The following is a 115343-nucleotide window of genomic DNA, read 5'->3' as shown; positions in this document are numbered from 1 at the left end:
AGCCCTCGGAATGGTGGAGACGAAGGGTTTCGTCGCCGCCGTTGAAGCCGCAGACGCGATGGTGAAGTCTGCCAACGTCGTTCTCATCGGAAGCCAGCGAGTGGGCTCGGGTCTGGTCACCGTGCTCGTCCGCGGCGATGTCGGCGCGGTCAAGGCCGCCACCGACGCCGGCGCCGTTGCCGCCCAGAACGTCGGCGAGCTCGTCTCGGTCCACGTGATCCCGCGCCCGCACACCGATGTGGAGAAGATCCTCCCGTCCGCGGACAAGTGAGGGAGTGAGTCCCCATGGCAAGTGAAGAACTGGTCAACCAGATCATGTCCGCCGTCATGAAGAAGATCGACGGCGGCGCTGCTCCCGCAGCAGCCCCCGCACCCGCAGGTGCCCGTCCGGCCAGCACCGAGTACGTCGGCTGCAACCCGCTGGGCGACACCATCGGCCTGGTGATCGCCAACGTCGATCCCCAGATCCACGCCCTGATGAAGATCGACCCGAAGTACAAGTCGATCGGCATCCTGGGTGCCCGCACCGGCGCCGGCCCGCACATCTTCGCCGCGGACGAGGCCGTCAAGGCGACCAACACCGAGATCGTCACCATCGAGCTCCCGCGCGACACCAAGGGTGGCGCCGGTCACGGCTCGTTGATCGTCTTCGGTGCCGTGGACGTCTCCGACGCCCGCCGGGCCGTCGAGGTCGCCCTGAGCGAGCTCGACCGCACCTTCGGCGATGTCTACGCCAACGACGCCGGACACCTGGAGTTCCAGTACACCGCGCGGGCCTCCTACGCCCTGAACAAGGCGTTCGGCGCTCCGCTCGGCAAGTCCTTCGGCATCACCGTCGGCGCCCCCGCCGCCATCGGCGTGGTCCTGGCCGACACCGCGGTGAAGGCATCGACCATCGACGTCATCGGGTACGCAAGCCCCGCCGCCGGCACCAGCTACTCCAACGAGGTCATCTCGTTCTTCAGTGGCGACTCCGGTGCGGTCCGCCAGGCGATCATCGCCGCTCGTGAGGTCGGCCGTGGCCTGCTCGGTGCGCTCGGTGCGTACCCCGGCTCCGTCACGACCCCCTACATCTGAGACGAGGCTTCTTCGTGAAGAGCAAGCGTTTCGAGGCACTCGATGCCCGGCCCGTCAACCAGGACGGGTACGTAACCGAATGGCCTGAGGTCGGCCTGATCGCGATGAGCGGCCCGAACGACCCCAAGCCCTCGATCAGGATCGAGGGTGGCAAGGTCGTGGAGATGGACGGCAAGCAGCGCGCCGACTTCGACATGATCGACACCTTCGTCGCCGACTACGGCATCAAGCTGGACAACGCCGAGGCCGTCTGCAGGATGGACTCCCTCGACCTGGCCAGGAAGCTGTGCGACATCAACGTCCCGCGCTCCGAGGTGGTCCAGCTGACCACCGCCATGACCCCCGCGAAGATCTGCGAGGTCGTGGGCAAGATGACGGTGCTCGAGATGATGATGGCCGTCAACAAGATGCGGGCCCGCAAGTCCCCGGCCAACCAGGCGCACGTCACCAACGTGAAGGACCACCCGGTCCAGATCGCCGCTGACGCCGCAGAGGCCGCCCTGCGCGGCTTCGCCGAGCTGGAGACCACCGTCGGCGTCGCGCGCATCGCGCCGTACAACGCCATCGCGCTGATGGTCGGTGCGCAGGTCGGTCGTCCGGGCATCCTCACCCAGTGTGCGGTCGAGGAGGCCACCGAGCTGAACCTGGGCATGCGCGGCTTCACCGCGTACGCCGAGACGGTCTCGGTCTACGGCACCGAGCCGGTCTTCATGGACGGCGACGACACCCCGTGGTCGAAGGCCTTCCTGGCCTCCTGCTACGCGTCCCGCGGCCTGAAGATGCGGTTCACCTCCGGTACCGGCTCCGAGGTCCAGATGGGCTACGCCGAGGGCAAGTCGATGCTGTACCTGGAGGCCCGCTGCCTGTACATCACCAAGGCAGCCGGTTCCCAGGGCATCCAGAACGGCTCCGTCTCCTGCGTGGGCGTCCCGGCCGCGGTTCCCGGTGGTATCCGGGCGATCCTGGCCGAGAACCTGATCGCGATGGCGCTCGACCTCGAGTGCGCGTCGTCGAACGACCAGACCTTCACCCACTCCGACCTGCGTCGTGTCGCCCGGTCGCTGATGCAGTTCGTGCCCGGCACGGACTTCATCTGCTCCGGCTACTCGGCCACCCCGAACTACGACAACATGTTCGCCGGCTCCAACTGGGACGCCGACGACTACGACGACTGGCTGATCATCCAGCGCGACCTCAAGGTCGACGGTGGCCTGGTCCCGGTCCTCGAGGACGACGTGGTGCGGGTGCGCAACAAGGCCGCGAAGGTGATCCAGGCGCTGTTCCGTGAGCTCGGGCTGACCGACGTCAGCGACGCCGAGGTCGAGGCCGCCACCTACGCACGTGGTTCGCAGGACATGCCGAACCGCAACATGGTGGAGGACCTGAAGGCCGCGGAGGACCTGCTCAAGCGGGGCCTGACCGGTGTGGACATCGTCAAGGCCCTGGCCAAGACCGGCTTCGAGGATGTCGCCGGTTCCGTCTTCGGAATGCTCAAGCAGCGCGTGGCGGGCGACTACCTGCACACCTCGGCGATCCTCACCAAGGACTTCGAGGTCGTCAGTGCGGTCAACCAGCCCAACGACTACCGCGGGCCGCAGACGGGCTACCAGATCTCTGACGAGAAGTGGGCGCAGCTGAAGAACATCCGCCAGGCCATGAGCCCCGAGAACGTGTGAGGCGAGAGCGAGATGGACGAAAAGACACTGCGCAGCATCATCGAAGGCGTCATCAAGGAGTTCACCGAGGGCTCGGGGAAGGCGGCCACGGCCGTCGCCACCGCGCCCAGCGTGGTGGGCACCGCCGGTGAACTGAAGATCAGCGAGGCCGGGGCGGCCGAGCGCGGCACCAACCCGCGCGAGGTCGTGATCGCCCTGGCACCGGGCTTCGGTGGCCGGATGGTCAACACGATCGTCGGCATCCCGCACGCCGACGCCATCAAGGAACTGTGTGCCGGCATCGAGGAGCAGGGACTCACCTACCGGTTCATCCGGGTGTTCCGCACCGCGGACGTCGGCTTCATCGCCCACGAGGCGGCGAAGCTGTCCGGCTCCGGCATCGGCATCGGCATCCAGTCCCGCGGCACGACGGTGATCCACCAGAAGGACCTGCCGCCGCTGTCCAACCTCGAGCTGTTCTCCCAGGCTCCCCTGGTCGACCTCGACACGTTCCGGGCCATCGGCCAGAACGCTGCCAAGTACGCCAAGGGCGAGTCGCCGGCCCCCGTGCCGGTGCGCAACGACCAGATGGCACGGCCGAAGTACCAGGCCATCGCGGCGCTGTGGCACATCAAGGAGACCCAGCTGTGCGACCCGAACAAGAAGACTCAGACCCTCCGGGTCGAGTACCGGTAGGAGACGAGGATATGGAATCCGAAGAACTGATCCGCCAGATCATGGCCGAAGTCATGGCCAACCTCGGCTCCGACCAGGTGTCGTTCGCGAAGAAGCCGGCGGCCGCCGGTGCGGTCGACGCGTCCAGCTACCCGCTGGGCGAGCGGATGCCCGAGAAGATCAAGGCAGCCACCGGCAAGGTGCTGGCCGACTTCAGCCTCGACAAGGTGAAGTCCGGCGAGCTCACGGCCGATGACTTCCGCATCGCGCCCGAGACCCTCGAGATGCAGGCCCAGGTGGCCGAGTCCGTCGGTCGCGACACGCTCGCCCGCAACATGCGGCGTGCCGCAGAGCTGATCAAGGTCCCCGACGCCGAGCTCCTGCAGGTCTACAACGCCCTGCGTCCGTACCGCTCGACCAAGGGCGAGCTCTACGGCATCGCCGAGGGGCTGGAGACCAAGTACGGGTGCAAGATCAACGCCGCGTTCATCCGGGAAGCGGCGGACGTCTACGAGAAGCGCGGCCGTCTCAAGGTCGACTGACCCTGACCTGTCCGTACGACCTGGGAACTGAACCGACATGGCACTGATCGCCGGTATCGACATCGGTAACGCCACCACCGAGGTGGCACTCGCGGAGATCTCCTCGGGTGCCACCCCGGTGTTCCTGGCGTCCTCGATCGTGCCGACGACCGGCATCAAGGGGACGGCCCAGAACACCCAGGGTGTGTTCCACGCGCTCACGATGGCGCTGGACGCAGCCTCCCGGAAACTGTCGGATCTCGACCTGATCCGGATCAACGAAGCGGCGCCGGTCATCGGCGACGTGGCCATGGAGACGATCTCGGAGACGATCATCACCGAGTCGACCATGATCGGGCACAACCCGACCACTCCTGGCGGTCTCGGGATCGGCGTGGGGACGACCATTCCCCTCGCCGAGCTCGAGCACGCTCCGGCCGGCACGCCGTACATCGTGGTGGCCGACCGCGGCTACTCGTTCGAGGAGGTCGCCTCCCGGATCAACGCCGCTGCCGGCCGGGTCGACGTCGCCGGGGCGATCCTGCAGCGCGACGACGGTGTGCTGGTGCACAACCGCCTGCTGCACAAGATCCCGATCGTCGACGAGGTCGGCCTCATCGAGAAGGTGCCGCTGCACATGCTCGCGGCCATCGAGGTGGCCGAGGTCGGCCGGATCATCGAGACCCTCGCCAACCCGTACGGCATCGCCACGCTGTTCGGGCTGGACTCCGACGAGACCGCATCGGTCGTCCCGATGGCGCGCTCGCTGGTCGGGAACCGGTCGGCCGTGGTGATCAAGACCCCCAAGGGCGACGTCACCGAGCGCCGGATCCCGGCCGGGTCCCTGACCTTCATCGGCGACCGCACCGCCGATGTGGACGTCGACCGCGGCGCGGAGGAGATCATGCGCGTGGCCGGCTCGGTCGGCCGCATCCAGAACGTCCGTGGCGAGGCCGGCACCAACATCGGCGGCATGATGGAGAAGGTCCGTGTGGTCATGGGCCGGCTCACCGAGCGGGACCCGGCCGGCATCGAGGTGACCGACCTGCTCGCCGTCGACACGCAGGTGCCCCAGAAGGTTACCGGCGGCCTGGCCGGCGAGTTCTCGCTGGAGGCGGCCGTCGGTATCGCGGCCATGGTCAAGGCCGACCGGCTGCAGATGCAGCGGATCGCCCACGACATGACCGCACAGTTCGGCATCCAGGTCGAGGTTGGCGGCGTAGAGGCTGACATGGCCGTACGTGGCGCGCTGACCACGCCCGGCTCGTCCGTCCCGATCGCCATCCTCGACATGGGTGCCGGCTCCACCGACGCGTCGGTGCTGCGCGGGGACGGGATCGCGCGGTCGATCCACCTGGCCGGCGCCGGCAACATGGTGACCCTGCTGATCCAGTCCGAGCTCGGGCTGGAGAGCTCGGAGGACGCCGAGAACGTGAAGCGCTACCCGCTGGCGCGGGTGGAGACGCTGTTCAACATCCGCCACGAGGACGGCACCGTCCAGTTCTTCGACACCCCGCTGCCCCCGCACGTCTTCGCCCGGACCGTGGTGCTGCACCCCGAGGGCATGATCCCGCTCCAGATCACGCACCCGCTGGAGGTCATCCGCCAGGTGCGGATCCGCGCCAAGGAGCGGGTGTTCGTCACCAACGCCCTGCGGGCCCTGGCCGCGGTGAGCCCCACGAGCAACGTCCGCGACATCGCGCACGTGGTGCTGGTGGGCGGCTCGGCGCTGGACTTCGAGATCCCGCAGCTGGTCACCAAGGCCCTGGCCGAGTACCGCGTGGTCGCCGGACGCGCGAACATCCGCGGCACCGAGGGCCCCCGCAACGCCGTGGCCACCGGCCTCGTGCTGGCCTGGGAGGCGCAGCGATGAGCAACGCCAACCGTCCCACGATCCGGCTGCGGCTGAACGAGCGCCTCGCCGACACCCAGATCCTCGAGGTGCTGCACGGCATCGAGGAGGAGGGCGTGCCGGTCGAGGTGACCCGCCACGCCGAGCTCAACCCCCTCGTGCTGGCGCACGAGGCCAGCCTGGAGTCCCGCCTCGGCATCGGCATCGGGGTCAGCCTCGACTTCGTGGTCGTGACCACGGAGAAGCTCCCCGCCTCCGCCCCCTACCTCGCCGCGCGCCTGAACGCGACCGAGGCCAACGACCGCGCCGCCGGCGCCAACGCCGCCCGGCTCGTCAAACGAATGCCACTCATCGAGCTGACTGCCTGAAGGAGCACTCATGCCACAACTCAGCCTCGGCACCATCGAGGTGCTCGGCCTGCCCGCGGCGGTCGAGGCCGCCGACGTCGCCCTCAAGACAGCGGACGTGAAGCTGATCGGCTACGAGACCACCGACGGCATGGGAATGGTCGCGGTGAAGATCGAGGGCCAGGTGTCCGCGGTCACCTCCGCCGTCCAGGCCGCCTGCGCCGCGGCGTCCCGGATCACGAAGGTGTTCGCCACCTCGGTGATCCCGCGCCCGTCCGACCAGCTGTCGCCCGTGGTGCTCACCGACGTCACCGTCGGCCTCGCGCCGAAGCCCGCGCCTGCTCCCGAGCCCGAGCCTGAGCCCGTCCCCGAGCCGGAACCTGAGCCGGAGCCCGCCCCGGTCGCCGAGCCCGAGCCGACCCTGGTCGAGCCCGAGCCCGAGCCGACGCTGGTCGAGCCGGAGCCGGCGGCAGCGGCCGAGCCCGCCGCCGAGCCGGCCGTGGCCGAGGCGCCCGCGCCGCCGGCTCCCAGGAAGGCCTCCACGCCGGCGTCCCCGCGCCGCCGGTCCTCCGGCACCCGTACTCCCAAGAAGTAGGAAAGGAACGCAACCATGAGTGAGGCACTCGGCATGGTCGAGACCAAGGGCTACGTCGGCGCCGTCGAGGCGGCGGACGCCATGGTCAAGTCGGCCAACGTCACCCTGATCGGCTACCAGAAGGTCGGGGCCGGCCTGGTCACCGTCCTCGTGCGTGGCGACGTCGGCGCGGTGAAGGCCGCCGTCGACGCCGGAGCCGCCGCCGCGGCGAAGGTGGGCGAAGAGGTCGTCAGCAAGCACGTGATCCCGCGGCCGCACGCGGACGTGGAGCAGTTGCTCCCCAAGAAGGCCTGACATGGCCGCTCCGGACACCCGTCAACTCGTCGAGGAGGTGACACGGACCGTGCTCAGCCGCCTGCAGGACATGCAATTGCAGATCGTGGTGGGAGTGTCGAACCGCCATGCCCACCTGAGCAGGGAGGACCTGGCCACCCTGTTCGGGCTCGACGCCATGACCGTGTACCGGAGGGTCCGCCAGCCCAGTGACTTCGCCGCCGTCGAGACCGTGTCGGTCTCGGGGCCGCGGGCCACGTTCCCCAAGCTGCGCCTGATGGGGCCCTGCCGGGCCAAGACGCAGGTGGAGCTGAGCCGCACCGACTGCGTGACCCTCGGCATCGACGCGCCGATCACGCAGTCGGGGCACCTGGACGAGGCCGGCCCGATCGACATCGAGGGCCCGCGCGGGAAGATCCACGTCCCGCACGGGGTGATGGTGGCCGCCCGGCACATCCACATGGGCCCGAGCCACGCCGAGGCCCTCGGCGTCAAGGACCAGGACCTGGTGAGCATCGAGTTCGGCGGCCAGCGCGGCGGCGTCCTCGACAACTTCATCATCCGGCTCAAGGACGACTGGGTCCCCGAGATCCACCTCGACACCGACGAGGCGAACGCCCTCGGCGTGAGCGACGGTGACTTCGGGAAGCTGATCAGGAAGTGACCGCGACCATGGCACCGGCCATCCGTTCCATCGAGGCGCCCGAGGCGGCCATCCGCCGCTTCGCGCACCTGGTGCGCACGGGTGAGGTGGACGAGCCCCTCGGGGAGATGCGCCTGGGCATCGACCTCGGTACCGCCAACATCGTGGTCTCGGTGGTCGACGCCGGGAACCGTCCGGTGGCCGGCGGGTGGGTGCACTCCACCGTGGTCCGCGACGGTGTCGTGGTCGACTGGCTCGGCGCAACCACCGCGGTGCGCCGCCTGAAGGAGGACGTCGAGCGGCGCCTCGGCCACCGCTTCACCGCGGCGTCGGTGTCGATCCCGCCGGGGATCAGCGAGGGCGACATCAAGGTGTTCCGCAACGTGGCCGGTGCCGCGGGCCTCGACACTGCCGAGGTCGTCGACGAGCCGGTGGCCGCCGCGCGCACCCTCGGCATCACCGACGGCTGCGTGATCGACATCGGCCACGGCACCACCGGTGTCTCGATCCTGGACGACGGCGAGGTCGTGCTGTCTGTGGACGAGGCGACCGGCGGCCACCACATGTCGCTGGTGCTCGCCGGGGCGTACCGGATCGACTACGACGAGGCCGAGGCCATGAAGAAGGACCCGGCCCGACGTGACGACGTGGTCGGGGTCATCCGGCCGACGCTGGAGAAGATGGCGTCCATCGCCGCGGCGGCCCTGGCCGGCCGCGACGTGCCGATGGTCTACCTCGTCGGCGGGTCGAGCTCGTTCCCCAACGCGCCGGACGTGTTCGCGTCCCGGCTCGGACGACCGGTCGTGCGCCCGATCGAGCCGCTGTTCGTGACGCCACTGGGCATTCCGATGAAGGAGGTCGGCGATGACCGAGGCTGAGCTGCGCGACATCGTCCGCGCGGCGATCCTCGAGGTGATGGGGCCCTCCCCGCGACGGGCGCTGGTGGTGTTCACCGGTGGCCTGCTCGGGTTCGAGGACGCGATCGCCTCGCTGCGGGTGCTCGCCGCCCAGGGGGTCCAGCTGGACTACCTGCAGACCCCGAGCGCGGAGCGGATCCTCGACCAGGACCTGATCCGGTCGCTCGGCATGCGGGAGGTGTCCAAGAGGATGGTCGAGGAGCACGACATGCTCATCGCGCCCACCCTGACCTCCAACATCGCGGCGAAGGTGGCCCACGGCATCGCCGACTGCCTCGCCAGCAACCTGTTCAGCGAGTTCATCATGGCCAACCGGCTGGTGGTCGCCTCGCGCACCGCGATCTGCCCCGACGGGTCGGCCAAGCAGTCCTGGTTCCCGCACATGCCACCGGCCTACGCCGACCTGCTCCGCGGCAACCTGTCCGCCCTGGCGGCGTTCGGCGTCCGGCTGACCGAGTCCCGCTTCCTGTGCCGGACGGCGCTGGCGGCCTGGGACCGCCGCGACCAGGAGCGCCGCGCGCCGTTCGTCGCCGAGCTCGGCACCTCGGTGGCCGGTGTGCTGGCCGGCCTCGACGGCTCCGCCGCACCGGCGACAGCCTCGCCAGCGGCGGCCATGCCGGCCCCCGCGCCCGGCGTGGTGCCGTGCGCCCGCAGCCTGATCAGCCAGCAGGTCGTCCAGCAGCTGCCGAACGGCGTCGAACTGCGGGTCACCGCCGGCGCCCGCGTCACCGCCCTCGCCCGCGACCTGGCCGCGGCCCGTTCCATCCGTATCACCCGGGAGGTCTGAGATGTTCCTGGCCAAGGTGCGTGGCACCGTCGTCTCCACCAGCAAGGACGAGCGGCTGGTCGGCTTCAAGCTCCTCGTGATCCAGCGGATCGGGATCGAGGACGAGTACGTGGGCATGCCGCAGGTGGCGGTCGACACCGTGGGCGCCGGCGTCGGCGCCACGGTGATCGTGACCGGGGGCAGCTCGGCGCGGGTGTCCTCGCGCCCCGACTCGCCCATCGACTCCACGATCGTCGGGATCGTCGATTCCGTGGAGATCGGCGGCGAGTAATGCCGAACGTCTACACGCGCACGGGCGACAAGGGCCTGACCGGCCTGTTCGGTGGCTCGCGCGTGCCCAAGCAGGACATGGCGGTGGAGGCCTACGGCACGGTGGACGAGGCGAACTCGGCCATCGGCGAGGCCAAGGCCGTGGCGATGGACGAGGCCGTCCGCGCCACCCTGCACGGGATCCAGCAGCGCCTGTTCGTGCTGGCCGCGGAGCTCGCCAGCGACGAGCGGGGACGGGCGATCCTGGACAACACGATCAGTGACGCCGACGTCGCAGACCTCGAGGGCCTGATCGACATGTGCCTGGAGGTCACCGGCCCGCAGCGCGCGTTCGTCGTCCCCGGACGCGACATCCCCTCCGCAGCCCTGCACAAGGCGCGGACCGTGACGCGGCGCGCGGAGCGCCGCGTGCTCACCATGGCCGAGACCCACCCCGTCCGCCCGGAGCTGGTCACCTACCTGAACCGGCTCTCCGACACCCTCTACGCCCTGGCCCGGCTCACCGAGCACCACCACGACCTCGGGCGGGTGGAGACCCTCGTCCGCGACGCGGTGGCCAGGGCACTGGGTGCCGCCCCGGCAACCCCGGGGGCGGTTCCCGGCCGGCCGGGACCGGCTTCCGTGTTCGACCTCGCGGCCTGCAAGGCCATGGCCGAGGCGGCCGAGGCCGAGGCCGCGGCGATGGGCGTCCCGATCGTCTTCGCCGCCGTGGACGAGGGCGGCAACCTGATGCTGCTGCACCGCATGGCCGACTCGCTGCTCGGCAGCATCGACATCGCGGTCAACAAGGCGTTCACCTCGGCGGCGTTCAAGCTGCCGACGTCGGCGCTCAAGGACCCGTCCGCGCCCTCGGGCGACCTGCACGGCATCCAGAACTCCAACGACGGCCGGGTGGTCGTCTTCGGCGGTGGTCTCCCGGTCTTCGTCGACGGACGGATCGCCGGCGGCATCGGGGTGTCGGGGGGAACCGTCGACGAGGACGTCCGCATCGTCACGCACGCATTGAACACAGCCCAGGAGGCGAGCCACTCATGACCGATATCACCCCTGAGATCGTCCGCAAGGTCGTGGAAGAGGTCTTCCGGGAGGTCCTCGGCAACCAGCCGCCGGCCCCGGTGAGCGACGGCATCTTCCCCGACATGGACAGCGCGATCGTCGCGGCGGACGCCGCCTGGCGCGCGTACCTCGACTGCTCGATGAAGGACCGGGCGCGCTTCGTCCGGGTGATCCGCGACGTGGCCCTCGTGCCCGAGCACCTGGAGTACATGGCCCGGTGTGCGGTCGAGGAGACCGGCATGGGCAACATCACGGACAAGATCGCGAAGAACCGCGCGGTGGCCGAGCTGACGCCCGGCACGGAGGACCTGACCACGGAGGCGTGGTCCGGTGACGACGGCCTGACGACGGTGGAGATCTCCCCGTTCGGCGTGATCGGCGCGATCGCCCCCACCACGAACCCGACCGAGACGATCATCAACAACGGCATCGGGATGCTCGCCGCCGGCAACGCCGTCGTGTTCAGCCCGCACCCGCGGGCCACGAAGATCAGCCAATGGCTGATCCGCGAGCTGAACCGCGCGCTCGCCGAGGCCGGGGCGCCGCCGAACCTCATCGTGACCGTCGCGGAGCCGTCCATCGAGAACACCAACGCGATGATGCAGCACAAGCTGGTGCGCCTGCTGGTGGCCACCGGCGGGCCGGCGATCGTGAAGGCCGTGCTGTCCAGCGGCAAGAAGGCCATCGGCGCCGGTGCGGGCAACCCGCCGGCGGTCGTCGACGCCACGGCCGACATCGAGAAGGCGGCCAGGGACATCGTCAACGGCGCCAGTTTCGACAACAACCTGCCCTGCACCGCGGAGAAGGAGGTGATCGCTGTCGAGTGCGTGGCCGACCTGCTGAAGTTCGAGATGGCCAAGAACGGCGCGTACGAACTGCGGGATCCCGCCCTGATCGCGAAGCTCGAGGCCCTGGTCGTCAACGGACGCCACGCGGTGACCGACTGGGTGGGCAAGGACGCCTGGCGGATCCTCGAGGCGATCGGTGTCGTGCCACCGCCCGGGACGCGCCTGATTATCGCCGAGGTGCCGTTCGAGCACCCGTTCGTGCGGGTCGAGCTGATGATGCCGATCCTGCCGATCGTGCGCGCGAAGAACGTGGCCGAGGCGATCGACATGGCGGTCATCGCCGAGCACGGCAACCGCCACACCGCGATCATGCACTCCACCGACGTCAACGCCCTCACCCGGATGGCCAAGCGGATCCAGACCACGATCTTCGTCAAGAACGGCCCGTCCTACGCCGGTATCGGGATCGGCGGCGAGGGGTACTGCAGCTTCACCATCGCCGGCCCCACCGGCGAGGGGCTGACGTCCGCGCGCACCTTCGCCCGTCGTCGGCGCTGCGTCCTTGTCGGCGGGCTCAACGTCCGCTGAGGTGGGTCCCGCCCGGGGGCATCAGCCAGCCAGTCGGGTGGGACCCATCCAGGACCGCACGGTCCCGGGGGACACGCCCTCCTCCAGCCACAGGTAGGCGGCCGTGTGCCGCAGGTCCGGCAGGTGGCGGCCGCGTCCGGTCACCGGCCAGTTCAGCCGGCGCAGCACGATCGCCCGGTTCAGCGGCGTCCCGAAGCTGGTCGTGAACAGCAGCTCGTCGGCGTCCCGCCCGGCGACGATCCGGCGCATGATCGGGCGCACCCGCGGCGACACCGGGACGTGCCGGACGCGCTCGGGCGGCAGGGCGTGCAGGCCGCTGCGCTCCCCGGAGGCCTTGTCGACGACGATCTCCTCCGGGTCGGCGTCCGCCACGGTGATGGCCCTGGCCTCGCTCCAGCGCAGGCCGGTGCGGGCGAGGACGAGCATCACGTCGGCGAGGACGGGGGAGTAGCAGGACCAGTCCGACCAGGCCTCCTCGAGCTCGAGCGCCGTGAACGGGCGCACGGCGACGGGGGCCGGGACGTCCTCGAGCCGGCGGGGGGTGTCGGCGTGGCTCACGCCGAGCGGTCGGGCAACGCTCATCGTCGTCATCCTTCTGCTGCTGCACGGACGACGGGTCTCGCCGCCTCCCGTGCGTGCGCGACAGCGGGTAAGGGCCGAGCGCCGAGCAGAGTGACCCGACTCGCCGGCGAGCCGGCTCACGGTTGCGCGTCAGTGCCGGAATCCCACCGGCTTCCCTCTGCTGGGCGCAATTGCTCCTTCAGGGTACGCCCGGCCCCCGGGGCCGGGGTGGGCGGTGGGCCCGCACGACCAGAAAGGATCCATCCATGCCGGTTTCTGTGCGCAGCCGGGCGCGTCCGGGGGCGTCGCCCGCCGGCGTCGCGGCTCACCAGTGCCGGCGCACCCCGGCGGCCACGCGCTCGAACACGTCCCTGCTGACCCGGTCGGACACCCGGCGGATTTTCTCCGGGTCGACGCGGACGATCCGGTTCACGCGCGCCTCGCTGACCCGTCCGGAGGAGTCCCAGGACCCCCGGCCGATCTCCACCCAGTAGCGGCCCTCCGACGCCTCCTGGCCTGCGTCCAGGTCGTGGTCCTTGCTGGTCATCGGCAGGGCGAGCAGCCAGTGGCCGTCCCGGGCGATGACCAGGACGGGGCGGTCCTTGCCCCTGGTGTGGTCCTCCTCGTACGGCACCCAGGTCCACACGACCTCCCCGGGGTCGGCGAGCCGGCCCGGGTGCGGGTCGTAGGACAGCTCGCACCGCCCGGTGAAGTCGCCGGGATAGCCGTCCGTCCGGGGGTTTCGGGCACGCGGACGCGGGGTACTCCGCCCGGGCCGGCGCCTGCCGGCCGGCCGGGGGGAGAGCGCGTCGATGATCGCCTGGCCGATGGCCTTGATGATGTCGCTGGTCGCCACGGCGGTAACGGTAGCGGTCGGCACCGTCTGCCGCGCCTGCGGGTGCCATGGCTAGTCTGGCACCGCAGACCCGAGGAGGACCGATGCAAGTCTGGCCAGGATCGCCGTACCCGCTGGGTGCCACCTATGACGGGCGGGGGACGAACTTCGCCCTCTTCAGCGAGGTGGCCGAGCGCGTCGAACTCTGCCTGTTCGACGAGGTGCACAACGAGACCCGTGTCGAGCTGACCGAGGTGGACGCGTACGTGTGGCACTGCTACCTGCCGCAGGTCGACCCCGGCCAGCGCTACGGGTACCGCGTCCACGGACCCTACGACCCGGCACGCGGACTGCGGTGCAACCCGAACAAGCTGCTGCTGGATCCGTACGCCAAGGCGACCGAGGGCGAGATCGCCTGGGGGCAGTCGCTGTTCGGCTACACCTTCGGGGACGAGAACTCGCGCAACGACGACGACTCCGCGGACAAGATGATGTTCTCTGTGGTGATCAACCCGTTCTTCGACTGGACCGGTGACCGCCGGCTGAACATCCCCTACAACGAGTCGCTGATCTACGAGGCCCACGTGAAGGGCCTCACCCAGCTGCACCCGGACGTGCCGGAGGAGATGCGCGGCACCTATGCGGGGCTCGCCCAGCCCGCGGTCATCAAGCACCTCCAGAACCTGGGCGTGACGGCCGTCGAGCTGATGCCGGTGCACCAGTTCATCCACGACGCCCACCTGCTCGAGCGCGGGCTGCGCAACTACTGGGGCTACAACACCATCGGCTTCCTCGCCCCGCACGCCGACTACTCCTCGGTCAAGGACCCGGGCAGCCAGGTGCAGGAGTTCAAGGGCATGGTGCGGACGCTGCACGCCGCCGGCATCGAGGTGATCCTCGACGTGGTGTACAACCACACCGCCGAGGGCAACCACCTGGGCCCGACGCTCAGCTTCAAGGGCATCGACAACCCGGCCTACTACCGGCTCGTGGATGACCAGAAGCAGTACTACATGGACTACACCGGCACGGGGAACTCGCTCAACGTCGGCCACCCGCACTCGTTGCAGCTGATCATGGACTCCCTGCGCTACTGGGTGACCGAGATGCACGTGGACGGGTTCCGGTTCGACCTCGCCTCCGCGCTGGCCCGCGAGTTCTACGACGTGAACCGGCTGTCGGCGTTCTTCGAGCTCGTGCAGCAGGATCCGGTGATCAGCCAGGTGAAGCTCATCGCCGAGCCCTGGGACGTCGGTCCCGGCGGCTACCAGGTGGGCAACTTCCCGCCGCAGTGGTCGGAGTGGAACGGCAAGTTCCGCGACGCCGTCCGCGACTTCTGGCGGGGCGAGCCGAACCTCGGCGAGTTCGCCGCCCGCATCGCCGGCTCGGCCGACCTGTACGAGCACTCGGCGCGGCGGCCCGTGGCCAGCGTCAACTTCGTCACCGCCCACGACGGCTTCACGCTGCGCGACCTCGTGTCCTACAACGAGAAGCACAACGAGGCCAACGGCGAGGACAACCGTGACGGCGAGAGCTTCAACCGCTCCTGGAACCACGGGGTGGAGGGGCCGACGACCGACCCCGACATCCTCGCGGCGCGGGCGCGGGAGCAGCGCAACCTCGTCGCCACCCTGCTGCTGAGCCAGGGCGTGCCGATGATCCTGCACGGCGACGAGCTGGGGCGCACCCAGGGCGGCGACAACAACACCTACGCCCAGGACTCCGAGATCTCGTGGGTGCACTGGGACGAGCTGGACACGCCGCTGATGGAGTTCACCGCGACGGTCGCCCGGCTGCGGGCCGAGCACCCGATCTTCCGCCGCAAGCGGTTCTTCACCGGCTCAGCCGTCCGCACCGACGACGAGCAGCGCCTCAACGACATCGTCTGGCTGCACCCGGACGGCCGGCCGATGGAGGACGGCGACTGGCACGCCCCCGGCGCCCGGGCGCTGGGCATGTACCTGAACGGCGACGGCATCCCCAGCACCGATGCCACCGGCAACCGGATCGTGGACGACCATGCGCTGCTGTACTTCAACGGCGGCTCCGACCCCGTCCAGCTCACGCTGCCCGCGGAGGAGTACGCCGCGTCCTGGAACGTCGAGGTGGACACCGCCGCCGACGTCCTCGACGATGCGCCGCTGCCCGCGGGGTCGACGCGGGAGCTGCCGGGCCACAGCGTGCTCGTGCTCATGCAGCACACCGGAGTGACGCCGGAGGTGGAGATGTCGGCCGCCGCGTCCGTCGCGGTGATGGCAGAGCAGGCCCGCTGAGAGGAACCCATGCCCCGCACCCCCACCAGCACCTACCGGCTCCAGATCACCGAGGACTTCGACCTGGTCGCCGCCGCTCGGATCCTCGGCTACCTGCACGAGCTCGGCGTCGACTGGGTCTACCTGTCGCCCCTGCTCGCCTCGGAGTCGGGGAGCGAGCACGGCTACGACGTCGCCGACCACCGCGCGATCGACCCGTCGCGGGGACGGGCGTCCGGGCTGGCGGCGCTGGCGACGGAGGCCCGCCGCCTGGGCATGGGCGTGCTGGTGGACATCGTGCCCAACCACGTCGGCGTCGCCCGGCCGTGGGAGAACGAGTGGTGGTGGCACGTGCTCACCCACGGGCAGGACTCGCCGTACGCCTCCGCCTTCGACATCGACTGGGAGGCCGGGGGCGGCAAGCTCCGCATCCCGGTGGTGGGGGACGACGACCTGCTCGTCGAGCCGGGGTCTGACGCCGTCCGGATCGACCACCTCCAGGTGCTCGGCGGCGAGCTGCACTACCACGACCAGCGGTTCCCGCTCGCCCCGGACACCGTCCGCGGCGGCGACGAGGACCCCAACGTGGTGCACGCCCGCCAGCACTACCAGCTGGTCGGCTGGCGGGAGGCGGACCGGACGCTGAACTACCGGCGCTTCTTCGCGGTGAACACCCTGGTCGCCATCCGGGTCGAGGACCCCGAATGGTTCGCCCGGTCGCACGCGGAGATCCGCCGCTGGTTCGACGAGGGGCTGGTCGACGGACTGCGGGTCGATCACCCCGACGGGCTCCGCGACCCCGGCCGCTACCTGGAGGACCTGGCCGGGCTGACCGGCGGCGCGTACGTGCTGGTGGAGAAGATCCTCTCGATCGAGGGTGGCGCGGACGGCGTCGAACTGGAGGAGCTGCCGTCCACGTGGGCGACCGCCGGCACCACCGGCTACGACGCGATGGCCCTGGTCGACCGGGTGCTCGTCGACCCGGCGGGCGAGGCCCCGCTGACCGCCCTGGAGGACCGGCTGCGTGGCGGTCCCGTGGACTGGCGACGCCTCGTCCACGACGGCAAGCTGGTCGTCGCCGACGGCATCCTGAACTCGGAGGTGCGCCGGATCGCCCGCGAGGTGGTCGCCGTCCTCGATCCCGCCGATCCCCCCGACCTCGAGCGGCTGGCGGCAGCGGTGGCCGAGCTGCTCGCCGACTTCGAGGTGTACCGGTCCTACCTCCCCGAGGGCAGGGAGTACCTCGACCGGGCCTTCGGGTTCGCGTGGGAGCACCGTCCCGACCTGGGTGCGCTCCTCGACGCCCTGTATCCGGTGCTGGCCGACGGTGCGTCCGGGCCGGCGCAACGCTTCCAGCAGACCTCCGGCATGGTGATGGCCAAGGGGGTCGAGGACCGCGCGTTCTACCGCTGGGCACGCCTGACCTCGCTGAACGAGGTGGGGGGAGACCCGAGCCTGTTCAGCGTCGGGGTGGACGAGTTCCACGCGCTGATGCAGCGCCGCCAGCTGGAGTGGCCGCAGGCGATGACGGCCGGTACGACCCACGACACCAAGCGTGGCGAGGACGTGCGGGCCCGGATCAGCGTGCTCGCCGAGGTGCCGGCGCTGTGGGAGGAGGCGCTCGCCGAGCTGCTCGCCCTCGTGCCGGTGCCCGACCCCGGCTTCGCCAACCTGCTGTGGCAGGCCGTGCTCGGCGCGTGGCCCGCCGACCGCGAGCGCCTGCACGGGTACGCGGAGAAGGCGATGCGCGAGGCCGAGGAGCGCACGGCCTGGACCGCTCCCGACGCCGCGTACGAGGCCGCCCTCCAGGCGTGCGTCGACGCGGCCTTCGACGACCCGCGCGTGACCGCCGTGCTCGAGCGCGTGCTCGACGTGGTCGCGGCGCCGGGACGCAGCAATGCGCTCGCGGCCAAGCTGCTCGACCTCGCGATCCCCGGCGTCCCCGACCTCTACCAGGGCAGCGAGCTGTGGGAGCTCAGCCTGGTCGACCCGGACAACCGGCGCCCGGTCGGCTTCGCCGCGCGGGCCGACCTGCTCGACCAGGTGCGCACGGGCGCCCGTCCGCCCCTGGGGGACGGGCGGGAGGACGACGGCGCGGCCAAGCTCCTGCTGTGCCACCAGGTGCTCACGCTGCGCCGCGACCATCCCGAGTTGTTCACCGGGTACACCCCGCTGGCGGCACAGGGGCCGGCCGCCGGCCACCTGGTCGCCTTCGATCGTGGCGGGGCGATCGCGCTCGCCACCCGCCTCCCGGTCGGCCTGGCGGCGTCCGGCGGGTGGCGCGGCACCTGGCTGGCGCTGCCCGAGGGCCGCTGGCGCGACCTGGTCTCGGGGCGCCGGCTGGCCACGGACGAGCAGGGGGCCGTGCTGCTGGCCGACGTGCTCGCCCAGTACCCGGTGGCCCTGCTGGTCCGCGAGGAGCGGCGCGCCGGCGAACGCGGGCGCTTCGACGTGTGGGCGCCACTGCCCGAGCGGGTGCGGCTCCAGGTGGGCGACCGGGTGGTGCCGATGACGAGGTCGGCCGACGGCTGGTGGACGCCGGCCGAGCCGGAGCCCCTGGGGCGGGTGGACTACGGGTACCTCGTCGACGACCGCACCGAGCCGCTGCCCGACCCGCGGACGCGGTGGCAGCCGTACGGCGTGCACGGGCTGTCGCGCACCTTCGACCCGGCCGGCTTCACCTGGCACGACCAGGGCTGGACCGGGCGCCAGCTCGCCGGCGGCGTCGTCTACGAGCTGCACCTGGGCACCTTCACCCCGGAAGGCACGCTCGACGCGGCGATCGCGCGCCTGCCGCACCTCGTCGAACTGGGCGTGGACTTCGTCGAGCTGATGCCGGTGAACGCCTTCAACGGCGAGCGGGGCTGGGGCTACGACGGTGTCGCCTGGTTCGCCGTCCACGAGCCGTACGGCGGGCCGGACGGGTACCGCCGCTTCGTGGACGCCTGCCACGGCCTCGGGCTGGCCGTCGTGCAGGACGTCGTCTTCAACCACCTCGGGCCGAGCGGCAACTACCTTCCCGTGTTCGGCCCCTACCTGCGGGCTCCCGGCGAGGACGGTGAGAGCGGCTGGGGCACCCGGATCAACACCGACGGGCCCGACAGCGCGGAGGTGCGCCGCACGCTGTGCGACAACGTGCGGCACTGGTTCGTCGACATGCACGTGGACGCCCTGCGGCTGGACGCGGTGCACGCGATCGTCGACCGCTCCCCGACGCACATCCTCGAGGAGCTGGCCCTGGTCGCGTCCGACCTGTCGGCCCACCTGCGACGCCCGCTCACCCTGATCGCCGAGTCCGACGAGAACGACCCGCTGCTGACGCGCCCGCGGGAGGCCGGCGGGCGGGGGATCGATGCACAGTGGAGCGACGACTTCCACCACGCGCTGCACGTGGCGCTGACCGGGGAGACCGAGGGGTACTACGCCGACTTCGCCCCCCTGGCGGCGTTGGCGAAGGTGTGCGAGAGCGGCTTCTTCCACGACGGCAGCTGGTCGAGCTTCCGCGGGCGCGAGCACGGCGGGGCGCTGGACCGCGCGACGGTGCCGGGCTGGCGACTGGTCGTCTGCGCGTCCAACCACGACCAGGTGGGCAACCGGGCAGCGGGTGACCGTCCCGCCGCCCACCTGGACGACGACCAGCTGGCGTGCGCAGCGCTGGTGACCCTGACCGCGCCCTTCACGCCGATGCTGTTCATGGGGGAGGAGTGGGCGGCCGGCACCCCGTTCCCGTTCTTCTCCGGGCACCCGGAGACGGACCTCGCCGCGTCCATCACGCAGGGCCGGCTGGCAGAGTTCGCGCGGATGAACTGGGACCCCGCGACCGTCCCGGACCCGATGGATCCGGCGACCCTCGCCTCCGCCCGCCTCGACTGGGGCGAGCGGGACCGCGGCCGGCACCGGGTGGTGCTCCAGGCCTATCGCGAGCTGATCGCGCTCCGCCGGCAGTACGCCGAGCTGTCGAACCCTTCGCTGGCGACGACGAGCTGCCGGGTCGACGAGGACGCCCGCTGGTTCCTGATGCGACGCGGCGGGCCGGCCGTCGTGGTCAACTTCGGCGACACGGAGGCGACGGTCGACCTCGGCGGGCGGCACCAGCTGCGCTGGGCGACGCCGTCCGGGGCGCGGCTGCTGGGGACGTCGGTCGTCCTGCCGCCCCACGCGGGCGCCCTGCTGCTCCCGCTCGAACCCTGAGCCCAGCTGAGGAGGCGGTCACCGGTGGCCGTCCCGCCGGGCGCTCCCCGGCACGCGCACCGGCGGCCGGCCCCAGGGAGAGGGCCGGCCGCCGGTGGAGCGGGGGTGACGGGTCAGCGCGGGGTACTCATCCGACGCACCGGCCCGGAAGGGGTCACCTGACGGTGACGAAGGCCTGGAGGAACGAGCCGTCCTGGGTGGTCATCCGCACGTCGTAGCAGGGCTTGGCGAGCTTCTTGGTGCTGCCCTTGGCCTTGACCGCCGGCACCTTCCAGTTCTGGTGGAACGCGCCGTCACGGTACTTCAGCGTGAACCCCTTGTGGGTGGAGGTCACCGGCACCGGGGCGCCCTGCGCGACGAGGGTCGTGCAGTCGACCGGCTGGGCGAGGAAGCTGGCCACCACGGCCTTGTCCTTCTCCTTGACGCCGTCGACGTAGACCTTGAACTTGAAGGGGATGGTCGAGCCGGCCTTGCGGGTGATCTTGCCGTCCTTCACGGGAGAGTAGAAGCCCTTCAGCTTCCACGCCTCGACGGTGTAGGAGGTCGCCGCGGTGGTGACGGCCTCGGGAGCGCCCCAGGTCAGATCGGGCAGCTGGGTGCTGACCATCGGGGTGAGCGTGTGCTGGCCGACCTCGACGCTGTAGCCGTCGACGTCACACTTCAGCACCACGGCCGGGTCCTCGGAGGTCGCCGTGCAGGTGGGCGCTGCCGGGACGGCACCGTAGGTGAACGTCGCGCCGTCGGCGATCGGGTTGGTCCAGGTGATCTGCGGGGGCAGGGTGTCCGCGAAGACCGGGGTGAAGGTGACCATGCTCATCGAGATGGCCACGGCGGTGCCGAGAGCGGCGCCGATGGCGCTCCGGCTCAGCTTCGAGCGGGTCATGTGAACCTCTTTCGGGGGTCGGGTGTCACGTACCTGACGAGGCGTGGGGAGCGCCTCACACACAGGTAACCGCTCCGGGCCGCACGAAGGTTACGCAGCGCCCCCGCGATTTCGCCGGCCCCCGCGGCTCCGCTCAGCGGTAGCGCGGGAGCGGCCCGTAGTAGACGTCGGTCGTCGGCGGCGCGAACACCTCGGCGGGGTGGCGGCGTGCCGTCCAGGCGGCGAAGTAGCGGGTGGCGGCCGGAAGCCACAGGAGACCCGCGGCCCCCGCGGCCAGCGGGATCGCCGCCCAGGCGGGCGGGACGAGGGTGAGCGCACCGAAGCTCACCGCGGCGCCGATGAGCCCGCTCACCCGCGTCCACCGGTAGCCCGTCCACGCGTAGTAGCCGGTGATGGCCAGCGGGGCGCAGATCACCAGGGCGATCACCGTCACCGCCACCGCGAGCAGGACGCGGCCCAGCGAGCCGGGCTCGGTGACGAACTGGCCCATCAACCATGACGCGGAGGCGAAGCCGTCGACGTCCACGGCCCTCCAGTAGACCCACAGCAGGGACCCGATCACGACGGCGACGGCCAGCTGGCTCAGCACCGACGCGATCCGGACCACCCACGGGATGCGGGGCTCGCCGGTGCGCGGGTCGTCGGGCACGATCGCCACCGGGACGGGCGGGGCGTCCAGGGTGGCGATGGGCTCGGGGACGGCGGTCTCGTCCGTGGTCATCCAACCTCCTGCCGGGTGGCCCAGCCTACGTCGTCACCACGGGTCGACGAGCTGGGTCTGGAGCGCCCGTCCCAGCACCTTCACCAGCACCGGGTTGCGCGCCTTCACCAGCGACGGGAGCTCGAGGATGTCGCGGCTCAGCGCGAGCCCCAGCAGCATGCTCACCGCGAGCTGTGCGCGCAGGCGTGCGTTCGGGTGGCCGAGCGCCTCGGCGACCTTCACCAGGATCTCTCGGGTCATGAACTCGCTGAGCGGACGGCGGGCATTCGGGACGGTGACCGCCGCCCGCAGCATCGCGGTGAACCGGTCGCCGGCCCCCGGCTGGTCCCAGGCGCTCAGGAACGCGTGGATCGTGCGCTCGCCGATCCCCTCGACCGGGCCGGCCAGGATGTCGGCGACGATCCGCTCTGCGTCGAGCGGGATGTCGAGGACGGACCGGGCGAACAGGTCGGCCTTGTTCTCGAAGTAGTGGTGGATCAGGGCCGGGTCCACGTCCGCGGCGCGGGCGATGGCTCGCAGCGAGACCTTCTCGTACCCCATCTCCGAGAACAGGGTGAGGGCCGCCGCCTGGATCGCTGCACGGGTGTCCGTGCGGCCGGGGCGCCGGCCTCGTGGGCGGTGCGCCTGGATGGTCACCTGCGTTCCTCCCTGTCGCGGGGTCGTATCCTCACGGTCGTGTCCTCACCACGCTGGCCCGTCGTCGTCTTCGACCTGGACGGCACGGTGGTGAACACCGTCCCGCTCATTATCGCGTCCTACGAGCACGCCATGCTGGATGTCTTGGGGGAACGTCCGGGTCCGGGGGAGGCCAGGGGGTGGATCGGCGAGCCCCTGTACACGACCTTCGGCTCCCGCTACCCCGAACGCGCCCGGGAGCTCATCGACAGCTACGTCACCTGGAACCTCGCCCACCTGCCGGAGTTGCTGGAGGAGTTCCCCGGGACGCCCGGGCTGTTGCGCTCCCTGCGGGACGCCGGTGCGCGGCTCGGCGTCGCCACGTCGAAGCGGCGGTCGTCCGCGGAGACCACGATCCGGCACGCCGGGCTCGAGGGGCTGCTCGAGGTGACGGTCGCGATGGAGGACACGACCGTCCACAAGCCCGAGCCGGACCCGCTGCTGCTCGCGCTCGAGCGGCTCGGCGCCCGTCCCGAGGAGGCGGCCTATGTGGGCGACGCCGCCGTCGACGTCCTCGCCGCTCGCGCTGCCGGCATGGCGGCGATCGCCGTCAGCTGGGGCGCCGCCACCCGCGAGGCGCTCGTCGCCGCCCGCCCGGACGCGCTGGTCGACACCGTCGAGGAACTGCAGGCCCTCCTCCTCCCGTAGCCTCGTCCGCCTCCCTCTCTCGCCACCTCCCCTCCCTCCCTCTCCATCTCCCCTCCGCTCGCCCCCTCCCCGCCCCGCGTTTGCCCCCGAACGCAACTCCTGCTGCCGGAATTCCGGCAGCAGGAGTTGCCTTCGGGGGCGCGGACGGAGAGCAGGACGTCCCGGGGCGGCGGATGCCGGGCCGCCGCTGGGATCGCCTTCGGTTGTCGGCCGTTCGCCCCCTGGGCTTCCCCCGCCAGCCACGCCCCGTCCCGCGTTCGCTCCCGATCGCAACCCTTGCTGCCGGAATCTCGGTAGCGAGGGTTGCCTTCGGAGGCGCGGACGGATGGTGGGGCGGGTGGGGCCAGCGAGGCTCGTGGGGCGAGTGGACGGGTGGGCGCGCGGACGTGGGGCGAAAGGCAAGGGGCCCGGCACCGCTGGACGGTGCCGGGCCCCTTTGGCCGCGATCAGGCCGGGAGCATCGTCCCGGTCTCGAGGAAGCGCACGTGCCAGCTGTGCGCGGTCCGCAGGTCGTGCGGGGTGTGCAGGCCGTTGGCGACGGTGAGCGCGAAGTCGTAGTACTCCTGCAGCATGTCCTTGTAGGCCGGGTGGGCGCAGTTGTTGATGATCTTCTTTGCCCGCTGCTTCGGGGAGAGGCCGCGCAGGTCGGCCAGGCCCTGCTCGGTGATCAGCACCTGCACGTCGTGCTCGGTGTGGTCGTGGTGGGAGACCATCGGGACGATCGCGGAGATCGCGCCACCCTTCGCCGTGGACGGGGTGACGAACGCCGAGATGTAGGCGTTGCGGGTGAAGTCCGCCGAGCCGCCGATGCCGTTCTGCATCTTCGAGCCCATGATGTGGGTGGAGTTCACGTTGCCGTAGATGTCGGCCTCGATCATGCCGTTGCAGGCGATGACGCCCAGCCGGCGGATCATCTCGGGGTGGTTCGAGATCTCCTGGGGCCGAAGGATGATCTTGCTGCGGTAGGCCTTGGCGTTGTCGTTCATCTTGGTGGCGTACTCGGGGCTCAGCGAGAACGCGGTCGCCGAGGCGATCGTCATCTTCCCGGAGTCGAGCAGGTCGACCATGCCGTCCTGGATCACCTCGGTGTAGGAGGTGAGGTAGTCGAACGGGCCCTCGAGCAGGCCGGCGAGCACCGCGTTGGCGATGTTGCCCACGCCCGACTGCAGCGGCAGCAGGTTCTTCGGCAGCCGGTGCTGCTTCACCTCGTTGGCCAGGAAGTCGAGCAGGTGGTTCGCGATCGCGCGGGAGTCGTCGTCCAGCGGCTTGAACGGGGTGTTGCGGTCTTCGGAGTCGGTCTCGACGATCGCGACGATCTTCTTCGGGTCGACGCGGAAGTTGCGCTGGCCGATCCGGTCACCGGGGTGCGTCAGCGGCACCGGCAGGCGGTTCGGGGGCAGGGCGGCCCGGTAGTAGATGTCGTGCATGCCCTCCAGGTCGCGGCTCTGCCAGCTGTTGACCTCGAGGATGATCTGGTCGGCCTCCTGCAGGTAGGTCTTGTTGTTGCCGACGGAGGAGGACGGCACGAGCTCGCCGTCCTCAGCGATGGCGGTGACCTCGACCACGGCGGTGTGCAGCTTGCCGAGGAAGCCCTCCCACACCATCGGCGCGAGGTGGGACAGGTGGATGTCGGAGTACTCCGAGATGCCGGCGTTGATCTTGTTCCGCATGATCGGGTCGGACTGGTACGGGGTGCGGAACGCGACACCGTCCACCTCGGCCAGGGCACCGTCGAGCTCGGGGGCGGTGGACGCGCCGGTCCACATGCCGATCATGAACTCCTCGCCGCGGGCGTGCGCCTCCTTGATCTGCGCAGCGAGGGCGACCGGGACCTCCTTGGGGTAGCCCGCGCCGGTGAAGCCCGAGAAGCCGACGTTCATGCCGGGCTTGATCAGCTTGGCCGCCTCCTCGGCGGTCGTGACCTTCTTACGGAACTCCGCGTTCTCGATGCGGGATGCCATGACTTCTCCTCGACGCTGGTTTGAACGAGGTCAGGCTATCGAGTTCGCGAACCTTCCGTCTCCACGGGCCCAACTCCGAACACTGTCAGGACAGGCGCACGGTCTGGGTCAGGATGTGCTCTTCGCCCGGGGCCAGTTCGATCGCGTCGTCCCCGACATTGCCGGCCTCGATGCACACGAAGCCCGGCCAGTTCGGGCCCACGTCGGCCAGTGCGGTGCCCTTCTCCCGGCCCGGGTTCCACACCACCGTGTTCGCCGAACCCTGCTTGCCGACCGCGATCCGGCGCCCCCAGTCGGGGTCGTCGACCACCACCTCGGCGGTGTGCCGGTAGATCCGGTCGGTCTCGCCCGTGAAGCGGACGGGCCCGTCCTGGACGGCCGCCGCGCCCGCCACCTTGTCGAGGTACGTGCACCCCGACAGCCCGTCGACGGACACCGCGCCCACGTCGCTCACGGCCAGGTAGGTGTGCAGGGCCTCCTCGTAGCGGAAGGCGCCCGGACCGGGATTGCGGACGACGAGGGAGACCGCCAGCTGCCCGGCGGTGAACTCCGAGACCAGCTCGGCCTCGAACGGCTCGCTGTCCAGCCCGGTCGCGTCCAGCCCCGACGCGTCCAGAGCGTGCCGCACCTCCAGCCGTCCGCTGGTGGCGAGGTCGTTGGTGACCGCGGTCCGTCGCCAGGCGGCGGTGCGTGCGAAGCCGTGGGACGGCCTCCGGTCGCCCGACGGCCCGGCCCCGAACCACGGGAAGACCACCGGGATCCCGCCGCGGACTGCCGTGCCGGGCGCGAACACGGCGAGCGGACTCACCCACAGCACGGGGTTCTGCCCTCGTGGCGTCCACGCCAGGACGTGCGCGCCGGCGTCGAGAACCGCGTAGTGGCCGCCCTTGTGGGTCTCGATGCCGGGAAAGATGCTGTCTGCCATTCCCGAAGGCTAGAGCCATGCCGTGGTGTCCGGCATCCCCGGGGACACCGCCCGCACTAGGCTCGGCGGGCTGGTGCCCTCTCCAGCCGTTCCTCGGCCCGGCCACCGGCCGGCTCGTCACCGTCGAGTACCCGGTGCTCACCCGGATGCTGATGTGGGTGTTCAGCCTGCCGGGATCGTTCGAGGTCTTCGTCGCCCCAGCACGGCGTTGATGGGCATCGCCGCCGCGTGGACGCCGTCGTCCTCGACCACGTTCGTCAAGTCGGTACGCCCCGACCTGGCCGTCACTGGAGCCGCTGTTCTCGTGCTCGCCGTCGCGGCCCGCCTCGGCTACATGCTCTGGCTCGGCGGCGCCGGCCCGAGGCGGGCGGACGCCACCGGCTGATCAGGGCAGCGGCGCCGTCGGCCGCACCACCAGGCCGGTGCGCAGCTTCGGCGTGAAGAACGTCGACTTCGGCGGCATCAGCAGCCCCTCGCGTGCGGTCCGCTGGATCTCCTCCAGCGAGGTCGGCCGGATCAGGATCCCGGCGGCCACCGTGCCGGAGCCGACGAGGGCGACCATCTCGTCCAGGCCGTGCTGGTAGGAGACCTCTGCGGCCGAGGCGGCGAGGGCGTGCTCGAGGTACGCGCCGTCCAGCGCGCGGACGCCGTCGAACGCGCCCGGCCGGGGCACCAGCCACTCGGCGGTCCCGTCGGGAGCGAGCAGAACGAGCCGTCCCAGGTCGACCATGCGCGCGAGCAGGGACGGGGACGGCTCCGGGGCCGGCTCCAGGTCGAAGCAGCCGGACAGGTCGGCGCGCAGCTGCTCGATCGTGGTGCCGGTGTAGACCCGGTGGATCGCCTCGATGCTCAGCTGGTCGGCGACGAGCTCGTTGACGAACGTGAGGGTGAACTCGGCGTCGGTGTCGTCACGCCCCGTGGCCGCGCGTACCTCGTCGCGGTAGGTGCGCGAGATCGAGTAGCGGTGGTGGCCGTCGGCGATCAGCACGTCGTCGGCGGCGAGGACCTCGGTGATCGCCGCGATCCGCGCCGGGTCGCTCACGCGCTCCACCGTGTGCACGACACCCTCGGCCACCATCTCGCCGACCTGCTCGCCGGGCTCGGCCAGGGCGGCGGTGAGGCCGGAGGCCAGCGAGAGCCCCCAGACCGGAGAGAGGTTGGTGGCCGTGGCGCGCGTGAGGTCGAGCCGGTCGGTGACCGCCTTCGGGGTGGTGCGCTCGTGTGGCAGGACGCCCCCGGCGTCGAGGTCGACGACCTCCAGGCCGCAGAGGACGCCGACGATGGTGCGGGCTGCGCCGGTGGCGTCGGTGAACGCCATCCGGTAGATGGTGAGCGAAGGTGCGTCGTCGCGCACGAGGACCCGGTCGGCCAGCCACTGCGACAGCGTCCGGGCGGCGGCGTCGTAGCGGTCGTCGCCGCCGGTGGGCACGTCGACGTGCACGATGTTGTGCGGGTCGCGGGCGGCCAGCTCGGCCACGTCCGACTCCGACAGCACGTCGTACGGCGGTGCGATCACGAGCTGGAGGTCGGTGCCCGGGGCGTAGCGGATGGCCGGGAACGGTGCGATTCGAGGCATGGACCAACGCTACCGAGCCGGACGGCGCCGCCGGCGCGGCGTCCGAAGCCGTGCGTACACCGGCGGGCCGCCCGTCGTTGGGGGGCCGTTCGTCCCCGGCGGCTATCGTTGCCGCGTGAAGCGCGCGGCCTGGTGGATCGTGGCTGCCGTCGTCGTGGTGGCCGTCATCGCGGTCGGCTGGTGGGGTTACCGGCAGGCGAAGGACTTCGAGGCGCTCGCGCGGGCCGGAAAGGCCGACGCCTCGGCCGCCCTGAAGAGCCTGGAGGGCGGGGACACCGCCGCCGCGCTCGCGGGCTTCGACAAGGCCAGGGACGAGTTCTCCCGGGCGCGTGACCTGCTCGGGCCGTCCTGGCTGCGTGGCACCTGGTGGCTGGGCGACCAGCTCGACGCCGCCGACGACCTCGCGACCATCGGCGTCGAGGGCTCGACCGCCGGCGCCGAGGGCGTTCGGCTGCTCGACGAGGCCTCCGCGGTCACCGGTCCCGACCGGCTCGGTCGCCTGCTGACGCTCGCGCGCCCGCGCCTGGACGCCAGCCTCACCTCGCTCACGGTGGTCGCCGGCCGGTACGACCGGCTGTCCGCCGACGGCCTGGTGGGGCCGCTGGCGGAAGCGGTCACCGACGCGCGCGACCGGCTCGCGCCGCTGCGTCCGCTGCTGGCCCGCAGCGACGCGCTGCTCGGCCTGGAGCGCTACCTCTACTCCGGCCAGCACCGGTTCATCCTGCTGGCCCAGAACAACGCCCAGCTGCGTCCCACCGGCGGACTGCCCGGCACCTACGGCCTCGTCGAGATCGGCCCGGACGGCCTGCGCCTGGACACGTTCGCCGACATCTACACCCTGCCCAACGACACCCTGAACCTGCCGATCCCGGACGGACGCCAGGTGAACTCGCGCCACCTGTTCTTCCGCGCCGCCGGCTGGTGGATGGACTTCCCGACCAGCGCGGACGTGATGCTGAGGCTGTGGGGCAGCATGGACCAGCCGCAGGTGGACGGCATCATCGCGATCGACCTGCCGACCATCCGTGACCTGCTGAAGGTCTTCGGGCCGATCCGCGTGCCGGAGTCGGACACGGCCTTCACCGCGGAGAACCTGATCGAGCGGCTCAACTACGTGGTGCAGGTCGAGCTCAGCGGGCAGGGACTGGACGGCAAGAAGACCGCCGTCGTCTCGCTGGCCCGGACCGTGATGGAGCGCCTGCTCCGCCTCGGCGACGACGAGTTCCTGCCGACGATGGAGTCGCTCGCGTCCTCGGCGAACGACAAGCACATCCAGCTCTACGTGACCGATCCGGACGCCCAGGCCGACCTGGTCGCCGCGGGCTGGTCCGGCGCCCTGAACCCGCCCGCGGACACCACCGACCTGCTGGCCGTGAGCAACGCGGTCATCGCACCGCCGGCGAAGGGGAACCTGGACGTCGCCAAGGCGCTCGACTACGCGGTGACCCTGAACGACGACGGCAGTGCCGATACCCGGCTCACGCTCGACTACCGCAAGAGCGCCCGCAACGTGCTCGGGCGGTTCAACACGCAGTTCTCCAACTACGTGCGCGTGCACCGCGCCGCCGGCACCACCCGGACCGGGGGAGCCGTCGACGAGTCGCTCACCGACGCCACCGGACTGCCGACCTTCGCCCGTTCGCTCGACGTCGGTCTCGGCGAGCACGTCACCACCGACCTGCGGTCCCACGTGCCGGACGCGGTGCGCGCGGGAGCCGCGGCCCCCGTGCCCGGGCTCTCCGGGCCCGTGCCGGACGCGACCGGCGCGTGGCACTACCGCCTCGTCGTCGCGCGCCAGGCCGACCTGGTCGACACCGGCCTGTCGGTGTCGGTCCAGGTGCCGAAGGGCTGGGCGGTGGTCGCGTCCACCGCGTGGCTGCGCAACAGCGCGGAGGTGCTGCCCACCACGGTTGCCGGCGACCGCGTCACGCTGGCGACGCCGCTGAGCCAGGACGTCCTGCTCGACGTCACCCTGCGCCGGCCCTGAGGCGCCGGGCCCCGACGCGGTCTGGCGGCGGCGGGGGCTTCTCGCTAGCGTGGCAGCACGGCGGTGCCCCGCCGACGTCTGGACCCGACCGCCCGGAGGAGCCCGATGGACGCAAGCGCACTGCTGAGCCGGCTGGTGTCCCGGTTGAAGGGACGCTCCTACGAGATCGACCCGCGCATCGACGCCCGCTACCTCGGCGTCGTGACGCTGGAGCGGGCGATGATGAAGCTGCGCGGGTTCTACCGGTTCCCGCTGCACGCCAACCGCCCGTTCGTCGGACGCGGGGTGGGCTTGCGGGCCCGTCACCTGCTGCGGTGCGGCCCCGGCGTCACCCTGGGCGACCACAGCCGCGTGGACGCGATGTCGGACAAGGGCGTGACGCTGGGTGCGGGCACCTCCCTGGGCCGGAACAGCCGCATCGAGTGCATCGGCAACCTCCGCTTCCTCGGCGTGGGCTTCACCGCCGGCGACAACGTCGGGCTCGGCACGGACTGCCTCTACGGCGCGGCGGGCGGCATCACCATCGGCGACGACACGATCATCGGCAACTTCGTCTCGATGCATTCGGAGGGCCACAACTACGACGACCCGGACGTGCCGATCCGCGACCAGGGCGTGAGCCACCAGGGCATCCGGATCGGCCGCGGGTGCTGGATCGGTTCGAAGGCCACCGTGCTCGACGGGGTCACCCTGGGTGACGGGTCGATCGTGGCGGCCGGGGCCGTGCTGACGGCCGGCGCCTACCCGGCGAACGGGATCTACGGCGGCGTGCCGGCGCGACTGCTCAAGTCGCGGGACCCTGGCGAGGGGACCGGCACGGCGGGCTGAGCCGTGCCGGTCGTCGCGAGACGTCCGGTGGCGCCGGGGGGGATTCGCGCCGACGCCACCGGGTGCTCAGTAGGCGCCCGCAGAGCCGACGACGGCCTTCGCGGTCTTGGCCAGGATCATCAGGTCCTGGACCATCGACCAGTTGTCGACGTAGTACAGGTCGAGGCGGACCGTGTCGTCCCAGGAGAGGTTGGAGCGTCCTGAGACCTGCCACAGCCCGGTCAGGCCGGGTCGTACGTCGAGTCGTCGTCGGGTGTCGGAGTCGTACTGAGCGACCTCCGTGGGCAGCGCCGGGCGGGGTCCTACCAGGCTCATGTCGCCGCGGAGGGCGTTCCACAGTTGGGGCAGCTCGTCGAGCGAGAAGCGTCGGATGAACCGGCCGACCCTGGTGATGCGGGGGTCGTTGGTCATCTTGAACAGCGGTCCGGCGCCCTCGTTCTTCGCCATGAGCGCGGCGAGGCGGGCCTCGGCGTCCACGCTCATGCTCCGGAACTTCAGGCACTCGAACACCTGCCCCTTGCGCCCGACCCGGGTCTGCCGGAACATCACCGGTCCCCGGTCCTCGAGCTTGATCGCCAGCGCCACCAGTCCCATGACCGGTGAGGCCAGCAGCAGCAGCAGCGCCGAGCCGACCACGTCGAACAGGCGCTTGATCCACCGGGCCGCCTCGATCGCCTGGGGACGGTCCACGTCCACCAGCGGCAGGCCGGCCACCGGCCGGACGTCTAGGCGCTGCGCGCTGACGTCGGTCAGCGCGGGCACCACGATCATGTGGACGGCCTTCTCCTCCAGCTCCCACGCCATGCGGCGGAAGTCCGCAGGCGAGGCGAAGGAACCCTCCGCGAAGATGACGGTGGCGATGTCGTGCTCCTCGATCACCTCCACGGTGTCCGCGACCGAGCCCAGGACGGGCAGGCCGGCGGTGGTGTGGTCGACGCGGTCACGGGTGACGGCGCCGACGACCCGGTAGCCGAGCCAGGTCTCCCTGCGCAGCACCTTGGCGATGGCGTCCACGTGGCCGCTCTCGCCCGCCACGATGATCGGGGTGAGCAGCACGCCCTGGCGGTGGACGGTGGCCATCACCTTGCGGCGGGTGAACCGGGTGAGCACCAGCCCGGCCGTGCCGACGGTGAACAGCAGGACGTACAGGCCGCGCGGGAACTCCGCCTTGAGCAGGTAGCTGCCGATGCCGACGAGGCCTGCCATGGTGAAGGACGCCATCACCACGCGCTTGTACTCGGTGGCCCCGGCCCGCTGGTGGCGCAGCTGGTAGCCGCCGAACGCGTAGATCATCGCCAGCCAGCCTGCTGCGACCAGCGGCGCGGTGGTCGCCATCACGTGTGCCGACTCCTCGCCACCATCGAACGGCAGCAGGACCCGCGCGTAGGTGGCGACGAGCATCGAGACGGACAGGACGACGAGGTCGCTGAGAAGCAGGAACGTGTGCTGCGCTGCCTTCGTCAGCAGCCAGTGCTTGCGGGCACGACTGTCGGTGCCCGCGTGGCTGGTGAGTGCGTCGAGATACGTGCTGAAAGTGGTCATGATCCCCCCGGCTCAGACCAGAAAACCCCCGACGGCCCAACCCCCCCGGATGGACCGGATCGACGCCTACTCCCCCAAGCGGTCTGTCGATCGGTACAGAGTCTGCCAGACCTCCTCCGGGCCTGCCAAGGCGTGGGGAATGCGTGCAGGCAGGTTGGGCAGATCTACGCAAAGCAGGTATCACGCGTCCGGGTGTCTTCGGGCGTCCGCCCTCGTCGCGGACGGGTCGCCGGCCGGCTCAGACCAGCCAGGAATTCACCACGGGGATGCGGACGAGCACCGCGCTCGTCGCCACGCTGAGGGCGAGCACGGCCAGCCACACCAGCGGGACGCCGACCACGCTCGGCAGCAGCCGCGGGGTGAGGTCGAGCTCCTGGAAGATCCGCACGAACGCGGGATGGACGAGGTAGATCGGCAGGGTCCAGCGGGCGACCGTGGCGAGCCGTGGTCCGGTGACCGCTCCGCCGGCCCGGGTGCGGACGGCGAGGAAGACCGCCGCCGCGGCGAGGGCGACGCCCAGGGTGAGGTAGCCGTAGAACTCGCCGACCTGCGTCCCCCGGGCCACCGAGGCCCACGCCGTGCCGCCCACCGTCACCGCCACCCCCAGGCCACCGCCGGCGTAGACGAGCGCACGGGTGCGTGGCGAGAGCCGGTCGCCGTGCTCGTGCAGCAGGTGCCCGAGCACGAAGTAGAACGGGAAACCCGCGGCGAGGAACGGCCCGACCCGCTGCACGAGATCGGCGGTCAGGTCACCGGCCACCGGAACCAGCGCCAGCGTGGGAACCGCGAGGCTGGCGACCCCGGTGAGCACCACGAAGTACCGCGCGAGGGCGTCGTCGGCGACCACCCGCTGGAGCAGCGGGATGAGCGCGTACACCCCGGCGAGGGCCAGCAGGTACCAGAGGTGGTAGTAGCCGTCCCACAGGTGGGTGAGCAGGAAGACCGGGTCGGCGGTGCGCTGGAAGACGGCGCTCAGCACCGTGTAGGCGGCGCTCCAGGCGAGGTACATCACCAGCAGCTTCGGGATGTGGCGCCGCCAGGTCTTCGCCGGCGTGTCCGTCCGCCCGGGGGCGAGGAACAGCGATCCGGAGATCATGAAGAACACCGGCACGCACCACCGGCTGACGGCGGCGTAGACGTTCATCGCCTGCCAGTCGGCGGACGCAGGCGGCGTGTCGCCCCAGTGCATGGCCGACACGTGGATCATCACCACGGCGAGGGCGGCCACCACCCTCAGCTGGTCGATGTAGGCCAGCCGGGGCGGGGACGCGGTCGTGGTCGCGTGGACGGGGGTGGTGGTCACGCGGTCCCGTTCAGTAGGCGCCGGAGGATCCGACGACGGCCTTGGCGGTCTTGGCGAGGATCATCAGGTCCTGCACCATCGACCAGTTGTCGACGTAGTAGAGGTCGAGCCGGACCGTCTCCTCCCAGGAGAGGTTCGACCGCCCGGAGACCTGCCAGAGCTCGGTCAGGCCGGGACGGACGTCCAGCCGGCGACGGGCGTCCGAATCGTACTCGGCGACCTCCTTGGGCAGTGCGGGACGCGGGCCGACGAGGCTCATGTCGCCACGGAACGCGTTCCACAGCTGGGGCAGCTCGTCGAGCGAGAAGCGTCGGATGAACCGCCCGACGCGGGTGATGCGCGGGTCCTGGGTCATCTTGAACAGCGGCCCTGCGCCCTCGTTCTGGGCCACGAGGGCGGCCAGCCGCTCCTCGGCGTCCACGCACATGCTGCGGAACTTCAGGCACTCGAACACCTCGCCGCGCAGGCCGACCCGCGGCTGGCGGAACATGATCGGCCCACCGTCCTCGAGCCTGATGGCCAGCGCGACCAGGCCCATCACGGGCGCGGCGAGGAGCAGCAGGACCGCCGAACCGAGCACGTCGAAGGTCCGCTTGACCCACCGGGCGGCCTCGACAGCCTGCGGGCGGTCGACGTCCACCAGCGGCAGGCCGGCGACCGGCCGGACGTCCACCCGCTGCGAGCTGACCTCGGTGAGGGCCGGCACGACGATCATGTGGATCTCGTGCTCCTCCAGCTCCCACGCCGTCCGGCGGAAGTCTGCCGGCGTGGCGAAGGAGCCCTCGGCGAAGATGACGGTGGCGATGTTGTGCTCCTCGATCACCGCGACGGTCTCCGCGGTCGACCCCAGGACGGGGAGACCGCCCGGCGTCCGGTCGCTGCGATCGCTGGTCACGGCGCCCACCACCCGGTAGCCGAGCCAGGTCTCGCGGCGCAGGACCTTGGCGACGGCGTCCACGTGCCCGCTGCCGCCGGCCACGACGACCGGTGTCAGCAGGGCTCCGCGGCGGTGGAGGGCGTTCATGGCCTTGCGGCGGGCGAAGCGGGACAGCACGAGGCCCGCGGTGCCGACCGTGAAGAGCAGCGCGAACAGCCCGCGCGGGAACTCCGCCTTGAGCAGGTAGCTGCCGATGCCGACGAGGCCGGCCGTGGTGAAGGACGCGAGGAAGACGCGGCGGTACTCGGTGTCACCGGCGCGCTGGTAGCGGAGCTTGTAGGCGCCGACGGAGTTGAGCAGCACGAGCCACAGCAGGCCCATGGCCGGCGCGGCGAGCAGGACCGCGGTGGTGAAGTCGTCGTCGCCCGGGCCGTCCAGGGGCACGAGGCCCCGGGCGAGCACGGCGAAGACGGTGGCGATGGCGATCACGACGGCGTCGCCGACGCCGAGCAGGATCCGCTGGACGCGCTGCGAGACCAGGCGATGCTGGCCCGCAGGGCGTCGTGCTGCCGACTGGTCGGCAAGTGCATCGAGATAGGCGCTGAATGTGGTCATGTAACCCCCCGGCGCTGACCAGATTGTTCTCGGACATGTGTGTCATCAGCCGATGTGTGGCTGGCTGGAGTCGGCTACGTGATCCCCCCGGCGTATCCCGACATTCACAAGGGTTGCATGCCGCTTCGCATTACGCAAAATCGTCTCAGAATGTGCACGCCCAGCAGTCGAATGCGTAACACTACGCACGTTTGTATTTCGGGGGAGGCTGCCGCGGCTGGCGTTGCGCCGCAGGGGCCCGTCGTGGGCCGGGGAACCGGCGCGCGGGGCCCCTGGAGCTCACTCCCGCGATTTGACAAGCGTCTGTGCGCGCCCGCATGGTGGAGATGCCGACGTGGGCCCGCCCGAGCGTGTGCCCGGCGTCGGGCACGCGCGGCGCAGCATTGACAGCCCCGCATCACCGCCTGGTGATTTCACGAATCAACCGGGAAACGAAATCGAAACATTGCTGCAACCTGAGTCTCGGTACGATCGTTATCCGCCGACCCGGGTAATTGTCCACTGCATGTCGGAGTCCGAGGGAGCATCGTGCCGAGAGTCAGCGTCATCATGCCGACCTATAACGCGGGAGCGCGCATTGGTGTGGCTATTGGCAGCGTGCTCACGCAGAGCCACCGCGACGTGGAGCTGATCGTCGTCGACGACGGCTCGACCGACGACACCGCCGACATCGCCCGCGCGTTCGGCAGCCGACTGACCCTGCTCCAGCAGGCGAACGCCGGTCCGAACGCCGCCCGGAACACGGGACTGCGGCATGCGGCCGGTGACGTGATCGCGCTGTGCGACTCCGACGACGTCCTCCTGCCGAACTACCTCGCCGACGCGCTGGCGGTGCTGGAGGCGGCCCCGCCGCGCACCTGGGTGACCTGCGCCAGCCGGCTGATGACCGACGACGGCCTCAGCGACTACGGGTTCTCCCCGTTCGGCGAGGTGCGCCGCGACCGGCAGCGCCTGGCGATCCTCCAGGGCAACTTCGTGTCGATCTTCTCGGTGTTCCCGTCCGCGATGCGCGACGAGATCGGGCTGTTCGACGAGAGCCTCGCCCGCGCGGAGGACTGGGAGTACTGGGCGCGCGCCATCCTCTCGGGCTGGCGGGTGGCCTTCCAGCCGCGGATCGCGTCCTTCTACCGGCAGCAGGGGCAGAGCCAGTCGTCGGACGCGGGCGCCATGCTCGACGCGGAGGACGCGATGATTGCCGTGATCGCCGAGCGCTTCGCGGGCACCTTCACCCCCGAGGAAGAGGAACTGCTCGCCACGCGGGACCGCCTCGGCTCGGCCACCCGGCAGCGCCTCCGGGCGCGCGACGCGTGGCGGGAGGGCCACTTCACCGACGGGGCCCGGCAGCTGCGCACCGCCGCCCGCGACTTCCCGCTCTACCCTGGCGTGCGCGCCAAGGCGCTCACCGCGTCCGCGATCGCTCCGGTGCTCCAGGCCCTGCCCGCCGGCTTCCCCCTCCGCGAGCGGCTCAAGGACCGGTGGTGAGCCGTGCCGGCCACTCCTGAGGGCCCGCGCCGGGGACGGGCGGCCGGGGCCGAGCCCGCCGCCTCGACGATCCCGCCGGTCACTGTTCCCACCGAGGCGGTGGGCGGCGACCCTGCGGCCGCGGCCCCCGCGGTGACGCCGGACACCGGCCTCGTCCGCCGGCTGCTGGGCGGTACCGGCTGGCAGGCGCTCGCGCAGATGCTGCCGCTGGTCTTCAACCTCGCGCTCACCCCGTTCATCATCCACGGGCTCGGCGTGGGCATCTACGGCATCTTCCTGCTCGTCGTGGTCATCCAGCAGTTCGTCGGCAGCGTGGACGGAGGGGTCGGGCCGAGCGCCCGCCGCTACTTCGGCATGTACGCCGGCCGCGGCGACCGCGCAGCCACCACGTCGCTGCTGGTCACCCTGCTGGTCATCGTGTCCGGGGCGGCCACCGTCCTGTGCGGCGCCCTGTTCGCCGCCGCGCCGGCCGTCATGGCCTTCTTCCCCGGTTCGGCGGAGGACCCCGACGGCTCGGTGTTCCTGCTGCGGGTGATGATCATCATCGTCGGCGTGGCCCAGGTGCGGGGGCTGTTCACGCAGGTGCTGCTCACCAACAACCAGTTCCGGCTCACCGCGCTCGGTGACCTGCTGGGCTTCTTCGCCTACGCGGCGATGATGATCTGGACGGTCAACAACGGGCTCGGGCTGTTCGGCGTCGGGCTGGCGTTCATCGCCCAGCAGGCTATGCCGACGCTCGTCGTCCTGCCGGCCGCCCTGCGGTGGCTCGACCGGAAGGCGGTGCGCTTCGTCCCGAGGAGCCTGCTCGGTGAGTTCTTCCGGTTCGCCTGGAAGCTCCAGGTCTCCGGGGTGCTCACCATGGTGGCCGCCCAGGGCGACGCGATCTTCGTCGGCCGGTTCGCCGCGCCGCAGATGACCGCCTTCGGCACGGGCGCCAGCTTCGCGGGAACGCTGCGGCAGATCCCGATGAACGCGTACGCGCCCATGGAGACCAGCATCGTGCGGGCCCTGGGTGCCTCCGGACCGGAGGGTGCGGCCCCCGAGGTCGCCCGGATCCAGAGGCTGTGGGTGCGGTTCGTCGCGGGCTGGATCGCGGTGGGCGTGCCGGCGGCGGGCTTCGGCGTGACCGCCTGGCTGCACCTGGGCACGGACCTGCCGGGGCAGGTCGCCGCCGCCGTTCTCCTCGCCCACGGCGTGACCCTGCTGATGCTCGTGCAGCGCTTCTGGCTCAACGGGCTGGGACGGTCGGGGCTCACCCTCTCCCACGACGTGCTCAGCACCGTGGTCAACCTCGGCCTCACGCTGCCGCTGATCCTCACCTTCGGTGTGCTCGGCACCATCGCCGCCACGCTCGCCGCCGCGGTGGTCGCGGCGGTCTACCTCACGTGGCTCGCCGCGCACCGGACCACCCACCACCTGCCGACGGCCTGGAGCGAGATCCCCTGGCTGTCCGTGGTCGGGGCGTCCGCGCTGGCGACGGCCCTGAGCTGGGCCACGGCCCGCTTCCTCGTCGGCACGGTCATCCCGTTCGGGGCGCTGTCGCTGCTCGCGATCGGGGCCGCTGCCGCTCCGGCGCTCCTGCTCTACCTCGGGCACACCATCGGCTGGCGCCGGGTGCGCGGGTTCGCCGCGCGGTTCCTGTCGCGGGGACGCCGGGCGGAGGCGAGCTCGTGAGCCGGCGCGGCCGGGCGGTGTTCGTCGACTTCTACGACTACCGCAACGTCGGCGACGACCTGCTCTTCGTCACGCTCGCGCGCCGGTACCCCCACGTCCCCTTCGACTACATCGGGGACAAGACCGACGGTGCCACCTTCGCGGGCCTGCCGAACGTGCGCCGGCTCGCGCGGGTCCCGTACGTGGACGGGGTGCTCCGCAGGCTCCGGCTCCCGGTGAGGGTGAACGACCTGCGCCGCCGGCTGCGGGTGCGGCGCTCGCCCCTCGTGGTGCGCCTGGGCGGCTCGCTGTACATGGAGCGCGGCGACTGGCGGCGGAACGCCGCCCTCGACGGCGACCTCGTGCGGGGCGGGACGCCGGCGTTCTTCCTCAATGGCAACTTCGGCCCGTGGGAGACCGACGAGTTCCTCGCCACCTACGAGCGGATCTTCTCCCTCGCGCGGGACGTGACGGTCCGCGACGCCGCCTCGCTGGAGCAGTTGCGCGCGGTGGGCATCGTCCGGCTCGCCCCGGACATGCTGTTCTGCGTGCCGCCGGCGCCCGCGTCCCAGACCCGGCAAGGGGTGGTGGTCTCGGTGATCGACCTCAGCGACCGGGCCGGGCTGAGCGCGTGGACCGACGGGTACGAAGCCGCCATGGCCGACCTGGTCATCGACCTGGTGGCCCGGGGCGAGGCGGTCACGCTGGTGAGCTTCTGCCCCCTCGAGGGCGACGAAGCGGCGATCTCGCGGGTGCTGGCACGCATCCCGGAGGCGTCCCGCGGGTCGGTGTCCACCCACCTCTACGACGGTGACCTCGACGCCGTCCTCGCTGTGCTCCGTCGCGCGGGGACGATCGTCGCCACGCGTTTCCACGCGATGGTGCTGGGGGTGGCCTTCGGCGCGCGGGTCTGCTGCGTGGAGTACAGCGACAAGCTCAGCAACGCGCTGCGCGACCTGGACGCCACGTCATTGGGCTGGACGCTGCCGGACTTCGTCGGCGCGACCCGCGCCGAGCGCCTCGCACGCGTCAGCTCGCTGGAGGCCGTGGACATCCCGGGGATCGCCGCGCGCGCGGGGGCCCATTTCAGCGTGCTGGACGAGTACCTCGGCGCACCCGCCTGACGCGGAACGCCCGCCCGGCCCGTGACCGGGCGGGCGGGCGCGTCCCTCGTGCCGGCGGTCCTACCCGCGGGCCTTGTACTGCGCGGTGACCGTCGCCGCGGGCAGCGCGGCCGGGTACACAGCGAACTCGTCCAGCGAGCCGGCGAAGTAGGAGTTCGTCGGCTGGTTGGGCCAGGCCTTGAGGTTGCCGCCGCCGAGCCGCCAGTAGCCGCTGTAGGCCGCGGCGCCGGTCGCAGTGCCGGTCGCCACGCGCACGGCGTCGACGTACAGCACGGTGCCGCCACTGGACTGGGTGACCGTCGCCATGTGCCAGGCGCCGTCGTTGTAGCGGCGTGTGCTCGTGATGGCCTTCGCAGAGCCGGGCATCGTGCCGAACGCCAGGCGCCCGTCGTTCAGCATGTACAGCGACCGGTCCGAGCGCGAGCCGAAGGCCGTCTGGGCCTCCTCGAAGCCGACGAGCTTGCCGCCCTTGCCGATGCCGTTGGCCTTGAACCAGACCTGGACGGTGTAGGCGGCGCCCGAGGCGGACCTGGCGTCCGCGTGGACCAGCGAGCGGTCGTTGCCGTAGGTGGCGACCGCCGTGTTGCCCGCGATCGCGCCGGGTGCGGGACGGTAGACCGTCGTCATCCGGCCACCCACGCCGTTCCCGCTCGCGTCCGCGACGGTCGAGCCGGTGGAGTCCAGCCGCCAGTACAGGGACGGCTTCGCCGCCTTCACCGTGGCCGCGTAGTCGGCCGCTGGCGTGGTCGCGGGCGGAGTGGACGGTGTCGTCGTGGTCGGCGAGGGAGTGGGCGCGGGTGCCGTGACCGGCACCTTGTAGTTGAGGGGAAGGGCCACCAGCTTGTCGAGCGGGAAAGCGGATTCGCCCAGGGCCTTGTTGGCCATCATCTCCTGGAAGGACCACCGGTTGCGGAAGAGGCCGGGGTAGGGGTTCGTGGCCAGGCCCACGGCGTTCTCCGCGGAGAAGGCGACCGAGCCGCCGGTGTCGGTGATGATGATGCCGTACTCCTGGGCGGCCCTGGCGATCGTGCGGGCCAGCGGCGAGAGCTTCACCGCGTCCAGGTCGAGGCTCGCCGGCAGCCGCAGCATCTGGCCGATGGCCAGCTCGTTCCCGGTCTTCCAGCCGTCGGTCCGGACGGCCGGCCACGACACCGTCCCCGCCTTCGTGAACGGGATGGACAGTCCGATCACGTGGTCGATGCGTCCCTGCGCGAGCTCGGACGCCCGGATCGTCGTCGGCCACATCGCCATGCCGCTGGCCGAGGAGCCGAACGTGCCCTCGTACACGCCGAGGGAGCTGCCCGCGGCGCTGAGCCGGCCGCCCCAGCAGGCCTGCCACTTCCCGTTGACCTTGCGGGCCTTCCACAGCTCCACGAGGTCGCCGGTGTCGCGGTTGTAGACCGCCATGCTGCCGTCGTCGGACGGGTCGGGCAGCGCGTCGGCGGGAATGCGGACGTCCTGGAGCTTCTCGTTGAGGAGGTTCGCGTACAGCGACGTGGAGGCCTGGCAGTTCCACGCCGTCACGTCGTACAGCGGGTCGGTGTTGCGCGAGACGTACATCGGCGGGGTGTACTTCACGGTGTTCACCGAGACGTTCGCGTCGGTGGCGGTGCCGTAGAACGCGTGGGCCTGCGCGTTCAGGCTGCTCACCAGGGCCGCCGAGTTGGCGGCGGCGGGCGTGGAGCCCGGGAGCTTCTGGTAGAACGGCGACGCGCTGGAGAGGATGCGCGAGGGGACGGCGCGGGAGTCCGTGCCGGAGAGCGTCGCCGCGGAGGCGGGGACGCTCAGGGGCACCAGGAGCGCCGCCGCGCCGAGCACGCCGACGGCGGCTCGCCTGAGGTGGTTCATGGGAGGTTCCGTTCTGGAGCGGGTAGGGGGAGCCGGGGACCGGCCACCGCTCCGGCCCTTCAATGCTAAGTCATTGATGAGAAATTGGTGAACCCGCTCTCAGGGAGTACTCCACATGGTGAACAGTTCAGACCGGCCCGGGACAAGGGAGTTCCCGCGCGATGCGGCGACGCCCCCAGCATGCGGAAGCCCCCGGCGACCGCTCGGGCTCCCGGGAGAATGGTGAACATGGGAGACGGCAGCCTGACCTTCGCGATCCCCGTGCGCGACCCACGCGGCGTCGAGGACTGGGACGCGGTGAAGGAGCTGATGGCGATCACGCTGCGGTCGCTGTTCGCGCAGCAGGGCCCCCGCCCGCGGGTGGTGATCGGGGCCTCGCCCGGCACCCCGCTGCCACCGCTCCCCGACGGCGTCCAGGTGGTGGAGGTGGACCTGCCCTACCGTCCGTTGCCCCCGGAGCAGGGGCCGCAGCGGTGGGACGCGATTCTCGTCGACAAGGGGCTCCGGCTCGCCCACGCCCTGGCGGTCGCACGGCCGCAGGGCCACGTGATGGTGGTCGACTACGACGACCTCGTCTCCTCCCGGCTCGCCGCGACCGTGGCGGCGTCCCCGGATGCGCCCGGCTGGTTCGTGGATGCCGGCTACCAGTGGGACGGCGGCCCGCTCGCGGCGCTCCTGCCCACAGGCTTCAACGACCTGTGCGGCACGAGCCTGCTCGTGCGTGCCGACCTGCTGCGGATCCCCGCCGATCCCGCCGACCCGGCGAACCTGGAGTGGATCAAGCAGACGCTGGGCTCCCACAAGCGCTGGCACGGGCTGTTCGGCCTGGAGCCGCTCGGCTTCCCGGGCGCGGTCTACCGCATCGGCAGCGGGGCGAACGTGTCCGGCGCCGTCGGGCACGGGCGCCGGGTGCTGCGCGCGGCGCGGCGTCCGGCCCAGTTCGTGCGCGAGGTCGGCGTCCTGCGGCCGTGGGCCGCGATCAGGCGGGGGTTCGGGGCCTGAGGTCCGCGTCGTCCGCTGCCTCGCCGGCGCCTGCGGGGACGGCGGGAGCCGGCGGCAGGTCAACGAGGATGCCGCGTGCGGCGATCCCCCAGACCAGCCAGAACAGGTAGTTCGGCGTCGTGTAGGGGTTGGGGCTGGACAGGGAGGGGAGGAACCAGACGAAGAAGGCCGCCAGCCCCAACAACTTCCAGTGGCGTGCGGACGCCGTCCGCGGCGTCGACAGCAGGCCGAGGAGCGGCCCGGTGGCGAAGCAGAGTGCCCACAGCAGCGCGCCGAGGATGCCGGTCTCCGCCGCGCGCGAGAGGAAGACGTTGTGGACCTCGATGTTCACCGTGGTCATCGGGTAGGTGTCCGCCTGGCGCACCCACAGCAGGCTCTGGTTCACGAACTCGCCCCAGCCGATCCCGAAGAGCGGGAGCTGGGCGACGATGCGCAGCGCGGCCTCGTTGGTGTTCTGCCGGTCGTACACCGACCGCTCGGTGGTGATCCGGGCCACGAGGACGTCGCGGAACTCCGGCGAGAGCACCAGCACCGCGGCGATGAGGACCGCAGAAGCGACGAGAAGCAGGGGGAGCCACCGCCGCAGGCGGGGGACCATCAGGCCGAGCACGAGGCCGGCGACGATCAGGGCCAGCCAGACCGAGCGCACCATCGACACCAGCGACGCGACGAGCCCGCCGACCAGCCCGAGGACGCCGACCACGCGCCACAGGAGGCTCTTCGTGGTGCGCACCAGGAGCCCGGAGGCGAACACGGCGAGGTTCGCGACCAGGCCGAGGGGCTCGGGGAAGAGCCACGGGCCGCCCGCGCGGATCTCCGTGCTGGTGCCGGGGTTCGCCATGATGTACCCGGGCCACACCAGGGCGCCGATCCTGAGGTACTCGAACAGCCCGGTGAAGCCGAGGTAGATCCCCAGCAGGGCCACGGTGCGCAGCAGGAGCTCACGCCGGTGCTCGGTGGCGAAGATCAGCGCCCCCAGCGGGAACATCGCCAGCGGCATCGCCACCCTGTCGAACAGCGCGAAGAACTTCAGCGAGTCGGTCAGCGCGCCGCTGGAGACCCAGGACAGGGTTGTCCACAGGATCGTCACGGCCGCGACGACGTAGAACGAGCGCCAGCGCAGCCGCTCGCGCTCCGGGTCGAGCAGGAGCAGCAGCACGGCGAACGCGAGGAGCGGGCGGTCGGGTGACAGCGGCAGGCCCATCAGGCCGGTGTGGCCGGAGAAGACCGTGAACGCCAGTGCGGCGAGGAAGAGCCACACGTACAGCGGCTCGGCCGGCGCCGCGCCGGGCTCGCCGGCTCCCGCCCGCGGCCGGGCGGCCGTCATGGCGGCCACTGGGTTCACGCCCCGGTGGTGCCGGGCGCGTCCGCGGTGCGCGCCGCGCGGGTGCCGCCGGCGCTGCGGGCGCGCCTGCGCTCGATGACGACCGAGAGCACCAGCCCGAGCGCGGCCCCCGCGGCGAGCCCGGCCAGCCCGAGGCGGGCCAGCATGCTGGTCCGGTTCGAGTCGAGCTCTTCGGCCGTGCGCACCAGGAGCAGGTTCGCCGCGGTCGAGGACCCGGCGACCAGGTTCGTGTAGCGCTGCTTGAGGGCCGCCGAGCGCATCCCCGTTTCCGCGGCCTTCGCCGCGGCCTCGGTGACGGCGTCCCGGGCGTCCTTCACCGCGGACTTCGAGGGGTTGTCCCTGCCGAGGAGCTCGTCGAGGTCGTGCTGGGCCGCGTTCAGGGCCGTCTGCGCGGCCGCGTCCTCGTTCGCAGCCTTCGCGAACTCGGCCGCCACCTCGTCCGCGGACGTGCGTCCGCTGTCGTTGACCGCGTCGATGAGCTGCTGCGCTGCCGAGTTGGCCGCCTCGCGGGCGGCCTCCGGGTCGGCCGACTCGGCCTCGACCCGGATCACGTTCGACTCCGGGATCTGCGAGGCCGACAGCGTGACGCCCTCCGGCACGTCGGTGCCGGCCACGCCGCGGTTGTTCACGTAGCGGGCGTAGTTCGACGCGAGCTGGGACGCGGCCACCGGGAACCCGGCGATCGCGCCGGAGGTGAGGTCGCCCGAGCCCACGGCCACGCGGGCCTCCGCCGTGTAGGTGACGGGGAGGACGAAGGCTGCGCCGACGCCCAGCGCGGCGCCGAGCAGCGCCGCGACGACGCCGAGCACCCAGTGCCGGCGCCACGCGGTCAGCGGGCCGGCCGCCTGGACCGTGAACGGCTCGTCCTCGCGGTAGTCCGTCGTCGTACTCATCGGTGCATCCCCCTCTTTCCTTGCGCGGGCATCCCCTGTCCGGCGCGAGCCGGTGCCGCTGTCGGCAGTCCTGTGGTCCTGGAGTGGAGGTGGGACCGTCCGTCCGTCCGGCGGACCGTCGCGACGGTGGCGCGATCGCGCAGCGTGATTGCGCGCGCGATGACGAAAACTGCCTGTCTTGTCTGTTCCAGTATCTCCACGGACGGAGGGGCGTGGTCAAATCGTCCACATTTCGGCATCGCCGCGCGATCGTTCAACGCTGGTAGCATTTGGACGGTGGCTGACGTTCCCCGAAGAATTCTCGCGCTGGCGAAGTCGATTGCACGCGATGTGCAGGTCGGCGTCCGGGCGCAATGGTCCCGGGCGCAATTGCGCATGACCTTTCCGAATGCGCTGGTCAGTTCGGACGTGCGGATCACCGGAGACGTCTCTCGCCTGGTGCTCGCCGACGGGGTGTCGATCTTCGGGCCCAGCGTGATCGTGCTGCTCGACGGCGGCGGGCTGAGCGGCTCGCGGCTGGAGGTCGGCGAGGGGACGTTCATCGGCGAGTTCGCGAACCTGCGCACCGCCGGGGCCCCGATCACCATCGGTGCCCGGTGCCTCCTCGGCCAGGGCGTGACCATCGTCGGCACCAACCACGGCACCCGCCTGGGCACGCCGATCGTCGACCAGGAGTGGGTCGGGAGCGGCGTGGAGATCGGCGACGACGTCTGGATCGCCTCGAACTCGATCATCGTCGCGGGAGCGAGGATCGCCTCCGGGGCCGTGATCGCGGCGAACTCGGTGGTGCGTGGCGACGTCCCGGAGAACGCGATCATGGCCGGCTCGCCGGCTCGCCAGGTGGGCGAGCGGCGTCCGGGCTGAGGCCCTGGCGCGGGGTGGACGGTCATCGTTCCCCGTGCCCGAACTGCCACAGACGCCGGCCGCCGTCGGACAGCCCGGCGCCGTCGCGGCCCTTCCAGAACGGGCCGCCGTCGGCCATCACCGAGTAATTGTCCCCGTGCGTCCCGTGCCACCACAGTGCCCCGACATGGCGTTCGGCCGCGAGCTCGAATACCGCCTGGGCAGCGTCGTAATTGGCGTCGTAGATATCGGGTGAATCCTTCTTCGCCACCGTGTAGCCGAACTCGCCAATCAGGGGCGTGAGCCCCGCGTCGCGCACCTTTTCGAGGTACGCGCCCCACTTCTCCTGCGACGCGTAGAGGCCGTACGCACCGTAATTGTGCTGCTCGAATATGACGTTCTCGTGACGCGCGGCGATGGCCGGGGCCATGGTCGCCTCGTACCCGAATCGGGCGTCGGCGAAGTAGGGGCGGGTGCCGGCCACGTCCTGGCCCCAGCACGACGCCCCGAGCAGTACCGGGCTGGTGTTGCCGGTGCCGCGGACCGCCGCGGCGAGCCCGTCCATGAGGGCGACCCACTCGTCGTTGGTGTAGTCGGGCTCGTTGAGCAGGCCGTACCAGACGCGGGGGTTGCCGGCGAAACGGGTCGCGGCCTGCGTCCACCAGGCGGCCAGGCCGGCCTCGGTGGCCCGCCTGTCGACGCCCTCCGCGCGCGGGTCGTCGTGTGCGGAGAGGATGACCACGATGCCGGCATCGGTGTACTCCTGCACCACCTGGTCGACGAGGGCCAGCAGGTCCTCCGTGCCGCGCTGGGCGACGAAGGACCAGGAGTGCGCGGCGGTCACCATGAGGTTCAGCCGCACGGTGTTCCACCCCCAGGCCACCGCGTCGGCCGCGTGCCCCCGGCTGTCGCCCTTCCAGTCGAAGGTGCCGGTGGTGCCGACGTTCGCGCCCACCGGGGTGAACAGGCTGCCGTCGGGGGCGTAGAGGAACCCGTCGCTGGCTCGGTACACCGGCCCGGGGTCGATCCGGGCCGCGGGCTGCCGGGGCCCGCCGGAGGCGGGCGGCTCGGCAGCCGGCGTGCAGGCGGCGAGGGCGACGGCCGCCGTCAGGCCCGCGCCGGCGGACAGGAGGCCCCGGCGGCTGATCGGCGTCCGGGGCAGCCCGGTCGCGCCGTTCACGACGCCCGGCGCGACCCGGCCGGACGGGGCGCGACGTGGCCGAGGAAGTCCTGCTGGGCCTTTGCGCAGTGCTCGAGGGAGAAGCCGGCGACCACGTCCGCGCGCGCCCGCTCGCCCAGGGACGCCCGGAGCGCGGGGTCGGCAGCGAGCCGTTCGAGGGCATCGGCGAGCAGGTCGGCGCGACCCGGCGGCAGCAGGTAGCCGTTGGCGCCGTCGCGCACCAGTTCGGGGATCCCGTTGATCGTGCTGGTCACCACCGGCAGGCACGTCGCCATCGCCTCCATGAGCACCACGGGCAGGCCCTCCTGGAAGCTGGGCAGGCAGAACACGTCGGCCCAGTGGTACTCCGAGAGGATCTCGTCCTGGCCGACCGGGCCGACGAGCGTCACCACGTCCGACAGCCCGCGGGACGTGATCGTGCGCGCCAGGTCCTCGCCCAGGTCGCCGCTGCCCACGAGCCGGACCTCGACCGGGACACCCCGCTCGACGAGCAGCGACACCGCGTCCAGCAGGACGGGGGCACCCTTCTCCGGCACCAGACGCCCGACGTCGAGGATGCGCAGCGCGTCCCCCTGCGCCCGGGCGTCCGGCGGGGGCACGAAACGGTCGGTGTCCACGCTCATGTGGACGACCTCGAGCTTCGTCCAGTCCGCGGGGTCGCTGAGGCGCATCAGCTGGCTCCGCGTGAAGTCCGAGATGCAGGCCACGCGGTCGGCCGAGGCCACCTTGCCGGCGAGGTCGAACCGTTCGACGGCCTCGAACTCTGTCGGGCCGTGCATCGTGAACGACCAGCGCCAGCCGCCGTCCGGGTCGACCGAGCGCGCGTGGGCGATCGCCGCCCGGGCGACGTCCGCGCCGTTGTTGGCGAAGTGGGCGTGGACGTGTCGCACACCGAGACGCTCCAGCTCCGCCAGCAGGCGCAGTGCCTCGGCCACGTAGAAGGCCTGCCACACGCGGCTCCGCGGGCGGGCCTCCCCTGTGGACAGCGCCCTGCGCAGGCTGGCGAACCCGGCCGCCGGATGGCCGGCGAACGCGCGCGCGGAGGCCCGGGCGATCTCGCCCCACGAGTCCTGGAGGACGGTGGTGCGCCCGGCCTCGGCGCGCATGGCGTCGCTCATCAGGTCACCGGGCTCGCGGATGCTGAAGGTGTGCACGGGCGTGCCCAGAGCGCGCAGGCCCTCGATCTCGCGCTCGATGAACGTGTGCGAGATCAGCGGGTACTGGCTCACCAGGTACGCGACGGGCGCGTGGTGGTCGGCGTGGTCGGTCGTCAAGGGGCCTCCGGGGCAGGTCTGGGTAGGGACGCAGGTCTGGGTGGGGACAACGGTCAGGTCGCGGGCCGGACGCGCGGTTCGTCCGGTCGCCACACCTCGTGGGTGCCGGGACGGACGGTGGCCGGCACCCCGGCAGCGGCGTGGCCCTCCGGCACGTCGCAGGTGACGACGGCCGAGGGGAAGATGAAGGCGCGGTCGCCGATGGTGACGCCGCCGAGCACCAGGGCGTTCGGCCCGATGAACACGTCGTCGCCGATCACCGGCACCCCGCCGGCGGTCGCGCCGATCGTGACGCCCTGGTGGATCCGGCAGCGGGCGCCGATGCGGGCGTCGGGGTGGATGACGAGCAGTCCGGAGTGGGCGATGCTCAGGCCGGGGCCCGCCGTGTGCCGGCCGACGTCGAACCCGAGTCGCTCGGACAGGCGGCGCAGCCGGACCTTGTACACGCCGGACACCACCCGTGCGACCGGCCCGGGCCGGTTCTCCCAGTACTCGCACAGCCGCAGGACGTGCAGGAAGTGCACGACGCCGCGGGTCAGGGCGTGCCGGGGACGCCAGCGCTCGACGCCGTTCATCGCGGCGTCGGCGGCGGCCCAGGCCGCCAGGTCCTCCCTGGTCCGGATCCTGGCGTTCGGGCGCCCGGGGCGCGTCTGCCGGGCGTCGCTCACCCCTTGCTCACCCCGGTGACCCCGTCGAGCGTGCTGCGGGTGAGCAGCGAGGCGGCGTAGGGCGCGTCGTCCAGCAGGTAGCGGCGGGCGAGGCGGCGCGGCTCCTGGAGGAGCCGGACGATCCACTCCGCACCGAGCTTCTGGGCGGCACCGCTGGCCCGCTCCACCTCACCGGCGACCATGTCGAGCGCGCCGCCGCAGCCGAGGAACCAGGTCTGCGGAAGGTGCTGCGCGAGGGTGGCTGCCACCAGATCCTGCTTGGGGAAGCCGAGCGCGAGGTAGACGAGGTCGGGGCCGGCGTCGGTCAGTCGGGCGATCAGCGCGCGCATCGCGTCCGGCGAGTGCTCGAAGCCCCACTCGGGGCTGTCGTGGCCGACGATCCGCAGGCCGGGGAACCGCTCGGTGAACGTCCTGCCCGCGCGCTGCGCCACGCCGGGTCGCCCGCCGAGGAGGTAGACCGAGCGGCCCTCCTCCGCCGCCCGTTCGGCCAGCGACCAGACGAGGTCCGCCCCGGAGACACGCTCGGGCAGCGGGGTTCCCCGCAGCCGGCTCGCCCACACGATCGGCATCCCGTCGGCGACCACGAGGTCGGCGGTGCGCACCAGGCGGCGCAGTTCGGGCTTGCGGCGGACGGCCTGGAGGATGTCCACGTTGGGCGTGACGATCCGGCCGCCCCGCTGCCCGGCGAGAGCGTCGAACACGGTGTCCACGACCTCTGCCTCGGTCTGCCGGGTGAACGGCACCCCCTCGATCGGCACGGGTGCCGCCGCGTCGGGCACCGCCTGCGCGCCGGCACCGGCCGGCGCGGCCCCGTCCGCAGGCTGTCGGGTGGACTCGTCGCGGCCCCACGAGTAGTCGTCGCTGAGGCGCGAGCGCACCCGTGCGGCGATCGTGGTGCCGACGTACACGGTCGCTGCGGGGAGCAGCCCTGGCTGGACGGCGAGCGCCCGCGCCAGCGCCTTCACCGACGCGCCGGAGGTGCGCTCGAAGCCGGCGCCGGGCTCGGTGGTCGTGGCCAGCTGGGCGTTGCCGCGGTCCACGCGGGTGCGCACCTTGACCAGTTCGCGCCAGCGTCGCGGCGTCCGGACGGCGAAGCGGCCGGGCGTGCGGACGCGCTCCTGAGGGGTGAACAGGCGCTGGATGTACAGGTCGTCGGCGAGCACGTCGGGGAACTCGTCGAACCGCCCGCGACCGGCCTCGGACAGCCCGTAGACGCCCAGGCCCACCAGGTCGTCGGTCACGTAGGGCAGGCGCTCGAACATCCGGTAGTACTCGCGCACCCAGCGGTCGGCACCGTCGAGGTCGAACTCGATGTCGGGGGACCCCGCCACGGGGGCGTCGACGGCGAGGGCGTCGACCATGCCGCCGAGGGCGTCGGGGCCCAGCACGATGTCGGCGTCGAGGTAGATGCGCGGGAACGCGCTCACGGCCTCGTCACCGAGGTTGAGGGCATTCGCCTTGCCGGGCACTTCGGTCTCGACCACCACCAGGCCGGGCACGGACGGCAGGAAGGCCCGGGCGATGTCCGCGGTGTCGTCGGTGCAGGCGTTCGCGACGACGGCGACCTCGAGGGCCGGTGCCAGCGGGTCGTCGGCGATCCGCTGGAGGGTCGAGGACAGCACGCTGGCCTCGTTGTGGGCAGGGATCACCACGCTTGCGACGTTCATCGTTCCTCCAAGAGGGGGGGTTCGAGGTTGGCTGACCGACGCTGGCCGATGTGTTCGGTTGTAGGTGTACCCCTTCAGCATCGCCATCACACCCGGCGCGGAGCAACCTGAATTGAATTATGAAACAGACTTGGAACATGGCGTCCCACCGATTAGGCGTCGATTTGACTTGCCCCGCGAATTCGCCGACACTGCCCGACTTCGCGGCCGGGTCGCGATCGGGAGCCGACGGGGCCGAGCGACAGGCCGACCGCAGCTCAGGCGTCCATAATGCCTAGTGGGAAGGCTGAACCGGGACTGTCACGCCGATCTCCGGCGGCACCGCACGTGCCGTCCGGAGCGGACGGGGCATCACGTCAGCAGTAATGCGCACCGTGCGGCAACGCCCCGGCGAGCGCCTCCCAATGGTTCGCTAATTCGCGGCGGCGAGGTATTCGGCCAGCCGTTGGGTCGACGGCGCCGGGAAAAAGCCCGTGGCCTTGATCCGGGTCAGGTCGAGCGCGCTGTTGCGCGGACGGGGCGAGGTCAGCTTGCCCTCGGAGTAGTCCTCCGTGCTCACGCCGGTCACGTCCGCGGCGTCGCGCCCGCAGAGCACGAAGACCTCACGGGCGATGTCGCACCAGGACCGGACGGGGCCGTCGTTGCTGAGGTTGTAGGTGCCGAACGGTGCCCCGGTGGTGAGCAGGTGCACGATCCCCGCTGCGAGGTCGGTGGTGAACGTGAGGCGCCCGAACTGGTCGTCGACGACGCTCGGCGACACCCCGCGGGCGGCCAGGTCCGCCATCGTGCGCACGAAGTTGCGGCCCTGCCCGATCACCCAGCTCGTGCGGACGAGGTAGTGGCGGGCGAGCTGGCCGACCAGGGCGTCACCGGCGGCCTTCGTCTGGCCGTAGACGCCCAGGGGGCTGAACGGTTCGTCCTCGGGGTGCAGCTCGGCTGTCCCGTCGAAGACGTAGTCGCTGGAGACGTGCACGAGGGTGATCCGGTGCTCTGCGGCCACCCGGCACAGGTTGGCCACGCCGCTGACGTTGGCCGCCCAGCAGGCACGCCGGCCCTCGGGGGTCTCCGCCGCGTCGACGGCGGTGTAGGCGGCGGCGTTGAGGATCGTGCCGACGCCCCGCCAGGGGTGGGCCGCGACGGCGTCCGCGTCCGTGCAGTCGAAGTCGGGGAGGTCGAGCAGCTCCGCACCGGGCACCAGCGCCTGGAGGGCCCGGCCCAGCTGGCCGTTGGCCCCCACGATCACCGTGCGCAGGGGCGGCACCGGGCGGACGTCGTCGAGCAACGGGTGCCCGGCGTCGGCCTCGGAGATGGTGGCCTCCGCCAGGGGGATCGGCCACGGGACGGCGACCGACGGGTCGGCGAGGTTCAGGTAGGTGTACTCGTCACGGGCCTGCGGGCTCCAGTGCTCGTTGACGAGGTAGGAGTACACCGTGCCGTGTTCGAGGGTCTGGTAGCTGTTGGCGACGCCCCTCGGCACGAACACAGCGGTCTGGGGGCCGAGTTCCACGGTCACCACGCGGCCGAACCCGTCACCCTCGCGCAGGTCGACCCAGGCGCCGAACACGCGTCCGGTGGCCACGCTGACCAGCTTGTCCCACGGCTCGGCGTGGAAGCCGCGGGTGACGCCCGCGGTGCCGTTGAACGCGACGCTGTGCTGGACGGGCCCGAAGTCGGGCAGGCCGAGTGCCGTCATCTTCGCCCGCTGCCAGTTCTCCTTGAACCAGCCCCGGTCGTCCCCGTGCAGTGGCAGGTCGACCACCAGCAGGCCGGGGATCTGCGTCGTCCGCACTGCCGGCGCCGTCGGCGCGCCCGGGGAGGCGGTCACTGGCCGGCCGCCGCGTACCTGGCCTCGGTGGCCTCCTTGATCGGGCGCCACCACGACTCGTTCTCGCGGTACCAGTCGATCGTCGCGGCCAGGCCGGACTCGAAGTCGCGGTACGTGGGCTCCCAGCCCAGCTCGGTGCGCAGCTTGGACGCGTCGATGGCGTAGCGCATGTCGTGGCCGGCGCGGTCGGTCACGTGGTCGTAGGCGTCGGCCGGCTGCCCCATCAGGGTCAGGATCAACTCGATCACGGTGCGGTTGTCCTTCTCGCCGTCCGCCCCGATCAGGTAGGTCTCACCGATCCGGCCGGCCTCGAGGATGCGCAGCACGGCGAGGTTGTGGTCGGTCACGTGGATCCAGTCGCGCACGTTCGCGCCCGCCCCGTAGAGCTTGGGACGGATGCCGGCGAGCACATTGGTCACCTGGCGCGGAATGAACTTCTCGATGTGCTGGTACGGGCCGTAGTTGTTCGAGCAATTGCTGATCGTCGCCTGCACGCCGAACGAGCGCACCCAGGCCCGGACGAGGAGGTCGGAGCCGGCCTTGGAGGCCGAGTACGGGCTGGACGGGTTGTACGGCGTGCTCTCGGTGAACCGCGCCGGGTCGTCCAGCTCGAGGTCGCCGTACACCTCGTCTGTGGAGATGTGGTGGTAGCGCCGGCCGTGCCGCCGCACCGCCTCGAGCAGCGTGTAGGTGCCCACGAGGTTGGTCTGGATGAACGGCGACGGGTCGCGAAGCGAGTTGTCGTTGTGGGATTCGGCGGCGAAGTGCACCACCGTGTCGTGGTCGGCGACCAGCCGGTCGACGAGCTCCGCGTCGCAGACCGAGCCCTCCACCAGGCGGAACCGGTCCGGGTCGAGGCCGTCCAGCGAGCTGCGGTTGGCCGCGTAGGTGAGCGCGTCGAGCACGGTCACGCGGTCCTGGCCCTGCGCGAGCGCGAGCCGGACGAAGTTCGTTCCGATGAATCCGGCGCCGCCGGTAACAAGCATTCCCCCCATGAGGGGCGATCCTAACCCCGGCGGCTCCGGCTCTGGGAGAGGCGGCGGGGCCGTGCGAGACTAGCCGCCATGCGCGGGATCATTCTTGCCGGCGGCTCCGGCACCAGGCTCCACCCCATCACCATGGCGACCAGCAAGCAGCTGGTCCCGGTGTACGACAAGCCGATGATCTACTACCCGCTGACCACGCTCATCCTCGCCGGGATGCGCGAGGTGCTCGTCATCACCACCCCGCACGAGCAGGACGCCTTCCGCCGCCTGCTCGGCGACGGCAGCCGCTTCGGGCTGCGGATCGAGTACGCCACCCAGCCCGAGCCGAAGGGCCTGGCGCAGGCGTTCACCATCGGCGCCGACTTCATCGGGGGCGAGAAGGCCTGCCTGGTTCTCGGCGACAACATCTTCTACGGCCAGGGCCTCGGCTCGCAGTTGCGGCGCCTCGCCGACGTCGAGGGCGCCGCCGTGTTCGGCTACTGGGTGGCCGACCCGACCGCGTACGGCGTGGTCGAGGTGGACGGGTCCGGCCGGGCGCTGTCGATCGAGGAGAAGCCGGCGGAGCCGAAGTCGCACTACGCGGTGCCCGGCCTGTACTTCTACGACGAGCGGGTCGTGGAGATCGCCGCCGGCCTCACCCCGTCCGCCCGGGGGGAACTGGAGATCACCGACCTCAACCGGGTCTACCTCGAACGCGGCGAGCTCCAGGTCTCGATCCTGCCGCGCGGCACCGCCTGGCTCGACACCGGCACGTTCGACTCCCTGAACGACGCCAGCACCTTCGTGCGCACGATCCAGGCCCGCCAGGGGCTCCAGGTCGGCTGCCCCGAGGAGGCCGCGTGGCGCCGGGGGTTCCTCACCGACGACGAGCTGCTCGCCCGCGCGGACGACCTGGCGAAGTCGGGCTACGGGGCCTACCTGCGCCAGCTGGTCGAGACCGCGCACTGAGCGGTCAGCGCTGGTACTCCGCGGGGGTGGACGCCAGCGCGCCCGCCACGCGACCCCGACCGCGCCAGTGCCGGCGCAGGCCGCGTGCTTCCTCCGCCAGCGAGCCGCGCAGCCGGCCGGCGACCGCCTGGACGCCGCCGACCGCCGCCCGCGCGAGGCCGCCCGCGGCCAGTTCCGCACGGGCCAGCAGGCGCCGGGCCGTGCCGTCGGTGAAATAGAGGCGGACGAAGCTCTGGTTGGTTCCGTGGTGCCACGCCCGGCGCAGCACCCAGGCCCGGGTGTTCCGGTCGTCCGGCACCAGGTCGTGCACGGCGGCGCCGGCGCAGAACACCACCCGCCCGCCCGCGCGCCGCAGCTGCATCGTGAAGATGGTGTCCTCCCCACCCCGCAGGCCCAGGCGGGTGTCGAACCCCAGCCCGAAGCGCCGCACCTGGCCCAGGTCGAGGAGGAGGTTGCTGGTGGGTGCCGCCGTGACCTCGGCCCCGTCCGGGTGCTCGGCCCGCACGAAGAAGCCGCCGGCCTCGACGAACGGGGGCGGTGGGCTGAGGTAGCGCGGCCGGATCGCGCCGGTGAGGGCGGCGGGACGGCCGAACCGCTGCCAGCCGAGCACGAGCGTGCGCAGCCAGCCGGGGTCGGGGATCTCGTCGTCGTCGATGAAGGCCAGCAGGTCGGCTTCGGACGCCTCCGCAAGGCACCGCTGGCGGGCCGCTGCGATACCGGGGGTGGGCTCGTGCACGTACCGCACCACCGGGTGGGCAGCGGCGTAGCGCGCCACGTCCTCGCGGGCACTGGCGTCGGGGTCGTTGTCGATGACCAGCACCTCGCCGGGCGAGCCGGTGAGGGCGCCGAGCTCCTCGACCTGGGCGATCACCTCTGGCAGTCCGATGGCCAGGCGGTCCGGGCGCCGGAAGGTCAGCATGCCGACGCTGACGCGCACCGCCGGGGCGCCTGAAGCGTCCATTCCCCTCCTCCGCCGGATACCTGTGGTCCCCGTCATTCCAGCACAGCCGGGACTCCGGCGTAACTTTGCCCGGTCCCGAATGGGCGAACTGTGGAATAATGCTCCTTACCGACGCACTGGTTGGCAACCGGGGGGAGCCAGTGCAGGGCGTTTCGCCCTTCCCTGTTTCCGACGGCCGTCGGGGCAGGTGATCCGGAGGGGGCCGGGTCAGTCGAATCCCCGGACCGGCGCGATCGGGGGGGTCGAATGAGCGCGGAAATGGCACCGGAATTCGAGGTGCGGACGGATCGTGGAGTTGTCGGCTATGTGCCCGGCGCGTGGGACATGTTCCACATCGGGCACCTCAACATCCTGCGGCGGGCCCGCGAACACTGCGATTTCCTGATCGTCGGCGTGGTGACCGACGAGGCCCTGTTTCGGGCGAAGCGGAAGTACCCGATCGTCCCGTTCGACGAGCGCTGCGAGATCGTGGCGAGCATCAAGATCGTGGACGAGGTGGTCACCGACACGTCCTCGAACAAGCTGGAGGTCTGGCGCCGGGTGCCCTTCGACATCGTGTTCAAGGGCGACGACTGGCAGGGCACGCCCAAGGGCGACAAGCTCGAGCGCGACATGGCGTCGGTGGGCGTACAGGTCCACTACTTCCCGTACACGAAGCAGACCTCGTCCACCGAGCTGCGCCGCATCATCACCGAGCTGTAGCCGGCTCGGGGAAGCTCAGGGGATCAGGATGCGTGTTGCCCTCATCGGCACCCGTGGCGTGCCGGCGCGCTACGGCGGCTTCGAGACCGCGATCGAGGAGGTCGGCTCCCGGCTCGCGGCCCGGGGCCACGAAGTGGTCGTCTACTGCCGTCCCGCGGACGGGGAGGCGATCCTCGACGAGTACCTCGGCATGGAGCTGGTGAACCTGCCGTCCGTGCGCCGCCGCTCGCTGGAGACCATCTCGCACACCGCGCTGTCCGTGCTGCACCGCAGCCTCGCCGGTGTCGACTCGGCGATCGTGTTCAACGCGGCGAACGCCCCGTTGCTGCCCGTGGTCCGCGCGCGCGGCATCCCGGTGGCCACCCACGTGGACGGCCTGGAGTGGAAGCGCGCCAAGTGGGGCCCGATCGGCAGCAGGTACTACCGCATGGGCGAGGCGATGGCCGTGCGCTGGTCGGACGCGCTGATCGCGGACGCCCAGGGCATCGCCGACTACTACCGCGACAAGTTCTCCGCGCAGACCCGGCTGATCGCGTACGGGGCACCGATCCTCACCGAGCCCGGCTCGGGCCGCCTCCGCGAACTCGGTCTGGAGCCCCACGGCTACCACCTGGTGGTGGCCCGCTTCGAACCGGAGAACCACGTGCTGGAGATCGTGCGCGGCTACGTGGCCAGCGACGCCGCCCGGCCGCTGGTCGTGGTCGGTTCCGCGCCCTACTCCGACGAGTACACGGCGGCGATCCACGAGGCGGCGGACGAGCGCGTCCGGCTGGTCGGCGGGCTGTGGGACCAGGAGCTGCTGGACCAGCTCTACGCCAACGCGTTGACCTACCTGCACGGGCACTCGGTCGGTGGTACCAACCCGTCCCTGCTGCGCGCGGCCGGCGCGGCGGCCTTCGTCGTGGCCTTCGACGTGTCCTTCAACCGCGAGGTGGTCGGTCCGTTCGCGGAGTACTTCGCCGACGAGGCCGGCGTGGGCGCAGCCCTCCGGCTCGCCGAGGCTGACCCCGCGAGCGCCCGCGACCGTGGCCTCGACCTGCAGCGTGACATCGCCCGCTACTCCTGGGACGACGTCGCCGATGCCTACGAGCGCCTGCTGTCCGACCTGGCGGCCGCCCGCGTCCGCCGGCCCTCGTCGCGCGGCCTCGCCCGAAGGCAGCGCTTCGAGACGGCAGGGGGCTGAGCGGGGTGGACGACGCGGCGCGCACCGTCGTGGTGGCGCACCCGAGCCCCGACCTCTACGGCTCGGACCGGGTGTTGCTGGAGTCGGTCGGCGGCCTGGTCGCCGCGGGCCACCGGGTCGTCGTGGCGCTCCCGTCGGACGGGCCGCTGGCCGGCGCCCTTCGTGAGCGCGGTGCCGTGGTGGAGTACGTCGGCTCGCCGGTGCTGCGCAAGTCCTCGCTGTCGCCGCTCGGCCTGCTCCGGCTCGCTGCGGACGCGCTGCGCAGCCTCCCGCCGATGCTGCGGCTGATCCGCGCAGAGCGGGCGGCGCTGGTGCTGGTGAACACGATCACGATCCCGCTGTGGCTTGCCGCCGGGCGCCTGGCCGGCGTCCCCGTGGCCTGCCACGTGCACGAGGCGGAGAAGTCGATCCGCCCTGCGCTGCGCCGGGTGCTGTACCTGCCCCTCCTGCTGGCCCGCGTGCTGGTGGTGAACAGCCGCTTCAGCCTGGACGTGCTCAGCGAGGCCTGGCCGCTGCTGCGGCGGCGCGGCCGGCTGCTCTACAACGGCGTCCCCGGCCCGGCGGAGCCCGTCCCCGCCCGGACCCGGCTCGACAGCCCGGTCGAGCTGCTGTTCATCGGACGGCTGTCGCCCCGCAAGGGCCCCCAGGTGGCCCTGGAGGCGCTGCGCCGGCTCGAGGCGGCCGAGCCCGGGCGTTACCGGCTGACCCTGCTCGGAGCGGTGTTCGAGGGCTACGAGTGGTTCGAGGCCGAGTTGCGTGCCACGGTCGCCGAGGCGGGCCTCGGGCACGCCGTGGTCTTCGCCGGCTTCGACCCCGACGTGTGGGGCTACTTCGCGCGCACGGACGTCGTGCTGGTCCCCTCGACGGTCGACGAGCCGTTCGGCAACACCGCCGTCGAGGCGATGCTGGCGCTGCGTCCGCTCGTCGTCAGCGACACCAGCGGGCTGAAGGAGGCCGCCGGCGGCTACCGCACGGCCCGCCTGGTGCCGCCGGGCGACCCGGCCGCGCTGGCTGCGGCCGTCACCGGGCTCGCGGCCGACTGGACGCGGGTGGTCGCCGGCTCCGCGTCCGACCGGGAACTCGCGCGCTCCCGGCACGACCCGCCGGTCTACCAGGCCGGCATGGCGGGCCTGGTGGCCGAGGCGATCGGCTCGCCGACGGCCGGGCACGGCCGGCGAGGCTTCGGTGACGAGCTGCGCGCGGCGATGGCGACGGCAGAGGACACCGGCCGGGTGGGCCTCGTGGTGGTGAATTACGGCTCCAGCGCGCTGCTCGAGCGCAACCTCGGCGCTGCGATGCCCGGGGTGCAGGTCGTCGTCGTGGACAGCTTCTCGACGACGGCCGAGCGGGAGGCGGTCGCCCGCCTGGCCGGCGAGCGGGGCTGGGAGCTGGTGGCACCCGACCAGAACCCCGGCTTCGGAGAGGGTGTCAACCTGGGTGTGCTGCGTGCCGCGGCCCTGGGCTGCCGGGTCTTCGTGACCCTCAATCCCGACGCCGTGGCCGACCCCGGTGTGGTCGCAGGGCTGGGCCGGTGCGTCCGCGAGGACCCGCGCGCGCTGGTCAGCCCGCTGGTGCTCCGCCCGGACGGGCGTCCGTTCTTCCGGGGGTCGACGATCGACATGCGCACCGGCCGGATCCGCACCGGCTGGGTGGACGGCGACGACGACCCGGACTGGAAGAACTGGCTGTCCGGAGCCTGTCTCGCCTTCGGTGGCGAGGCCTTCGCCGCGCTGGACGGCTTCGCCGACGGCTATTTCCTGTACTGGGAGGACGTCGACCTCAGCCGGCGCGCCGCCGCGCTCGGGCTGCGGCTCCAGCTGCGCGACGACCTCACGGTGACCCACGACGAGGGCGGCACCCACACCGAAAGGGGTGCGGAGGGCAAGTCCTCGCTGTACTACTGGTACAACACCCGGAACCGGTTGCTCTTCGGCGCACGTCTGGCCGGGCGGGCCGACAGGGCGCGCTGGCTGCTGTCCACGCCGCGGGAGTCGCTGCGGATCTGGCTGCGCGGCGGGCGGCGGCAGCTGCTCGTCCGTCCACAGGGCCTGCTGGCCGCGGTGGGCGGCAGTGTGGCGGGCGTCGCGGCGTGGGCCGGCACCCGGGTGCCACCGGCCGGACGGCAGAAGGGATCGTGAACCGATGACACAGCAGCGGACCCCCCTGGTGGAGCGCACAGCCCCCTGGGGCGTGGTGCACTCCACGCTGCGGCAGGCGCAGAAGAGCAACCGCAACGCGCCCGCCTACTCGCGCTGGGTGAACCGTCCGGTGGGGCGGGTGTTCGCCGCGACCGGCTACCGGCTCGGCCTCAGCCCCAACATGATCAGCCTGATCAGCGCGTTGTTCACCTTCACCGGCATCGTCCTGCTGGCACTGGCGACGCCGTCGCTGCTGATCGGCGTGACCGTCGCGGCCCTGCTCGTGATCGGCTACGCGCTCGACTCCGCCGACGGTCAGGTGGCCCGGCTCCAGGGCGGCGGCTCGCTGGCGGGGGAGTGGCTCGACCACGTGATCGACGCCTTCAAGACCTCGAGCTTCCACCTCGCCGTGGCGATCATGTGGGTGCGCAACCTCGACGGCTGGGACCTGTGGACCGCGACGGTGCCGCTGGTGTTCGCGCTCCAGGCCTCCGCGTGGTTCTTCACGATCATCCTGACCGACCTCCTGCTGCGCAACGCGGGGGCCAAGCAGCAGGTGCTCGCCCACAGCGAGGGTGCTCAGTCGACGCTCACCAGCATCGTCGCGCTGCTCCTCGACTACGGCTTCCTCTCCTGGACGATGGTGCTGCTGGGCTGGTTCGACGTCTGGCGCTGGGTGTACATCGTGCTGGCGGTCACGAACGTGCTGTTGCTGCTGGCCCAGCTGCCGCGCTGGTACCGGAGGGTCTCCACCGCTGGTTGAGGGTCCCCCACACGGGGGGATTACAGGGCCCGTGGGTACTGTTACGCTCTTTCTTAGATTTTCCTGAGCGTCTGGATCCCCCGGTCCCCGTTCCCTGGAGTTCTCGTGTTGCGTCCCCCCGCGATTTTTGTGTCCCTGTGCACCGCCGTTCTCGTGGCCCTGGCCGGCCTCGGGTTCGTCGCCGTCCCCGTCGCGCCCGCGCAGGCGGCGACGGTCACCTCCTCCCGTCTGCCCGCGACGATCGCCGACGCGATCCCGGCCGACTACTCGGCACCCGCGGCAGCGCTCCACGTCGCCCCGGGCGGCTCGGACTCGGCGGCCGGCACGCCGGAGGCTCCGTTCGCCACGCTCGCCAAGGCGATGAAGACGGTCAAGGCCGGCGGCACGATCGTGCTGCGCGGCGGCGTCTACCGCGAGGGCGCCAGCGCGGCGACCGGGTTCAACACCGGCGGCACCTACTACACGAGCCTGCCCGCGGGGGTGACGATCCAGAGCTACCCGGGGGAGACGGTGTGGCTGGACGGCACTGTCCGGATCTCCTCGTGGAAGAAGGTCTCGAAGAAGGACTACAAGGTCAGCTGGTCCACCCCTGACCTGTGCGCCCAGAAGTACTACACGCGCAAGCCGTCCAGCCCGGGCACGAGCGGGCCGTGCAGCTTCCCCGACGCCGTCGGCTCCGGGGCCTCGCTCGGCGACCCGCAGATGCTGTTCCGCAACGGCAAGCAGCTCACCCAGGTGAGCTCGCTGAAGAAGATGACGTCGACCTCGAAGTTCTACTACGACTGGAGCAAGAAGGTGCTCCACGTGCGCTTCAACCCCTCGGGGAGCACGGTCGAGGCCACCCGCTTCGCGCAGGCGCTGGCGCTGTACCAGCCCTCGAACCTGAGCATCAAGGGCATCGGCTTCCGCCGCTACGCCAGCAACCAGTACACCAACGCGACCGGTGGCGCCGTGCTGCTCAACGGCGGCTCCAAGGTGCTGGTCGAGCGCTCGGTGTTCACCGAGAACGCGGGCGCCGGCCTCCTGGTGTGGCAGACGACCGGACTCACCGTCCGCCAGTCGGTGCTGTCCGGCAACGGCTCCAACGGCCTCTACGTCGACGGCGTGTGGGCCAAGCGCGCGGCCGGCTACGACGTGACCGACGACCTGGTGATCGAGTCCTCGCGGTTGGACGACAACAACCGCGACCGGTACGGGGTCAACTGCACGTGGGCCTGCGGGGCGGCCGGGGCGAAGGTCACCGGGACGGTCGGCATCACCCTGCGCGACAGCAGTTTCAGCCGCAACGGAGGCGGACGGGGGTCCGGCTTCTGGTGCGACCTGGGCTGCGGCGACCTGACCGCGTACCGCAACGACTTCATCGACAACGACCGCCACGGACTGGTGTACGAGGTCAGCTCCGGCGCGGTCGTGGCGTCCAACCTGTTCGTGCGCAACGGGTGGGACAGCCCCGCCTACGGCGGTGGCTACGCCCTCTACATCGGGTCCGCCAACGTCCGCGTCTACAACAACACGCTGGTGGACAACAACGCGGGCGTGGCGATCTACGACGACGCGCGTTCGGCCGCCGGCGAGGACGACCAGAAGCTGGGCGCCAACACGGTCGGTGTCGACTTCGTCAACAACATCGTCACCGGGGGCAGCAGCAAGACCGGTCGCCAGCTGGCGGTGAGCGGCGCCGACCTCAAGTACGCCGGCAACACCACGGCGAGCAGCGTGGTCGGCACGATCAGCCACAACTCCTACTACAACCCGTCCGGCGGGTCGAAGTACTGGCTGGCCTGGACCGAGCACAAGGGAGCAACCACCGAGATCTTCACCTCTGTGGACGCGGTGATCGCCAGCAAGGGCCACGAAGTGGGCAGCGAGCTGGTCAGGAGCGGGGCGAACCCCTTCCTGACGGCGCCCGCGAGCGGGGACTACTCGGTGAAGGGCGACAGCGAGGCGTGCGGGTCGGCGGCCGAACTGCCCGCGGACATCGCTGACCTCCTCGGCGTCGCCCGCTCCGGCCACGACCGGGGTGTCATCGCCGATCGGTAGTCCCGAATTCCGCCTGAGAAATTTCCCAGGGAATACTCAGAAATGTTAGGCTGAGGCGTCCGCGGAGCATCCGGCTCTCTCGCCCCCGTCCGGAGCCCCACAGACATCCGACAACCCCCCCATCGGAGTCCGATATGCATGTGTTCCGTACCCGCTCGCGGGTCTTCACCGCCGTGGTGGCGGGCCTGGTGACAGGCCTGGTCGCGGCGATCGTCCCGACGCAGGAGAGTTCCGCGGCCACCCTCGCGCTCTCCTCGTCCGTCCCCGGCAGTGCCGCAGCGGCGCTGGCCCCCAGCTACGCCGCGCCCGCGGGCGCCCTCTACGTCGCCACCAATGGGTCCGACACCAACGCGGGCACCCTCGCCGCGCCGTTCAAGACCCTCTACAAGGCGATGACCACCGTGAAGGCCGGCGGCACGGTCGTCGTGCGCGGCGGCGTCTACCGCCAGGGCGCGTCCGCCACGAGCGGCTACAACATCGGCGGCACCTACTACTTCACGCCGGTCCCCTCCGGCGTCACGATCCAGAACTACCCCGGCGAGACCGTGTGGTTCGACGGCACCGAGCCGGTGACCAGCTGGACCAAGGTCTCCTCGACCGACTACAAGGTGAGCTGGTCGACCCCCGACCTGTGCGCCCAGAAGTACTACACGCGCGCGCCGTCGAACCAGGCCGCCGACGGCCCCTGCAGCTACTCCGACGCGCTCGGCGCCGGCGCCTCGCTCGGCGACCCGCAGATGGTGTTCCGCAACGGCACCCAGCTCACCCAGGCCGCGTCGCTCTCGGCCATGACGGCGAACAGCTTCTACTACGACTGGGCCAACAAGGTCATGCACATCGGCTTCGACCCGGCCGGGAACTCGGTCGAGCTGACGAAGTACGCCCAGGGCATGGCCCTGTACAAGCCGACCAACTTCGCGCTCAAGGGCATCGGGTTCCGCCGGTACGCCAGCAACCAGATCCGTAACGCCACGGCGAGCGCCGTGCTCGTCAACGGCGGCTCCAACGTGCTCTTCGAGAACTCGGCGTTCGTCGAGAACGCGGGCGCGGGAGTGCAGGCGTGGCAGACCACCAACCTCACGTTCCGCCGCTCGGTGCTGTCCTCCAACGGCGCCAACGGGCTCAACTACGACGGCAACTGGTCGGCCCGCTCGACAGTCCCCACCGACAACGTGACGATCGAGTACTCGCGGCTCGACGGCAACAACGCCGACGCCTACGGCGTGAACTGCAGCTGGGCCTGTGGCGCGGCCGCGGCCAAGCTCACCGGCACCTACGGCATGACCGTGCGCTACAGCAGCCTGAGCAACAACGGCGGCCAGCGCGCGTCCGGCTTCTGGTGTGACCTCGGCTGCAAGAACCTGACCATGTACGGCAACGTGGTGAAGGGCAACGCCCGCCACGGCCTGGTGTACGAAATCAGCGACAAGGCGATCGTGGCGTCCAACCTCTTCGTCGACAACGGCTGGAACAGCCCGGCCTACGGCGGTGGGTACGGGATGTACCTCGGCTCGGCGCACGTCCGCGTCTACAACAACACGATGGTGAACAACCGGGCGGCGATCGGCGTGTACGACGACGCCCGCCAGGCCACCACCAACACCGGCGGCTTTGCGGCCGCCCGGATCGGGCCGGACACCGTGGGCACCGAGATCGTGAACAACATCATCACCGGCGGCAGTTCCGACAACGGCCGCCACGTCATGATCTCCGGCGGCGACCTGAAGTACGCCGGCAACACGACCGCCACCCAGGCGATGTCGGTGATGTCGAACAACAGCTACTACCAGGCCCCCACCGGCGACTCGAAGTACTGGACGTCGTGGAACGAGAAGGTCGGCGCGACCACGGAGGTCTACTCCTCGGTCGCGGCCTTCCAGACCGCCAAGAAGCTGGAACAGAGCAGCCAGCTGTCCAACGCGACGACCAACCCCTACCTGGCGAGCACCTCCACCGGTGACTACCGGGTGGTCTCCGGGAGCGGGGCGGACGGGTCGGCGAAGGCCCTGCCCTCCGACATCGCCGCGCTGTTCGCCAGCGGCGTCAACACGGGCGACCGCGGGGTGATCACCCTCGACGGGCAGACCGTGACGGCCGCCGGGGCCGGCACGTCCACGCCGACGCCCACGCCGACGCCGACCCCGACCACCGCCTCGCCGACGCCCACGCCGACCGCGACCACCCCGGCCGCCGGCACGACGAGCATCGCGGCCGCGGACTTCGGGACGGCTGTCGCCTCCGGCTGGGGATCGGCGACCACCGGGGGCGCCTGGACGACCAGCGGCACCGGCTTCTCGGTCTCCGGCGGCGTGGGCAAGCTCGCCCTGGCCGCGTCCAGCACGCGCTCTGCGATGCTCGGCTCCACGAGCGGCAGGGACGTCGACGCGACCGTCGAGCTCAGCCTCGACAAGGTGCCCGCGGGCGGCCAGGCGCACGTGAACCTCGACCTCCGCAAGGGCACCGACGGTGCCTACCGCGCGAAGGTGCGGTTCGCCAAGACCGGTGCGGTCAGCGTCGTGCTGGCCAAGGTGGTCGGGTCGACCGAGTACACGCTCGGTGCGGCGACGGTCTCGGGCCTCACCTACAGCCCCGGCAAGAAGCTCACACTCGGCTTCCAGGCGACCGGCACCGGCACCACCACTCTGAAGACCCGGCTGTGGGTCACCGGCCAGGCCCAGCCCTCCAGCTGGCTGCTGACCACGACCGACACCCAGCCGACCCTCCAGGACGCGGGCGCGGTGGGCGTCGCGGCCTGGGTCGAGGCGTCCACCACCAACGCGCCGATCACCGTCGGGATGGACAACCTGGCTGTGGTCAAGACCCCCTGACAGCTCGCACGCCGACCCCCTGCGGGGTTGTCAATAAACCACGGAATCGCCCCGGGAAACGCTTCCCGGGGCGATTTCCGCAGGTGTACGACATTGTCTTGCCCCCGTTCGGGGCGCGTGAGACGATGAAACGGTTCTCTGGGGGGAGAACCGGCCAGTGGAGCGTTGGCCGTCCGGGGGGGAAGGGCCACGTGCCTTGTTCAAGAACGCTTTCTCGCGCGCAATCAGCATTGTCCTGAGTGGGATCCTCGTCTTTGCGACGCTGAGTTTCATCGCACCAAACGTCGCCGCGGCCGCCGAATCGACGGTGCCGCCGATGATCGACAACCCGACGAACGCCGTCACGGCGGCACCGCTGCCGACCGCCCAGATCAACGGCATCGCCTGGGACCAGGTGATCGTGGGGAACACCGTCTACGTCGGCGGCGAGTTCACCAGCGCCCGTCCGGCCGGTGCGGCGCTCGGCACCAACGAGTCACCGCGGCAGAACCTCATGTCGTACAACCTGGCCACGGGCGTGATGACGTCCTGGGCGCCGAGCGTCAACGGGCGCATCCGCGTGATCACCGCCTCCCCCGACGGCAGCCGCATCTACATCGGTGGCTCCTTCACCACGGTCAACGGCCAGGCACGCAACCGCGTGGCGGCGTTCAACACCAGCGACGGCTCGCTGGTCGCCACCTGGGCGCCCGTCGTGGGCGCGGACGTCTTCGGCATCGCCGTCGGCTCGAGCGCGGTGTACCTGGGTGGCTGGTTCTCCAGCATCAACGGCGTGGCCCGCACGCGCCTCGGCGCGGTCACCGTGGTCTCGGGCGCGCTCACCGCGTGGGCGCCGACCGCGGACTACACCGTGGAGTCCCTGGGGATCACCGCGGCCGAGGACCGCGTGATCGTCTCCGGCGGCTTCTCCGCGATCAGCGGTGTCCCTGCGCCCAGCTTCACCAGCCTGGACGCGGTCACCGGTGAGGTCTACCCGTTCGCGGTCAACCAGGTGATCAACAACAGCGCACTCAATGCCCAGGCAGGGCAGGGCGCCGGCGTCACCTCGCTCAAGGTCGTCAACGGCAGCGTGTATGCGACCGGCTGGTCGTTCTATGTCGGCAATTTCGAGGGCATGGTGAAGGTCGACCCCTACACCGGCCAGATCCAGAACCTGATGGAGTGCCGTGGCGACACCTACGACTCGGTGCCGTTCAAGGGCCTGATCTACACCGTCAGCCACCACCACCACTGCGATGCCATCGGCGGCTTCCCCGAGGAGAGCCCGCGCATCTTCCAGCACTCGGACGCGGTGACTGACCAGGCCACCGGACAGGTGCAGTACAACTTCCCGGGGCAGCCCTCGGGCTCCTACGTCAACTGGTTCCCGACGTGGCGCCCCGCCCCGGCGGGCACCGGCAGCCTCGCCCAGCAGGCCGGCTGGAGCACGGAGGCGTCGGGGGACTACCTCGCCATCGGCGGCGAGTTCCTGATGATCAACGGCATCGCCCAGCAGGGTCTGGTGCGCTTCGGCACCCACGCGGTCGCCGGCGCGAGCACGTCCACCCCGGCGGCGCCCGCGGCCGAGATGGTGCCCATCCTCCGCAACATCAGCGAGACCTCCACGCGGGTGTCGGTGAGGTCGCAGTGGGACCGCGACAACATGACGCTCACGACCAACATCTTCCGGCTCGACGTCAGCACCACGGTGCCGGTCCACTCCTTCACCGGCGAGTCGACCTTCTGGAACCGGCCGGTGCTCAGCTGGGTCGACACCGGGCTGACCACGGGCCAGACCTACACCTACCGCATCCAGTTCGTCGACGCGGACGGCAACAAGCGCACCAGCGCAGAGGTGAGCATCGTGGCCGGCACCAACGTGCCCCCCTCCAGCGACTACTCCAACCAGGTCTTCGCCGACGGCGCGCTGAACTACTGGCGCCTCGGTGACGCGGTCGGCGCGACCACCGCCGTCGACTGGGCCTCCGGCAACGACCTGGTCGTGCCCGCGGGCGTGACCATGGGCCAGCAGGGCGCGGTCATCGGTTCCGCGGACACCGCCGCCTCCTTCAGCGGGGCGTCTGGCGTCTCCGCCGGGACGACCAGCCCGATCCCCGGGCCCAACACCTTCAGCCAGGAACTGTGGTTCACCACGACCACCACCGCCGGCGGGAAGCTGCTCGGCTTCGGCAGTTCCGCGTCCGGCAACAGCGGCAGCTACGACCGGCACGTCTACATGGGCTCGGACGGCCGGCTGACCTTCGGCGTCTACCCCGGTGGCGTGCGCACCGTGAGCACGGCGAAGTCCTACAACGACGGCGCGTGGCACCACGTGGTCACCTCGCTGTCTGCGGCGGGCATGGTCTTGTGGGTGGACGGCATCAAGGCCGGTGAGGACACCTCTGTCACCAGCGGCCAGGACTACACCGGCTACTGGCGGGTCGGCGGGGACAGCCTGGGCGGCTGGCCGAACACCGGCACGTCCAGCTACTTCAACGGCACGATCGACGACGTCGCGATCTACCCCACCGTCCTCACCCGCGAGCAGGTGCGCGACCACTTCACCAAGAGCGGACGCACCCTCGACATCCCGACGCCGCCGTCCGACGCCTACGGCACGGAGGTCGTCACCGACGACCCGACACTGTTCTGGCGGCTCAACGAGACCGGCGGCGCGACCACGGCCCGCGACGCCAACGGCAACCTCCAGGACGGGACGTACTACAACAACCCGCAGCAGGGCCAGCCGTCCGACGTGGTCCCCGGCGACGCGGCCGTCGGCTTCGACGGCACCAACGACCTGGTCTCGACGAACGCCAGCTTCACGAACCCGACGGTCTTCAGCGTCGAGGCGTGGTTCAACACCACCACCACCTCCGGCGGCAAGATCATCGGCTTCGGGCGGGCTGCCAGCGGCAACAGCAGCAGCTACGACCGGCACGTCTACATGAGCCCGGACGGGCGGCTGAACTTCGGCACCTACAACGGGTCGCTCAACATCGCGACCTCGCCGGCCAGCTACAACGACGGTGCCTGGCACCAGGCCGTGGCCACCATGGGCCCGGGCGGCATGGCGCTGTACGTGGACGGCGTGCTCGTGGCCACCAACCCCAACACCGTCCCGGAGAACTACACCGGCTACTGGCGGGTGGGCGGTGACAACACGTGGAGCGGCAACCCGTACTTCAACGGCCGCATCGACGAGGTCTCCGTGTACTCCAAGGTGCTGGGCGCCGACCGCGTCTTCGCCCACTACCGCGCCTCGGGCGTCTGGCAGAACCACCCGCCGACGGTCTCCATCGGCGGCACCTGCACCAACGGTGCCTGCTCGCTCGTGGCCGACGCCACCGACCCTGACGGCTCCGTGACCTCGCTGGCCTGGGACCTCGGCGACGGCACCACCTCCACCGACGCCTCCGTGGCCCACACCTACGCCGCGCCGGGCACCTACACGGTCACCCTCACCGCGACCGACGACCTCGGCGCGACCAGCGTGGCGACGCGCACCGTCACGGTGAAGCCCGTCAAGGACGTGCCCACCGACCCGTACGGCCAGCTCGTGAGCTCCGACGACCCGATGCTGTACTGGCGGCTCGGCGAGACCGACGGCACCACCGCCTACGACTACTCCCGCCAGGTGCACGACGGCACCTACGCCGGCGCGAGCCTCGGCCAGGACTCGCTCGTCGCGGCCCCGGACAAGGCCGTGAACCTGTCGGGCGAGGCCGCCGTGGCCAGCCAGGAGCAGTTCGCCAACCCGACCACGTTCACCTCCGAGGCCTGGTTCGCCACCACGTCGGCGGGCGGGCGCATCATCGGCTTCGGCAACACCGCCGCGGGGCGCTCGACCAACTACGACCGCCACATCTACCTCGACTCCTCCGGACGCATCGTCTTCGGGATCTGGAACGGTGGCTCCTACACGATCACCACCGCAGGGGCCTACAACGACGGTGCCTGGCACCACGTGGTCGGCACGCTCGGCCCCGACGGCATGGCGCTCTACGTGGACGGCGACCTGGTGGGCACCAACGCGCACAGCGGCGTCGACGCCTACAACGGGTACTGGCGCCTGGGCGCGGACAACATCTGGGACGGCGGCGGCCAGCTGAACGGCCTGGTCGACGAGGCGGCCGTGTACGACCACGTGCTCACCGCGTCCCAGGTGCGGGCGCACTACCGGGCGTCCGGGGTGTTCGTGAACAGCGTCCCGACGGCGAGCTTCACGGCGGACAAGGACGGCCTCTTCGTCAGCCTGGACGCCTCGGCGTCCGGTGACGCGGACGGCACCATCGCGTCCTACGCGTGGGACTTCGGTGACGGAGCCACCTCGAGCCAGGTGGCCCCGACGCACACCTACGCCGGAGAGGGCACCTACACGGTGAGCCTAACCGTGACCGACGACCTCGGGGCGTCGGCGACCTCCACGCGGACCCTCGGCGTCCGCGAGCCGTTGCCGGCCCCGGCGGACGCCTACGGCCAGGCTGTCGACGCCGACGCGCCGCTGCTCTACTGGCGCCTCGACGAGACCACGGGCGACGTGGCGCGCGACGCCACCAGCCACGTCATCGACGGCACCTACGCCGGGGCCACCCTCGGCGAGGCCTCCCCGGTGACCGGCACCGGCCGTGCCGTCGGGTTCTCCGGCGACGGCTTCGCCGCCTCCGACGACGCGTTCGTGAACCCGACGACCTTCTCGGTCGAGGCCTGGTTCGCCACCGGGTCGCCCGGCCAGCGGATCATCGGCTTCGGCAACGCGCACGAGGGCCGCTCGGCCAACTACGACCGCCACGTGTTCCTCAACGACGCCGGCCAGCTCGTGTTCGGCGTCTGGAACGACTCCGGCTCGCACACCGTGACCACCGCTGGCACCTACGCCGATGGCGGGTGGCACCACGTGGTGGGCACGATGGGCGCCTCCGGCATGGCCCTCTACGTCGACGGTGTCCTTGCGGGCACCGACCCGACGACGGTGCCGCAGGCCTACGCCGGCCACTGGCGGGTGGGCACGGACAACACCTGGTCGGGCAGCGGTGAGTTCACCGGCCGGATCGACGAGGCCGCGGTGTACTCGACGGTGCTCAGCGCCGAGCGGGTGGCCGCGCACTACGCCGCGTCCCTGGTGTCGAACGCCGCGCCGCTGGCGGACTTCTCCGCGACCTGCACCGGTGCCTCCTGCGAGCTGGTCGCCACGGCCAGCGACCCCGACGGCAGCATCGCCGGCTACGAGTGGGACCTCGGCGACGGCTCCGCGCCGCAGACCACGGCGTCGGTGTCGCACGTGTACCCCACGGCCGGCACCTACACCGTGACGCTCGTCGTCACCGACGACCGCGGCACCCGGACGACGGTGACCAGGGACGTCGACGTCGTGATCCCGAACTCCCCGCCGGCGGCCGTGATCGCCGACCCGGTGGTGAACGGGCTGGTCGTGGACGTGGACGGCTCCGGCTCCACCGACCCCGACGGCACGATCGCCTCCTACAGCTGGGACTTCGGCGACGGCAGCCCCGCCGTCACCGGTGCGGCGGCCACCCACGCCTACGGCATCGCGGGCACCTTCCCGGTGACCCTGACGGTGACCGATGACGACGGCGCCACCGCCACCTCGACGGTCGACGTCACCGTCGACGTGCCCAACCTGTCGCCGGCCGCCGTCATCGACCCGGTCAGCCCGGCCGGGCTGGTGGTCGACGTGGACGGGTCCGGTTCGAGCGATCCCGATGGTGTGCTGGTCGACTGGCAGTGGACGTTCGGCGACGGCGGCACCGCGTCCGGGGCGACCGCGTCCCACACCTACGCCGGCGGCGGGACCTTCACGATCACCCTGACCGTGACCGACAACCGCGGCGGGCAGGACTCCACCTCCACAGAGGTGACGATCGTCGCGCCCAACCAGGCGCCGACGGCCGTGATCGGCACCCCGGTGGTCACCGGGCTGTCGGTCGACGTGGACGGCACCGGATCCTCCGACCCGGAGAACACCGCGCTCACCTACGCGTGGACGTTCGGTGACGGTGCCACCGCGACCGGTGCGACCGCGAGCCACGCCTACGCCACCGACGGCACTTACACCGTCACCCTGCTGGTCACCGACGCCGGCGGCGCGAGCAACTCGGCCACCACGACGGTGACGGTCGCCACGCCGAACGCCGCTCCGGTGGCCGTGATCGCCACGCCGGTGGTCGACCACCTCACCGTCCAGGTCGACGGCTCGGGGTCGAACGATGACGGCGCGGTCGCGGGCTACGCCTGGACGTTCGGGGACGGCGGCACGGCGAGCACAGCCGTCGCCACGCACTCCTACGCCACCGCGGGCACCTACACGGTGACCCTGGTCGTCACCGACAACCTGGGCCTGACGTCCGACCCGGTGACCACCACCGTGACCGTGACCGCCCCCAACGCAGCCCCGGTGCCGCACATCGCGACGCCGGTGGTCGACGGGCTCACCGTCGACGTGGACGGCTCCGGCTCGACCGACGACGGTACCATCGCCTCCTGGGCGTGGACCTTCGGCGAGGGGGCGGACGCCACCGGTGCCACCGCCAGCCACGCCTACGCTGCCGGCGGCACCTACACGATCACCCTCACGGTGACCGACAACCTCGGCGTCAGCGCGTCCACGACCACCTCGGTGACCGTGGTGAAGCCCAACGAGAAGCCGGTCGCGGTGATCGCCACCCCGACGGTCGACCTCAACTCCGTCGCCGTGGACGGCTCCGGCTCGACCGATGCCGACGGCTCGATCACGTCCTGGGCGTGGCAGTTCGGCGACGGGGCGACGGCGAACAGCGCCACCGCGTCGCACGCCTACGCCGCGGGCGGCACCTACACCGTGACGCTGACCGTCACCGACAACCTCGGCGCGACCGGCACCGCGACCCGCCAGGTGACCGTCTCCGCCCCGCCGGTGACGGCGCTGGCGACGGACACGTTCTCGCGCACCGGCAGCCGCTGGGGGACGGCGGACGTCGGCGGGACCTGGACCGATTCCGGCGCGGCGTACTTCGCGACCGACGGCTCCCTCGGCCAGGTCACGGTGTCGCGGGCGGGCTCGGGTCCCTCGGCGACGCTGAACGCGGTGTCGGCCGCCGACGTGACCCTGGTGACGGACGTGGCGCTGGCCGCCCGGCCGACCGGCTCGGCGTTCCTGCACCAGAGCATGGCGCGTCTGAACGGCACCACCTACTACCTGCTCACGACCAGGTTCGAGACGACCGGCGCGGTCCGGCTGATCCTGTCCCGGGTCGTGGGCGGCGCGGAGACCCAGCTGCGGACGGTGACCGTCAACGGCATCACGTACAACGCCGGTGACCGGCTGCGCGTGCGGTTCGACGTGCACGGCACCAGCCTCGACGGCAAGGTGTGGCCGGTGACCGGCAGCGAACCGGCCACGGCCCAGGCGTCGATCACCGACGCCACCATCGCCGGTGCCGGCGCGGTGGGCCTGCGGTTCTACACCGGCAGTGGGACGACGAGCCTGCCCACCCGGGCCAGCGTCGACAACTTCCAGGTCGCCCCGTACACCGACGGGGCGCTGGAGAACCAGGCGCCGGTGGCCAGGTTCGACGCGACCCCGACGAGCTGGAGGCTCGCGGTGGACGCCGCGGCGTCCAGCGACGACGGCAGCATCACCGCCTACGCGTGGAACTTCGGCGACGGTGCCACCGCCACCGGACGGACGGCGGACCACACCTACGCGGCGAACGGGACGTACACCGTCACGCTCACCGTCACCGACGACCGCGGGGCGACCGGGACGCTGGCGAAGACGGTGACGGTGGCCAACGCCACCCCGACCGCAGCCTTCAGCGCGACGCCGGCCGAACGCACGCTCGCCGTGGACGCCTCCGCCTCGAGCGACGACGGCACGATCGCCGGCTACGCGTGGGAATTCGGCGACGGCGCCACCGCCACCGGGAAGACGGCGAGCCACACCTACGCCGCCGACGGCACCTACACGGTGGTCCTCACGGTCACCGACGAGTTCGGCGTCACGGGCACGCTCGCCACGACGGTGACGGTGGCCAACGCGGCACCGGTGGCGGGGTTCACCTCGTCCTCGACCGACCTCACCCTTGCCGTGGACGCCTCCACCTCCACCGACGACGGCGGGATCGCCGCGTACGCGTGGGCGTTCGGAGACGGCGCCACGGCGACGGGGAAGACGGCGACGCATGCCTACGCCGCCGCCGGCACCTACACCGTCGAGCTCACCGTCACCGACGCGCACGGGCTGACCTCGACCTCCTCGGCCGAGGTCACGGTGGCGGTCAACCAGGCGCCCACGGCGTCCTTCACCGCCGCCACGGCGGACCTGAAGGTGACCGTGGACGGCCGCGACTCCGCCGACCCGGACGGGACGATCGCGTCCTGGGCGTGGGAGTTCGGCGACGGCGGGACGGGGACCGGTGACACCGCGACCCACACCTACGCCTCGGCGGGCACGTACACCGTGAAACTCACCGTCACCGACGACAAGGGCCGCACGGACTCCTCGACCAAGTCGGTCACGGTCACCGCACCCGCGGTGACGGTGGTGGCGTCCGACACCTTCAACCGGACCGTGGCCTCCGGCTGGGGCACGGCGCCGACCGGCGGCGCCTGGACGGTCTCCGCGGCGATGTTCTCCGTGAACGGCACCCGGGGCCTGGTGACGCTGCCGGCGGCGTCGAAGGGCCCGGTGGCCCGCCTGGCCTCGGTGTCGGAGCGCGACGTGTCGATCATCACCGACTTCGCGCTCGACCAGGTGCCGGTGGGCGGCACCTACTACCACCAGGTGCTCGCCCGGATGAGCGGGACGACGAGCTACTACATGGTCACGGCACGGATCGAGACCACCGGCGCCCTCCGGGTGTACGTGTCCCGCGTCGTGTCGGGCACGGAGACCGTGCTGCGGACCGTGGCCTACAACGGCTTCGGCTACGCGGCCGGGGAGCGGCTCTCGATGCGCCTGGACGTCAGCGGGACGGGGACGACGAACCTCGCAGCGAAGGTGTGGCGCTCGACCGACACCGAGCCCGCGACCGCGCAGGTGACGGCCACCGACACCACGGCGGCGCTGCAGTCGGCCGGTGCGATCGGCATCCGCGCCTACACCGGGTCCGGCATGACCAGCCTGCCGCTGGTCGCCAGCGTCGGAGGGTTCCGGGCGGAGCGGCTGTGAGCGCGGCCGTCTCCTCCCGCCGGGCCGCGGTCCGGACGGGGCTCGCCACCGCGCTCGTCGTCGGGCTGGCCGCGCTGTCCGGGTGCACCGGACCGGCCGGCACGGACGGCCGCCCGACACCCGGCTCGGTCACCCAGACCGTCCCTGCGGTCACCCCGCCCGCGCCGAGGACGGTCGGGCTGTCGGAGGAGGGCGATCTCGGCGGGCTGCGGCTGAGGGTGGTGTCCGTGACGGCCCAGGACGTGGAGAGCACCGTGCCCACCGAGGGCAAGGGGCCGGCCCTGGTGTTCGTCCTCTCGCTCCGCAACGACAGCGGCGCGGCGTACCGGACCGAGCAGCTCGAGACGACCCTGATCGACTCGGCAGGAGGCGCGGCGAGCCGGGTCACCGGCGCGCCGGCCACGGCGTTCCCCGCGGAGCTCGCGCCCGGGGCGACCGCGACAGCGAGCTTCGTCTACCTGGTCGCGCTCGACAAGCGCTCGCCGGTGGCGCTCACGGTCTCGGCGGGTGCCGGCCGGCAGCCGGTCGAGTTCCGCGGCAACGCCTGAGGCCGGCGGCGTCGCGGCCTCAGGCCAGCGCCCGCAGCGCCGTCCGGGCGCGACCGAGCAGGTCGGCCGCGCGGCGTCGCGTCGCCTCCACGCTGGCCGTGAGGTCGGTGGCAGCCAGCTCGGCCGCGCGGGGGCCGGCGTCCGGGTCGCGGAGGTCCACCACCGCGTCCCACCCCAGCTCGCCCAGGAGCGGGGCGAACTTGCGGGAGTACGCGAGCGCGATTCCCGGGGTGCCGACGGAGATGCTGTTCAGGCAGGCGTGCATCCGCGAGCCGATCAGCAGGTTCGCCCCGCGCAGCAGGGCGCGCACCTCGGCCAGCCCGGACGGCACGGCCACCGGGAGCCCCCACTGGTGGCCCAGCTCGCGCACCACCGGGACGTCGTTGTCGGCCTCGGGGGAGTCGAGCACGTGCGCGAGCAGCGTCACCTCGCGCCCCGCGGCCCGCAGGGCGTCCACGAGGCCGGTCACGGTGCGCCGGTACTCCCGCGCGGGGCCGTGCCGGTCGGACGTCCACAGCAGGCCGGACACGTTCAGCATGACGTCCGCGGTGCCCGCGGGTTCGGGAACGTCGAGGGCGAACACCACGTCGGTGGTGACCACGGGGTCCGGGCACCCGAGCTCCGCGGCCACCTGGGCCGACACCGGGTCGCGGCAGAGCACGACGTCCGCCCGCTTCAGCGACCACGCGCCGAGGAGCCGGCCCTCCCGCGTCTCGAACGGGCCGACCGTCTGCGGCGTGAGCACCAGCGGGACGCCCGCCCGCCGCGTGAACTCGCCCATCGCGACCAGCGCGCGCAGGCGCTTGAGGCCGTAGATGTCGGCGAAGGAGTCGCCCATCCGGGTGTCGAGGGCGACGTCGTAGCCGCGCAGCCACGTCCGCAGGCCGACCCGGCCGAGCACGGCGTCACGCAGCAGGAGTCGCGGCGACGCGATGGTGCGCGGAGCCGGGCCGTCGCTGTAGTACTGGGTGTCGAGCTCGATCCCCGGCCAGGCGTCCTCGGCCATTCGCCGGGTGCCCTCGGCCAGCACCGCCACGCCGAGGTTGGCCGTGCCGCCGCGCGCCCACAGCACCACGCCGCGGCGCGGGGGAGCGGCGCTCACCGGGTACCGCCCCGGACGCGTCCGGCCAGGGCGAGGGCCCGGCGGAACGCCGCCTCGTGGTCGGCCCCCGCGGCGGGCCAGTCGCGCCGGTCGAGGTTCGGGCGTCCCGACGGCGGGGACGCCTCGACGGCGGCCAGCGCCTCCTCCAGGGCTGCGGTGGTCAGCTCGCCGGTGAAGAAGTACAACCAGCCCGGTCCGACCTCCTCGGCAAGAAGCCGGTTGAAGGCGGTGTCGGGCACCAGCGCCGGACGGTCGACCGACAGGGCGGCCAGCGCGACCCCCGAATTGTGCATGTGGTGGTAGGGCAGGACGACGAGGGTGGCCGAGGTGAGCTCGCGGACGAACGCCGCGTCGTCGAGGAAGCTGAAGTCGAACCCGATCCGCGGGTCGTCGCCGGCCAGGTCCTCCAGCGACCGGGCCAGGTCGTCGGTGGACGGGCGCCCGGACACCCGGAGGGTCAGGCTCGGGCGGTCCAGGGCGCGGAAGGCCGTGACCAGGTTCTCCACGCCCTTGTACCGCCGGATGAGCCCGACGTAGGCCACCCGGCCCGGAACGCGGGCCTCGGCCCGCTGGCGTCCGTACCAGTCGCGGTAGTGCCCGTGCGGGATCACGACCGACGGCTTGTCGTCGGTGAAGGTGGACACCGGGTTCAGGGCGATCCGCAGCGTCGTCCAGCGGTCGGCCAGGTCGAGCAGGAAGCCGTCCACCCTGCCCAGCCCCTGCGGGCGCTCGAGGTTGTGCCAGGTGCGCACCAGCGGCGTCCGGGTGATCCGCAGCCGCAGGAGCATCGCGAGGGTGAGCACGCGTCGGCGCCACCGCCGCGGCCCGGAGGTGGCGGTGAGCAGGGCCTCGGGCCAGTGCACGTGGAAGACGTCGTAGCGGCCGAGGATCGCCCGGCGGAACGAGAACAGGTGCACCTCGAGCCCGGGACGGGCGCGCAGGGCCTCGACGAGCTGGACGATGTAGGGGTTGGTCGTCGGCCGGATCGCCGGCGTCGACTCCATCACGGACACCCGCGGGGTGCCGTCGGCCGCAGGGGGCAGGGGCTCGGTACTCACGATGCGGGTTCGTCCTTCCGGCGGCGCAGGTTCTGGCGGATCATCGTGACGACCCCGGTGAGGTCGCGGCGGAACCGCGGGATCAGGCTGAGCAGGGCGTAGGTCGCGGCGGCGGCGAGCAGGATCAGCGCCAGGCGCGCCACGACGTGCAGGCCGGCCGTGAGCGCCTCCGTCGCCGCAGCGGCGAGGCCGACCGTTCCGGCGAACACCACCACGCGGAGGCCGCCCAGCCACAGGGCACGGACGGGGATGTTCGCGCGGCGCGACAGCCACCAGAACGACAGCGGCCAGGCGATCAGCGGCGAGAGGGCCATCGCCCACGCCACACCCATCACCCCGAAGAAGGAGCCGGTGACCACGAACGCCACCCGGATGCCGGTGCTGAGGAACGAGTAGTGCAGCAGGTGCCCCACGAGGCCCTTGGACACGTACACCCAGTACCCGACGAACGACAGCATCTGCAGCCCGGCCGCCACGGCCAGGAGCCGGAGGATGTCGGTGGCGTCGACCCACTGCGGTCCCAGCAGCAGGTCGACCAGGGGTCCCGTGGACCCGGCGACGACGGCCAGGCCGGCCACCACCGAGTAGCCGATCACCATCTGGCCCTGCGCGACGTAGCGCTGGAAGCGCTCGTCGTCGGACTGCACGCGGGAGAGCACCGGGATCGCCACGGTGCTCAGCGGGCCGCGCACCTGCGACATCGGGGCGGAGATGAGCTGGTAGGAGCGGTTGTAGACGCCCAGCTCCGCGGCGCTGACGCGCAGGCCCAGCATGATCGTGTCGATGTTGTTGCCGAGGTAGGTGACCAGCTGCGAGCCGGCCAGCCGCCAGCCGAAGCTCAGGAAGGGACGCACGCGCTCCGACCGGTGCCACAGGTGCGGTACCCACCCGGCGGCCCCGGCCATCACCAGCAGCGTGGTGGCCAGTGCCACCAGCTGCTGGACGACCAGCGCCCAGAACCCCCAGCCGGCCAGCGCGGCGACGACGGCTGCGACCAGCCCGAGCAACGGCCCGCTGGTGTCGGCCACGGCCAGCCGCCGGAACAGCATCCGGCGGTACAGGTCGGCCCGGTACTGGGTGGCCATCCCGTTGATCAGGAAGGACGCGGCCAGCGCGAGGGTGATCGGGACGAGCTCCGGCCGCCCGTAGAACGCGGCGATGAGCGGGGACGCCGCCATCGCCAGCACCGTCAGCAGCGCACCGAGCCCGGTGTTCAGCCAGAACAGGTTGTGCTGCTGCCCCCGGGAAAGGTGCGGGGCCTGAATGGCCGCGGACGACAGCCCGAAGTCGCGGAACGTGTCGGCCACGCCGATGAGGGCCGTGACCATCGCCACCAGCCCGTAGTCGTGGGGGGTCAGCAGCCGGGCGAGGGTGATCACGGCGAGCAGCTGGATGGCGATCTTGCCCGCCTGCGCTGCCATCGTGACCGCAGCGCCGCCCACGGCCCGGCGTCCCAGGTGCTGCCCCTCTCCCGCGGTGGCGGCGGAGGCGTCGCCGCCGGCCGGGCCGCGCTCGTCCCCGCTCACCGGCCGCCCCCGGCACGGGCGCGGGAGTAGCTGCCGGACGCGGTGCGCAGCTGCGTCCGCGGTGCCCGCAGCACGTGCCGCCACAGGCCGAAGCCGCGGTAGCGGGGCACCGCCCGGCCCGCGAGCCGGACGCCGGCCAGCCGTCCCCACAGCGTCGTGCGCCGCCGCACCTGGAACGGCTGGACGGCGGCCAGGTCGTCCACCTCGAGCGGCGCGGTCTCGAGCACGCCGGCCTCGACCGCCGCGGCCAGGATCTCGGCACCCCGGGTGGTGCGGGCGAGGACGGCGCTCACGCCGTCCCCTTCCGCGAAGGACGGGTAGCCCCGCTCGTCGGTGTGCCAGAAGTCGGCGGCGACGAGGTCGGCGGAGTCGCCGACACCATCCACGCAGAGCTTGCACCGCCACTGTGCCGCCGGGCCCAGCACGCGTCCCCACGATTCGTCGTAGGTGACGCTGGCCCGGCTCCCGTCCTCGCCGACCACGGTGAACCGGCCGGGCCAGCCCCGGCCGCGGTACCACAGCGCTGTCGGCGGGGTGGGTCCGGAGAGCTCGGCCACGAGGGCGTCGGTGGCGTCCTGGCTCGGCGTGCCCGCGCAGAAGAAGGACAGCAGGAGCGGGGCGGCCTCGCCGCGGGCGCGCGCCAGCGCCCGCACGGCGGCCACCTCGCACGGCTTGCCGACGAACGCCGCGTCCGGCGTGCCCAGGACGGCCGCCGCGGCGTTGGAGACCGGCGCGTAGCGCGACCCGGCCGCGGCGAGGGCGTCCGCCCGCCCGGTCAGCCGGACGGTGACCGTGCGCGTCGGGGCGGTGGGGGAGGCAGCGGCTCCCACCACGGTGCTCGCCCGCCCGGAGTCGAGGAGCCAGGCCGTGAGCGCGGAGAGGACGCCGCCGCTGCTGCCCCGGAACCGGAACTCCGCGTCGGTGGCCCAGCCCTGGGCCGCCGCCACCACCGGGCCCATCGTCGCGTGCGGCCGGCTGCCCTCCGGGCGCTGTGCGACCACCGTCCGGCCGGGACAGACGCGGTCGAAGACGGGACTGGCCGGCGTGGGGGAGGTGCCCTCCACCGGACGGGGACGGCTGTACCCCCCGTCGAGCGCCATCTCGAGGCCCGGGCCGAGCAGCACGCACGCCCCGCACCCGCTGCACAGGCCGTCGCGCACCACCGCCCCGGCCTGGCCGGCCAGCGTGGATTCACCCATGCGCACCCGCCAGGATCACGCCGAGGCGACGGCAGAGCTCGGCCACCTCGCCCAGCCGGGCGGCGTGCAGCTCCTCCGGTGCGGAGTGGGCATCGGGGAGGTCCCAGGGCTCAGGGGCCTCCGGCGGGCGCCGGAACTGCCACCACCGCCGCGGAGGCGGGGGCGGCGGGGCCAGCGTCGAGAGGATGGGACGGTTGGAGTGCAGGGCGTGGGCCCAGGCGGGCAGGCCGCCGGGGTCGAGCCGGCGTCCCCGGATCGCCGCGGCCAGGGTGCTGGCCTCGCGGAGGGTGAACAGGCGGTCCCGGGTGGACGGGTCCAGCCGCGCGACGAGCCCGCGCTGGCGGACGGTGAACGTGAGGATCAGGGCGGCCTCGGCGAGCTCCTCCACGACGAGTTCCCGTGAGCCGGTGGTGAGTTGCGGCGGCTGGGGCAGGCCCTCGACGGAGACCAGCCCGCGCACGACCGGGCAGGTCTCCTGGCCCTCGACCGTCTCGACGCCTGCGCTGCCGACCGTGATCGACGTGCCGGAGAGCGCGTCGGCGAGGATCGCCGACCCGTACACCGAGCGGCAGATGTTGGCCGTGCACACGAGGAAGATCCCTCCTGCCGTCCCCCACATGGCTGTGCCCCCCTCACGTGCCGGTCATGCGGTGGTGCCGGGCGGCTATCCCTCGCTCGCCTTGCTCAGCACCTGGGTCCGCCGGGACCGTGGCCGCCGTTCCCCCGTGTCCTGCGCGGCCCCGTCCTCACCCGACGGCTCGTCCGACCCTACCGCGGACTCGTCCGCCTCGGCCATGGGGTCGTCCGCTCCCGGCTCGCCCGCGCCGTCCCACTCGTCCACCGCCAGGTCGGCGCCGTCGTCCAGCGACAGGTCGTCGGACGCTGCGAGGTCGTCCGCGCCGTCGGGGAACAGCGAGACCTGGGTGGGCTCGTCGGACGGGGCGTGCACGGCGTCGGCGACCTCCGTGGTCGTCGCTGCGGCGGGCCGCGTCGCGTGCGGTCGGTTGCCCGGCTGCCGCGAGGGCGTGTACTCGTAGTACTTGAGGTTCTTGTCCCGGCCGCGGCGGGCACCGTTCAGCACGAGGCCGAAGATGTTCACGCCTGCGCTGTCGAGCTGGGCGACGCACTTCTCCAGCGAGGTCGTGGTCGTCTTGCGGTTGCGGGTGACGAGCACGAGGCCGTCGGCCTTGTGGGTGATCATGGCCGCGTCAGCCACCGCGAGCACCGGCGCGGTGTCGACGACCACGGTGGGGTACTCCCTCGAGGCCCGCGCGAGCAGGCCGGACATGGCCGCCGACCCGAGCAGCTCGCCCGGGTTGGGCGGCATCGGGCCGGAGGTGAGCACCGTGACGCCGGAATCGCCCAGCGGCTGGACGGCGTCGGCGAGGGTCTGCTGGCCGACGAGCACGTCGGTCAGCCCGACCGAGCCCTCCACCTGCGCGTACTCCGCGACGCGGGGACGCCGCAGGTCGGCGTCGATCAGGAGCACCTTCTGCCCGCTCTCCGCCAGGACGGTGGCCAGGTTGATCGCGATGGTGGACTTGCCCTCGCCCGACACCGCGGACGACACGACGAGCACCACCGGCTGCTTCGACATCGTGGCGTAGCGCAGGTTGGCCTGGAGTTGCCGGAAGTCCTCCGCCACGAGGCTGGTCGGGTCCTGCAGCATGACCATCGCCTGGCCCTCGCCCTGCTCGATGTCACGGATCGCGCCGAGGAACGGCCGCTGGGTGACCCGATTCAGGTCCTCCGAGGACTTGATGCGCTGGTCGAGCAGGCGGACCAGCAGGACGATCCCGCCGACCAGGATGAGCCCGACGAAGCCGCCGAGCAGCATGTTCAGCCGGGTGTTCGGGGTGTAGGCGTAGGCCGCAGGGACCCCCTCCTCGATCAGCCGGACGGTGACGGTCGAGTCACCGGACTCCTTGCGCGGTGCGATGGACTCGACCGCCTGGCGCTGCTCGTCGGCGATCGCGTTGGCGATGCGCGCGGCGAGTTCCGGGCTCGCGGACGAGACGGTGATCTGCATGATCATGGTGCCGCGGGGCGTGGCGACGGAGACCTGGTTGGCCAGCTCGTGGCTGGTCAGCGGCAGCGACTCGCGTTCGATCACCCGGTCGAGGACGAGCTGGGAGGTCACCAGCTCGCCGAACGACAGCATCTGGCTCTCGGTGTAGCTGGAGCCCTGGGACAGGTCGCTGGCGGTGTTGCCGAAGCTCAGTGCGTAGTAGAGCACGGACGTCGACTGGTACAGCGGGGTGACGAGCTGGGACAGCCCGTAGGCCACCACTGCTCCCATCAGCCCGCCGCCGAGCGCCCAGGGCCAGATGCGCAGCAGGGTCCTGAACGACAAGCGCGACATGGCAACCAAGTTAACCCACCCCCGCAAGGCTCACGGGACGCTCGCGCGCGGCGAGACCGGGGGTTGCTTTCGCACCGGCCGTCGGGGCGACGCCGAGACCCGACACAGCGAGGCCGACGACGAACCACACCAGGTGCGCGTACTGCGTGATCAGCGCGACGGTGAAGAACGCCGGGATGAGGGCGACGACGGTGGCCAGTGCCTCGTCCCCGCCGCGCAGGAGCAGGCGCAGCGCGGCGATGGCGAAGGCCACGCACAGGATCAGGGCGGGCACCCAGCCGTTCGACACCGCGTGCAGGATCACGGCGCTGTCGATCGAGCCGAAGCTGCCGACGGTGGACGTGCCGTCCGTCGTCTGCACGACCAGGTCGGACTGGCCCACGGGCTTGAGTTCGGGGATCACGTCCCACAGCCACAGCCGGTACAGCGCCGAGTCGGTGTAGCCGCCGCTGTCCTCCGCGAACGCGTCGGAGGCCACCAGGAGCACCACCGGCACCGCCACGCCCGCCAGGCCGAGCAGGATCGCCCGCAGCCGCAGCGACATCGAGGGCGAGCGCAGGATGACGAGGGCGATCCCGATCGCCGCGGTGATGAGGCCGATCCGGCTGAAGGTGAGGACGAGGGCCACGGCCATCACGCCGACCGCGGCCAGCTTCGCGCCGGTGCGCAGGCGGCTGGCGAAGGTGAGCACCATGGCGATGGCGAGGCTCGCGCCGAGGGCGATGGAGTGGCCGAAAGCGCCCTCCGCCCGGACGTAGCTGCCGCGGTACTGCTGCGGCCCCCACACGGCGAAGGCGCTGGTGCCGTTGCCGGTGAACTCGAGCCACAGGTTGCGGCCCGTCGCGAACTCGGCCACGGCGAGGACGGCGACCACCGTGAAGATGACCGCGAGCATCGTGGCGGTCGCGCGCAGCCCGACCTTGATGCCGGCCAGGCGCCCGGCGAGGTACATCAGGCCCCAGGTGGCGACCAGGTACACCTGCCCGAAGCTGACCACCCGGAGCAGCCAGCTGCCGACGGCCAGGGCGAACAGCACGAGCAGGACGACGTCGAAGGCCCGGATCCGCGAGAGCAGCCCCACGCGCGGCGAGTGCGCGCCCGCGGGCGCCAGCGCCAGCGAGACGACGCAGAGCGCGCCGAGGGCGATGTGCGGGGTGACGTAGGGCAGCACGTTGCCGCCCACCCAGATCGGCACGGCGGCGATGCCGATGCCGAACAGCGCCAGCGTCCATCGCGGCCGTGGGACGAAGACCGCGAGCCCGACCAGGCCGGCCAGCCCGACCGCGAGCAGCAGGAGCACCTGCTGGAGCTGGCCGGCCGTCATGCAGGGATCCTAGTCGGACGGGTGCGGGCGCCGGCCGGACGGCTCAGCCGATGATGGTGATGGTGTGGGTGGTGGGGGTGCCGGCGGTCTTGTTGTGGATGGGGTCGTGGACGGTGCTGGTGATGGTGCCGGTGGTGGTGTTGATGGTGAGGATGCGGACGGGGTTGTAGGTGGGTCCGCCGAGGTCGTTGCCGAGGTAGGAGACGACGGTGTTGCCGTTGGGCTTGTCGGAGCGGCTGGCGAAGCCGCCGGTGTGGCCGGAGAAGACGAGCTTGATGTTGGGGTACTTGGAGATGAGGTTGTCGTAGAGGTACTTGGGGCTGTTGTTGCCGTAGCCGCCGTTGGAGGTGGAGATGGAGGCGTCGCCGTTGAGGTAGTGGTGGGTCTGGATGATGACGTTGTGGTCGGGGTGGGTGGCGACGACGTTCTTGGCCCAGGTGACGACCTCGGTGCGGGGCCACAGTTCGAGGGTGAGGACGAGCCACTTGGTGTTGTTGGCGGTGAAGGTGGTCCAGTAGTTGTCGTCCTTGCCGGCGGTGTAGGCGCCGCCGACGTTGCCCATGCCGGTGAGGGGGAAGGTCTTGTTGAACTCGTCGGTGTCGCGCACGAGCAGCCAGGACTTGCATGCGGCGTCGCCGAGGCGGGTGGGGCATTCGGGGTTCATGGCGTAGGCGGAGCCGCCGTAGCCGGTGGAGCCGGCGACGCCGTTCCAGCCGACGGCGCGGGTGTCGTGGTTGCCGATGGTGGCGGCCCAGGGGAGCCCGGCCTTGGTGAGGACGTCCATGGCGGCCTTGGCGCGGGTGAGCTGGCCGGTGTCGAGCCAGCCCCAGTTGGTCATGTCGCCGGTGTGCAGGACGTAGCGCAGCTTGTAGGTGTCCTTGTTGGCCACCATCCAGTTGACCCGGTTCAGGAACGGGGTGTTCGCGGTGTTGTTCGTCTCGGCCTGGGTGTCCGGAATCACCGCCAACCCGAACGTGTCCTCCGCGGACGCCGGCGGGGTGGGGGTCGAGGTCGCCGCGGCGACGGCGGTGACGCCGACGGCCGCGGCCTTCGCCGCGGTGTAGGAGGAGACCGTGACCGTCCCGTAGCTGAGGGTCTGGGCGGTGGGGGACTGCGCCCACAGGTAGGTGCGGCCGGAGCTCTTGAACCGCTTGCTGGAGGAGTCCTTGGCCACGAGCTGCCAGGACGCCGGCTTCGCTGCGCCGTCCTTCCACGCGCGCAGGTAGACCTTGACGGTCGACTTCGCCACCACGGCGCTCTGGAAGTGGACGGTCTCGCCGGCGGCGACGGTCAGGCCGAGGTCGGCGGTCGCGAGCGAGGTCTCGCTGCCGGAGCGGACGCGGGCCACGGCTGCGGTCACGGCGCCCTCGGCGGAGATGGTGAGCTTCGCGCGGTAGCCGGAGGAGTGCGAGCCCCGGAACTGGATGCCGGTGCTGACCGGCAGGGTGGCGGGCACGGTGACGTCGAGGGAGGCGACCGAGCTGGTCCGCTTGCCGGTCAGCGTCGACCAGGCGGAGGTGCCGGCCGTCAGGGTGAGGGTCCTCGGGGTGGCGGCGGACGCGACCGACGGCACGAGGCCCAGCGTCAGCAGCAGCACACCCGCAACGGAGACCAGCGAGCGCACCAGGCGTGATCGCCGCGCGGCGACGCCTCGGGGGCTGTGGGGGGAAACACGGCTCATGGGTGGCTCCTGGCTCGCGTTCTGCAGGCGCCTGGACGGTCGTCCGGGCGAGCTTCCCCCCAAAAGCTGAGAATATTGTGAACGTTCAACGACCATGATGGCAATTCCCCGGACGGGTGACACCGCCGCGGACGGTCGCCCCCGGGCACGCTCAGACCCCCACCGGCGTGCGGTGGCGAGGGGTGACCGGGTCGGTCGCGATGCTGAGAGCAAGCTGAGGGCGCACCTCGGCGTAGGACTCGCCGACAGACGTCTCGAGCGGCACCTGGCGCAGGGTGAGCAGGTGTGCCAGCTCGGGAAAGCTGGAGTGGTGCGGCCCGAGGATGTGGCTGGAGGAGGCCAGCAGGTAGGTGTCCGTGACCGCCTCGACGATCGCCTGCCGGGTGTTGTAGCCACCCGTCTTCGGCAGGCTCACCGAGCCCGGGAACAACCGGCGCAACTCGCCCTCGGCCTCGGCGGTGTCGCAGGAGAGGTAGAAGCGCAGGTCGCCGTGCTCGGCCACGAGTTCACGCATGCGTCCGACGTACCACGACAGCGGCGAGTGCAGCTTGGTGAGGTCGTGCGCGTTCTGGTGGGCCCGCACCATCACCCCGACGTACGGCGCGGAGCCGAACTCGCGGGCGTGCAGCGAGCGGACCGCGTCCGCGAGGGCCGGCCGCAGGGGGAGGTCGGCGAACGACTCGTACCAGGGGCCCACCCCCGGCGGCAGCGGCAGGGCGCTGCCGCTGCGCAGGTGCCAGATCGGGAGGTCCTTCGCCGCCGGGTCGGCCAGGAGTGTGGCGGGGTCCCGGAACGGTGCCACGGCGCGGAGGGCGACGTCCACCGCTGCCGGCAGGGACGCCCGGTACTCCCACAGGTCGGTGAGCCGGGCGCCGAAGCCCCGGCCCACCGGCCAGTAGTAGGCGAACTCGCGATCCTCGGCGAGGGCGAGCACCTGACCGCTCAGCACCAGGCGTACCCGGTTGCCGAGCCCGTGGAGTGGCCTGCTGGCCACGATCAGGCGCCGCCGCACGTCGACGAACCTAGCGGATGATGGTGATGGTGTGGGTGGTGGGGGTGCCGGCGGTCTTGTTGTGGATGGGGTCGTGGACGGTGCTGGTGATGGTGCCGGTGGTGGTGTTGATGGTGAGGATGCGGACGGGGTTGTAGGTGGGTCCGCCGAGGTCGTTGCCGAGGTAGGAGACGACGGTGTTGCCGTTGGGCTTGTCGGAGCGGCTGGCGAAGCCGCCGGTGTGGCCGGAGAAGACGAGCTTGATGTTGGGGTACTTGGAGATGAGGTTGTCGTAGAGGTACTTGGGGCTGTTGTTGCCGTAGCCGCCGTTGGAGGTGGAGATGGAGGCGTCGCCGTTGAGGTAGTGGTGGGTCTGGATGATGACGTTGTGGTCGGGGTGGGTGGCGACGACGTTCTTGGCCCAGGTGACGACCTCGGTGCGGGGCCACAGTTCGAGGGTGAGGACGAGCCACTTGGTGTTGTTGGCGGTGAAGGTGGTCCAGTAGTTGTCGTCCTTGCCGGCGGTGTAGGCGCCGCCGACGTTGCCCATGCCGGTGAGGGGGAAGGTCTTGTTGAACTCGTCGGTGTCGCGCACGAGCAGCCAGGACTTGCATGCGGCGTCGCCGAGGCGGGTGGGGCATTCGGGGTTCATGGCGTAGGCGGAGCCGCCGTAGCCGGTGGAGCCGGCGACGCCGTTCCAGCCGACGGCGCGGGTGTCGTGGTTGCCGATGGTGGCGGCCCAGGGGAGCCCGGCCTTGGTGAGGACGTCCATGGCGGCCTTGGCGCGGGTGAGCTGGCCGGTGTCGAGCCAGCCCCAGTTGGTCATGTCGCCGGTGTGCAGGACGTAGCGCAGCTTGTAGGTGTCCTTGTTGGCCACCATCCAGTTGACCCGGTTCAGGAACGGGGTGTTCGCGGTGTTGTTCGTCTCGGCCTGGGTGTCCGGAATCACCGCCAACCCGAACGTGTCGCCGGTGGAGGCCACCGAGTTGCTGCCGCTGCTCTGGGAGGCGGTCGCGGTGGGGGAGGCGGTGGCGGTGGTGGCCGTCGCGCTCGCCGTGGGGGCGGGGGCAGCGGCGGCCACGGTGGTTCCCGGCTTGCGCAGGTAGAAGCTCACGCCGGAGTCCGTCCAGCCCTGGGCGATCAGGTTGGCGCGCTCGGTGGCGTCCCAGGCGTTGCGCCGGTGGACGCCCATCTTGAAGCGGTGGACGGCGACGGTGCAGCGGCTGGACGCTGTCGGGGCGTAGAAGTCGACCGACACGACCTGGTAGCCGACCGACTTGGCCGCGGTGATCTGCGCCGGGGTGGTCAGCCACACGAAGTCGGCGTTCTTGGCGTTGTACAGGCGGGTGACCGGGGTGAGCCCGCTTCCGGCGACCGGCGAGGCGCCGCCGAAGACGCCCCTGTTGTCGGTGAAGCCGTATTTCGCCGACCCGGTCGACTCGCCCTGCCAGCGGGTGAGGAGGTCGTTGCCGCCGCGGGTCGGATTGATCGTCCGGTAGACGGGGACGGTGGTGGTCGAGCAGAAATCGGTGGCCGCAGCACTCGTGGGGGTGACGGCCACGAGGCCGCCCACTGCTGCGGTGGCGCCGGCGAGAAGGCCGAGGGCCCGGCGGACGGAGGAACGCATGGTGAACTCCTGAACTTCGGTGGGGGTGACGAACCAGGGGGTCGTGCGGGCCGGTGAGGGGGGTCACGGTCCGACCAAGAGAATATCAGCGGTTTCTCAGCTTGGGCCCGGGACGAGACGGCCGGTTCGCCGCCCCCGGAGCGGGCGCAGCGGCCGTCCGTGGGGCGGACCATCGGAAGACTGGCCTAGTCAGCGGGTTTTGCCGGGCGCAGGGTGAACGCGGCGCCATGCGGGCTGGTGTCGCGGGGGCTCTCAGAATTCATACCACTCGTGGTGGGCGATTTCGTATCGCTCCCGGTACGGCGGTGGACCTCAGCCGGCGAAACCCGCCGTGGGCAGGCCCGTCACCCCGGGCCGCACGGCGAACACCGAACCGGCCTCCGGCTCCGCGTCCTCGGCCAGGCCCTCCCGCGTGGTCGTGATGAACAGCGTGCCGAGGTCGTCGCCGCCGAAGCAGCAGGCGGTCGGCCGCGAGCAGGGGACCTCGATCACGGCCGACACCGTCCCGTCCGGGTCGTGGCGCTGGACGACGTGCCCGGCGTAGCGGGCCACCCAGACGCCGCCGTCGGCGTCCACGCACAGCCCGTCGGGGACGCCGGGTCCCCCGGTGGCGAACTCCCTGCGGCCCGACGGGCCCTCCAGCGGGTCGTAGTCGAACGCCCAGGTCGTCGACGTCCCGGAGTCGTTGAGGTACATCGTGGCGGCGTCCGGGCTCCAGCCCAGGCCGTTGCTGATGGTGAGCCCTGCGACCTGCGGCCGCACCCGCAGCGAGCCCGCGTCCAGGCTGTACAGCGTGCCCGCCCCCGCGGGGAACCCGTAGCCGAGCGTGCCGATCCAGAACCCGCCGTCGGGGTCGCACCCCCCGTCGTTGCAGCGGACGCCGGGGTCGGCGTCCACCGTGGCGAAGCCGGCCAGGTCGGAGAGGTCGTCGAGGTTGCTGATCGCGAGGTCGTGCTCCCTGGCGACGATCGCCCCGCCCCCCAGCCGCGGGCGGATGGCCGCGGCGACGCGCGAGCCCACCGGGGTGCGGACGACGGTGTCGCCGTCCAGGGTCAGCACCTCACCGGCGAACATGTCGACGAACCGCAGGTACCTGCGTCGCTCCCACCAGACCGGGCCCTCGCCGTGGAAGCTGACCCGCCCCGTGACCCGCTCCGCACGCATGGCCCCCATCGTTCGGTTGGCAGGGCCGGGCTGTCAACGTTCCACCCCTTGGTCGGGGCAGGTCCGCGGATGAACCTGCCTCCGGGAACCGATACGGTTGGACCGTATGCGCCGGGGTGTCGGACCTTGCTCCGCCGACGCCGCGGGAGTCGACGCCGACGTTGTGCATCGGCCCTCGCACCGGCCCATTCGGGAGCTGTTGAAGGAGACCCAACGTCAGATGACTGACCACAAGTTCGTGTATGAGTTCAGCGAGGGTGACGCCTCGATGCGCAACCTGCTGGGTGGCAAGGGTGCCAACCTGGCGGAGATGACCGGCCTCGGCATGCCGGTCCCGCAGGGCTTCACCATCACCACAGAGGCCTGCACCCAGTACTACCTCGACGGCGAGGTCATCAACGACGCCATCAAGGCAGAGGTGATGACCTACATCACCAAGCTCGAGGAGATCACCGGCAAGAAGTTTGGCGACCCGGCCAACCCGCTGCTCGTCTCCGTCCGCTCCGGCTCCCGGGCGTCGATGCCCGGCATGATGGACACGATCCTCAACCTCGGCATGAACGACACCGTCGTGGAGGCCTTCGCAGAGAAGACCAACAACCCGCGGTTCGCCTACGACTCCTACCGTCGCTTCATCCAGATGTACTCCGACGTCGTCATGGAGGTGGGCAAGTCGTACTTCGAGGAGCTCATCGACGAGATGAAGGAGGCCCGCGGGGTCAAGCAGGACGTCGAGCTCACCGCCGAGGACCTCAAGGAGCTCGCCGCAGAGTTCAAGGCCCAGTACAAGGCGAAGATCGGCTCCGACTTCCCGTCCGACCCGGTCGAGCAGCTGTTCGGCGCCATCAAGGCGGTCTTCCGCTCGTGGGACAACCCGCGCGCGGTCTACTACCGCCGCATGAACGACATCCCCGGCGACTGGGGCACCGCGGTCAACGTCCAGTCGATGGTGTTCGGCAACATGGGCGACACCTCCGGCACCGGCGTGGCGTTCTCCCGCAACCCGGCCACCGGCGACCCGGGCCTGTACGGCGAGTTCCTGATGAACGCCCAGGGTGAGGACGTCGTCGCCGGCATCCGCACCCCGGAGACCATCGACCAGCTGAAGACCGAGAACCCGGCCGTCTACGACCAGTTCGTCGAGATCGTCAGCAAGCTCGAGAACCACTACGCCGACATGCAGGACATGGAGTTCACCATCGAAGAGGGCAAGCTCTTCATGCTCCAGACCCGCAACGGCAAGCGCACCGCCGCGGCGGCCTTCAAGATCGCCTGCGACCTGGTGGACGAGGGCAAGATCACCAAGGAGAAGGCCGTCTCCATGATCGACCCCAAGCAGATCGATGCCCTGCTGCACCCGCAGTTCGACGCCGCCAAGCTCGCCGCGGCCCAGCCGATCGGCAAGGGCCTCCCGGCCTCCCCGGGCGCGGCGACCGGCAAGGTCTCCTTCACCGCCGAGGACGCCGCCGCGCGCGGCAAGGCCGGCGAGCCGGTCATCCTGGTCCGCCTCGAGACCACGCCCGAGGACATCGAGGGCATGCACTACGCCAAGGGCATCCTGACCGCCCGCGGTGGCATGACCTCCCACGCCGCCGTCGTGGCGCGCGGCATGGGCACCTGCTGCGTCTCCGGCCTCGGCGAGGTGTCCTTCGCCGCGGACGGCAAGAGCTTCAGCCTGGGCGGCAAGACCTTCACCGAGAACGACTGGGTCTCCCTCGACGGCTCCACCGGCAACGTGTACGGCGAGGAGATCGACACCGTCCCGGCGGAGGTCGGCGGCTACTTCGGCCGCGTCATCGAGTGGGCCGACGAGTTCCGCACGATGAAGGTCCGCACCAACGCCGACACCCCGGCCGACGCCCGCCAGGCGCGCGAGTTCGGGGCAGAGGGCATCGGGCTGTGCCGCACCGAGCACATGTTCTTCGAGGCCGACCGGATCGCGGCCATCCGCGAGATGATCGTCTCCAAGACCGTCGAGCAGCGCGAGGCCGCCCTGGCCAAGCTGCTGCCGATGCAGCGCGGCGACTTCGAGGGCATCTACGAGGCGATGGAGGGCCTGCCGGTCACCGTCCGCCTCCTCGACCCGCCGCTGCACGAGTTCCTGCCCACCGACGAGGACGACATCAACGCGCTGGCCGCCGAGATGAAGCTCGAGGTGGCGGAGCTCAAGGAGATCATCGCCTCCCTGCACGAGTTCAACCCGATGATGGGCCACCGTGGCTGCCGCCTCGACGTGACCTACCCCGAGATCGGCGCCATGCAGACCCGGGCGATCATCGAGGCAGCGATCAACGTCCAGAAGCGCCACCCGGAGTGGAAGGTCGTTCCGGAGATCATGATCCCGCTGGTGGGCGAGGTGAAGGAGCTGGCGTTCGTCAAGAAGATCGTCACCGACACCGCCAACGCGATCATCGCCGAGGCCGGCGTGGAGCTGGACTACCTGGTCGGCACCATGATCGAGATCCCGCGCGCGGCCATCACCGCGGACGAGATCGCGACCGAGGCCCAGTTCTTCTCCTTCGGCACCAACGACCTGACCCAGATGACGTTCGGGTTCAGCCGTGACGACGCGGGCAAGTTCCTGGACGCCTACTACCAGACGAAGATCTACGAGAGCGACCCGTTCGCCCGCCTCGACCAGAACGGCGTCGGCAAGCTCGTGAAGACCGCCGTCGACCTGGGCAAGTCCACCCGCCCCGACATCAAGCTGGGCATCTGTGGCGAGCACGGTGGCGACCCGTCGTCCATCGAGTTCTGCCAGCAGGTGGGCCTCAACTACGTGTCCTGCTCGCCGTTCCGGGTGCCGATCGCGCGCCTGGCCGCCGCGCAGGCCGCGCTCAAGGCCAAGTAGCCTCTCGCTGCACAGCCTGTCCTGCACGGTGCGCCGCCCCCCCCGGGGGCGGCGCACCGTCGTTTCCGCCGCGTTACCCGGTAGTGGGAAAACTGCCGCCCGGAGGCGACATTGAGCGGGGACGGCATCGGTGGGAGGATGGGAGTACGCAGATGCGCGCGTCGACCGGGGGGGTCGATGTTTGGGGGGGATTCGCGATGCATCGCACAGTCAGGCGTTCGCACGCCGGGTCGCTGGGGGTCAGCGACCGTCTTGTGCAGGTCCCGGAGCCGATGGGCGTCCGGGACGTTGTCGCGTCCGCACCCTCTCCACGCAGCGTTCACAGTGAGGGGCGAGACAGATGAGCGGCGTCGAGAAGAGGAAGGGCCGCCGGCTGGTCGCACTGCGACTCGCTGTGGCCGGGGCCCTGGCGTGGGGATCGCTCGCCGCGGGGGCAGCCGCCCCGGCGCAGGCGGCCCAGCTGGGCTATCCGGCACCGGTGCAGGGCCGCGGGCCCGACGCGGTGTCCGCCAACACGCTGCCCACCGCGCAGATCGACAGCGGCGTGGTGTGGGCCCTGAAGATCTCGGGCAACACCGTGTACGCCGGTGGCAGCTTCAGCAACGCCCGCCCGGCCGGCGCGGCGACCGGGCAGAACCTGGTGCCCCGCACGAACCTGCTGTCGTTCAACCTCACCACCGGCGCGCTGTCGTCGTTCGCGCCCAGCATCAACGGCCAGGTGAAGGCGCTCGCGCTCTCACCCGACGGCGCCCGGCTGTACGCCGGCGGAGCGTTCACGCAGGTGAACGGCAAGACCCGCTGGCTGATCGCGGCGTTCAACACCGCGACCGGTGACCTTCTGGAGACCTTCAAGCCGTCCGTGGGCGGGTCGTACATCAACTCGATCGTCGCCACCAACAGCGCGGTCTACGTCGGCGGCCTGATCGGCGCAGGCAACGGCGTGGCCCGCAAGAACCTGGTGGCGTTCGACACCAGCGGCAACCTGCTCGGCTGGGCGCCCACCACCGACCTCCAGGTGGACACGATGGTGATGAACACCTCGGGCAGCAAGCTGATCGTCGGCGGTCGCTTCGCCACCGTGAACGGCGTCACCCAGCGCGGCCTCGCCGCGCTCAGCCCGTCCGACGGCTCGCTCCTGCCGTGGGACGTCACCAACACCGTCAAGAACGGCTCGAACACCTCGCCCTACATCGGCAAGGCCGGCATCTACGCGCTCTCCAACGACGGCAACGCCGTCTACGGCACCGGCTGGGTCTACGCCAACGCGACCATCGGCAACCTCGAGGGATCCTTCTCCGCCGACCCGGAGACCGGCGCGGTCAAGTGGATCGAGGACTGCCACGGCGACACCTACGGCGCCTACTCCGACGGTGGCACGGTCTACGCGATCGGCCACGTGCACGACTGCGAGTCGGTCGGCGGCTACCCGCAGAAGGCGGGCAACCCCGGCAACATGAAGAACTCGCTGGCCTTCACCGCCGAGACCAAGGGCACGCTGTGGCGCAGCCCGCGGGTGAGCAGCATCTACGCCGACTGGCAGGGGTACCCGGCCCCGGCGCTGGTGAACTGGTTCCCGGACTGGACCACCGGCACCGCGTCGGGTTCCGGCCAGGCGGGCTGGGTCATCGACGGCAGCGGTGACTACGTCGTGGTCGGCGGGGAGTTCCCGTTCGTCAACGGCCAGTGGTCGCAGGGCATCGCGCGGTTCGCCCGTCCCGGCACGGCAGCCGCCACCCTCGGCCCGCTCCTCAAGGGAGCCGACTGGGTGCCGTCCGTGGCCTCGGTGAGCGACGGGACGGCCCGCGTCACGATCCCGGCCAACTACGACCGCGAGGACATCGACCTCACCTACCGCATCACGCGCAACGGCCAGCAGGTCTACAGCGGCACCACCAGGGCCTTCTACTGGTACCAGCCGGCGGTGACGTTCCTGGACACCGGGCTGACCGCAGGCAACACCTACACCTACCAGGTGACCGCCGTGGACAGCGACGGCAACCAGGCACAGAGCAGCTCGGTCTCGGTGACGGCGTCGGGCACGGCGCAGTCGGCCTACTTCAACCGGGTGCTCGCCGACGGCGCGACCCCGTACTGGCAGCTCGGCACCTCCGGTGACTCGACCTACGCCTACGACGTGCTCGGGATCAGCAACGGCCTCAAGGGCACGGGCGTGACGGTGGCGGGCACCGGCGCGATCGGCTCCGGCGTCGGCTCGACGTTCAGCGGCACGAGCTCCGGCCGCATCGGCGCAGCCCAGAAGCTGGTGAGCCCCGACGACTTCAGCGCGGAGATCTGGTTCAGGACGACCACGAACCGCGGCGGGAAGCTCTTCGGCTGGGGCAGCTCGCAGACCAGCACGTCGAGCAACTACGACCGGCACCTCTACATGCTGAACGACGGGCGACTGAGCTTCGGCGTCTTCCAGAACAACACGGCGAAGGTCGTGACGACGTCGGCCACGTACCGCAACGGTGCCTGGCACCACGCCGTGGTCACCTCCGGTTGGGCCGGCACGACGATCTACGTCGACGGCGTGCAGGCGGCCTTCGACGCGAACGTGATGAAGGGCCAGGAGTTCGACGGGTACTGGAGGGTCGGCGGGGACAACCTGTCCGGCTGGCCGAACCGTCCGAGCAGCGACTACTTCTCCGGTGACCTCGACGAGTTCGCGGCCTACCCGACGATGCTCACGCCGAGCCAGGTGCAGTCGCACTACCAGCTCGCGACGGGCGCGGTCGCGCCCACGGCGTCCTTCACCAACACGGTGAGCGACCTGCACGTGACCCTCGACGGCAGCGCCTCGACCGCGCAGTCCGGCCAGACCATCACCGGCTACAGCTGGGACTTCGGGGACGGCACCCCCGCGGCCACCGGCGCCACTGCGGTCCACGACTACGCCGCCGGCGGCACCTACACGGTGACGCTGACCGTGACCGACTCCCGCGGGCTCACCGGCCAGGCGACCAAGCAGGTCACCGTCGCTCCGGCACACCAGCCGCCGACGGCGTCCTTCACGGTCTCCGACTCCGGGCTGACCGCGTCGGTGGACGCATCGGCGTCCGAGGCCTTCGACGGCGCGACCCTCACCTATGACTGGGACTGGGGTGACGGCACGAGCCACGGCAGCGGCAAGACCGCTTCCCACGCCTACGCCAGCGCCGGGGACAAGACGATCGTCCTGACGCTGACCGACAGCATGGGTGCGACGTCGACCACGAACAAGACCGTCACCCTCACGCACGCCAACCCGAAGGCCTCGTTCACCGCGAGCACCGACGGCTTCACCACCTCGGTGGACGCCGGCGCGAGCACGGCCTCCGACGGCGCGACGCTCAGCTACGACTGGAACTGGGGCGACGGGTCCGGCCACGGCAGTGGCGCGACTGCGACGCACACCTACGACGCCGCGGGCGACTACACGGTGACCCTGACCGTCACCGACTCCCTCGGTGGCAGCGACACCGCGACGAAGACCGTGACCGCGGTCGACCCGTCGTCGCTGGTCGTCGCCGACGCGGGCTTCGGCACCGACGTCGCGTCGGGCTGGGGCAGCGCGAGCAAGGGTGGCTCCTGGACGACGAGCGGCTCCGGCTTCTCGGTGTCCGGCGGGGTCGGCCGGATCTCGCTCGCCGCATCGTCGACAAGGACGGCGAGCCTGAACGCGGTGTCCGAGCAGAACGTGGTGGGCGCCGTCCAGGTGGGCCTGGACAAGGTCCCGGTCGGCGGCCGTGCGGACGTCAACTACGACCTGCGCAAGAGCTCCAACGGGTCGTACCGGGTGAAGGTGCGGTTCCTTGCTGATGCCTCCGTCTCGGTGCTCCTCACCAAGGTCGTCGGCACGACGGAGACCGTGATCACGACCAGGACGCTGACCGGCTACACGTTCGCCGCCGGTGACAAGCTGGACATCACCTTCGAGGTGAACGGCAACGGCACCAGCACCACGGCCCGGGCCAAGGTGTGGGGGCCGGGCCAGTCCGAGCCGTCGAGCTGGACGGTGAGCGGGACGGACGCCACGGCGGCGCTCCAGGGCTCGGGTGCGGTTGGCCTGGTCGGGTATGTTCAGTCCGCCGTGACCAACGGGCCGATCGTGGTCCTGGTCGACAACCTCAAGGTCACCCGGCTGGCCTGACGCGGAGGACAGCGTGACGATGGACCGCCCCCACAGGCTGGCGGCGCGGGCGACCGCGCTGCTGGTCGGGCTGATGCTGGCCGGCTGCACCGGGGGTGCAGCCGGCGGCCCGACCCCCGTTCCCGGGGGTGGGGCGACGCCGACAGCGACGACCACCCCGACCGGTGCGAGTCCGAGTGCCAGCGCGACGCCCACCTCGAAGGTGACCCCGGGGTCGATCGACCAGACCGTCGAGCCCCGGGAGCAGGGCACGGCCAAGCCCGTCCGCCTGGACAAGGCGCAGAGCGACGGTGGCGTCGAGGTGACCCTGGTGAGCATCAAGAGCCGCAAGATCGAGGCGGTCGGACCGGGCGAGATCGGCGGCGCGTCGCTGGTCGTGACCGTGCGCATCAGCAACGACACGAAGAACGACCTGGACGTCGATTCGGCCTACGTGACGTTAATGGATTCAAAAGGCAGGATGGCCGTTGGTCTGACCAACGACCCCTCCCGTCCGTTCACCGAGTCGATCGGCGTGGGAAAGTCGGCGACCGGTGTCTATGTGTTCCGCGTGCCCACCAAGGCGCGCTCGAATATCACGGTGTCGGTGACGTATTCCCTGTCGCACAAGACGGCGGTGTTCGTCGGCGACGCCAGCTGACGCGATCATCCACCCTCGTCAGGGGGAAGTCCGGGGTGCCGATGGATGCCCCGGACCTTTGTCTGTGGGGAAACTAAAAGCCCGGCGACATTGTCGCCGGGCTTCAGTCAGGACTTCGGCAACATCCGCTCTCGCTGCGGGAATGCCGGTGGGTCCCCCTGTTTGTCCGGTTAGCTGTTCCGGACGTGGCCGCCTGTTCCCCCCCGAGAAGTACGGCCACCTACGATCATAGCCAGACGATCGGCGAAACGCCAGAACCCCGCACCCCCGCGGGGCGACGCGTCGCCGTCCGCCCGGCGTGGCCGCCCCGGCTGCCCGCTCCCCATCGGTGAGACTGGACGGCGTGGACAGACGAGGATTCCTGCTCGGCGCGACCGCGCTGATCGCCGCGGGCTGCGCCCGCGTCCCCCCGCCCGAGGTGAGCGGGACGGCGTCGGCCACACCGTCCGCGCCGCCGCTGGCGATCGGGTCGGACGGCTCAGCGGCGGGACTGCTGCTGGCCGAACTGCTGGCCGGGGCGGTCGCGGCGAAGGGCCGTGCGGCCGGCACCGGACCGGCCGGGCCGGACTGGCAGGCGTCCCTTGGCCACGGCGACCTGGCGGCTCTCCCCGGCTTCGGCACCACCCTGTGGACCGAGCTCAGCCAGGGCAGGGAGGCGCCCGCAGCGGAGGACCTGCTGCCCGAGCTGGCCGGACTGCTGGAGCCGGAGGTGGGCCTGCTGGCCGTGCCGGGCGTGGACGCCGGGCTGGTCTGGCTGGTGACAGAGGAGACGGCCACGGCGGGGATCGCGAGCCTCACCCGGCTGCGCGGCTGGTCGAAGGGCCGGCGCGCGGCCGTGCCGGGCCCCGTGCGGTCCCGCGCGGACGGCGTCCCGGGGCTGGCGGCGGTCTACGGGGCGCAGTTCAGCTACGACGTCGTCGAGGACCCGGTGCAACGCGCGTCCCGGCTCGTCGACGGCCGGGCGGCCGCGGCCGCGTTCCGGCGGACCGAGTACCTCGGTGCCTCCGGCCTGGTCGCGTTGGTCGATCCCGACCGGCTCTCCGCCCCCGAGCCGGGCGTGGTGCTCGTCGCCGGCGCCTTGTCCGACGCCGAGCCGGACACCGTCCTCGCCATGGACGCGGTCGCGCAGGCCGTCACGACCGACGACCTGGTCGACCTCCAGGCACGGGTGGCCGGTGGGGGCACGCCGCGCGAGGTCGCCGGCGAGTGGCTGCGGGAGCAGGGCCTGGCCGGCTGAGGGCCCGGCCGATGCGTCAGTAGCCCTCGCTGGTGCCGCCGTCCAGCACTGCTGCGGTGCCGGAGAGCCCGAGGCGGGTGGCTCCCGCCTCGACCATGGCCACGGCGGTGGCCCAGTCGCGGATGCCGCCGGAGGCCTTCACTCCCAGTCGTCCGCCCACGGTCTGTGCCATCAGCGCGACGGCGTGCGCGGACGCCCCGCCCGCGGGGTGGTAGCCGGTGGAGGTCTTGACGAAGTCGGCTCCCGCCGCCTCGGCGGCCCGGCAGGCCGCGACGATCTCCTCGTCGGTGAGCGCCGCGGACTCGATGATGACCTTCAGGACCTTCGGGGCGGGCACCGAAGCCCGCACGGCGGCGATCTCCGCCTGCGTGGCGTCCAGCCTGCCCGCCTTGACCAGGCCGAGGTCGATCACCATGTCGACCTCGTCGGCGCCGCGCGCGACGGAGTCGGCCGCCTCCGCGGCCTTCACCGAGGCGGTGTGCTTGCCGGAGGGGAACCCGCAGACGGTGGCCACCTTCACCGCGCCGAGCTCGGCGGTGACCGGCAGCATCGCCGGGGAGACGCAGATGGAGTAGGTGCCCAGACGGACGGCCTCGGCGGCCAGGGCTGCGACGTCGGCATCCGTGGCGGTCGGGGAGAGCAGGGTGTGGTCCACGAGGTGGGCCAGTTCGGAACGGGTGATGGTCACGCTGTCGACGCTACCGCAGGCGGGTCGCACGCGACATTCCCGAACCGGCGCCGGTAGGCCTGGGGCGACAGGCCGGTGGCCCGGCGGAAGTGGTCGCGCAGCACGACGGCGGAGTTGAAGCCCACCCGGTCGGCGATCTGCTCGACCGCGAGGTCGGTGGCCTCGAGCAGCGCGCGGGCGGCGAGGACGCGTTGCTGCGTGAGCCACTTGTGCGGCGTGGTCCCGGTCTCGGACTGGAAGCGCCGCGCGAAGGTGCGCTCGCTCATCAGCGCGCGCTCGGCCAGGCTCGCCACGCTGTGGTCCTCCTCGAGCCGTTCGGCGGCCCAGCCCAGCAGCGGCGCCAGGCTGTCCGCGGTGCAGGCCGGGATGGGGTTCTCCACGAACTGCTGCTGGCCGCCGTCGCGTTGCGGGGGGACGACCATCCGGCGCGCGATGCGCGTGGCCACGGCCGCGCCGAGCTCGCGGCGCACCAGGTGCAGGCTGGCGTCCACGCCGGCGGCCGTGCCCGCGCTGGTGACGATCGGTCCGTCCTCGACGAACAGCACGCGGGCGTCGACCTCGGCGTCCGGGAAGCGCCGCTGCATCTGGTCGGCGTAGATCCAGTGGGTGGTGCACCGGCGTCCGTCGAGCAGCCCCGCAGCCCCCAGCACGAACGACCCCGAGCACAGGCTGAGGACGGTGGCACCGTCGGCCACCGCCCGGCGCAGCGCCTCCAGCGCCTCCTCCGGGTACTCGTCGTCCGGGCGCGGCTGGGTGGCCGCCACGATCACCAGATCGCTCCCGGCGACCGCGTCCAGGCTCAGGTGGGGGGTGATGGTGAAGCCGCCCGCGTTCCTGGTGGCCAGCGGGCGCCCGGGCTCGAGGCCACAGACCCGGAAGTCGAACGGCTCGATGCCCTCATCGGTCCGGTCGACGCCGAACACCTCGACCGCGACGCCGAACTCGAAGACGCCCACGGGCTCGAGCACGATCATGCTCACCTGGTGCAGTGCCATGCTCCGATCATACTGGCAGAAATCTTTTGAGCAATGGCTTTCCAGCCACTGGTGGCAGGGATCCATTGGAGGAAGGATTTCTGCCATGACCGGAACGATGATCCTCCTCGCAATGGTGGCGCTGCTGCTTGCGGCGCTGGAACTGACGCACCGGCGGTCGGCGAACCGCTGGGTGCCCGGCAGGGACGCCCGGCACGACCGGGACGCCGCCCGCCTCCACGACGACCTCCTGGCCGCATCGCAACGGGACGAGCTCCCGCGGGAGCCCGGCGACGTCCTGCGGCTCACCGGCCGGCGTCCGATGCTCGACCCCCGCCTCACCGACCCGCGCCTCACCCGGACGGCGGCGTGACCTCCGGCCGGTTCATCAGCAGACGCAGGACGAGGAAGCGCCCCAGTGTCGCGACGGCGTTGGCCAGCACGAGGACGGCGACCTCCACCCACCGCCCGGCCGCCGGCCAGGCGGCGGCGAGGACCCACAGCGCACCGCTCGTCAGGCCCAGCGCGGCGACGAACGCCGCCAGGCCGCCGAGATGGTGGCGCAGCGCCCCGGCCCGTCCGCTGACTCCGAAGGTCAGCCGCCGGTTCGCCGCGGTGTTCGCGACCGCGGTGAGCAGCAGGGCCACCAGGTTGGCCGGCTGGGCGCCGAGCGGACGCAGCAGCAGGTAGAGCACGAAGAAGGCCGCCGTGCTGGCCAGGCCGACGGCGCCGAACCGCAGGAGCTGGCCCGGCAGCCCGGACGGGACGCCCGGCAGTGCTGCCGGCAGGTCGGGACGCCGCAGCTGCGCGGCGAGCCCGGCCACCGGGATCCGCCGGGTGGCGAGGCCGTGGGCGAGCCGCCAGACGCCGCGCAGGTCCTCGACGGCCGTCGCAACGACGTCGACGGTGGTGCCGGGGTCGTCCACCCAGTCCACCGGCACCTCGTGGATCCGCAGGCCGGCGCGCTCGGCGAGCACGAGCAGCTCGGTGTCGAAGAACCAGTTGTCGTCCTCCACCAGGGGCAGCAGCCGACGGGCGACGTCCGTGCGCATCGCCTTGAAGCCGCACTGGGCGTCGGTGAAGGACGCGCCGAGCACCGTGCGCAGGATCAGGTTGTAGGTGCGCGAGATGAACTCCCGCCGCGGGCCGCGGACGACCCGTGCGCCCCGGGCCAGCCGGGTGCCGATCGAGACGTCGGAATGCCCGGACAGCAGCGGTGCCACCAGGGGCAGGAGGGCGTCCAGGCCGGTCGAGAGGTCGACGTCGGTGTAGGCCACGACGTCGGCGTCCGAGGCGAGCCAGGCCTGGCGCAGCGCGCGTCCCCGTCCCTTGGCGTCGAGGTGCGTCGCCCACACCGTGCGATGCCGGGCGGCCAGACGCTGCGCGATGGCCCAGGTGGCATCGGTGGACGCGTTGTCCGCGATCACGATCCGGTAGGCGTAGGGCAGGTTCGCGGCCAGGTAGGCGTCGAGCCGCAGCACCGAGGCCGACAGCTCGTCCTCCTCGTTGTACACCGGGACGACGACGTCGAGCCGGGCCGTGCCGGTGGCGGCGCTCCGCCGGCCGCTGCGGAGGGGCAGTGTGGTCATCGCTGCGCTCCCCTCACGCCGCCGTGGTCAGGTCGTACACGGTGGTGCCCGCGACGGTGCTGGCGGTGTAGTGCTGCGCGACCCAGTCGGCGATCTCGCCGGAGGAGTCGGAGCCGCCGTTCCGGCGACCGCCGGTGTCGCCGGCGATGAAGTAGTGGACGCGGCCCTGCGCGACGTCCGCCTGGAACTGCGCCAGCGTCGGGGACGGGTCGGAGCCGTTGAAGCCGCCGATCGCCATCACCGGCAGGCCGGTGGCGAGCTGGTAGCTCGCCGCGTTCTGCGAGCCCACGGTGGCGGCCACCCACGTGTAGGACGACCCGTCGGCCTGGAGCAGCGCCACCAGCTCCGACGAGGCGGAGGCCCCGTTCAACAGCCCGCCCGTGCCGCGGTCGGGGGCCCGCCCCGTCGGGCGCCCGCCGTCCGGTCCGCCCCGTCCGCTGCCGAAGCCGGAGACCGGCCCCGCGGTCACGATCGAGCCGGTGTGCGCGGTGGCCGCAGTGTTCACCGAGTAGGCGTACGGCCCTGCCAGCGCGGCGATGACGGCCGTGCCCACGGCAAGGGACGCGACCACGCGGGGTACCCGATCGGCGACGGCGAGGCCTGCGGCGGCGAGGACGGAGAGGGCGAGCACGACCCAGCCCAGGACGGAGTACCAGCCGCCCGCCTGCTGGAGCAGGACGAGGGCCCAGGCGCCGGTGCCCGCGGTGGTCGCCGCCAGGACAAGGCGCGGGACGAGTCGCCCGCGGCGGGCCCACAGGACGGCACCGCCGAGGGCGACCGCCCCGCCGATCGCCGGGGCGAGGGCGACGGTGTAGTAGTCGTGGTAGATCCCGGCCATGAGGCTGAACACCAGGCCGGTGACGACGAGCCAGCCGACCCAGATCACGGCCCCGGTCGCCAGAGCGCGCGGAGGCGTCCGGCGTTCGTCCCCGCCGCGAGCCGGGGTGCCGCGAAGCCCGGCGACAGCGACGCCGAGGGCGGACAGGCCCAGCACGAGCGCTGCCGGGATGAGCCAGGACACCATGCCGCCGGAGACGCCCTCGAAAAGGCGCGTCAGGCCGGTGGAGCCCCACCGCCCGCCGCCGACCGAACCGACCTCCTCCCCGGTGATCCGGCCGAGGCCGTTGTAGCTGACGATCAGCTCGAGCAGCGAGTTGCCCTGCGAACCGCCGATGTAGGGACGCATGCTCGCCGGGGTGAGCTCGACGACGGCCACGTACCAGCCGAAGGACACGACCATGGCCGCGAACGCGACCAGCAGGTCGACGATGCGCTTGCGCCACGGCGCGGGGGCTGCGACCGCGTACGCGACGACGAGGGCAGGCAGGACGAGGAACGCCTGGAGCATCTTGGTCAGGAAGCCGAGCCCGACCGCGACCCCGGCCAGGGCCAGCCACCCGCGGGACGCGTTCTCCGCGGCGCGGACGGTGAAGTAGGCCGCCAGCACCAGGGAGAAGACGAGCAGCGCGTCGGGGTTGTTGAAGCGGAACATCAGCGTCGCCACCGGGGTGAGCGCGAAGACCGCTGCGCCGGCCAGCGCGGCCCAGTGCGCGGTGCGCGGGGTGAGCGGGTGCGTGGCGCCCGGCGATCCGCGCTGGGCCAGCAGCGTGCGCCGGAGCGTCGCGTACAGGACCCCCACGCTCGCCACGCCGAGCAGTGCCTCGGGCACGAGGATGCTCCACGAGCTCAGGCCGAACAGCCGGACCGAGAGCGCCATCAGCCAGATCGCCGCGGGGGGCTTGTCCACGGTGATGCTGTTGCCGCCGTCGAGCGAACCGAAGAACCAGGCCTCGAGGTTGGTGGAGCCCGCCTGCGCCGCGGCGGAGTAGAACGCGTTCGCGTAGCCGGAGGCGGACAGCCCCCACAGGTAGAGGACGGCGGTCCCGGCGAGGAGGGCGATCACGCCGGCCCGGGCGATCAGGTCGGGACGGTCGTCGACGTAGGCGTAGTAGCGGGGCGCTGGCGCGTCCTCTGCGGCGGCAGAGGCCGGTGCCGGGGTCTCGGTCAGGGTCATGCACCCATGGAACGGCCGCGTGCTGAGCGCGTCCTCGCCGCCCGCTGTGAGCCCCCGGTGAACGGGCGGCCGAGTCAGGCCAGGGGGACGCGGATCGTGAAGGTGGTCCGCCCGGGGCGGCTGTCGAGGGTCACGTCGCCGCCGTGGGCGTTCACCACGGCGGCCACGATGGCCAGGCCGAGCCCGGTCGACGAACCCCCGGCGCGACGGACGCGGCTGACGTCGGCGCGGGTGAAGCGCTCGAACACCGAGTCCTGGATCTCCGGCGGGACACCGGGGCCGTTGTCGCTGACCGAGATCACGGCCCACCCGTCGGCCGCGCGCAGCGACGCCTCCACGCTCGTGCCGGGCGGCGTGTGCGTCCGCGCGTTGGCCAGGAGGTTGGTGACCACCTGGTGCAGGCGGTGCGGGTCGGCCCGTGCCGTGACCACGTCCTCGGGCAGGTCGAGCGACCACGTGTGGTCGGAGCTGGCGGCCCGCGCGTCGCTGACCGCGTTCAGCACGATCTCCGTGACGTCGGTGGGCCGGAGCTCCAGCGTCGGCTCGGAGTCCAGCCGGGCGAGCAGCAGGAGGTCCTGCACGAGCGCGGTCATCCGCTCCGACTCGGCCTCGATCCGGCCGAGCGCGTGCGCGGTGTCGTCGGGCAGCTCGTCGGACCCGCGGCGGGTGAGTTCTGCGTAGCCGCGGATGGAGGCCAGGGGGTTGCGCAGCTCGTGGGAGGCGTCGGCGACGAACTGCCGCACCTTGGTCTCGCTGCGGTGCCGCGCGGCGAGCGCGGACTCCACGTTGTCGAGCATGTGGTTGAACGCCAGGCCGACCCGTCCGACCTCGGAAGCGGGGTTGGCGTCGGCGGGGGCGACCCGGATCGGCACGTGGCCCTCGCCGCTGGCCAGCGGCAGGGTCGACACCTGGGTGGCCGTCGCCGCGAGGCGGGTGAGCGGACGCAGGCTGCGTTCCACGACGCGGCGGGCACCGACGTAGGAGAGCAGGATCGCGCCGAGGGTGAGCAGCCCGGCCATGATCAGCTGGCTGGTCATGGGCGCCGTCACCTGCGAGTACGGCAGCGCGACCAGGGTGGTGATGTCCATCCGCGTCTGGACCATGACGCGGTACGGTCCCGCGCCCTCGACGTGCATGTTGGCCGCACCGCCGGTCGTCCGGGTGAGCATGGCGTTGTACAGCGCGATGGCGGCGTCCCTGCTCACCCCGTCCGGCCGGGTCACCCGGTACAGCACCTGGCCGTCCACGGTGGCCGAGTCGACGCGGATCAGGCCGGTGCCGCCCGGGTCGCCACGCCCGGCCGGGTCGTCCCCGTCGCCGGACGGGCTTCGCCACGGGAGGCGGTCGATCGCCGAACGGAGCTGCCCGTCCAGCTGGTTCTGCAGGATCTGGAAGCTCGCCAGGGCGGTGAACATGCTGAGCGCGACGGTCACCAGCGCCACCAGGGCTGTCGTGCGCAGCACCAGCTGCCTGCTGAGCGTCCCCTTCCCCATCGCCGCCGGCGGGGGCGGGGTGGGCGGCAGGACGGGCTGGGTCATTCGCTGGCCGGCTTGAGCACGTAGCCGGCCCCCCGCATCGTGTGGATCATCGGGGCACGGCCCGCGTCGATCTTCTTGCGCAGGTAGCTGATGTACAGCTCGACCACGTTGGCCTGGCCGCCGAAGTCGTAGTTCCAGACCCGGTCGAGGATCTGCGCCTTGCTCAGCACCCGCCGGGGGTTGCGCATCAGGTAGCGCAGCAGCTCGAACTCGGTGGCGGTGAGGCTGATGACCTCCCCGCCCCGAGTCACCTCGTGGCTGTCCTCGTCGAGGATGAGGTCGCCGACCACGAGCTGCGACTCGTTGCGCAGGGTGGTCGCGCCGGAGCGCCGCAGCAGGGCCCGCAGCCGCGCGACCAGCTCCTCGAGGCTGAACGGCTTGGTGACGTAGTCGTCCCCGCCGGCGGTGAGCCCGCCGATGCGGTCGTCGAGGGCGTCCTTGGCCGTGAGGAAGATGACCGGGACGTCGGGCTGCTCCGCGCGGACGCGGCGCATCACCTCGAGGCCGTCGAAGTCGGGCAGCATCATGTCGAGCACGATCGCGTCGGGACGCACCTCGCGGGCGGCCTTCACCGCGGCCAGGCCGGACGCGGCGGTGGTGACCTCCCAGCCCTCGTAGCGCAGGGCCATGCTCAACAGCTCGGTGAGGCTCGACTCGTCGTCCACGGTGAGCACCCGGATCGGGGTGCCGTCAGGTCGGGTGAGCGCTTCGGCTCCGCTTCGTGCAGTGATGGCCATGGCTCCACTTTCTCAGTGCCGGGTGGGCGTCCGCTGGCAGTTTCCTGTGTGGATGCTATGAGCCGTCACCAACCGGACGGCCCCGCTGCGCGGCCCGGAGTAGCCTTGGCGGCGCCCGGCGCCCGGCCGGCTGGCGGCAGGAGGTGGCATGCGGATCGTCCGCGGTGTCGCCGGCCTGCTCGGCGAGGCGCTGGTCACGCTCGGCGTTGTGCTGCTGCTGTTCGTCGGCTGGCAGCTGTGGTGGACCGACGTGGTCTCCGACGCGGACTCCGCACAGGTCGTCGCGACGATGCAGCAGGAGTTCGACGACCCGTCCTCGGCATGGGTGCACCCCGACAAGGCGATGCCCGGCGACGCGTTCGCGATCGTCCGCATCCCCCGGTTCGGAGAGAAGTTCGCGCGTCCGCTCTACGAGGGCACGACCAGCGACGTCCTGGCGCGGGGCATCGGCCACTACACCGGCACCGCGCTGCCCGGCGAGGTGGGCAACTTTGCGATGGCCGGCCACCGCACCACCTACGGCAAGCCGTTCAACCGGATCGCCGAACTGAAGAAGGGCGACGTCGTGCTGGTCGAGACCGGGGACACCTGGTTCGTGTACCGGGTGAGCGGGCACCAGATCGTGCCACCCACCCAGGTGTCGGTGCTGCTGCCGGTGCCCGACGAGCCGGACGCGGAGCCCGAGGCCGCCGTCTTGACCATGACGAGCTGTCATCCCGAGTTCAGCGCCCGCGAGCGCTTCGTGGTGCACGCGGAGCTGGGCGCGTCGTACCCGCACGCCCAGGGCGTGCCCGCCGACGTCTGGGAGGTGGCGGGCTGATGTCGTTCTACGGGCTGCTGTGGCGGCTCCTGCCGGGGCCGCGGGCGCTGAAGGTGGTGGAGGCGGCGATCCTGCTGCTCGCCGTGGTGGCCGTCCTGTTCACCTGGGTCTTCCCGCTGGTCGCGCCGTACATGCCCTTCAACGACACCACCGTGGGCGAGTAGCCCGTGACGACGGCGTTCGCCAGCGAACTGCTCGGGATTGTCCCGGGTGCTGGGCCTCGGGCTCGGCCTGCGGTCATCCGGGAGTTCATCGCCGTGCTGCGCGACAACCTCTGGCTGAACGTCGTGCTGCTCGGGCTGGTCTCGCTGCCCCTGGTGGTGGTGGCCGGCGGGGCCCTGGTCCAGCGGGTCCTCGGCTAGCGGTAGCCGAAGGCCCGGGCCCCGGGCACGACGTCCACCCACGCGATGTCGTAGTCGTCCACCCACCCCGGCCGGGCGGTCGTGGACGGGTTCTCGACGACGAGCCGGATCATCCGGCCGACCGCCTCGTCCTCGCCCTGGGCGCGGATCTCGACCGAGCCGTCGTCGAGGTTCTGCGCGTACCCGGACAGCCCGAGATAGCGGGCCTCGCTGGACGCCCACCAGCGGAAGCCCACACCCTGGACCCGTCCGCGGACGGTGATCACGACGGCGAGCACAGGCCCATTCAACCCGTTCGTGAGCGGTTCCGCGACGGGCCGGTGGTTCTGGAAGGATGTGCGCATGAGCGAACCGGTCCGCGAAGTACTCACCTGGGAAACCTTCGGGAAGGCGGCCCGGCAGCTCGCCCAGCAGGTCGTCGACTCCGGCTTCGAGCCCGACCTGATCATGTCGATCACGCGTGGCGGGATGATCCCGGCCGGCACGCTCAGCTACGCGATGGGCATCAAGAACCTGCACATCATCAATGTCGAGTTCTACACCGGCGTCGACACCCGGCTGCCGCTCCCGGTGCTGTTGCCCCCGGTGCCGGCAGCGGTGGACCTCTCCGCCAAGAAGGTGCTGATCGTCGATGACGTCGCCGACACCGGCGAGACGCTGCGGATGGTGCGTGACTTCTGCGAGGCCCACGTGTCGGAGACCCGCACCGCCGTGCTCTACGAGAAGCCCCAGTCGGTCGTGAAGTGCGACTACGTCTGGAAGCGCACCGCGGAGTGGATCTCCTTCCCGTGGTCGAGCGAGCCGCCCCTGGTGGGCCACTCCACCGACAACTGAGCACCCCCTCGCCTCGCCCAACCCTCCACCCCGCCACCTCCCAACGGTCCCAAAGTGGACCCAGACCGCCGACGTCGGCGGTCTGGGTCCACGTTGCGTGTCGGGGTGGGGCAGTCGCGCGTCCTGCCGGGGTCCTGGCCGCGGCGTCGTCCTGGTCGTGCTGCCGAGCCCGTGGCGCCGCTCGCCTGCCCGTGGCGCCGCTCGTCTGCCCCGTGGCGCCGCTCGTCTGCCCGTGGCGCCGCCCGCCTGCGCGTGGCGCCGCCCGTCTGCCCGTGCGGTCGTCTCGTGCCGTCGCCACCCTCACCAACCGCCGCAAGGTGGACCCAGACCGCCGACGTCGGCGGTGTGGGTCCACTTTGCGGCTTGGTGGCGGGGGTGCGGCGCAGAGGGCGGGGCGAGGGGGTGGCGGAGGAATCCTTTGGTGCGACGGGCAACGGCCAGCGATATTCGTGGGCCGGTTGTGCTCTGTGGTGCGTATTCCGTAATCTGGCTGACTCACGGGGGCGGTAGCGTGAGAGCCGTCAGGCCGGAACGTGACCCTGGAAAGGTGGGTGAATGCAGCACTCGACTGCATTCGAGCGCGGGCGCCCGACGGCGGGGGCCGTCGCTGAGGCGCTGCGCGACAGCCGTCCGGCCGTGTTCTGGCTGGACGGGCTCGACCGGCCCGAGCGCCCGGCGCTGGTGGGCGGGCACGTGGCGGACCTGGTGGTCGTCGGCGGCGGCTACGCGGGGCTGTGGACGGCGGTGCGCGCCAAGGAGCGCGACCCCGGCCTGAGCGTGGTGCTGCTCGAGGCCCACGAGGTCGGCTGGGCCGCCTCTGGCCGCAACGGTGGCTTCTGCGAGGCCAGCCTGACCCACGGCGAGGAGAACGGACGGCGGCGCTGGCCCGAGGAGTTCGACGTCCTCGAACGGCTCGGGGAGGAGAACCTCGACGGCATCGAGGACACCGTGCGCCGCTACGACATGCAGGTGGAGTTCGAGCGCACCGGGCAGCTGTCGGTGGCGGTCGAGCCCCACCAGGTGGCGTGGCTCGCCGGGGATGACGGCTTCCTCGACCAGGCGTCGGTGCGCGCCGAGGTCGACTCGCCGACCTACCTGGCCGGGTCGTGGGACCGCCGCGGGTGCGCGCTGCTGCACCCCGGCCGGATGGCACGCGAGCTGGCCCGGGTCGCCGACGACCTCGGCGTCGAGTTGTACGAGCACTCCGCGGTGACCGGAATCGAGCGGGGCGACCGGCCGGTGGTGCGCACCGCGCGCGGCTGGGTGCGGGCCGGCCGGGTCGCGCTGGCCACCAACGTGTTCCCGCCGCTGCTGAAGCGCAACCGGCTGATGACGGTCCCGGTGTACGACTACGTCCTTGTCACCGAGCCGCTGGACGATGCCCGGCTGTCCGGGATCGGCTGGCGGAACAGGCAGGGCGTGGCCGACCTCGCCAACCAGTTCCACTACTACCGGCTCACCGCGGACAACCGGGTCCTCTTCGGCGGCTACGACGCGGTCTACCACGCCGGGGGCCGCGTCCGGCCCGAGTACGAGGAGCGCCCGGCGACGTTCTCCCGCCTCGCGGGCCACCTGCTGACGACCTTCCCGCAGCTGGAAGGCGTCCGGATCAGCCACCGCTGGGCCGGCGCGATCGACACGTCCACCCAGTTCTGCGCGTTCTACGGGACGGCGTTCCGCGGCCGGATCGCCTACGCCTCGGGTTTCACCGGGCTCGGCGTCGGCGCCACCCGCTTCGCCGCCGACGTGATGCTCGACCTGCTGGCCGGCGCCGAGACCGAGCGGACGGCCCTGGCCATGGTCCGGCGCCGGCCCCTGCCCTTTCCGCCGGATCCGATCGCCGCCGCCGGCATCGCCGCGACGCGGTGGTCGCTGGACCGCGCCGACCACAACGAGGGACGCCGCAACGCGCTGCTGCGCGCCCTCGATGCCGCCGGGCTGGGGTTCGATTCGTGAGCGCCCCCGCCCCCTGGCCGCCGACCCCGGCGACACCGACCATCCACACCCACACCGTGAGCCCCAGAGAGGATCCGTCCGCATGACCGTTGTGCCCCACATCATCGCCGGCAGGGAGGTCACCGGAGACCTCCGCAGCGGGCCCGTCTTCAACCCGGCCACCGGCGAACGCATCGCCTCGGTGGGCTTCGCGGACGCCGCCCGCGTGGGCGAGGCGATCGCGGCGGCGTCCGCCGCCCTGCCCGGCTGGCGCGAGACCGGGCTGATCAAGCGCGCCGACGTCTTCTTCCGCCTGCGCCAGCTGCTGGTGGAGCGGTCGAAGGAGCTGGCCGCGATCATCACGACAGAGCACGGCAAGGTGTTCTCCGACGCGCTGGGTGAGATCAGCCGGGGGATCGAGAACGTCGAGTTCGCCGCAGGCCTGGTCCACCTGCTCAAGGGCGAGTACTCCGAGCAGGTGTCCCGGGGGGTCGACGTCCACTCGGTCAAGCAGCCGGTGGGGGTCGTGGCGGCGATCACGCCGTTCAACTTCCCGATCATGGTGCCGCTGTGGATGACGGCCTCCGCGATCGCCTGCGGGAACACCGTCGTGCTCAAGCCGAGCGAGAAGGACCCGTCCGCGTCGGTGTTCCTCGCCCGCCTGTTCGCAGAGGCCGGCCTGCCTGACGGCGTCCTGAACGTCGTGCACGGCGACGCCGAGGCGGTCACCACCCTGCTCGACGCGCCGGAGGTGCGGGCCGTCAGCTTCGTCGGCTCGACCCCGATCGCCCGCTCGATCTACTCCCGCGCCACCGCCAACGGCAAGCGCGTGCAGGCGCTCGGCGGGGCGAAGAACCACATGATCGTGATGCCGGACGCCGACCTCGACGCCGCTGCGGACGCGGTGGTCTCCGCGTCCTACGGTGCGGCCGGCGAGCGCTGCATGGCCATCTCCGTCCTGGTGCCGGTCGGGGACGCGACGGCCGACGCCCTGCTGCCGCGGATCGCCGAGCGGGTCGCCCGGCTGCGGATCGGTGACGGCACCGACCCCGCCAGCGAGATGGGCCCGCTGATCACGGCGGAGCATCGCGCGAAGGTGGCGTCCTACGTCACCGGCGCCGCGGCCGAGGGGGCGGACGTGGTGATCGACGGCACAGCGCAGGAGTTCGCCGGCGACGGCTTCTTCCTCGGCGTGAGCCTGGTCGACAAGGTGCGCCCCGGCATGCGGGTGTACGACGAGGAGATCTTCGGGCCGGTGCTGTCGGTGGCGCGCGTGGGCAGCTACGCCGAGGCCGTCGCGCTGGTCAACGCCAACCGCTACGCCAACGGCACAGCGATCTTCACCCGCGACGGCGGCACCGCGCGGCAGTTCGAGGTCGACATCGAGGTGGGCATGGTGGGGGTGAACGTGCCGATCCCCGTGCCGGTGGGGGCCTTCTCCTTCGGCGGCTGGCGTGATTCGCTGTTCGGCGACGCGCACATCTACGGCCCGGAGTCCGTGCACTTCTACACCCGCAGCAAGGTCGTCACGTCGCGCTGGCCGGAGCCGAGCGAGTCGCAGGTCGACCTGGGCTTCCCGAGCAACCACTGAGAGGGGTGAGCCGGATGAGTGAGCAGCCGAGTTACGTCGGCCTGGACAACGCGGTGAGGCCGCTGCCCGATCCCGAGGCCGAGGCGGTGGTACGGGCGAACGACCGTGGCCACGTCTTCCACTCCTGGAGCGCCCAGGGCGCGATCGACCCGCTCCCGGTCGCCGGCGGGCAGGGGGCGAGCTTCTGGGACTACACCGGGCGCAGCTACCTCGACTTCGGGTCGCAGCTGGTGAACCTGAACCTCGGCCACCAGCACCCCGACCTGGTCGCGTCCCTGCACCGGCAGGCCGACCGGCTGGTCACCATCCAGCCCGGCATGGCCAACGACGTGCGCTCGGAGCTGGCGCGGCTGATCGTCGAGGTCGCCGGCGAGCCGTTCACCAAGGTGTTCTTCACCAACGGCGGCGCGGACGCGAACGAGTACGCCGTCCGGCTGGCGCGGCACTCGACCGGCCGCAACAAGGTGCTGTCGACCTACCGCAGCTACCACGGGGGGGTCGGGACCCCGATCGGGCTGACCGGCGACCCGCGCCGCTGGGCCAACGAGGCCGCGGCCAGTGGCGTCGTCCACTTCTTCGGGCCCTACCCGTACCGCTCGCCCTTCCACTCCTCCAGCCCGGAGGAGGAGACCGCCCGCGCGCTGGAGCACCTGGAGTCGGTGATCGTCCTTGAGGGTGCGGCCACGATCGCGGCGATCATCCTGGAGACGATCGTCGGCACCAACGGCATCCTGGTGCCGCCGCCGGGGTACCTGGCCGGGGTGAGGGAGCTGTGCGACCGCCACGGCATCGTCTACATCGCCGACGAGGTGATGGCCGGCTTCGGCCGCACCGGCGAGTGGTTCGGCTTCCAGGGCTTCGACACGCGGCCCGACCTGATCACCTTCGCGAAGGGCGTGAACTCCGGCTACGTGCCGCTGGGCGGCGTGGTGATCTCGGAGGCGATCGCCGACACCTTCACCGACAGGGTGTTCTACGGCGGCCTCACCTACTCCGGCCACCCGCTGGCCTGCGCGCTCGGCGTCACCACGTTCGAGGTGTTCCGCCGCGACGGGATCCTCGAGCACGTGCGGGACCTGTCCGACCGAGTCGTGGAGCCCCGCCTGCGGGGGTGGCTGGACACCCACCCGTCCGTCGGGGACGTGCGGGGACGCGGCCTGTTCTGGGCCGTCGAGCTGGTCCGCGACACCGGCACCCGGGAGCCGCTGGTGCCGTTCAACCCGACCCCGGCGCAGAACGCGCCGATGGCGGCCTTCGCCGCGGCCTGCAAGGCCGGCGGGGTGTGGCCGTTCATCCACTACAACCGGACGCACGTCGCGCCGCCCCTGGTGATCACCGAGGCAGAGCTGACCCGCGGCCTCGACGTGATCGACGAAGCACTCACACTCACCGACCAAGCGATGGAGGCATGATGAGCAAGTACGCAGTGACCAACCCGGCCACGTCCGAGGTGCTGGCCGAGTACCCGCAGATCAGCGACGCGGACCTCGCCGAGGCCATCGGCAGGGCGAACGCTGCCACCCGCGGCTGGGGTCGCAGCAGCACCATCGCCGAGCGGGCCGAGCTGGTGCGCCGGATCGGCGACCTGCACGCCGAGCGCCGCGACGAGCTCGCCGCCGCGCTGGTCAAGGAGATGGGCAAGCCGCTGGCACAGGCCTACGGCGAGGTGGACTTCGCCGCCGACATCTACCGCTACCACGCGGAGATCGCGCCGGAGGAGCTGGCCGACCAGCCGATCGGGCTGCGTGCCGGCACCGGTTCCGCCGTCATCCGCAACGCGCCGCTGGGGGTCATCCTCGGCGTGATGCCGTGGAACTTCCCCTTCTACCAGGTGGCACGGTTCGCCGGTCCCAACCTGGCGATCGGCAACAGCGTGCTGCTCAAGCCGGCGTCCCAGTGCCCCCAGACCGGCGAGCTGATCGCGAAGATCTACGCCGACGCCGGGGCCCCCGAGGGTGCGTTCGAGATGATCTTCGCCGGCACCGACCAGATCGCCGGCGTGATCGCCGACCCCCGGGTGCAGGGCGTCTCGCTGACCGGCTCGGAGCGGGCGGGCATCGCGGTGGCCGAGCAGGCGAGCCGGCACCTGAAGAAGGTCGTGCTCGAGCTGGGTGGCACCGATCCGTTCATCGTGCTCTCCACCGACGACCTGGACGCGGTGGTCGCCGACCTGGTGGCCGGCCGGCTCGACAACTCCGGCCAGTCCTGCAACGCGCCCAAGCGGGCGATCGTGGTCTCGGAGCTCTACCCGGCGTTCACCGAGAAGCTCGTGGCGGCGATGGCGAAGGTCGAGGCGACCGACCCGTTCAGCGAGGGCTGCGAGCTCGGTCCGGTCTCCTCGCTGGGGGCCGCGGAGGGGCTGGCCGACCAGGTGCGCCGCGCAGTGGAGGCCGGGGGGCAGCTGCTGCTGGGCGGCACGAGGGACGGCGCGTTCTTCGCCCCGACGGTCATCGCGGGCATCCCGCGCGGCAGCGACATCTTCTACGAGGAGATGTTCGGCCCGGTCGCCCTCGTCTACGAGGTGGCCGACGAGGACGAGGCCGTCGCGGTGGCCAACGACACCCCGTTCGGTCTGGGCTCCTACCTGTACTCCACCGACCCCGCGCAGGTCGACCGGGTGGCCAACCAGATCGACGCCGGGATGGTGTTCGTCAACTGCGTGCTGGCCGACGGGGCCGAGCTGCCCTTCGGCGGCGTGAAGCGCAGCGGGTTCGGCCGCGAGATGGGCCGGCTGGGCGCCACCGAGTTCGTGAACAAGAAGCTCATCCGGATCGCCTGATCCGGCCACGCCGTGGCTCGGCCGGGGCCGGTGGGCCCGCGCCCCGGTCAGCCGCGCAGCGTGCGCTCCAGCAGTGCCCGGACCTCCTCAGGCAGGACGTGCTCGGCGACCTCGACGTCCAGGTCGGCGTCCCGGCACACGACGCCGTAGCAGAACGCGTCCGGGACCGGGCTGCCCGTGGCGGCGAGGCGGGGCAGCGTGCGGCCGGCGAGGAGCCCCGACCACGCGCTCCGGTCGCCGCGCGGCAGGTCGGCGAGGCTCGTCCGGCGTTCGCGGACGATGCCCGCCACGCCCCCGGTGCGGCGCACGAGCAACTCGGCGCGGGGGTCGACACCGGCCGGCGCGCCGGGTGACGCCGGCGCACCGATGACGCCGACCGCCTGCCACGCCGCCCGGATCGCGGCCGCCTCCGCCCCGTCCCCGTACCGCGCGAGTGCGGCCGCGACGGACAGCGCTGCGAACTCCTCGAAGCCGCTGCCGGAGCGCAGGTCGCCCCCGGTGAGCACGTCGTACCAGACCCGACCCGCGCGTTCCCACGCCGGGCCGCCGATGGTGGTCGCGGCCAGGGCGAACGCCCGGTTGGGGATGCCCGAGTTGTAGTGCACCCCGCCGTTGTCGTCGGTGGTGCGCACATAGCCGCTCATGTGGTCCGGCTGCGGGTCGCGGCCCAGGCGGGGGTCGTCGTACGCGGTCCCGGGGTGCAGCATGCTGCGCAGCGCCGTCCCCTTCACCCCGGGGAGCAGCAGGTCGGCCCCGATCAGCCAGTCGGCCTCGCCCGCGTCCTGCCCGGCGGCGTACTGCGCCACCAGGCTGCCGAACACGTCGGCCATCGACTCGTTCAGGGCACCCGGCTGGCCGGAGTAGGTGAGGTTGGCCGTCCGCTCGACGACGCCGTGGGTGAGTTCGTGGCCGATCACGTCGAGGCTGGCGGTGAAGCGCCCGAAGATCTCCCCGTCCCCGTCGCCGAACACCATGCGCGAGCCGTTCCAGAACGCGTTCTGGTAGCCCCGCCCGTAGTGGACGGTGCCGCGGAGCGTCAGCCCGACGCCGGCGATCGAGTTGCGCCCGTACACCTCGTCGAAGAGCCGCCAGGTGGCGCCGAAGCCGTCGTAGGCCTCGTCCGCGGCGGCGTCACCGGTCGCGGGTGCACCCTCCGAACGGACGGTGCGTCCCGGGAGTTGCTCGGTGCCGCCGGCGTCCGCCACCTCCCGGGACGGGCCGGCGGGTGCGGCGGCACCCGGCGGGCGGACCGTGGGCGCAGCGCCGTGCCCGGAGGCCCGCGCGCTGCGCTGGTGGGCGTCGGCGTCGAGGGTGAGGCGTGCCAGCGGTGCGATCGCCGCGTCGCTCTCGGCGAGGTGGCGCAGCAGGAACGGCGGGACGATGTGGGCCGCGAGCCCCCAGGGGTGGGTCATGCTCCCAGCATGCCCGCGCCCACCGACAGCCGCACCGCAGGCCTCACCCGGCGGGCTCGGAGATGTCCGCCAGGCCGGCGCCGAGGGCGGCCAGGGCCGCGTCCGCGTCGACCAGCACCGTGGCCCCGTGCTCGCCGGCTCCGAGCGAGATGGTGCGCCCGGCGATCGTGGCATCGGCCACCACCGGCCACGGCCGCGTCGAACCGAACGGGGTGATCGTGCCGCGCTCGTAGCCGGTGGCCGCCTGGGCAGCGGCCGCGTCCGGCAGCGAGAGGCGGTTCACCCCGAGGTGGGCACGCAGCAGCGGCCAGGAGATCTGGCGGTCGCCGGGCACGAGAACGAACAGGTAGTCGTCGTCACCGCGGCGCACGACGAGGGTCTTGACGATGTCGGCGGGGCTGATGCCGCGCAGCGCAGCGGCCTCGGCCAGCGAGGACGCCCTGCGGTGGCGCACGACGCGGTAGGCGATGCCGGCGGCGGCCAGTGCGGCCTCCGCCGGCGCTGCCGGGACGGCGTCCGGCTCAGGTGTGGAGGTACTCAAGCAGGTGGTTGCGTTCGTCGGTGAGTTGGTCGATGCGGTACTTCACGACGTCACCGATCGAGATGATCGCGACCAGCTTCCCGTCCTCGGCGACCGGCAGGTGCCGGAAGCGGGAGTAGGTCATGGTGTGCGCGGTCGACTCGAGGCTGTCCTCTGCGCTGCAGGTCTTCACGTCGGCGGTCATGATGGCCGAGACCGGCTGCGAGAGCACGGCGGCACCGTCGGTGGCGAGGTGCCGGACGACGTCGCGCTCGCTGACGATCCCGTTGATGGCGGACCCGTCCTCGCTGACCACGACGGCGCCGATGTTGAACCTGCCCAGCAGGTCGATCAGGTCGGAGACGGTGGCGGCCGGAGTGATCGTCACCACGTCCGCGCCCTTCTTGCGGATGATGTCCTCGATCTTCATGGCTCGGACGCTACCCGCCGTGGCCCTCCAGCACCAGAGCCTGCCCAGTGCGGCAAGTGCCTCTTGGTAGGGTCTGCGGGCATGAGCACCCGACGGAGTTCGCCTCCTCCGCTGCGCTCCCCCGAACTCCGCGGGAGGCCCGCATGACGGAGCAGCGCCCGCGGACGCGGGCGGTGCGGGCGGGGATCAACATCGACCCGGCGCACAGCGCGGTGGTGCCCCCGGTGTTCCTGTCGACGACCTACGCCTTCTCCGGCATCGGCCGGCCCGGCGAGTACGACTACAGCCGGTCCGCCAACCCCACCCGCAGCGTGCTGGCCTCGGCGGTCGCCCAGCTGGAGGGCGGCGCCGGCGGCGTGATCACCGCCTCCGGGATGGCGGCCGTCACGGCCACCCTCCTCGGCCTGCTGCCCCCCGGGGGCACGCTGGTGGCCGCCTTCGACGCCTACGGCGGGTCCTGGCGCCTCTTCGACGCCCTCGAGCGCACCGGCCGGCTCGTGCTGCGGCTGGCCGACTTCACCGACCCCCGCGCGCTGGACGACCTGGCCGGCGCCGACCTGGTGTGGCTGGAGACGCCGTCCAACCCCTTGCTGCGGGTCACCGACCTCGCGGCCACCTGCGCCGCCGCCCACGCCGCCGGGGCACGAGTGGTGGTCGACAACACCTTCGCCAGCCCCGCGGTGCAGCGTCCGCTGGAGTTCGGGGCGGACGTCGTGGTGCACTCCGCGACGAAGTACCTCAACGGCCACAGCG

At 71.7% G+C, this 115343-nt stretch carries 92 protein-coding genes and 1 riboswitch (2 of these 93 only partly in view); of the genes, 50 read left to right on the top strand and 42 right to left on the bottom strand.

The window, feature by feature from the left end; translation table 11 throughout:
- The 15 genes in view from pduA to ACFQQJ_RS01840 are tightly spaced (at most 37 nt apart) and all read left to right on the top strand, a layout consistent with a single transcriptional unit that may run on beyond the window.
- Nucleotides 1-271: the 3' portion of a propanediol utilization microcompartment protein PduA gene (gene pduA / locus ACFQQJ_RS01910; protein WP_377103507.1), read on the top strand. The gene continues 8 nt to the left of window position 1, outside the view; 271 of the gene's 279 nt are visible here — the last part of the coding sequence; the start codon falls outside the window, past its left edge; the stop codon is at nucleotides 269-271.
- Between the two features lie 14 nt (nucleotides 272-285).
- Complete coding sequence (gene pduB, locus ACFQQJ_RS01905; RefSeq protein WP_377103505.1) at nucleotides 286-1077, top strand: propanediol utilization microcompartment protein PduB; 792 nt, start codon at nucleotides 286-288, stop codon at nucleotides 1075-1077.
- A gap of 14 nt (nucleotides 1078-1091) precedes the next feature.
- On the top strand, nucleotides 1092-2753 hold the full coding sequence (locus ACFQQJ_RS01900; RefSeq protein WP_377103503.1) for a propanediol/glycerol family dehydratase large subunit: 1662 nt from the start codon (nucleotides 1092-1094) through the stop codon (nucleotides 2751-2753).
- A gap of 12 nt (nucleotides 2754-2765) precedes the next feature.
- Nucleotides 2766-3428 carry a propanediol/glycerol family dehydratase medium subunit gene (locus tag ACFQQJ_RS01895; RefSeq protein ID WP_377103501.1) on the top strand — a complete coding sequence of 221 codons (663 nt, stop codon included), beginning with the start codon at nucleotides 2766-2768 and terminating at the stop codon, nucleotides 3426-3428.
- 11 nt (nucleotides 3429-3439) lie between these two features.
- Nucleotides 3440-3949 carry a diol dehydratase small subunit gene (locus ACFQQJ_RS01890; protein WP_377103499.1) on the top strand — a complete coding sequence of 170 codons (510 nt, stop codon included), beginning with the start codon at nucleotides 3440-3442 and terminating at the stop codon, nucleotides 3947-3949.
- A gap of 37 nt (nucleotides 3950-3986) precedes the next feature.
- Nucleotides 3987-5801 (top strand): diol dehydratase reactivase subunit alpha, encoded by a 1815-nt coding sequence (locus tag ACFQQJ_RS01885; RefSeq protein WP_377103497.1) that lies wholly within the window; start codon nucleotides 3987-3989, stop codon nucleotides 5799-5801.
- Nucleotides 5798-6148 carry a glycerol dehydratase reactivase beta/small subunit family protein gene (locus tag ACFQQJ_RS01880; RefSeq protein ID WP_377103495.1) on the top strand — a complete coding sequence of 117 codons (351 nt, stop codon included), beginning with the start codon at nucleotides 5798-5800 and terminating at the stop codon, nucleotides 6146-6148. Before ACFQQJ_RS01885 ends, ACFQQJ_RS01880 begins: the two co-directional genes overlap by 4 nt.
- Nucleotides 6149-6158: 10 nt before the next feature.
- Nucleotides 6159-6722 (top strand): BMC domain-containing protein, encoded by a 564-nt coding sequence (locus tag ACFQQJ_RS01875; RefSeq protein ID WP_377103493.1) that lies wholly within the window; start codon nucleotides 6159-6161, stop codon nucleotides 6720-6722.
- A 15-nt stretch (nucleotides 6723-6737) separates the two neighbouring features.
- Nucleotides 6738-7016, top strand: a complete 279-nt coding sequence (locus ACFQQJ_RS01870; RefSeq protein ID WP_377103491.1) for a BMC domain-containing protein — start codon at nucleotides 6738-6740, stop codon at nucleotides 7014-7016.
- Nucleotide 7017: 1 nt separating this feature from the next.
- Complete coding sequence (gene pduL, locus ACFQQJ_RS01865; protein ID WP_377103489.1) at nucleotides 7018-7659, top strand: phosphate propanoyltransferase; 642 nt, start codon at nucleotides 7018-7020, stop codon at nucleotides 7657-7659.
- A complete protein-coding gene (gene eutJ / locus ACFQQJ_RS01860) occupies nucleotides 7656-8516 on the top strand; it encodes an ethanolamine utilization protein EutJ (protein ID WP_377103487.1) in 861 nt (286 codons plus the stop codon). The genes pduL and eutJ overlap by 4 nt, the downstream gene beginning before the upstream one ends.
- The gene (locus ACFQQJ_RS01855; protein WP_377103485.1) at nucleotides 8503-9342 is read left to right on the top strand and encodes a flavoprotein; all 840 of its coding nucleotides are present in this window, start codon (nucleotides 8503-8505) and stop codon (nucleotides 9340-9342) included. Before eutJ ends, ACFQQJ_RS01855 begins: the two co-directional genes overlap by 14 nt.
- A gap of 1 nt (nucleotide 9343) precedes the next feature.
- A complete protein-coding gene (locus tag ACFQQJ_RS01850; RefSeq protein WP_377103483.1) occupies nucleotides 9344-9613 on the top strand; it encodes a EutN/CcmL family microcompartment protein in 270 nt (89 codons plus the stop codon).
- Nucleotides 9613-10647 carry a cob(I)yrinic acid a,c-diamide adenosyltransferase gene (locus tag ACFQQJ_RS01845; protein WP_377103481.1) on the top strand — a complete coding sequence of 345 codons (1035 nt, stop codon included), beginning with the start codon at nucleotides 9613-9615 and terminating at the stop codon, nucleotides 10645-10647. The genes ACFQQJ_RS01850 and ACFQQJ_RS01845 overlap by 1 nt, the downstream gene beginning before the upstream one ends.
- Nucleotides 10644-12044 carry an aldehyde dehydrogenase family protein gene (locus tag ACFQQJ_RS01840; protein ID WP_377103480.1) on the top strand — a complete coding sequence of 467 codons (1401 nt, stop codon included), beginning with the start codon at nucleotides 10644-10646 and terminating at the stop codon, nucleotides 12042-12044. The genes ACFQQJ_RS01845 and ACFQQJ_RS01840 overlap by 4 nt, the downstream gene beginning before the upstream one ends.
- 21 nt (nucleotides 12045-12065) lie before the next feature.
- Here ACFQQJ_RS01840 and ACFQQJ_RS01835 read toward each other — a convergent pair whose 3' ends face one another.
- Both ACFQQJ_RS01835 and ACFQQJ_RS01830 read right to left on the bottom strand, forming a co-directional pair.
- A complete protein-coding gene (locus tag ACFQQJ_RS01835; protein WP_377103478.1) occupies nucleotides 12066-12626 on the bottom strand; it encodes a tyrosine-type recombinase/integrase in 561 nt (186 codons plus the stop codon).
- 90 nt (nucleotides 12627-12716) lie between these two features.
- Nucleotides 12717-12781, bottom strand: a riboswitch (cobalamin riboswitch).
- Between the two features lie 149 nt (nucleotides 12782-12930).
- On the bottom strand, nucleotides 12931-13461 hold the full coding sequence (locus ACFQQJ_RS01830) for a type II toxin-antitoxin system PemK/MazF family toxin (protein WP_377103476.1): 531 nt from the start codon (nucleotides 13459-13461) through the stop codon (nucleotides 12931-12933).
- 83 nt (nucleotides 13462-13544) lie between these two features.
- On the opposite strand from ACFQQJ_RS01830, the gene glgX reads away from it, so the two are divergent.
- Together glgX and treY are read left to right on the top strand one after the other, a co-directional pair.
- Nucleotides 13545-15713 carry a glycogen debranching protein GlgX gene (gene glgX, locus ACFQQJ_RS01825; protein ID WP_377103474.1) on the top strand — a complete coding sequence of 723 codons (2169 nt, stop codon included), beginning with the start codon at nucleotides 13545-13547 and terminating at the stop codon, nucleotides 15711-15713.
- Between the two features lie 9 nt (nucleotides 15714-15722).
- Entirely contained in the window at nucleotides 15723-19883 is a 4161-nt protein-coding gene (gene treY, locus ACFQQJ_RS01820) for a malto-oligosyltrehalose synthase (protein ID WP_377103472.1), read from the top strand.
- A 154-nt stretch (nucleotides 19884-20037) separates the two neighbouring features.
- Here treY and ACFQQJ_RS01815 read toward each other — a convergent pair whose 3' ends face one another.
- From ACFQQJ_RS01815 to ACFQQJ_RS01805, 3 genes are all read right to left on the bottom strand, one after another.
- Nucleotides 20038-20766 (bottom strand): PxKF domain-containing protein, encoded by a 729-nt coding sequence (locus ACFQQJ_RS01815; RefSeq protein WP_377103470.1) that lies wholly within the window; start codon nucleotides 20764-20766, stop codon nucleotides 20038-20040.
- A gap of 133 nt (nucleotides 20767-20899) precedes the next feature.
- Complete coding sequence (locus ACFQQJ_RS01810) at nucleotides 20900-21487, bottom strand: hypothetical protein (protein WP_377103468.1); 588 nt, start codon at nucleotides 21485-21487, stop codon at nucleotides 20900-20902.
- A gap of 33 nt (nucleotides 21488-21520) precedes the next feature.
- On the bottom strand, nucleotides 21521-22123 hold the full coding sequence (locus ACFQQJ_RS01805) for a TetR family transcriptional regulator (protein ID WP_377103466.1): 603 nt from the start codon (nucleotides 22121-22123) through the stop codon (nucleotides 21521-21523).
- Between the two features lie 39 nt (nucleotides 22124-22162).
- On the opposite strand from ACFQQJ_RS01805, the gene ACFQQJ_RS01800 reads away from it, so the two are divergent.
- A complete protein-coding gene (locus ACFQQJ_RS01800) occupies nucleotides 22163-22810 on the top strand; it encodes an HAD-IA family hydrolase (RefSeq protein WP_377103464.1) in 648 nt (215 codons plus the stop codon).
- 446 nt (nucleotides 22811-23256) lie between these two features.
- Here ACFQQJ_RS01800 and ACFQQJ_RS01795 read toward each other — a convergent pair whose 3' ends face one another.
- Both ACFQQJ_RS01795 and ACFQQJ_RS01790 read right to left on the bottom strand, forming a co-directional pair.
- The gene (locus ACFQQJ_RS01795; protein ID WP_377103462.1) at nucleotides 23257-24771 is read right to left on the bottom strand and encodes an acetyl-CoA hydrolase/transferase family protein; all 1515 of its coding nucleotides are present in this window, start codon (nucleotides 24769-24771) and stop codon (nucleotides 23257-23259) included.
- A gap of 85 nt (nucleotides 24772-24856) precedes the next feature.
- Nucleotides 24857-25696 (bottom strand): D-hexose-6-phosphate mutarotase, encoded by an 840-nt coding sequence (locus ACFQQJ_RS01790; protein ID WP_377103460.1) that lies wholly within the window; start codon nucleotides 25694-25696, stop codon nucleotides 24857-24859.
- A 17-nt stretch (nucleotides 25697-25713) separates the two neighbouring features.
- On the opposite strand from ACFQQJ_RS01790, the gene ACFQQJ_RS01785 reads away from it, so the two are divergent.
- Entirely contained in the window at nucleotides 25714-25908 is a 195-nt protein-coding gene (locus ACFQQJ_RS01785; RefSeq protein WP_377103458.1) for a hypothetical protein, read from the top strand.
- Nucleotides 25908-26081: a hypothetical protein gene (locus tag ACFQQJ_RS01780; protein WP_377103456.1), complete on the top strand. Its 174-nt coding sequence runs from the start codon at nucleotides 25908-25910 to the stop codon at nucleotides 26079-26081. The genes ACFQQJ_RS01785 and ACFQQJ_RS01780 overlap by 1 nt, the downstream gene beginning before the upstream one ends.
- Here the strand turns inward: ACFQQJ_RS01780 and ACFQQJ_RS01775 are convergent, their stop codons facing one another.
- Nucleotides 26082-27272, bottom strand: coding sequence for a DUF1015 family protein (locus ACFQQJ_RS01775; RefSeq protein ID WP_377103454.1), 1191 nt, complete (start codon nucleotides 27270-27272; stop codon nucleotides 26082-26084).
- A gap of 115 nt (nucleotides 27273-27387) precedes the next feature.
- Here ACFQQJ_RS01775 and ACFQQJ_RS01770 point away from each other — a divergent pair, with 115 nt between their 5' ends.
- Together ACFQQJ_RS01770 and ACFQQJ_RS01765 are read left to right on the top strand one after the other, a co-directional pair.
- Nucleotides 27388-29259 (top strand): DUF4012 domain-containing protein, encoded by a 1872-nt coding sequence (locus ACFQQJ_RS01770; RefSeq protein ID WP_377103452.1) that lies wholly within the window; start codon nucleotides 27388-27390, stop codon nucleotides 29257-29259.
- Between the two features lie 105 nt (nucleotides 29260-29364).
- Nucleotides 29365-30087: an acyltransferase gene (locus ACFQQJ_RS01765; RefSeq protein ID WP_377103450.1), complete on the top strand. Its 723-nt coding sequence runs from the start codon at nucleotides 29365-29367 to the stop codon at nucleotides 30085-30087.
- A gap of 66 nt (nucleotides 30088-30153) precedes the next feature.
- Here ACFQQJ_RS01765 and ACFQQJ_RS01760 read toward each other — a convergent pair whose 3' ends face one another.
- From ACFQQJ_RS01760 to ACFQQJ_RS01750, 3 genes are all read right to left on the bottom strand, one after another.
- Nucleotides 30154-31629: a sugar transferase gene (locus ACFQQJ_RS01760; protein ID WP_377103448.1), complete on the bottom strand. Its 1476-nt coding sequence runs from the start codon at nucleotides 31627-31629 to the stop codon at nucleotides 30154-30156.
- Nucleotides 31630-31867: 238 nt separating this feature from the next.
- On the bottom strand, nucleotides 31868-32932 hold the full coding sequence (locus tag ACFQQJ_RS01755; protein ID WP_377103446.1) for an acyltransferase: 1065 nt from the start codon (nucleotides 32930-32932) through the stop codon (nucleotides 31868-31870).
- Nucleotides 32933-32942: 10 nt separating this feature from the next.
- Entirely contained in the window at nucleotides 32943-34424 is a 1482-nt protein-coding gene (locus ACFQQJ_RS01750) for a sugar transferase (protein WP_377103444.1), read from the bottom strand.
- 528 nt (nucleotides 34425-34952) lie between these two features.
- Between ACFQQJ_RS01750 and ACFQQJ_RS01745 the strand changes: the two genes are divergently transcribed.
- The 3 genes from ACFQQJ_RS01745 to ACFQQJ_RS01735 are packed head-to-tail and all read left to right on the top strand — an operon-like array spanning nucleotide 34953 to nucleotide 38683.
- The gene (locus ACFQQJ_RS01745) at nucleotides 34953-35906 is read left to right on the top strand and encodes a glycosyltransferase family 2 protein (protein WP_377103442.1); all 954 of its coding nucleotides are present in this window, start codon (nucleotides 34953-34955) and stop codon (nucleotides 35904-35906) included.
- A gap of 3 nt (nucleotides 35907-35909) precedes the next feature.
- Nucleotides 35910-37580 (top strand): lipopolysaccharide biosynthesis protein, encoded by a 1671-nt coding sequence (locus ACFQQJ_RS01740; RefSeq protein ID WP_377103440.1) that lies wholly within the window; start codon nucleotides 35910-35912, stop codon nucleotides 37578-37580.
- Nucleotides 37577-38683, top strand: a complete 1107-nt coding sequence (locus ACFQQJ_RS01735) for a polysaccharide pyruvyl transferase family protein (RefSeq protein ID WP_377103438.1) — start codon at nucleotides 37577-37579, stop codon at nucleotides 38681-38683. Before ACFQQJ_RS01740 ends, ACFQQJ_RS01735 begins: the two co-directional genes overlap by 4 nt.
- A gap of 60 nt (nucleotides 38684-38743) precedes the next feature.
- Here ACFQQJ_RS01735 and ACFQQJ_RS01730 read toward each other — a convergent pair whose 3' ends face one another.
- Complete coding sequence (locus tag ACFQQJ_RS01730; protein WP_377103436.1) at nucleotides 38744-40531, bottom strand: LamG-like jellyroll fold domain-containing protein; 1788 nt, start codon at nucleotides 40529-40531, stop codon at nucleotides 38744-38746.
- A gap of 228 nt (nucleotides 40532-40759) precedes the next feature.
- Here ACFQQJ_RS01730 and ACFQQJ_RS01725 point away from each other — a divergent pair, with 228 nt between their 5' ends.
- Nucleotides 40760-41533: a hypothetical protein gene (locus tag ACFQQJ_RS01725; RefSeq protein WP_377103434.1), complete on the top strand. Its 774-nt coding sequence runs from the start codon at nucleotides 40760-40762 to the stop codon at nucleotides 41531-41533.
- On the opposite strand, the gene ACFQQJ_RS01720 is transcribed toward ACFQQJ_RS01725, so the two are convergent.
- On the bottom strand, nucleotides 41511-42878 hold the full coding sequence (locus ACFQQJ_RS01720) for an O-antigen ligase family protein (protein WP_377103432.1): 1368 nt from the start codon (nucleotides 42876-42878) through the stop codon (nucleotides 41511-41513). The genes ACFQQJ_RS01725 and ACFQQJ_RS01720 overlap by 23 nt on opposite strands.
- On the bottom strand, nucleotides 42875-43771 hold the full coding sequence (locus ACFQQJ_RS01715) for a Wzz/FepE/Etk N-terminal domain-containing protein (protein WP_377103430.1): 897 nt from the start codon (nucleotides 43769-43771) through the stop codon (nucleotides 42875-42877). The genes ACFQQJ_RS01720 and ACFQQJ_RS01715 overlap by 4 nt, the downstream gene beginning before the upstream one ends.
- A 375-nt stretch (nucleotides 43772-44146) precedes the next feature.
- Here ACFQQJ_RS01715 and ACFQQJ_RS01710 point away from each other — a divergent pair, with 375 nt between their 5' ends.
- Nucleotides 44147-44635 (top strand): acyltransferase, encoded by a 489-nt coding sequence (locus tag ACFQQJ_RS01710; RefSeq protein WP_377103428.1) that lies wholly within the window; start codon nucleotides 44147-44149, stop codon nucleotides 44633-44635.
- Between the two features lie 22 nt (nucleotides 44636-44657).
- Here ACFQQJ_RS01710 and ACFQQJ_RS01705 read toward each other — a convergent pair whose 3' ends face one another.
- From ACFQQJ_RS01705 to rfbB, 6 genes are all read right to left on the bottom strand, one after another.
- The gene (locus ACFQQJ_RS01705) at nucleotides 44658-45794 is read right to left on the bottom strand and encodes a glycoside hydrolase family 5 protein (protein WP_377103426.1); all 1137 of its coding nucleotides are present in this window, start codon (nucleotides 45792-45794) and stop codon (nucleotides 44658-44660) included.
- Entirely contained in the window at nucleotides 45791-47068 is a 1278-nt protein-coding gene (locus ACFQQJ_RS01700) for a glycosyltransferase (protein WP_377103424.1), read from the bottom strand. Before ACFQQJ_RS01700 ends, ACFQQJ_RS01705 begins: the two co-directional genes overlap by 4 nt.
- 53 nt (nucleotides 47069-47121) lie before the next feature.
- Nucleotides 47122-47736: a serine acetyltransferase gene (locus ACFQQJ_RS01695; RefSeq protein WP_377103422.1), complete on the bottom strand. Its 615-nt coding sequence runs from the start codon at nucleotides 47734-47736 to the stop codon at nucleotides 47122-47124.
- Nucleotides 47733-49403: a WecB/TagA/CpsF family glycosyltransferase gene (locus tag ACFQQJ_RS01690; RefSeq protein ID WP_377103420.1), complete on the bottom strand. Its 1671-nt coding sequence runs from the start codon at nucleotides 49401-49403 to the stop codon at nucleotides 47733-47735. Before ACFQQJ_RS01690 ends, ACFQQJ_RS01695 begins: the two co-directional genes overlap by 4 nt.
- Nucleotides 49404-49815: 412 nt before the next feature.
- A complete protein-coding gene (locus tag ACFQQJ_RS01685) occupies nucleotides 49816-51192 on the bottom strand; it encodes a sugar nucleotide-binding protein (protein WP_377103419.1) in 1377 nt (458 codons plus the stop codon).
- A 32-nt stretch (nucleotides 51193-51224) separates the two neighbouring features.
- Nucleotides 51225-52223 (bottom strand): dTDP-glucose 4,6-dehydratase, encoded by a 999-nt coding sequence (gene rfbB / locus ACFQQJ_RS01680; RefSeq protein WP_377103417.1) that lies wholly within the window; start codon nucleotides 52221-52223, stop codon nucleotides 51225-51227.
- Nucleotides 52224-52292: 69 nt separating this feature from the next.
- On the opposite strand from rfbB, the gene rfbA reads away from it, so the two are divergent.
- Nucleotides 52293-53162 (top strand): glucose-1-phosphate thymidylyltransferase RfbA, encoded by an 870-nt coding sequence (gene rfbA / locus ACFQQJ_RS01675; RefSeq protein WP_377103415.1) that lies wholly within the window; start codon nucleotides 52293-52295, stop codon nucleotides 53160-53162.
- Between the two features lie 4 nt (nucleotides 53163-53166).
- Here rfbA and ACFQQJ_RS01670 read toward each other — a convergent pair whose 3' ends face one another.
- Entirely contained in the window at nucleotides 53167-54123 is a 957-nt protein-coding gene (locus ACFQQJ_RS01670; RefSeq protein ID WP_377103413.1) for a glycosyltransferase family 2 protein, read from the bottom strand.
- 258 nt (nucleotides 54124-54381) lie between these two features.
- On the opposite strand from ACFQQJ_RS01670, the gene ACFQQJ_RS01665 reads away from it, so the two are divergent.
- From ACFQQJ_RS01665 to ACFQQJ_RS01630, 8 genes are all read left to right on the top strand, one after another.
- Nucleotides 54382-54825: an adenylyltransferase/cytidyltransferase family protein gene (locus tag ACFQQJ_RS01665; protein WP_377103411.1), complete on the top strand. Its 444-nt coding sequence runs from the start codon at nucleotides 54382-54384 to the stop codon at nucleotides 54823-54825.
- 28 nt (nucleotides 54826-54853) lie between these two features.
- Nucleotides 54854-56008 carry a DUF1972 domain-containing protein gene (locus ACFQQJ_RS01660; protein WP_377103409.1) on the top strand — a complete coding sequence of 385 codons (1155 nt, stop codon included), beginning with the start codon at nucleotides 54854-54856 and terminating at the stop codon, nucleotides 56006-56008.
- Nucleotides 56009-56013: 5 nt separating this feature from the next.
- Nucleotides 56014-58146, top strand: coding sequence for a glycosyltransferase (locus ACFQQJ_RS01655; RefSeq protein WP_377103407.1), 2133 nt, complete (start codon nucleotides 56014-56016; stop codon nucleotides 58144-58146).
- A 4-nt stretch (nucleotides 58147-58150) separates the two neighbouring features.
- Entirely contained in the window at nucleotides 58151-58909 is a 759-nt protein-coding gene (locus ACFQQJ_RS01650; protein WP_377103405.1) for a CDP-alcohol phosphatidyltransferase family protein, read from the top strand.
- Between the two features lie 105 nt (nucleotides 58910-59014).
- Nucleotides 59015-60949, top strand: a complete 1935-nt coding sequence (locus tag ACFQQJ_RS01645) for a right-handed parallel beta-helix repeat-containing protein (RefSeq protein ID WP_377103403.1) — start codon at nucleotides 59015-59017, stop codon at nucleotides 60947-60949.
- A 134-nt stretch (nucleotides 60950-61083) separates the two neighbouring features.
- Nucleotides 61084-63777: a right-handed parallel beta-helix repeat-containing protein gene (locus ACFQQJ_RS01640; RefSeq protein WP_377103401.1), complete on the top strand. Its 2694-nt coding sequence runs from the start codon at nucleotides 61084-61086 to the stop codon at nucleotides 63775-63777.
- Between the two features lie 316 nt (nucleotides 63778-64093).
- Nucleotides 64094-72925 carry a PKD domain-containing protein gene (locus ACFQQJ_RS01635; protein ID WP_377103399.1) on the top strand — a complete coding sequence of 2944 codons (8832 nt, stop codon included), beginning with the start codon at nucleotides 64094-64096 and terminating at the stop codon, nucleotides 72923-72925.
- Nucleotides 72922-73473, top strand: a complete 552-nt coding sequence (locus ACFQQJ_RS01630) for a hypothetical protein (protein ID WP_377103397.1) — start codon at nucleotides 72922-72924, stop codon at nucleotides 73471-73473. The genes ACFQQJ_RS01635 and ACFQQJ_RS01630 overlap by 4 nt, the downstream gene beginning before the upstream one ends.
- A gap of 19 nt (nucleotides 73474-73492) precedes the next feature.
- Here ACFQQJ_RS01630 and ACFQQJ_RS01625 read toward each other — a convergent pair whose 3' ends face one another.
- The 11 genes from ACFQQJ_RS01625 to ACFQQJ_RS01575 all read right to left on the bottom strand — a co-directional run bounded on the left by ACFQQJ_RS01625 (nucleotide 73493) and on the right by ACFQQJ_RS01575 (nucleotide 87507).
- A complete protein-coding gene (locus ACFQQJ_RS01625) occupies nucleotides 73493-74575 on the bottom strand; it encodes a polysaccharide pyruvyl transferase family protein (protein WP_377103395.1) in 1083 nt (360 codons plus the stop codon).
- Entirely contained in the window at nucleotides 74572-75633 is a 1062-nt protein-coding gene (locus ACFQQJ_RS01620) for a glycosyl transferase (protein ID WP_377103393.1), read from the bottom strand. The genes ACFQQJ_RS01625 and ACFQQJ_RS01620 overlap by 4 nt, the downstream gene beginning before the upstream one ends.
- Nucleotides 75630-77159: a lipopolysaccharide biosynthesis protein gene (locus ACFQQJ_RS01615; RefSeq protein ID WP_377103391.1), complete on the bottom strand. Its 1530-nt coding sequence runs from the start codon at nucleotides 77157-77159 to the stop codon at nucleotides 75630-75632. Before ACFQQJ_RS01615 ends, ACFQQJ_RS01620 begins: the two co-directional genes overlap by 4 nt.
- Nucleotides 77156-78358, bottom strand: coding sequence for a Coenzyme F420 hydrogenase/dehydrogenase, beta subunit C-terminal domain (locus ACFQQJ_RS01610; protein ID WP_377103389.1), 1203 nt, complete (start codon nucleotides 78356-78358; stop codon nucleotides 77156-77158). The genes ACFQQJ_RS01615 and ACFQQJ_RS01610 overlap by 4 nt, the downstream gene beginning before the upstream one ends.
- Nucleotides 78351-78977, bottom strand: a complete 627-nt coding sequence (locus ACFQQJ_RS01605) for a hypothetical protein (protein ID WP_377103387.1) — start codon at nucleotides 78975-78977, stop codon at nucleotides 78351-78353. Before ACFQQJ_RS01605 ends, ACFQQJ_RS01610 begins: the two co-directional genes overlap by 8 nt.
- Nucleotides 78978-79022: 45 nt before the next feature.
- The gene (locus ACFQQJ_RS01600) at nucleotides 79023-80720 is read right to left on the bottom strand and encodes a polysaccharide biosynthesis tyrosine autokinase (RefSeq protein ID WP_377103385.1); all 1698 of its coding nucleotides are present in this window, start codon (nucleotides 80718-80720) and stop codon (nucleotides 79023-79025) included.
- Nucleotides 80721-80730: 10 nt separating this feature from the next.
- Nucleotides 80731-82044: a hypothetical protein gene (locus tag ACFQQJ_RS01595; RefSeq protein ID WP_377103383.1), complete on the bottom strand. Its 1314-nt coding sequence runs from the start codon at nucleotides 82042-82044 to the stop codon at nucleotides 80731-80733.
- A 43-nt stretch (nucleotides 82045-82087) separates the two neighbouring features.
- Nucleotides 82088-83725 carry a metallophosphoesterase gene (locus ACFQQJ_RS01590; protein ID WP_377103381.1) on the bottom strand — a complete coding sequence of 546 codons (1638 nt, stop codon included), beginning with the start codon at nucleotides 83723-83725 and terminating at the stop codon, nucleotides 82088-82090.
- 151 nt (nucleotides 83726-83876) lie between these two features.
- Nucleotides 83877-84737, bottom strand: coding sequence for a hypothetical protein (locus ACFQQJ_RS01585; RefSeq protein WP_377103379.1), 861 nt, complete (start codon nucleotides 84735-84737; stop codon nucleotides 83877-83879).
- A 10-nt stretch (nucleotides 84738-84747) separates the two neighbouring features.
- Entirely contained in the window at nucleotides 84748-86343 is a 1596-nt protein-coding gene (locus ACFQQJ_RS01580) for a metallophosphoesterase (protein ID WP_377103377.1), read from the bottom strand.
- Between the two features lie 312 nt (nucleotides 86344-86655).
- A complete protein-coding gene (locus ACFQQJ_RS01575; RefSeq protein ID WP_377103376.1) occupies nucleotides 86656-87507 on the bottom strand; it encodes an SMP-30/gluconolactonase/LRE family protein in 852 nt (283 codons plus the stop codon).
- Between the two features lie 220 nt (nucleotides 87508-87727).
- Between ACFQQJ_RS01575 and ppdK the strand changes: the two genes are divergently transcribed.
- From ppdK to ACFQQJ_RS01555, 4 genes are all read left to right on the top strand, one after another.
- Nucleotides 87728-90358, top strand: coding sequence for a pyruvate, phosphate dikinase (gene ppdK / locus ACFQQJ_RS01570; RefSeq protein ID WP_377103374.1), 2631 nt, complete (start codon nucleotides 87728-87730; stop codon nucleotides 90356-90358).
- 340 nt (nucleotides 90359-90698) lie between these two features.
- Entirely contained in the window at nucleotides 90699-94490 is a 3792-nt protein-coding gene (locus tag ACFQQJ_RS01565; RefSeq protein WP_377103372.1) for a PKD domain-containing protein, read from the top strand.
- A 19-nt stretch (nucleotides 94491-94509) separates the two neighbouring features.
- The gene (locus ACFQQJ_RS01560; RefSeq protein ID WP_377103950.1) at nucleotides 94510-95130 is read left to right on the top strand and encodes a DUF4352 domain-containing protein; all 621 of its coding nucleotides are present in this window, start codon (nucleotides 94510-94512) and stop codon (nucleotides 95128-95130) included.
- A gap of 343 nt (nucleotides 95131-95473) precedes the next feature.
- Nucleotides 95474-96367 carry a glycine betaine ABC transporter substrate-binding protein gene (locus tag ACFQQJ_RS01555; RefSeq protein WP_377103370.1) on the top strand — a complete coding sequence of 298 codons (894 nt, stop codon included), beginning with the start codon at nucleotides 95474-95476 and terminating at the stop codon, nucleotides 96365-96367.
- Nucleotides 96368-96383: 16 nt separating this feature from the next.
- On the opposite strand, the gene deoC is transcribed toward ACFQQJ_RS01555, so the two are convergent.
- Both deoC and ACFQQJ_RS01545 read right to left on the bottom strand, forming a co-directional pair.
- Entirely contained in the window at nucleotides 96384-97085 is a 702-nt protein-coding gene (gene deoC, locus ACFQQJ_RS01550) for a deoxyribose-phosphate aldolase (RefSeq protein ID WP_377103368.1), read from the bottom strand.
- Nucleotides 97052-98050: a GlxA family transcriptional regulator gene (locus ACFQQJ_RS01545; protein WP_377103366.1), complete on the bottom strand. Its 999-nt coding sequence runs from the start codon at nucleotides 98048-98050 to the stop codon at nucleotides 97052-97054. Before ACFQQJ_RS01545 ends, deoC begins: the two co-directional genes overlap by 34 nt.
- A gap of 85 nt (nucleotides 98051-98135) precedes the next feature.
- Between ACFQQJ_RS01545 and ACFQQJ_RS01540 the strand changes: the two genes are divergently transcribed.
- Nucleotides 98136-98402 carry a hypothetical protein gene (locus ACFQQJ_RS01540; RefSeq protein WP_377103364.1) on the top strand — a complete coding sequence of 89 codons (267 nt, stop codon included), beginning with the start codon at nucleotides 98136-98138 and terminating at the stop codon, nucleotides 98400-98402.
- On the opposite strand, the gene ACFQQJ_RS01535 is transcribed toward ACFQQJ_RS01540, so the two are convergent.
- The 4 genes from ACFQQJ_RS01535 to ACFQQJ_RS01520 form a co-directional block, all read right to left on the bottom strand.
- The gene (locus ACFQQJ_RS01535; protein ID WP_377103362.1) at nucleotides 98383-99618 is read right to left on the bottom strand and encodes a glycosyltransferase; all 1236 of its coding nucleotides are present in this window, start codon (nucleotides 99616-99618) and stop codon (nucleotides 98383-98385) included. The two genes, ACFQQJ_RS01540 and ACFQQJ_RS01535, sit on opposite strands and share 20 nt — an antisense overlap.
- A 13-nt stretch (nucleotides 99619-99631) precedes the next feature.
- A complete protein-coding gene (locus ACFQQJ_RS01530) occupies nucleotides 99632-101632 on the bottom strand; it encodes an ArnT family glycosyltransferase (protein WP_377103360.1) in 2001 nt (666 codons plus the stop codon).
- A gap of 74 nt (nucleotides 101633-101706) precedes the next feature.
- A complete protein-coding gene (locus ACFQQJ_RS01525) occupies nucleotides 101707-103170 on the bottom strand; it encodes an ATP-binding protein (RefSeq protein WP_377103358.1) in 1464 nt (487 codons plus the stop codon).
- Nucleotides 103167-103907, bottom strand: a complete 741-nt coding sequence (locus ACFQQJ_RS01520; protein WP_377103356.1) for a response regulator transcription factor — start codon at nucleotides 103905-103907, stop codon at nucleotides 103167-103169. Before ACFQQJ_RS01520 ends, ACFQQJ_RS01525 begins: the two co-directional genes overlap by 4 nt.
- A 148-nt stretch (nucleotides 103908-104055) precedes the next feature.
- On the opposite strand from ACFQQJ_RS01520, the gene ACFQQJ_RS01515 reads away from it, so the two are divergent.
- Genes ACFQQJ_RS01515 through ACFQQJ_RS01505 form a run of 3 tightly spaced genes read left to right on the top strand, consistent with a single transcriptional unit; the run spans nucleotide 104056 to nucleotide 105089 of the window.
- Nucleotides 104056-104727 carry a class E sortase gene (locus tag ACFQQJ_RS01515; RefSeq protein ID WP_377103354.1) on the top strand — a complete coding sequence of 224 codons (672 nt, stop codon included), beginning with the start codon at nucleotides 104056-104058 and terminating at the stop codon, nucleotides 104725-104727.
- Nucleotides 104727-104891 carry a hypothetical protein gene (locus ACFQQJ_RS01510; RefSeq protein WP_377103352.1) on the top strand — a complete coding sequence of 55 codons (165 nt, stop codon included), beginning with the start codon at nucleotides 104727-104729 and terminating at the stop codon, nucleotides 104889-104891. The genes ACFQQJ_RS01515 and ACFQQJ_RS01510 overlap by 1 nt, the downstream gene beginning before the upstream one ends.
- A 3-nt stretch (nucleotides 104892-104894) precedes the next feature.
- Nucleotides 104895-105089 carry a hypothetical protein gene (locus tag ACFQQJ_RS01505; RefSeq protein WP_377103350.1) on the top strand — a complete coding sequence of 65 codons (195 nt, stop codon included), beginning with the start codon at nucleotides 104895-104897 and terminating at the stop codon, nucleotides 105087-105089.
- Here the strand turns inward: ACFQQJ_RS01505 and ACFQQJ_RS01500 are convergent.
- Entirely contained in the window at nucleotides 105086-105367 is a 282-nt protein-coding gene (locus ACFQQJ_RS01500; RefSeq protein WP_377103348.1) for an acylphosphatase, read from the bottom strand. The genes ACFQQJ_RS01505 and ACFQQJ_RS01500 overlap by 4 nt on opposite strands.
- A 64-nt stretch (nucleotides 105368-105431) precedes the next feature.
- On the opposite strand from ACFQQJ_RS01500, the gene ACFQQJ_RS01495 reads away from it, so the two are divergent.
- From ACFQQJ_RS01495 to ACFQQJ_RS01475, 5 genes are all read left to right on the top strand, one after another.
- The gene (locus ACFQQJ_RS01495) at nucleotides 105432-105923 is read left to right on the top strand and encodes a phosphoribosyltransferase (protein ID WP_377103346.1); all 492 of its coding nucleotides are present in this window, start codon (nucleotides 105432-105434) and stop codon (nucleotides 105921-105923) included.
- 555 nt (nucleotides 105924-106478) lie between these two features.
- Entirely contained in the window at nucleotides 106479-107879 is a 1401-nt protein-coding gene (locus tag ACFQQJ_RS01490; protein WP_377103344.1) for an NAD(P)/FAD-dependent oxidoreductase, read from the top strand.
- 82 nt (nucleotides 107880-107961) lie between these two features.
- Complete coding sequence (locus ACFQQJ_RS01485) at nucleotides 107962-109449, top strand: CoA-acylating methylmalonate-semialdehyde dehydrogenase (protein WP_377103342.1); 1488 nt, start codon at nucleotides 107962-107964, stop codon at nucleotides 109447-109449.
- Nucleotides 109450-109463: 14 nt separating this feature from the next.
- Nucleotides 109464-110861 (top strand): aspartate aminotransferase family protein, encoded by a 1398-nt coding sequence (locus ACFQQJ_RS01480; protein ID WP_377103340.1) that lies wholly within the window; start codon nucleotides 109464-109466, stop codon nucleotides 110859-110861.
- Nucleotides 110861-112228: an NAD-dependent succinate-semialdehyde dehydrogenase gene (locus ACFQQJ_RS01475; protein WP_377103338.1), complete on the top strand. Its 1368-nt coding sequence runs from the start codon at nucleotides 110861-110863 to the stop codon at nucleotides 112226-112228. The genes ACFQQJ_RS01480 and ACFQQJ_RS01475 overlap by 1 nt, the downstream gene beginning before the upstream one ends.
- A 47-nt stretch (nucleotides 112229-112275) precedes the next feature.
- Here ACFQQJ_RS01475 and ACFQQJ_RS01470 read toward each other — a convergent pair whose 3' ends face one another.
- Genes ACFQQJ_RS01470 through ACFQQJ_RS01460 form a run of 3 tightly spaced genes read right to left on the bottom strand, consistent with a single transcriptional unit; the run spans nucleotide 112276 to nucleotide 114590 of the window.
- Nucleotides 112276-113640 (bottom strand): protealysin inhibitor emfourin, encoded by a 1365-nt coding sequence (locus tag ACFQQJ_RS01470; RefSeq protein ID WP_377103336.1) that lies wholly within the window; start codon nucleotides 113638-113640, stop codon nucleotides 112276-112278.
- Between the two features lie 43 nt (nucleotides 113641-113683).
- Nucleotides 113684-114181 carry an aminoacyl-tRNA deacylase gene (locus ACFQQJ_RS01465; RefSeq protein WP_377103334.1) on the bottom strand — a complete coding sequence of 166 codons (498 nt, stop codon included), beginning with the start codon at nucleotides 114179-114181 and terminating at the stop codon, nucleotides 113684-113686.
- On the bottom strand, nucleotides 114162-114590 hold the full coding sequence (locus ACFQQJ_RS01460; protein ID WP_377103332.1) for a CBS domain-containing protein: 429 nt from the start codon (nucleotides 114588-114590) through the stop codon (nucleotides 114162-114164). Before ACFQQJ_RS01460 ends, ACFQQJ_RS01465 begins: the two co-directional genes overlap by 20 nt.
- A 143-nt stretch (nucleotides 114591-114733) precedes the next feature.
- On the opposite strand from ACFQQJ_RS01460, the gene ACFQQJ_RS01455 reads away from it, so the two are divergent.
- Nucleotides 114734-115343: the 5' portion of a trans-sulfuration enzyme family protein gene (locus tag ACFQQJ_RS01455; RefSeq protein WP_377103330.1), read on the top strand. Its footprint extends 545 nt past the window's final position; the window shows 610 of its 1155 coding nt (coding positions 1-610); it begins with the start codon at nucleotides 114734-114736; its stop codon lies beyond the right edge, outside the window.

Origin of the sequence: Propionicimonas sp. T2.31MG-18, assembly GCF_964266745.1 — a bacterium.
Lineage (GTDB): Bacteria > Actinomycetota > Actinomycetes > Propionibacteriales > Propionibacteriaceae > Propionicimonas.
This window is presented reverse-complemented; position numbering and strand designations above follow the sequence as displayed.

Excerpts from the sequence above, each read along its gene's own strand:
- pduB (WP_377103505.1), top strand. The coding sequence starts at position 286 with ATGGCAAGTGAAGAACTGGTCAACCAGATCATGTCCGCCGTCATGAAG.
- ACFQQJ_RS01895 (WP_377103501.1), top strand. The coding sequence starts at position 2,766 with ATGGACGAAAAGACACTGCGCAGCATCATCGAAGGCGTCATCAAGGAG.
- ACFQQJ_RS01890 (WP_377103499.1), top strand. The coding sequence starts at position 3,440 with ATGGAATCCGAAGAACTGATCCGCCAGATCATGGCCGAAGTCATGGCC.
- ACFQQJ_RS01885 (WP_377103497.1), top strand. The coding sequence starts at position 3,987 with ATGGCACTGATCGCCGGTATCGACATCGGTAACGCCACCACCGAGGTG.
- ACFQQJ_RS01880 (WP_377103495.1), top strand. The coding sequence starts at position 5,798 with ATGAGCAACGCCAACCGTCCCACGATCCGGCTGCGGCTGAACGAGCGC.
- ACFQQJ_RS01875 (WP_377103493.1), top strand. The coding sequence starts at position 6,159 with ATGCCACAACTCAGCCTCGGCACCATCGAGGTGCTCGGCCTGCCCGCG.
- ACFQQJ_RS01870 (WP_377103491.1), top strand. The coding sequence starts at position 6,738 with ATGAGTGAGGCACTCGGCATGGTCGAGACCAAGGGCTACGTCGGCGCC.
- pduL (WP_377103489.1), top strand. The coding sequence starts at position 7,018 with ATGGCCGCTCCGGACACCCGTCAACTCGTCGAGGAGGTGACACGGACC.
- ACFQQJ_RS01855 (WP_377103485.1), top strand. The coding sequence starts at position 8,503 with ATGACCGAGGCTGAGCTGCGCGACATCGTCCGCGCGGCGATCCTCGAG.
- ACFQQJ_RS01850 (WP_377103483.1), top strand. The coding sequence starts at position 9,344 with ATGTTCCTGGCCAAGGTGCGTGGCACCGTCGTCTCCACCAGCAAGGAC.
- ACFQQJ_RS01845 (WP_377103481.1), top strand. The coding sequence starts at position 9,613 with ATGCCGAACGTCTACACGCGCACGGGCGACAAGGGCCTGACCGGCCTG.
- ACFQQJ_RS01840 (WP_377103480.1), top strand. The coding sequence starts at position 10,644 with ATGACCGATATCACCCCTGAGATCGTCCGCAAGGTCGTGGAAGAGGTC.
- ACFQQJ_RS01835 (WP_377103478.1), bottom strand. The coding sequence starts at position 12,626 with ATGAGCGTTGCCCGACCGCTCGGCGTGAGCCACGCCGACACCCCCCGC.
- glgX (WP_377103474.1), top strand. The coding sequence starts at position 13,545 with ATGCAAGTCTGGCCAGGATCGCCGTACCCGCTGGGTGCCACCTATGAC.
- treY (WP_377103472.1), top strand. The coding sequence starts at position 15,723 with ATGCCCCGCACCCCCACCAGCACCTACCGGCTCCAGATCACCGAGGAC.
- ACFQQJ_RS01815 (WP_377103470.1), bottom strand. The coding sequence starts at position 20,766 with ATGACCCGCTCGAAGCTGAGCCGGAGCGCCATCGGCGCCGCTCTCGGC.
- ACFQQJ_RS01810 (WP_377103468.1), bottom strand. The coding sequence starts at position 21,487 with ATGACCACGGACGAGACCGCCGTCCCCGAGCCCATCGCCACCCTGGAC.
- ACFQQJ_RS01795 (WP_377103462.1), bottom strand. The coding sequence starts at position 24,771 with ATGGCATCCCGCATCGAGAACGCGGAGTTCCGTAAGAAGGTCACGACC.
- ACFQQJ_RS01790 (WP_377103460.1), bottom strand. The coding sequence starts at position 25,696 with ATGGCAGACAGCATCTTTCCCGGCATCGAGACCCACAAGGGCGGCCAC.
- ACFQQJ_RS01785 (WP_377103458.1), top strand. The coding sequence starts at position 25,714 with ATGCCGTGGTGTCCGGCATCCCCGGGGACACCGCCCGCACTAGGCTCG.
- ACFQQJ_RS01780 (WP_377103456.1), top strand. The coding sequence starts at position 25,908 with ATGGGCATCGCCGCCGCGTGGACGCCGTCGTCCTCGACCACGTTCGTC.
- ACFQQJ_RS01775 (WP_377103454.1), bottom strand. The coding sequence starts at position 27,272 with ATGCCTCGAATCGCACCGTTCCCGGCCATCCGCTACGCCCCGGGCACC.
- ACFQQJ_RS01765 (WP_377103450.1), top strand. The coding sequence starts at position 29,365 with ATGGACGCAAGCGCACTGCTGAGCCGGCTGGTGTCCCGGTTGAAGGGA.
- ACFQQJ_RS01760 (WP_377103448.1), bottom strand. The coding sequence starts at position 31,629 with ATGACCACTTTCAGCACGTATCTCGACGCACTCACCAGCCACGCGGGC.
- ACFQQJ_RS01750 (WP_377103444.1), bottom strand. The coding sequence starts at position 34,424 with ATGACCACATTCAGCGCCTATCTCGATGCACTTGCCGACCAGTCGGCA.
- ACFQQJ_RS01730 (WP_377103436.1), bottom strand. The coding sequence starts at position 40,531 with ATGAACCACCTCAGGCGAGCCGCCGTCGGCGTGCTCGGCGCGGCGGCG.
- ACFQQJ_RS01725 (WP_377103434.1), top strand. The coding sequence starts at position 40,760 with ATGGGAGACGGCAGCCTGACCTTCGCGATCCCCGTGCGCGACCCACGC.
- ACFQQJ_RS01715 (WP_377103430.1), bottom strand. The coding sequence starts at position 43,771 with ATGAGTACGACGACGGACTACCGCGAGGACGAGCCGTTCACGGTCCAG.
- ACFQQJ_RS01710 (WP_377103428.1), top strand. The coding sequence starts at position 44,147 with ATGACCTTTCCGAATGCGCTGGTCAGTTCGGACGTGCGGATCACCGGA.
- ACFQQJ_RS01690 (WP_377103420.1), bottom strand. The coding sequence starts at position 49,403 with ATGAACGTCGCAAGCGTGGTGATCCCTGCCCACAACGAGGCCAGCGTG.
- rfbB (WP_377103417.1), bottom strand. The coding sequence starts at position 52,223 with ATGGGGGGAATGCTTGTTACCGGCGGCGCCGGATTCATCGGAACGAAC.
- rfbA (WP_377103415.1), top strand. The coding sequence starts at position 52,293 with ATGCGCGGGATCATTCTTGCCGGCGGCTCCGGCACCAGGCTCCACCCC.
- ACFQQJ_RS01670 (WP_377103413.1), bottom strand. The coding sequence starts at position 54,123 with ATGGACGCTTCAGGCGCCCCGGCGGTGCGCGTCAGCGTCGGCATGCTG.
- ACFQQJ_RS01665 (WP_377103411.1), top strand. The coding sequence starts at position 54,382 with ATGGCACCGGAATTCGAGGTGCGGACGGATCGTGGAGTTGTCGGCTAT.
- ACFQQJ_RS01660 (WP_377103409.1), top strand. The coding sequence starts at position 54,854 with ATGCGTGTTGCCCTCATCGGCACCCGTGGCGTGCCGGCGCGCTACGGC.
- ACFQQJ_RS01650 (WP_377103405.1), top strand. The coding sequence starts at position 58,151 with ATGACACAGCAGCGGACCCCCCTGGTGGAGCGCACAGCCCCCTGGGGC.
- ACFQQJ_RS01640 (WP_377103401.1), top strand. The coding sequence starts at position 61,084 with ATGCATGTGTTCCGTACCCGCTCGCGGGTCTTCACCGCCGTGGTGGCG.
- ACFQQJ_RS01635 (WP_377103399.1), top strand. The coding sequence starts at position 64,094 with ATGATCGACAACCCGACGAACGCCGTCACGGCGGCACCGCTGCCGACC.
- ACFQQJ_RS01610 (WP_377103389.1), bottom strand. The coding sequence starts at position 78,358 with ATGGGTGAATCCACGCTGGCCGGCCAGGCCGGGGCGGTGGTGCGCGAC.
- ACFQQJ_RS01605 (WP_377103387.1), bottom strand. The coding sequence starts at position 78,977 with ATGTGGGGGACGGCAGGAGGGATCTTCCTCGTGTGCACGGCCAACATC.
- ACFQQJ_RS01600 (WP_377103385.1), bottom strand. The coding sequence starts at position 80,720 with ATGTCGCGCTTGTCGTTCAGGACCCTGCTGCGCATCTGGCCCTGGGCG.
- ACFQQJ_RS01595 (WP_377103383.1), bottom strand. The coding sequence starts at position 82,044 with ATGACGGCCGGCCAGCTCCAGCAGGTGCTCCTGCTGCTCGCGGTCGGG.
- ACFQQJ_RS01590 (WP_377103381.1), bottom strand. The coding sequence starts at position 83,725 with ATGAGCCGTGTTTCCCCCCACAGCCCCCGAGGCGTCGCCGCGCGGCGA.
- ACFQQJ_RS01580 (WP_377103377.1), bottom strand. The coding sequence starts at position 86,343 with ATGCGTTCCTCCGTCCGCCGGGCCCTCGGCCTTCTCGCCGGCGCCACC.
- ACFQQJ_RS01575 (WP_377103376.1), bottom strand. The coding sequence starts at position 87,507 with ATGCGTGCGGAGCGGGTCACGGGGCGGGTCAGCTTCCACGGCGAGGGC.
- ppdK (WP_377103374.1), top strand. The coding sequence starts at position 87,728 with ATGACTGACCACAAGTTCGTGTATGAGTTCAGCGAGGGTGACGCCTCG.
- ACFQQJ_RS01565 (WP_377103372.1), top strand. The coding sequence starts at position 90,699 with ATGAGCGGCGTCGAGAAGAGGAAGGGCCGCCGGCTGGTCGCACTGCGA.
- ACFQQJ_RS01560 (WP_377103950.1), top strand. The coding sequence starts at position 94,510 with ATGGACCGCCCCCACAGGCTGGCGGCGCGGGCGACCGCGCTGCTGGTC.
- ACFQQJ_RS01545 (WP_377103366.1), bottom strand. The coding sequence starts at position 98,050 with ATGGCACTGCACCAGGTGAGCATGATCGTGCTCGAGCCCGTGGGCGTC.
- ACFQQJ_RS01540 (WP_377103364.1), top strand. The coding sequence starts at position 98,136 with ATGACCGGAACGATGATCCTCCTCGCAATGGTGGCGCTGCTGCTTGCG.
- ACFQQJ_RS01535 (WP_377103362.1), bottom strand. The coding sequence starts at position 99,618 with ATGACCACACTGCCCCTCCGCAGCGGCCGGCGGAGCGCCGCCACCGGC.
- ACFQQJ_RS01530 (WP_377103360.1), bottom strand. The coding sequence starts at position 101,632 with ATGACCCTGACCGAGACCCCGGCACCGGCCTCTGCCGCCGCAGAGGAC.
- ACFQQJ_RS01525 (WP_377103358.1), bottom strand. The coding sequence starts at position 103,170 with ATGACCCAGCCCGTCCTGCCGCCCACCCCGCCCCCGCCGGCGGCGATG.
- ACFQQJ_RS01520 (WP_377103356.1), bottom strand. The coding sequence starts at position 103,907 with ATGGCCATCACTGCACGAAGCGGAGCCGAAGCGCTCACCCGACCTGAC.
- ACFQQJ_RS01515 (WP_377103354.1), top strand. The coding sequence starts at position 104,056 with ATGCGGATCGTCCGCGGTGTCGCCGGCCTGCTCGGCGAGGCGCTGGTC.
- ACFQQJ_RS01510 (WP_377103352.1), top strand. The coding sequence starts at position 104,727 with ATGTCGTTCTACGGGCTGCTGTGGCGGCTCCTGCCGGGGCCGCGGGCG.
- ACFQQJ_RS01495 (WP_377103346.1), top strand. The coding sequence starts at position 105,432 with ATGAGCGAACCGGTCCGCGAAGTACTCACCTGGGAAACCTTCGGGAAG.
- ACFQQJ_RS01490 (WP_377103344.1), top strand. The coding sequence starts at position 106,479 with ATGCAGCACTCGACTGCATTCGAGCGCGGGCGCCCGACGGCGGGGGCC.
- ACFQQJ_RS01485 (WP_377103342.1), top strand. The coding sequence starts at position 107,962 with ATGACCGTTGTGCCCCACATCATCGCCGGCAGGGAGGTCACCGGAGAC.
- ACFQQJ_RS01480 (WP_377103340.1), top strand. The coding sequence starts at position 109,464 with ATGAGTGAGCAGCCGAGTTACGTCGGCCTGGACAACGCGGTGAGGCCG.
- ACFQQJ_RS01475 (WP_377103338.1), top strand. The coding sequence starts at position 110,861 with ATGAGCAAGTACGCAGTGACCAACCCGGCCACGTCCGAGGTGCTGGCC.
- ACFQQJ_RS01470 (WP_377103336.1), bottom strand. The coding sequence starts at position 113,640 with ATGACCCACCCCTGGGGGCTCGCGGCCCACATCGTCCCGCCGTTCCTG.
- ACFQQJ_RS01460 (WP_377103332.1), bottom strand. The coding sequence starts at position 114,590 with ATGAAGATCGAGGACATCATCCGCAAGAAGGGCGCGGACGTGGTGACG.